The sequence below is a fragment of the Stenotrophomonas sp. AS1 genome (genome assembly GCF_048957655.1).
Taxonomy (GTDB): domain Bacteria; phylum Pseudomonadota; class Gammaproteobacteria; order Xanthomonadales; family Xanthomonadaceae; genus Stenotrophomonas; species Stenotrophomonas bentonitica_A.
Genome location: NZ_JARVXM010000010.1, coordinates 1 through 115,343, shown reverse-complemented (window position 1 = coordinate 115,343; position 115,343 = coordinate 1). Strand labels below are relative to the sequence as shown.

The 115,343-nt window shown below is 65.9% G+C and carries 98 protein-coding genes, 1 tRNA gene and 2 pseudogenes (1 of these 101 running past the window's edge); 42 read left to right on the top strand and 59 right to left on the bottom strand.

Annotation, left to right across the window (positions count from 1 at the left end; genetic code table 11):
• From mutS to katG, 3 genes are all read left to right on the top strand, one after another.
• A protein-coding gene (mutS, locus tag PV764_RS19440) for a DNA mismatch repair protein MutS (protein WP_421117337.1) crosses the window boundary here: on the top strand, positions 1–1,628 show its 3' portion. Its footprint begins 928 nt before the window's first position; 1,628 of the gene's 2,556 nt are visible here — the last part of the coding sequence; its start codon lies off the left edge, out of view; it ends in the stop codon at positions 1,626–1,628.
• 157 nt (positions 1,629–1,785) lie between these two features.
• A complete protein-coding gene (locus tag PV764_RS19435) occupies positions 1,786–2,397 on the top strand; it encodes a DUF937 domain-containing protein (protein WP_421117335.1) in 612 nt (203 codons plus the stop codon).
• Positions 2,398–2,601: 204 nt separating this feature from the next.
• Entirely contained in the window at positions 2,602–4,836 is a 2,235-nt protein-coding gene (gene katG, locus PV764_RS19430; RefSeq protein ID WP_421117333.1) for a catalase/peroxidase HPI, read from the top strand.
• A 69-nt stretch (positions 4,837–4,905) separates the two neighbouring features.
• On the opposite strand, the gene PV764_RS19425 is transcribed toward katG, so the two are convergent.
• Both PV764_RS19425 and PV764_RS19420 read right to left on the bottom strand, forming a co-directional pair.
• Positions 4,906–5,310 carry an RNA-binding S4 domain-containing protein gene (locus tag PV764_RS19425; protein ID WP_019184482.1) on the bottom strand — a complete coding sequence of 135 codons (405 nt, stop codon included), beginning with the start codon at positions 5,308–5,310 and terminating at the stop codon, positions 4,906–4,908.
• Positions 5,303–5,644, bottom strand: a complete 342-nt coding sequence (locus PV764_RS19420; RefSeq protein ID WP_421117331.1) for a hypothetical protein — start codon at positions 5,642–5,644, stop codon at positions 5,303–5,305. The genes PV764_RS19425 and PV764_RS19420 overlap by 8 nt, the downstream gene beginning before the upstream one ends.
• A 64-nt stretch (positions 5,645–5,708) precedes the next feature.
• Between PV764_RS19420 and PV764_RS19415 the strand changes: the two genes are divergently transcribed.
• Complete coding sequence (locus tag PV764_RS19415) at positions 5,709–7,193, top strand: MATE family efflux transporter (protein ID WP_421117329.1); 1,485 nt, start codon at positions 5,709–5,711, stop codon at positions 7,191–7,193.
• Here the strand turns inward: PV764_RS19415 and PV764_RS19410 are convergent.
• From PV764_RS19410 to ffh, 8 genes are all read right to left on the bottom strand, one after another.
• Positions 7,190–7,567, bottom strand: a complete 378-nt coding sequence (locus PV764_RS19410) for a DUF6404 family protein (protein WP_421117327.1) — start codon at positions 7,565–7,567, stop codon at positions 7,190–7,192. The genes PV764_RS19415 and PV764_RS19410 overlap by 4 nt on opposite strands.
• Positions 7,568–7,652: 85 nt before the next feature.
• Positions 7,653–8,060: a 50S ribosomal protein L19 gene (rplS, locus tag PV764_RS19405; protein WP_019184486.1), complete on the bottom strand. Its 408-nt coding sequence runs from the start codon at positions 8,058–8,060 to the stop codon at positions 7,653–7,655.
• A gap of 154 nt (positions 8,061–8,214) precedes the next feature.
• Entirely contained in the window at positions 8,215–8,973 is a 759-nt protein-coding gene (trmD, locus tag PV764_RS19400; protein ID WP_019184487.1) for a tRNA (guanosine(37)-N1)-methyltransferase TrmD, read from the bottom strand.
• A gap of 5 nt (positions 8,974–8,978) precedes the next feature.
• Positions 8,979–9,491, bottom strand: a complete 513-nt coding sequence (gene rimM / locus PV764_RS19395) for a ribosome maturation factor RimM (RefSeq protein WP_421117325.1) — start codon at positions 9,489–9,491, stop codon at positions 8,979–8,981.
• Positions 9,492–9,534: 43 nt separating this feature from the next.
• Positions 9,535–9,795 carry a 30S ribosomal protein S16 gene (gene rpsP / locus PV764_RS19390; RefSeq protein ID WP_017356068.1) on the bottom strand — a complete coding sequence of 87 codons (261 nt, stop codon included), beginning with the start codon at positions 9,793–9,795 and terminating at the stop codon, positions 9,535–9,537.
• A 127-nt stretch (positions 9,796–9,922) separates the two neighbouring features.
• Positions 9,923–10,711, bottom strand: coding sequence for an aminotransferase class IV family protein (locus tag PV764_RS19385; RefSeq protein WP_421117323.1), 789 nt, complete (start codon positions 10,709–10,711; stop codon positions 9,923–9,925).
• Positions 10,708–11,784 (bottom strand): NAD(P)H-dependent flavin oxidoreductase, encoded by a 1,077-nt coding sequence (locus PV764_RS19380; RefSeq protein ID WP_421117321.1) that lies wholly within the window; start codon positions 11,782–11,784, stop codon positions 10,708–10,710. Before PV764_RS19380 ends, PV764_RS19385 begins: the two co-directional genes overlap by 4 nt.
• Positions 11,785–11,860: 76 nt before the next feature.
• Entirely contained in the window at positions 11,861–13,240 is a 1,380-nt protein-coding gene (ffh, locus tag PV764_RS19375; protein ID WP_019184491.1) for a signal recognition particle protein, read from the bottom strand.
• 131 nt (positions 13,241–13,371) lie between these two features.
• Between ffh and PV764_RS19370 the strand changes: the two genes are divergently transcribed.
• Positions 13,372–14,166: a cytochrome C assembly family protein gene (locus PV764_RS19370; protein ID WP_019184492.1), complete on the top strand. Its 795-nt coding sequence runs from the start codon at positions 13,372–13,374 to the stop codon at positions 14,164–14,166.
• Between the two features lie 102 nt (positions 14,167–14,268).
• On the opposite strand, the gene PV764_RS19365 is transcribed toward PV764_RS19370, so the two are convergent.
• From PV764_RS19365 to radA, 3 genes are all read right to left on the bottom strand, one after another.
• Entirely contained in the window at positions 14,269–16,575 is a 2,307-nt protein-coding gene (locus tag PV764_RS19365) for a hypothetical protein (RefSeq protein WP_421117320.1), read from the bottom strand.
• A 52-nt stretch (positions 16,576–16,627) separates the two neighbouring features.
• Positions 16,628–18,484 carry an ATP-binding protein gene (locus tag PV764_RS19360; RefSeq protein WP_421117319.1) on the bottom strand — a complete coding sequence of 619 codons (1,857 nt, stop codon included), beginning with the start codon at positions 18,482–18,484 and terminating at the stop codon, positions 16,628–16,630.
• Positions 18,485–18,609: 125 nt separating this feature from the next.
• Positions 18,610–19,989 (bottom strand): DNA repair protein RadA, encoded by a 1,380-nt coding sequence (radA, locus tag PV764_RS19355; protein WP_421117318.1) that lies wholly within the window; start codon positions 19,987–19,989, stop codon positions 18,610–18,612.
• A gap of 149 nt (positions 19,990–20,138) precedes the next feature.
• On the opposite strand from radA, the gene PV764_RS19350 reads away from it, so the two are divergent.
• On the top strand, positions 20,139–22,202 hold the full coding sequence (locus PV764_RS19350; RefSeq protein ID WP_421117317.1) for a putative bifunctional diguanylate cyclase/phosphodiesterase: 2,064 nt from the start codon (positions 20,139–20,141) through the stop codon (positions 22,200–22,202).
• 272 nt (positions 22,203–22,474) lie between these two features.
• On the opposite strand, the gene cyoD is transcribed toward PV764_RS19350, so the two are convergent.
• From cyoD to PV764_RS19325, 5 genes are all read right to left on the bottom strand, one after another.
• Positions 22,475–22,825, bottom strand: a complete 351-nt coding sequence (cyoD, locus tag PV764_RS19345; RefSeq protein WP_019184497.1) for a cytochrome o ubiquinol oxidase subunit IV — start codon at positions 22,823–22,825, stop codon at positions 22,475–22,477.
• Positions 22,825–23,466: a cytochrome o ubiquinol oxidase subunit III gene (cyoC, locus tag PV764_RS19340; RefSeq protein WP_046272182.1), complete on the bottom strand. Its 642-nt coding sequence runs from the start codon at positions 23,464–23,466 to the stop codon at positions 22,825–22,827. The genes cyoD and cyoC overlap by 1 nt, the downstream gene beginning before the upstream one ends.
• A complete protein-coding gene (cyoB, locus tag PV764_RS19335; RefSeq protein WP_026069991.1) occupies positions 23,463–25,460 on the bottom strand; it encodes a cytochrome o ubiquinol oxidase subunit I in 1,998 nt (665 codons plus the stop codon). Before cyoB ends, cyoC begins: the two co-directional genes overlap by 4 nt.
• 8 nt (positions 25,461–25,468) lie before the next feature.
• Entirely contained in the window at positions 25,469–26,542 is a 1,074-nt protein-coding gene (gene cyoA, locus PV764_RS19330; protein ID WP_019184500.1) for a ubiquinol oxidase subunit II, read from the bottom strand.
• 375 nt (positions 26,543–26,917) lie between these two features.
• Positions 26,918–27,922: a 2-hydroxyacid dehydrogenase gene (locus tag PV764_RS19325; protein WP_284128212.1), complete on the bottom strand. Its 1,005-nt coding sequence runs from the start codon at positions 27,920–27,922 to the stop codon at positions 26,918–26,920.
• 69 nt (positions 27,923–27,991) lie between these two features.
• Between PV764_RS19325 and PV764_RS19320 the strand changes: the two genes are divergently transcribed.
• The 6 genes from PV764_RS19320 to PV764_RS19295 all read left to right on the top strand — a co-directional run bounded on the left by PV764_RS19320 (position 27,992) and on the right by PV764_RS19295 (position 35,522).
• Positions 27,992–28,336: a hypothetical protein gene (locus PV764_RS19320; RefSeq protein ID WP_046272185.1), complete on the top strand. Its 345-nt coding sequence runs from the start codon at positions 27,992–27,994 to the stop codon at positions 28,334–28,336.
• A 35-nt stretch (positions 28,337–28,371) separates the two neighbouring features.
• On the top strand, positions 28,372–29,178 hold the full coding sequence (locus PV764_RS19315) for an alpha/beta fold hydrolase (RefSeq protein WP_019184503.1): 807 nt from the start codon (positions 28,372–28,374) through the stop codon (positions 29,176–29,178).
• Positions 29,175–30,509, top strand: coding sequence for a GGDEF domain-containing protein (locus tag PV764_RS19310; RefSeq protein WP_019184504.1), 1,335 nt, complete (start codon positions 29,175–29,177; stop codon positions 30,507–30,509). The genes PV764_RS19315 and PV764_RS19310 overlap by 4 nt, the downstream gene beginning before the upstream one ends.
• 156 nt (positions 30,510–30,665) lie before the next feature.
• Complete coding sequence (locus PV764_RS19305) at positions 30,666–31,298, top strand: TetR/AcrR family transcriptional regulator C-terminal domain-containing protein (RefSeq protein WP_046272187.1); 633 nt, start codon at positions 30,666–30,668, stop codon at positions 31,296–31,298.
• 49 nt (positions 31,299–31,347) lie between these two features.
• Positions 31,348–32,448 (top strand): efflux RND transporter periplasmic adaptor subunit, encoded by a 1,101-nt coding sequence (locus PV764_RS19300; RefSeq protein ID WP_019184506.1) that lies wholly within the window; start codon positions 31,348–31,350, stop codon positions 32,446–32,448.
• The gene (locus tag PV764_RS19295) at positions 32,445–35,522 is read left to right on the top strand and encodes an efflux RND transporter permease subunit (RefSeq protein WP_421117316.1); all 3,078 of its coding nucleotides are present in this window, start codon (positions 32,445–32,447) and stop codon (positions 35,520–35,522) included. Before PV764_RS19300 ends, PV764_RS19295 begins: the two co-directional genes overlap by 4 nt.
• 408 nt (positions 35,523–35,930) lie before the next feature.
• On the opposite strand, the gene PV764_RS19290 is transcribed toward PV764_RS19295, so the two are convergent.
• The 8 genes from PV764_RS19290 to PV764_RS19255 all read right to left on the bottom strand — a co-directional run bounded on the left by PV764_RS19290 (position 35,931) and on the right by PV764_RS19255 (position 47,451).
• On the bottom strand, positions 35,931–36,515 hold the full coding sequence (locus PV764_RS19290) for a hypothetical protein (RefSeq protein WP_346466357.1): 585 nt from the start codon (positions 36,513–36,515) through the stop codon (positions 35,931–35,933).
• Entirely contained in the window at positions 36,512–37,966 is a 1,455-nt protein-coding gene (locus PV764_RS19285) for an RHS repeat-associated core domain-containing protein (RefSeq protein WP_421117315.1), read from the bottom strand. Before PV764_RS19285 ends, PV764_RS19290 begins: the two co-directional genes overlap by 4 nt.
• A gap of 796 nt (positions 37,967–38,762) precedes the next feature.
• Positions 38,763–39,266 (bottom strand): hypothetical protein, encoded by a 504-nt coding sequence (locus tag PV764_RS19280; protein ID WP_421117313.1) that lies wholly within the window; start codon positions 39,264–39,266, stop codon positions 38,763–38,765.
• A 1-nt stretch (position 39,267) separates the two neighbouring features.
• Positions 39,268–42,849, bottom strand: a complete 3,582-nt coding sequence (locus PV764_RS19275; protein WP_421117312.1) for an Ig-like domain-containing protein — start codon at positions 42,847–42,849, stop codon at positions 39,268–39,270.
• A gap of 209 nt (positions 42,850–43,058) precedes the next feature.
• Positions 43,059–45,665, bottom strand: a complete 2,607-nt coding sequence (locus PV764_RS19270) for a hypothetical protein (RefSeq protein WP_421117311.1) — start codon at positions 45,663–45,665, stop codon at positions 43,059–43,061.
• Between the two features lie 488 nt (positions 45,666–46,153).
• Positions 46,154–46,519 (bottom strand): hypothetical protein, encoded by a 366-nt coding sequence (locus PV764_RS19265; RefSeq protein WP_421117310.1) that lies wholly within the window; start codon positions 46,517–46,519, stop codon positions 46,154–46,156.
• 235 nt (positions 46,520–46,754) lie between these two features.
• Positions 46,755–47,111, bottom strand: coding sequence for a hypothetical protein (locus PV764_RS19260; RefSeq protein WP_421117309.1), 357 nt, complete (start codon positions 47,109–47,111; stop codon positions 46,755–46,757).
• A 264-nt stretch (positions 47,112–47,375) separates the two neighbouring features.
• Positions 47,376–47,451 (bottom strand) — tRNA-Thr (locus PV764_RS19255).
• Between the two features lie 162 nt (positions 47,452–47,613).
• Here PV764_RS19255 and treA point away from each other — a divergent pair.
• Positions 47,614–49,242 carry an alpha,alpha-trehalase TreA gene (gene treA / locus PV764_RS19250; RefSeq protein WP_421117308.1) on the top strand — a complete coding sequence of 543 codons (1,629 nt, stop codon included), beginning with the start codon at positions 47,614–47,616 and terminating at the stop codon, positions 49,240–49,242.
• 24 nt (positions 49,243–49,266) lie between these two features.
• Here the strand turns inward: treA and PV764_RS19245 are convergent, their stop codons facing one another.
• The 6 genes from PV764_RS19245 to murJ all read right to left on the bottom strand — a co-directional run bounded on the left by PV764_RS19245 (position 49,267) and on the right by murJ (position 58,332).
• Positions 49,267–51,147 carry a M61 family metallopeptidase gene (locus tag PV764_RS19245; protein WP_421117307.1) on the bottom strand — a complete coding sequence of 627 codons (1,881 nt, stop codon included), beginning with the start codon at positions 51,145–51,147 and terminating at the stop codon, positions 49,267–49,269.
• Between the two features lie 219 nt (positions 51,148–51,366).
• Positions 51,367–52,317, bottom strand: coding sequence for a 4-hydroxy-3-methylbut-2-enyl diphosphate reductase (gene ispH, locus PV764_RS19240; RefSeq protein ID WP_284128217.1), 951 nt, complete (start codon positions 52,315–52,317; stop codon positions 51,367–51,369).
• Between the two features lie 53 nt (positions 52,318–52,370).
• Entirely contained in the window at positions 52,371–52,877 is a 507-nt protein-coding gene (lspA, locus tag PV764_RS19235; protein ID WP_070426864.1) for a signal peptidase II, read from the bottom strand.
• Positions 52,877–55,708: an isoleucine--tRNA ligase gene (gene ileS / locus PV764_RS19230; protein WP_421117306.1), complete on the bottom strand. Its 2,832-nt coding sequence runs from the start codon at positions 55,706–55,708 to the stop codon at positions 52,877–52,879. Before ileS ends, lspA begins: the two co-directional genes overlap by 1 nt.
• The gene (locus tag PV764_RS19225; protein WP_019184513.1) at positions 55,705–56,652 is read right to left on the bottom strand and encodes a bifunctional riboflavin kinase/FAD synthetase; all 948 of its coding nucleotides are present in this window, start codon (positions 56,650–56,652) and stop codon (positions 55,705–55,707) included. The genes ileS and PV764_RS19225 overlap by 4 nt, the downstream gene beginning before the upstream one ends.
• Before the next feature lie 75 nt (positions 56,653–56,727).
• Complete coding sequence (gene murJ / locus PV764_RS19220) at positions 56,728–58,332, bottom strand: murein biosynthesis integral membrane protein MurJ (protein ID WP_026069993.1); 1,605 nt, start codon at positions 58,330–58,332, stop codon at positions 56,728–56,730.
• A 116-nt stretch (positions 58,333–58,448) separates the two neighbouring features.
• Here murJ and rpsT point away from each other — a divergent pair, with 116 nt between their 5' ends.
• Positions 58,449–58,718 (top strand): 30S ribosomal protein S20, encoded by a 270-nt coding sequence (gene rpsT, locus PV764_RS19215; protein ID WP_019184515.1) that lies wholly within the window; start codon positions 58,449–58,451, stop codon positions 58,716–58,718.
• Between the two features lie 184 nt (positions 58,719–58,902).
• On the opposite strand, the gene obgE is transcribed toward rpsT, so the two are convergent.
• The 3 genes from obgE to rplU form a co-directional block, all read right to left on the bottom strand.
• On the bottom strand, positions 58,903–59,955 hold the full coding sequence (gene obgE / locus PV764_RS19210; RefSeq protein WP_046272194.1) for a GTPase ObgE: 1,053 nt from the start codon (positions 59,953–59,955) through the stop codon (positions 58,903–58,905).
• 194 nt (positions 59,956–60,149) lie between these two features.
• Positions 60,150–60,410 (bottom strand): 50S ribosomal protein L27, encoded by a 261-nt coding sequence (gene rpmA / locus PV764_RS19205; protein ID WP_019184517.1) that lies wholly within the window; start codon positions 60,408–60,410, stop codon positions 60,150–60,152.
• A 15-nt stretch (positions 60,411–60,425) separates the two neighbouring features.
• Positions 60,426–60,743, bottom strand: a complete 318-nt coding sequence (gene rplU, locus PV764_RS19200) for a 50S ribosomal protein L21 (protein ID WP_019184518.1) — start codon at positions 60,741–60,743, stop codon at positions 60,426–60,428.
• Positions 60,744–61,038: 295 nt separating this feature from the next.
• On the opposite strand from rplU, the gene uvrA reads away from it, so the two are divergent.
• The 4 genes and pseudogenes from uvrA to PV764_RS19180 all read left to right on the top strand — a co-directional run.
• On the top strand, positions 61,039–64,044 hold the full coding sequence (gene uvrA / locus PV764_RS19195) for an excinuclease ABC subunit UvrA (protein WP_019184519.1): 3,006 nt from the start codon (positions 61,039–61,041) through the stop codon (positions 64,042–64,044).
• On the top strand, positions 64,044–64,451 hold the full coding sequence (locus PV764_RS19190) for an acyl-CoA thioesterase (protein ID WP_019184520.1): 408 nt from the start codon (positions 64,044–64,046) through the stop codon (positions 64,449–64,451). Before uvrA ends, PV764_RS19190 begins: the two co-directional genes overlap by 1 nt.
• A 69-nt stretch (positions 64,452–64,520) precedes the next feature.
• Positions 64,521–65,246: a hypothetical protein gene (locus PV764_RS19185; RefSeq protein ID WP_019186285.1), complete on the top strand. Its 726-nt coding sequence runs from the start codon at positions 64,521–64,523 to the stop codon at positions 65,244–65,246.
• Between the two features lie 9 nt (positions 65,247–65,255).
• Positions 65,256–65,402: pseudogene (locus PV764_RS19180) on the top strand (acyl-CoA thioesterase); the annotation flags it as partial.
• Positions 65,403–65,575: 173 nt separating this feature from the next.
• On the opposite strand, the gene PV764_RS19175 reads toward PV764_RS19180, so the two are convergent.
• On the bottom strand, positions 65,576–66,025 hold the full coding sequence (locus tag PV764_RS19175) for a copper chaperone PCu(A)C (protein ID WP_421117404.1): 450 nt from the start codon (positions 66,023–66,025) through the stop codon (positions 65,576–65,578).
• Positions 66,026–66,059: 34 nt separating this feature from the next.
• Here PV764_RS19175 and PV764_RS19170 point away from each other — a divergent pair, with 34 nt between their 5' ends.
• From PV764_RS19170 to PV764_RS19155, 4 genes are all read left to right on the top strand, one after another.
• The gene (locus tag PV764_RS19170) at positions 66,060–66,839 is read left to right on the top strand and encodes an enoyl-CoA hydratase/isomerase family protein (protein ID WP_421117305.1); all 780 of its coding nucleotides are present in this window, start codon (positions 66,060–66,062) and stop codon (positions 66,837–66,839) included.
• Between the two features lie 147 nt (positions 66,840–66,986).
• The gene (gene tesB / locus PV764_RS19165; RefSeq protein WP_421117304.1) at positions 66,987–67,895 is read left to right on the top strand and encodes an acyl-CoA thioesterase II; all 909 of its coding nucleotides are present in this window, start codon (positions 66,987–66,989) and stop codon (positions 67,893–67,895) included.
• Position 67,896: 1 nt separating this feature from the next.
• Entirely contained in the window at positions 67,897–68,406 is a 510-nt protein-coding gene (locus PV764_RS19160; RefSeq protein WP_070473420.1) for a putative signal transducing protein, read from the top strand.
• Between the two features lie 129 nt (positions 68,407–68,535).
• Positions 68,536–69,744 carry an RNA polymerase sigma factor gene (locus PV764_RS19155; RefSeq protein WP_421117303.1) on the top strand — a complete coding sequence of 403 codons (1,209 nt, stop codon included), beginning with the start codon at positions 68,536–68,538 and terminating at the stop codon, positions 69,742–69,744.
• A 57-nt stretch (positions 69,745–69,801) separates the two neighbouring features.
• Here the strand turns inward: PV764_RS19155 and PV764_RS19150 are convergent, their stop codons facing one another.
• Complete coding sequence (locus PV764_RS19150) at positions 69,802–70,407, bottom strand: EF-hand domain-containing protein (protein ID WP_070426856.1); 606 nt, start codon at positions 70,405–70,407, stop codon at positions 69,802–69,804.
• A gap of 154 nt (positions 70,408–70,561) precedes the next feature.
• Between PV764_RS19150 and PV764_RS19145 the strand changes: the two genes are divergently transcribed.
• On the top strand, positions 70,562–71,317 hold the full coding sequence (locus PV764_RS19145) for an arginyltransferase (RefSeq protein ID WP_421117302.1): 756 nt from the start codon (positions 70,562–70,564) through the stop codon (positions 71,315–71,317).
• Entirely contained in the window at positions 71,295–72,560 is a 1,266-nt protein-coding gene (locus PV764_RS19140) for an endonuclease/exonuclease/phosphatase family protein (RefSeq protein ID WP_421117301.1), read from the top strand. The genes PV764_RS19145 and PV764_RS19140 overlap by 23 nt, the downstream gene beginning before the upstream one ends.
• Positions 72,561–72,708: 148 nt before the next feature.
• Here the strand turns inward: PV764_RS19140 and purT are convergent, their stop codons facing one another.
• Positions 72,709–73,896 carry a formate-dependent phosphoribosylglycinamide formyltransferase gene (gene purT, locus PV764_RS19135; protein ID WP_421117300.1) on the bottom strand — a complete coding sequence of 396 codons (1,188 nt, stop codon included), beginning with the start codon at positions 73,894–73,896 and terminating at the stop codon, positions 72,709–72,711.
• Positions 73,897–74,027: 131 nt separating this feature from the next.
• On the opposite strand from purT, the gene PV764_RS19130 reads away from it, so the two are divergent.
• The 6 genes from PV764_RS19130 to PV764_RS19105 all read left to right on the top strand — a co-directional run bounded on the left by PV764_RS19130 (position 74,028) and on the right by PV764_RS19105 (position 77,252).
• A complete protein-coding gene (locus PV764_RS19130; protein ID WP_046272203.1) occupies positions 74,028–74,897 on the top strand; it encodes an SPFH domain-containing protein in 870 nt (289 codons plus the stop codon).
• Positions 74,898–74,984: 87 nt separating this feature from the next.
• Positions 74,985–75,164 (top strand): hypothetical protein, encoded by a 180-nt coding sequence (locus tag PV764_RS19125; RefSeq protein WP_019184531.1) that lies wholly within the window; start codon positions 74,985–74,987, stop codon positions 75,162–75,164.
• A complete protein-coding gene (locus PV764_RS19120; RefSeq protein WP_019184532.1) occupies positions 75,161–75,349 on the top strand; it encodes a DUF4177 domain-containing protein in 189 nt (62 codons plus the stop codon). Before PV764_RS19125 ends, PV764_RS19120 begins: the two co-directional genes overlap by 4 nt.
• A 1-nt stretch (position 75,350) precedes the next feature.
• Positions 75,351–75,893 (top strand): PH domain-containing protein, encoded by a 543-nt coding sequence (locus PV764_RS19115; RefSeq protein WP_019184533.1) that lies wholly within the window; start codon positions 75,351–75,353, stop codon positions 75,891–75,893.
• Positions 75,894–75,902: 9 nt separating this feature from the next.
• Complete coding sequence (locus tag PV764_RS19110; RefSeq protein WP_019184534.1) at positions 75,903–76,712, top strand: M15 family metallopeptidase; 810 nt, start codon at positions 75,903–75,905, stop codon at positions 76,710–76,712.
• A gap of 27 nt (positions 76,713–76,739) precedes the next feature.
• On the top strand, positions 76,740–77,252 hold the full coding sequence (locus PV764_RS19105) for a hypothetical protein (RefSeq protein WP_019184535.1): 513 nt from the start codon (positions 76,740–76,742) through the stop codon (positions 77,250–77,252).
• A gap of 2 nt (positions 77,253–77,254) precedes the next feature.
• On the opposite strand, the gene PV764_RS19100 is transcribed toward PV764_RS19105, so the two are convergent.
• The 6 genes from PV764_RS19100 to PV764_RS19075 all read right to left on the bottom strand — a co-directional run bounded on the left by PV764_RS19100 (position 77,255) and on the right by PV764_RS19075 (position 81,636).
• Entirely contained in the window at positions 77,255–77,929 is a 675-nt protein-coding gene (locus tag PV764_RS19100) for a DNA-3-methyladenine glycosylase family protein (RefSeq protein ID WP_421117298.1), read from the bottom strand.
• A gap of 1 nt (position 77,930) precedes the next feature.
• Positions 77,931–78,302, bottom strand: a complete 372-nt coding sequence (locus tag PV764_RS19095) for a DUF423 domain-containing protein (RefSeq protein ID WP_019184537.1) — start codon at positions 78,300–78,302, stop codon at positions 77,931–77,933.
• Between the two features lie 103 nt (positions 78,303–78,405).
• On the bottom strand, positions 78,406–79,485 hold the full coding sequence (locus tag PV764_RS19090; RefSeq protein WP_019184538.1) for an SRPBCC family protein: 1,080 nt from the start codon (positions 79,483–79,485) through the stop codon (positions 78,406–78,408).
• 56 nt (positions 79,486–79,541) lie between these two features.
• Positions 79,542–79,706, bottom strand: a complete 165-nt coding sequence (locus PV764_RS19085; RefSeq protein WP_160298430.1) for a hypothetical protein — start codon at positions 79,704–79,706, stop codon at positions 79,542–79,544.
• 92 nt (positions 79,707–79,798) lie between these two features.
• Positions 79,799–80,440 carry a response regulator gene (locus PV764_RS19080; RefSeq protein WP_019184539.1) on the bottom strand — a complete coding sequence of 214 codons (642 nt, stop codon included), beginning with the start codon at positions 80,438–80,440 and terminating at the stop codon, positions 79,799–79,801.
• Positions 80,440–81,636 carry a sensor histidine kinase gene (locus tag PV764_RS19075; RefSeq protein ID WP_019184540.1) on the bottom strand — a complete coding sequence of 399 codons (1,197 nt, stop codon included), beginning with the start codon at positions 81,634–81,636 and terminating at the stop codon, positions 80,440–80,442. Before PV764_RS19075 ends, PV764_RS19080 begins: the two co-directional genes overlap by 1 nt.
• A gap of 138 nt (positions 81,637–81,774) precedes the next feature.
• Here PV764_RS19075 and PV764_RS19070 point away from each other — a divergent pair, with 138 nt between their 5' ends.
• The 5 genes from PV764_RS19070 to PV764_RS19050 are packed head-to-tail and all read left to right on the top strand — an operon-like array spanning position 81,775 to position 84,813.
• Positions 81,775–82,371 (top strand): GNAT family N-acetyltransferase, encoded by a 597-nt coding sequence (locus PV764_RS19070; protein ID WP_019184541.1) that lies wholly within the window; start codon positions 81,775–81,777, stop codon positions 82,369–82,371.
• A gap of 15 nt (positions 82,372–82,386) precedes the next feature.
• Entirely contained in the window at positions 82,387–83,172 is a 786-nt protein-coding gene (gene minC / locus PV764_RS19065) for a septum site-determining protein MinC (RefSeq protein WP_019184542.1), read from the top strand.
• Between the two features lie 35 nt (positions 83,173–83,207).
• Positions 83,208–84,017 carry a septum site-determining protein MinD gene (gene minD / locus PV764_RS19060; RefSeq protein WP_019184543.1) on the top strand — a complete coding sequence of 270 codons (810 nt, stop codon included), beginning with the start codon at positions 83,208–83,210 and terminating at the stop codon, positions 84,015–84,017.
• Between the two features lie 2 nt (positions 84,018–84,019).
• The gene (minE, locus tag PV764_RS19055; protein WP_017355894.1) at positions 84,020–84,280 is read left to right on the top strand and encodes a cell division topological specificity factor MinE; all 261 of its coding nucleotides are present in this window, start codon (positions 84,020–84,022) and stop codon (positions 84,278–84,280) included.
• Positions 84,281–84,327: 47 nt separating this feature from the next.
• Positions 84,328–84,813 (top strand): hypothetical protein, encoded by a 486-nt coding sequence (locus tag PV764_RS19050; protein WP_421117297.1) that lies wholly within the window; start codon positions 84,328–84,330, stop codon positions 84,811–84,813.
• A gap of 205 nt (positions 84,814–85,018) precedes the next feature.
• Here the strand turns inward: PV764_RS19050 and PV764_RS19045 are convergent, their stop codons facing one another.
• The 3 genes from PV764_RS19045 to PV764_RS19035 form a co-directional block, all read right to left on the bottom strand.
• The gene (locus tag PV764_RS19045; protein WP_172838052.1) at positions 85,019–86,257 is read right to left on the bottom strand and encodes a DUF819 domain-containing protein; all 1,239 of its coding nucleotides are present in this window, start codon (positions 86,255–86,257) and stop codon (positions 85,019–85,021) included.
• A 280-nt stretch (positions 86,258–86,537) separates the two neighbouring features.
• Positions 86,538–88,601 carry a prolyl oligopeptidase family serine peptidase gene (locus PV764_RS19040; protein WP_046273778.1) on the bottom strand — a complete coding sequence of 688 codons (2,064 nt, stop codon included), beginning with the start codon at positions 88,599–88,601 and terminating at the stop codon, positions 86,538–86,540.
• A 154-nt stretch (positions 88,602–88,755) separates the two neighbouring features.
• Complete coding sequence (locus tag PV764_RS19035; RefSeq protein ID WP_421117296.1) at positions 88,756–90,726, bottom strand: OPT family oligopeptide transporter; 1,971 nt, start codon at positions 90,724–90,726, stop codon at positions 88,756–88,758.
• A 222-nt stretch (positions 90,727–90,948) separates the two neighbouring features.
• On the opposite strand from PV764_RS19035, the gene PV764_RS19030 reads away from it, so the two are divergent.
• Together PV764_RS19030 and PV764_RS19025 are read left to right on the top strand one after the other, a co-directional pair.
• Positions 90,949–92,100, top strand: a complete 1,152-nt coding sequence (locus tag PV764_RS19030) for a DUF1624 domain-containing protein (RefSeq protein WP_421117295.1) — start codon at positions 90,949–90,951, stop codon at positions 92,098–92,100.
• Between the two features lie 133 nt (positions 92,101–92,233).
• Positions 92,234–94,009: a peptide MFS transporter gene (locus PV764_RS19025; protein WP_421117294.1), complete on the top strand. Its 1,776-nt coding sequence runs from the start codon at positions 92,234–92,236 to the stop codon at positions 94,007–94,009.
• A 37-nt stretch (positions 94,010–94,046) separates the two neighbouring features.
• Here the strand turns inward: PV764_RS19025 and PV764_RS19020 are convergent, their stop codons facing one another.
• From PV764_RS19020 to PV764_RS19010, 3 genes are all read right to left on the bottom strand, one after another.
• Entirely contained in the window at positions 94,047–95,489 is a 1,443-nt protein-coding gene (locus tag PV764_RS19020; protein WP_421117293.1) for a hypothetical protein, read from the bottom strand.
• Positions 95,490–95,643: 154 nt separating this feature from the next.
• Positions 95,644–97,611 (bottom strand): alpha/beta hydrolase family protein, encoded by a 1,968-nt coding sequence (locus tag PV764_RS19015; protein WP_421117292.1) that lies wholly within the window; start codon positions 97,609–97,611, stop codon positions 95,644–95,646.
• Positions 97,612–97,759: 148 nt separating this feature from the next.
• Positions 97,760–98,395, bottom strand: coding sequence for a LysE/ArgO family amino acid transporter (locus PV764_RS19010; RefSeq protein WP_019184554.1), 636 nt, complete (start codon positions 98,393–98,395; stop codon positions 97,760–97,762).
• A 134-nt stretch (positions 98,396–98,529) separates the two neighbouring features.
• Here PV764_RS19010 and PV764_RS19005 point away from each other — a divergent pair, with 134 nt between their 5' ends.
• The 4 genes from PV764_RS19005 to PV764_RS18990 all read left to right on the top strand — a co-directional run bounded on the left by PV764_RS19005 (position 98,530) and on the right by PV764_RS18990 (position 104,511).
• Positions 98,530–99,435, top strand: coding sequence for a LysR family transcriptional regulator ArgP (locus PV764_RS19005; RefSeq protein ID WP_046272993.1), 906 nt, complete (start codon positions 98,530–98,532; stop codon positions 99,433–99,435).
• 117 nt (positions 99,436–99,552) lie between these two features.
• Positions 99,553–100,137 carry a hypothetical protein gene (locus tag PV764_RS19000; RefSeq protein WP_421117291.1) on the top strand — a complete coding sequence of 195 codons (585 nt, stop codon included), beginning with the start codon at positions 99,553–99,555 and terminating at the stop codon, positions 100,135–100,137.
• A 152-nt stretch (positions 100,138–100,289) separates the two neighbouring features.
• Positions 100,290–101,981 carry a malate dehydrogenase (quinone) gene (gene mqo / locus PV764_RS18995; protein WP_399621249.1) on the top strand — a complete coding sequence of 564 codons (1,692 nt, stop codon included), beginning with the start codon at positions 100,290–100,292 and terminating at the stop codon, positions 101,979–101,981.
• A 331-nt stretch (positions 101,982–102,312) separates the two neighbouring features.
• Entirely contained in the window at positions 102,313–104,511 is a 2,199-nt protein-coding gene (locus PV764_RS18990; RefSeq protein ID WP_421117290.1) for a TonB-dependent siderophore receptor, read from the top strand.
• A 188-nt stretch (positions 104,512–104,699) separates the two neighbouring features.
• On the opposite strand, the gene PV764_RS18985 is transcribed toward PV764_RS18990, so the two are convergent.
• The 8 genes and pseudogenes from PV764_RS18985 to PV764_RS18950 form a co-directional block, all read right to left on the bottom strand.
• On the bottom strand, positions 104,700–105,926 hold the full coding sequence (locus PV764_RS18985) for an MFS transporter (RefSeq protein WP_421117403.1): 1,227 nt from the start codon (positions 105,924–105,926) through the stop codon (positions 104,700–104,702).
• Positions 105,927–106,141: 215 nt separating this feature from the next.
• Positions 106,142–106,819 (bottom strand): class I SAM-dependent methyltransferase, encoded by a 678-nt coding sequence (locus tag PV764_RS18980; RefSeq protein WP_019186205.1) that lies wholly within the window; start codon positions 106,817–106,819, stop codon positions 106,142–106,144.
• A gap of 244 nt (positions 106,820–107,063) precedes the next feature.
• A pseudogene (locus tag PV764_RS18975) lies at positions 107,064–107,789 on the bottom strand (DNA-formamidopyrimidine glycosylase family protein); the annotation flags it as partial.
• Positions 107,782–108,537 carry a DUF72 domain-containing protein gene (locus tag PV764_RS18970; RefSeq protein ID WP_421117289.1) on the bottom strand — a complete coding sequence of 252 codons (756 nt, stop codon included), beginning with the start codon at positions 108,535–108,537 and terminating at the stop codon, positions 107,782–107,784. The gene PV764_RS18970 and the pseudogene PV764_RS18975, both read right to left, overlap by 8 nt.
• Before the next feature lie 3 nt (positions 108,538–108,540).
• A complete protein-coding gene (locus PV764_RS18965) occupies positions 108,541–108,975 on the bottom strand; it encodes a pyridoxamine 5'-phosphate oxidase family protein (protein WP_019186208.1) in 435 nt (144 codons plus the stop codon).
• Positions 108,976–109,058: 83 nt separating this feature from the next.
• The gene (locus tag PV764_RS18960; RefSeq protein ID WP_421117287.1) at positions 109,059–109,892 is read right to left on the bottom strand and encodes an alpha/beta hydrolase; all 834 of its coding nucleotides are present in this window, start codon (positions 109,890–109,892) and stop codon (positions 109,059–109,061) included.
• Between the two features lie 17 nt (positions 109,893–109,909).
• Positions 109,910–111,034: a metallophosphoesterase gene (locus tag PV764_RS18955; protein ID WP_421117285.1), complete on the bottom strand. Its 1,125-nt coding sequence runs from the start codon at positions 111,032–111,034 to the stop codon at positions 109,910–109,912.
• Positions 111,035–111,122: 88 nt separating this feature from the next.
• Positions 111,123–111,584 carry a DUF1801 domain-containing protein gene (locus PV764_RS18950; RefSeq protein WP_421117283.1) on the bottom strand — a complete coding sequence of 154 codons (462 nt, stop codon included), beginning with the start codon at positions 111,582–111,584 and terminating at the stop codon, positions 111,123–111,125.
• A gap of 216 nt (positions 111,585–111,800) precedes the next feature.
• Between PV764_RS18950 and PV764_RS18945 the strand changes: the two genes are divergently transcribed.
• Positions 111,801–113,846 carry a TonB-dependent receptor gene (locus PV764_RS18945; protein ID WP_421117282.1) on the top strand — a complete coding sequence of 682 codons (2,046 nt, stop codon included), beginning with the start codon at positions 111,801–111,803 and terminating at the stop codon, positions 113,844–113,846.
• Positions 113,847–113,859: 13 nt separating this feature from the next.
• Here PV764_RS18945 and PV764_RS18940 read toward each other — a convergent pair whose 3' ends face one another.
• Positions 113,860–114,885, bottom strand: a complete 1,026-nt coding sequence (locus PV764_RS18940) for an AI-2E family transporter (RefSeq protein WP_070473469.1) — start codon at positions 114,883–114,885, stop codon at positions 113,860–113,862.
• Positions 114,886–115,343: the final 458 nt, after the last annotated feature.

Genomic DNA, 115,343 nt, shown 5'->3' with positions numbered 1-115,343 from the left:
ACCGCCACGATGCGGTCGCCACGCTGATCGACCGCGGCGCCGACAGCGACGTACGCGATGCCTTCCGCGCCCTGGGCGATCTGGAACGCATTCTTACCCGCGTGGCCCTGCGCTCGGCGCGCCCGCGCGATTTCTCCACGTTGCGTGACGGCCTGGGCCTGCTGCCGGACGTGCGCGCGGTGCTCGCCCCCCTGGACTCGCCGCGCCTGATCGCCCTGCACGATGCGCTGGGCTCGCATGACGAATGCGCGCACCTGCTGGCCAGCGCGATCGCCCCGACCCCGCCGCTGAAGCTCAGCGATGGCGGCGTCATCGCCGAAGGGTACGACGCCGAGCTCGATGAGCTGCGCCGCCTCTCCACGCATGCGGACCAGTTCCTGATCGATCTGGAACAGCGCGAGCGCATCAGCAGCGGCATCGCCACGCTCAAGGTCGGCTACAACCGCGTGCACGGCTATTACATCGAAATCAGCAAGGGCCAGTCGGAGAAGGCGCCGGTGCATTACACGCGCCGCCAGACGCTGACCAATGCCGAGCGTTACATCACCGAGGAACTGAAGTCCTTCGAGGACAAGGTGCTGTCCGCACGCGAGCGCTCGCTGAGCCGCGAGAAGTTCCTGTACGAGCAGTTGCTGGACATCCTCGCCAGCGGGCTTGAGCCGCTCAAGCAGTGCGCGGCGGCATTGAGCGAACTGGACGTGCTGGCCGGTTTCGCCGAGCGTGCGCAGGCGCTGGACTGGGCGCGCCCGGAACTGGAGACCGCGCCCTGCCTGAAGATCGAGCGCGGGCGTCACCCGGTGGTCGAAGCGGTACGCGAGCAGCCGTTCGAACCGAACGACCTGGACCTGCATCCGGGCCGCCGCATGCTGGTGATCACCGGCCCGAACATGGGCGGTAAATCCACCTACATGCGCCAGAACGCACTGATCGTGCTGCTGGCCCATATCGGCAGTTTCGTGCCGGCCAGCCGTGCGGTGATCGGCCCGATCGACCGCATCCTGACCCGTATCGGCGCCGGCGACGATCTGGCCCGCGGGCAATCGACCTTCATGGTCGAGATGGCCGAGACCAGCTACATCCTGCACCACGCCAGCGCACAGTCGCTGGTGCTGATGGACGAGATCGGCCGCGGCACGTCCACGTACGACGGCCTGGCGCTGGCTGATGCGGTCGCACGCCATCTGGCTTACCAGAACCGCTGCTACACGCTGTTCGCCACGCACTATTTCGAACTGACCGCCCTGGCCGACGAACAGCACCAAGGCGGCGCCAGCGGCATCGCCAACGTGCACCTGGATGCGGTGGAGCACGGCGACGCGCTGGTGTTCATGCACGCCGTGAAGGATGGCCCGGCCAACCGCAGCTTCGGCCTGCAGGTGGCCGCACTGGCTGGCCTGCCGAAATCGACCGTCGCCCAGGCGCGACGTCGCTTGGCCGAGCTGGAACAGCGCAGCCACGAGACGCAGTCCGCCGTGGTGGCCGCGCAGGCGCTGGATGCACCGCAGCAGTTCGGGCTGTTCAACGCGCCCAACACCGCTGCCCAGGACGCGCTGGCCGCGATCGATCCGGACGAGCTGACCCCGAAGCAGGCACTGGAAGCGCTGTACCGGTTGAAGACACTGCTCTGACGATCCGGTAGTGCCGGCCGCTGGCCGGCTCCCCGCAGAGCCGGTAGCACCCGACCGTTGGTCGGGTGCGCGCGCGGGCCCGCGTGAATTCTTCGCATTCCCGTAGTGAACGCGGCGCTATGCTCGGGCGGTCCCCATCCCTGCCCTGGAGTCCGCCGTGAATACCGAATCGCTTGCCGCGTCCCTGTTCCAGCAACTGCAGCAGGGCCAAGGCCTGCAGCAGGTATCCCAGCAGTTGGACATCGATCAGAACCAGGCCAGTGGCGCCATCGGGGCGGCGCTGCCCCTCTTGCTGGGCGCGATGGGCCGCAATGCCCAGGAACCCCAAGGCGCGCAGGCCCTGCTCGGCGCCCTGCAGCGCGACCACGCGCCGGCCAGCGGCGGCGGCTTCGATCTGGGCGGGCTGCTAGGCAGCGTGCTCGGCGGTGGCGGCGGCAATGCGACCAACGGCGCCGGCATCCTTGGCCACGTCTTCGGTGGCAATACCGACCGCGCCACCCAAGGCCTGAGTCAGGCCACCGGGCTGGACAGCAGCAAGACCAGCCAGCTGCTCGCCATCCTCGCCCCCATCGTTATGTCCTATCTGGTCCAGCGCTTCGCCAGCGGCGGCAACGCCAGCCCGGGTCAGCTCAGCCAGGCCCTCGGCCAGGAAGCGCAGAGCGCCAACAGCGGTGGCCTGCTGACCTCCGTGCTGGACCAGGACGGCGACGGCCAGCTGGGCGTCGGCGATCTGCTCAAGCTCGGTGGCGGGCTGTTCGGCAAGCGCTGAGGGCGAGACGCGAAATAGCCTGCGCCTATCACATCGGTTGATTCATTCGAATTTACTGAATGAACGGCAGTGCCTAACGTGGACGTATGCCTTCACATCGCGCCGCCCCACGCGCCGCACGTGCAGGTGCCACGTTACCCGACGTCGCCATCGCCTCCCCCGCGCCGGTGGTCTCCACGTTCGCCAGTCCACAGGTAGATACCCATGAAAAGCGAAGCCAAGTGTCCGTTCAACCACGCCCTCGTCGGCGATGCCACCACCAACCGGGACTGGTGGCCCAAGCAGCTGCGGGTGGATCTGCTCAACCAGCACTCGAGCCGCTCGCATCCGCTGGATGACACCTTCGATTACGCCGAGGCCTTCAAGGGCCTGGATTACGCCGCGCTCAAGGCCGACCTCAAGGCCTTGATGACCGACTCGCAGGACTGGTGGCCGGCCGACTTCGGCCATTACGGCGGCCTGTTCGTGCGCATGGCCTGGCACAGCGCCGGCACCTACCGCATCGGCGATGGCCGGGGTGGCGCCGGCCGCGGCCAGCAGCGCTTCGCACCACTCAACAGCTGGCCGGACAATGTCAGCCTGGACAAGGCCCGCCGCCTGCTGTGGCCGATCAAGCAGAAGTATGGCCAGGCAATCTCCTGGGCCGACCTGCTGGTGCTGACCGGCAACGTCGCACTGGAATCGATGGGCTTCAAGACGTTGGGCTTCGCCGGCGGCCGCCCCGATACCTGGGAACCGGACCAGGACGTGTACTGGGGCCGTGAAACCACCTGGCTGGGCGGCGACGTGCGGTATGCGCACGGCTCTGAAGGCGTGCAGGAAGACCACGGTGTGCTGGTCTCCGATGACGACGCGGACGGCGACATCCACTCACGCGATCTCGAGAACCCGCTGGCCGCCGTGCAGATGGGCCTGATCTACGTCAATCCGGAAGGCCCGGACGGCAACCCCGATCCGCTCAAGGCGGCATTCGACATCCGCGATACCTTCGGCCGCATGGCCATGGACGATGAGGAAACCGTCGCCCTGATCGCCGGTGGCCACAGCTTCGGCAAGACCCACGGCGCCGGCCCGGCCGACAACGTCGATGTGGAACCAGAAGCGGCCGGGCTGGAAAGCCAGGGCCTGGGATGGGCCAACCGATTCGGCACCGGCAAGGGCGGCGACACCATCACCAGTGGCCTGGAAGTGACCTGGACGCGCACACCGGCGCAGTGGAGCCATGACTTCTTCGAGATCCTGTTCGGCCACGAGTGGGAGCTGACCAAGAGCCCGGCCGGTGCGCACCAGTGGGTGGCCAAGGACAGCGAGGCGATCATTCCCGATGCGCACGATCCGTCGAAGAAGCATCGCCCGACCATGCTCACCACCGACCTGTCGCTGCGGGTGGACCCGGCGTACGAAAAGATCTCGCGTCGCTTCCTGGCCGACCCGCAGGCCTTTGCCGATGCCTTCGCCCGTGCGTGGTTCAAGTTGACCCATCGCGACATGGGCCCGCGCGCACGCTATCTCGGCCCTGAGATTCCGGCCGAAGAATTCGTCTGGCAGGATCCGGTGCCGGCAGCACCCCAGGCCACGATCAGCGCGCAGGACATCGCCTCGCTGAAACAGCAGATTGCTGCGGCCGGGCTGAGCGTAGGTGAGCTGGTCTCCACCGCGTGGGCGGCGGCGTCCACCTTCCGCGGCTCGGACAAGCGCGGTGGCGCCAATGGTGCGCGCGTGCGCCTGGCCCCGCAGAAGGACTGGGCGGTCAACCAGCCGCAGCAGCTGGGCAAGGTGCTGGCCGCGCTGGAGAAGATCCAGGCCGGCTTCAAGGGCGATGGCGGCGCACAGGTGTCGCTGGCCGATCTGATCGTGCTGGCCGGCAACGTCGGCGTCGAGCAGGCAGCCAAGGCCGGTGGCCATGAGGTCAGCGTGCCGTTCAACCCGGGCCGCACCGATGCCAGTCAGACGCAGACCGATGTGGACTCGTTCGCGGTGCTGGAACCGTACGCCGATGGGTTCCGCAACTACGTCAAGGGCCGTTACGCCGTGCCTGCCGAGGCGCTGCTGATCGACCGCGCACAGCTCCTCACGCTGACCGCCCCGGAAATGACCGCACTGGTCGGTGGCCTGCGCGTGATCGGCACCAACGTCGGCGGCAGCCAGGACGGCGTGTTCACCGATCGCGTCGGCACGTTGAGCAACGACTTCTTCGTCAACCTGCTCGACATGCGCACGCAGTGGGTGGCCAACGGCGATGGCTACAGCGGCCGCGACCGCAGCACCGGCGCGCCGCGCTGGAGCGGCAGCCGCGTGGATCTGGTGTTCGGCTCGAACTCGGTGTTGCGTGCACTGGCCGAGGTCTATGCCAGCGGGGACGGCGAGAAGAAGTTCGTTCGCGACTTCGTCGCTGCCTGGGCGCGGGTGATGGAGCTGGACCGCTACGACCTGCGCTGATCCGCCGTCGCAGGCACACACGAAGACCGGGCCCACTGGCCCGGTCTTTTCATTTCTGCAGGGTGCCCCTTACAGCGCGTCCAGATCGCCCAGCGCACGGATCAATCGACGCGCACGCTTGTCCGGCTTGTGCTCCGGCGGCAGATAACCGTTCTTCGCCGCCGCACGCTGCAGGCGCACCTCCGCACGGCGAGCCAGCGACGCTTCACTTTCGAGATACAACTGCTGCGCCACCGGTGCCGGGCCGCGCATGTCGCTCAGGCCACGTACCTCGATCTCGAACACTTCATCGCCCCGGCTGATCTGCAGGGCTTCGCCCACACGCACCGCGCGCGAGGATTTCGGACGCTGCCCGGCCACGTCCACCTTGCCGGTTTCCACCGCCTGTTTGGCCAGGCTGCGGGTCCGGAAAAACCGTGCGGCCCACAGCCACACGTCCAGCCGCACGGCGGCTACCGGTGTTGCTTCAGTCATGCTTTCTACCCAGCTCCACGGCGTTGGCCGGTTGTCGGTTAAGCGGTTGCGTCGCGTCCGGATTGCCGCGGCACCCCGTGCCACCGATCAGCGCCGGCACTCCGGCATCCAGATCGCGGCGCTGGCTGCCGACCTGGCATTCCGGTCGGTCCATGGGCCTTACCTGTGCGTCGCGCAGGCGGTCGTCCGTACTCGAACATGCGGCCAGCGAGGCGGCAATCAAGAGGGCCAGCGTGGTGCGGATGAACCGGTCATCCAGGAGGATCGGCAGCCGGCCAGCGGCCGGCACTGCCGGGGGAGCGGCTGACGTGCGTTGAGACGCGGAAGTGCGCATCGCGATATCCCCTTGATGGGCTTGGTGCTAGTGTGCCGCTCTCTGAGCATGATCTCCAGCGCACATGGCCAAAGCGCCGCTTGACCTGACCACCGGCCCGATCGAGCGCAATCTGTTCCTGTTCGCCCTGCCGATCCTGGCCGGCAACATCGCCCAGTCGCTGAACGGCTCGGTGAACGCGATCTGGGTCGGCCGCTTCCTCGGCGAAGCGGCGCTCACCGCCACCGCGAACGCCAACAACATCATGTTCTTCCTGATCGGCTCGGTGTTCGGCATCGGCATGGCCGCCTCGATCCTGATCGGCCAGTCGATGGGCGCACGCGACCTGCCGCAGGCGCGGCGCGTGATGGGCACCAGCGCGACCTTCTTCATCGGCCTGTCGGTGGTGATCGCGATTGCCGGCTGGTGGCTCTCACACCCGCTGCTGGCGGCGATGGGCACACCGGCCGAATCCCTGCCACTGGCCGAGGCCTACCTGCGCATCATCTTCCTGGCGATGCCCACGCTGTATGCCTTCGCCTTCCTGAGCTCGGCACTGCGCGGCGTGGGCGATTCACGCACGCCGTTCCGCTTCCTGCTGCTCTCGGTGCTGCTGGACATCGGCTTCAACCCGCTGCTGATCTTCGGCATCGGCCCGTTCCCGCAGCTGGGCATCGCCGGCGCGGCCTGGGCCACGCTGATCGCGCAGACCCTCTCGCTGCTCGGCCTGCTCTGGTACATGCGCAACAAGCGCCATGTGCTCTGGCTGGGGCGCAAGGACATGGCGCTGTTCAAGATCGATGGGGAGATCCTGCGCGCCCTGGTGGTCAAGGGCGTGCCGATGGGCCTGCAGATGGTGCTGATCTCGCTGTCGATGATCCTGATGATGACCATGGTCAACGGCTACGGCACCGATACCGCGGCCGCGTATGGTGCCTCGCTGCAGCTGTGGACCTATGTGCAGATGCCGGCGATGGCGATCGGCGCGGCGTGCTCGACCATGGCGGCGCAGAACGTCGGCGCGCAGCGCTGGGACCGCGTCCGTGGCACCGCCCGCAGCGGTGTGCTCTACAACTTCCTGCTGACCGGCGTGCTGATCCTGCCGCTGATCCTGCTTGATCGTTACACGCTCGCTCTGTTCCTGCCCGAGGGCAGCCAGGCGCTGGAAGTGGCCCGCCACCTCAACCACATCGCGGTGTGGTCGTTCCTGTTCTTCGGCGTGAACTTCGTGATCTCCGGCGTGGTGCGCTCCACCGGCGCGGTGATCCCGCCGCTGCTGATCCTGGCCGCCTCGCTGTGGGGCATCCGCGTGCCGTTCGCCGAGCTGCTGCAGGACCGTTGGGGCGCCGACGCGGTGTGGTGGAGCTTCCCGGTCAGCTCGTTCTGCGCGATGCTGATGTCGCTGGCGTATTACCGCTGGGGCGGCTGGCGCAAGGCACGCATGCTGCCCAGCCATCATGAAGAGCTGGCGGCCCCGGCCGAGATCCCGGCGTCGCCGCCGTCGCCCGTGGCGGACCCGAATCCCACCACGCTGCAGCCCGCCGCGGCGGGCAGCGCACGGCCGGATTAGGCCACGCGCCCCTGCAGCAGGGTCCTCCAGGCCGGCAGCCTGTAGCGCCGGCGCTGGTAGCGCATGAGCAGCGCCATCAGCAGGCCGAACAACAGCCCGGCCATGACAGCACTGCCCACGGTGATGCCGAGCGTGAGCGAGCCAAGGTCAAGCACCAGCCCCATCAACAGGCGCCACAACACGCCCCACAGCACCCCGAACAGTCCGCCCATCACGAACAGGTTGGCACCGAAGCTGGCGAGCAGCGGGGGCGGCACGCGCAGCCCCATGCGCCACAGCAGCCGATGCATCGGCGGTGCGCGCATGCCGGCGGGCACCTTGGCGTCGGCCATGGCCTGCAGGGCAAGACATACATCGGCGGGATAACGGTCCATGTGCTTCTCCATCACGAGGCCACAAACGCAAACGGCCACCCGAAGGTGGCCGTTTGAGGCGACAACCGAAGTTGTCGGCCGGGAATTACTGGGCAGCCTTGGCAGCCAGGCGCGCGGCCTTGGCCTGCGCAGCAGCAGCCAGATCTTCCTTGATGCGGGCAGCCTTGCCTTCCAGGCCACGCAGGTAGTACAGCTTGCCGGCGCGGACCTTGCCACGACGCTTCACTTCGACCGAGTCGATGATGGCGCTGTGGGTCTGGAAGACGCGCTCGACGCCGTAGCCGTGCGAGATCTTGCGGACGGTGAACGCGGAGTTCAGGCCGGCGTTCTTGGTGCCGATGACGACGCCTTCGTAAGCCTGCACGCGCTCACGGTTGCCTTCCTTCACCTTCACGTTGACGACGACGGTGTCACCCTGGCTGAACTTCGGCAGCTCGCGGGTGATCTGGGCGGATTCGAAGTCCGAGAGGATGGATTTGTTCAGCTTGCTCATGGGTGCACCGATAGTGTTCGGGTGGTCGTGTCGTTCGACAACGTGGGCTCATGCAGTCACCGGACTGTGCTGCACGTTTTTTGTAGGGATTCCTGCCACCGCGCCCAAAAGGCCGATGGCAATCCCGAATTGTAAACAAGATCCCGCCCCCGCGCTAGGGGGTCGGATCCTTGGCAAGGGCCTGCCGTGCCTGCTCCAGCAGGAGGCGGTCGGCCTTGGGCAACTGGCTTTCATCGAGCAGATCCGGCCGCCGCAGCGCGGTACGCAGCAGCGACTGCTGCCGTCGCCAACGGGCGATGGCGGCATGGTTGCCCGAGCGCAGCACGTCCGGGACAGTGCCCCATTCATGCTGCGCGGGATGACTGTAGTGCGGGCAGTCCAGCAGCCCCTGCGGGCCTTCGAAACTGTCCTGGGCGGCCGATTCGGCATCGCCGAGGGCCCCGTCCTGCAGGCGGGTGACTGCATCGACGATCACCGCCGCGCCCAGCTCTCCGCCGGACAGGACGTAATCGCCCAGCGAGATCTCCTCGGTGACCTCGGCCTCGAGGAAACGCTCGTCGATGCCTTCATAGCGGCCGCAGAGCAGGATCATGCGCGGCAGTGCCGCCAGTTCCCGGACCTTGGCCTGGGTCAGCGGCCTGCCCTGCGGGCTGAGGTAGATCACCGGCGCAGGCGCCGGGTCCGCCGCCTTGGCCGCAGCCAGGCAGGCCCGCAGCGGCTCGATCAGCATGACCATGCCCGGGCCACCCCCGAACGGACGGTCGTCCACCCGGCGGTAGTTGCCTTCGGCATAGTCACGCGGATTCCAGCCGTGCAGATCCAGCAGACCGCGCTCAGCGGCACGGCCGACCACGCCCAGCGCGGCCGACTGCGCCATGAACTCGGGAAACAACGTGACGACGTCGATACGCATCCGGCCTAGAACTCCGGATCCCAGTCGACCACGATCAGGTTGGCCTCGAAATCCACCGACACCACGAATTCGGGCTGCACGAACGGAATCATCCGCTCACGGTCACCCTGCACCACGAGCACATCGTTGGAGCCGGTCGAGAACAGGTGGGATGCCCGCCCCAGTTCGATGCCATCGACGGTACGCACCTGCAGGCCTTCCAGATCGACCCAGTAATATTCATCGGGCTTCGGCGGCGGCAGTGCGCTGCGCGCGACATAGACTTCGGTCCCGTACATCGCCTCGACCACGTCGCGGTCGGTGATGCCGGGAAACACGGCAACCAGATGCTTGCCGGACTGACGTCCGCGCGCACCGGTGAGCGTGCTCTCCTGGCCGGCGGGGGTCCGCAGGATCCAGGGCTGATAGTGGAAAATGGCGGTACGCGGCTCGGTCCAGGACTCGAGCTTGATCTCGCCTCGCACACCAAAAGCGCCGACAATCCTGCCCAGCAGGATCCGGCGCTCGGTATCTTTCATCTGAATAGACCGAATGGGCCGCGGCAGGCGCGGCCCTTCAGGATCAGGCCGCAGAGGCCTGGGCCTTGGTCGCTTCCTTGTACAGGTTGCGGACCTTGTCGGTCATCTGGGCGCCGTTGGCGACCCACTTGTCGACCAGCGGCAGGTCCAGCACGATGCGGGACTCGGCACCCTGGGCAACCGGGTTGTAGTAACCGACGCGCTCGATGTTGCGGCCATCACGGGCGCTGCGCGAGTCGGTCACGATGATGTGGTAGAACGGACGCTTCTTGGCGCCGCCGCGGGTCAGTCGAATCTTGACCATGGTGTTGTTTCCTCAATTGCCCAGTCGCCAGGATGGCGCGGTAAGCCGGCGATTATAGCGGCGGCCTCCCGCCATTCCAAGCCTGTGAAGGCCTTGAAAGCTGAACAGGGCTCATTGATCGGAGCGTTCACGACGACAAGGGCTGCCAGGGTGTCCCGGCGAGCACCCGCCGGGCGTTGGCGCACAGGGCTTCCGAGTTCCCCAGTGCGACGCCATCGACCCTCGCGATCGGCCAGATGCCGGCGGCATTGCAGGCGATGGCGGCGTCGAACCCGGCCAGGTCCGCCAGCGCGACCGGCCGCACCTGCTGATCGCCGCCCCACCCTGCCTGCAGCAGGCGTTCGTGGGTGCCGCGCAGCGCGCGCGCCTGCGGCCAGACCAGCGTGCCACCACTGGCGAAGGCGATGTTCCAGGTGGTGCCTTCGCTGATATGCCCGTCGTCGCCAACGAACAGCGCGTCGTCCACGCCAGCCTGCAATGCCTCGCGACGATGCTGGAACAGTGCGAACGTACCGACATGCTTCACGTGCGGCAGCTCGCGCTGATAGCGCACCGTCCGCAGCCGCCGCGATATCGCCGGTAGATCGACCGGTGGCGCCACGGCGACCAGCACATCGACGGCCACCGGTTGCAGCGGCCGCCGGAAATCGAACTGGCGCGAGAACACAGTCACCCGCAGCGACGCATCGACCACGCCCTCGACCTGCAGCGCGCCGTGCATCCAGGCCCGCACCTGCAGCGGATCCAGTGCGCTGCCGAACAGCTCGGCCGTGCCCTCCTGCAGGCGCTGCAGATGCAGGTCCAGGCCCTGCACCGCACCACCGCGCACCTGCAACGAGGTGAAATGGCCGTAGTTGGTCAGCGCCCCGGCAAGATCATCGACCGTGGCCGGCCGGCCATTGCAGTACGGCGTCATCCCAGCAACGCCTTGGCGTCGGACCACATCTGCTGCAGCACCTCGGCGGCGGGGCGTGCCGGTGCCATCCATGCGGATTGCCCGGCCCAGGCCTGCATCGCATCGAGGTTGCTGTCGCGGCCTGCCTGCGCGCGCATCGGTGCGGTCAGGCCACGCTGCACCGGATACGGGCGCGACGGCGGCGCATCGGCAGACGCGGCGGCACGTACATACGCGGTCGCCAGGCCACGGCCGAGGCGACCACTGAAAGCGCGGGTCGGCCAGGTATCTTCGGGTTCGGCCTCGGCCAATGCCTGCGACCACGCCGGATTCAAATGACACTCGGGGGTACGCAGGAACGCGGTGCCCACCTGCACTGCACTCGCGCCCAGCGTCAGCGCCGCGGCGATGCCGCGCCCATCGGCGATGCCACCGGCCGCGATCACCGGAATATCCAGATGATCGGCCAGCCGCGGCAGCAGCGCGAACAACCCGACCAGCTGGCGCTCGGCCGCATCGGGATCGAACGCGCCCCGATGCCCGCCGGCTTCAAACCCCTGCGCAACCACCGCGTCGGCGCCGGCGGCCTGTGCGGCACGCGCTTCGGCCAGGGTCGTCGCGCACGCGATCCAGGCAATGCCCACGTCTTTCAGGCGCTGCACCTGCGCTGCGGAGAACAGGCCCATGATGGTCGAGGCCACCGCCGGGCGCGCCTCGATCAGGGCCTCGAACTGTGCATCGAAATCGGCCGGTCCTGCATCGGCCGCACTGGCCGGCACCTCCGGCCCCCACTGCGCCAGGAAGCGACGTGTCGCGGCTTCCGCATCGGCATCGCGCCGCGGCAGCGGATCAGGAATCCAGACATTGACCTGCGCCGGCCCTGCGGACTGCGCGTGGAAATCGGTCATCCACGCCACGATGTCCTGCGGCTGGGACAGCACCGCGCCCATCGCGCCCATGCTGCCGGCGTTGGCCAGCGCCGCCGACAGCGGCACCGGGCAGGCGCCGGCCATCGGCGCGAGCAGGATCGGGGCCTGCAATGCAAAACGCCGACAGAAGCTGTCGGCGCGTTCGAGAAGCGGGGAACCATTCACGCGCGGCGCACCTGGGGAAGGAGACGGTGCCAGCATACGCCGCACCGCCCCCGCCCGGAATGCATGCGCGCAGGACTCAGCGGAACGGCATGCCGCCGCGGCCGCCCATGGCGCCCATCATGCCTTTCATGCTGCGCATCATGCCCTTCATGCCGCCGCCGGCCATCTTGCTCATCATTTTTTCCATCTGCTGGAACTGCTTCATGAGCTTGTTGACGTCGGCCGGGGTCAGGCCGGAACCACGCGCGATGCGGGCGCGGCGCGAGCCGTTGAGCAGGCCCGGGTTGCGGCGCTCTTTCTTGGTCATCGAGTTGATGATCGCGATCATGCGCGGCACTTCCTTGCCCTGGCTGACCTGCTGCTTGAGGTGCTCGGGAATCTGGCCCAGGCCCGGCAGCTTGTCCATCAGGCCGCCGATGCCGCCCATGTTCTGCATCTGCTCGAGCTGGTCACGCATGTCGTTCAGATCGAACTTCTTGCCCTTGGCGACCTTCTCGGCCAGCTTCTGGGCCTTGTCCTTGTCGACCTGCTGCTCGACCTGCTCCACCAGCGACAGCACATCGCCCATGTCCAGGATGCGGCTGGCGATACGGTCCGGGTGGAACACATCCAGGCCGTCCGGCTTTTCGCTGACACCGACGAACTTGATCGGCTTGCCGGTGATGTAGCGCACGCTCAGCGCGGCACCACCGCGGGCGTCACCGTCGGTCTTGGTCAGCACCACGCCGGTCAGCGGCAGCGCATCGCCGAAGGCCTTGGCGGTGTTGGCGGCATCCTGGCCGGTCATGGCGTCGACCACGAACAGCGTTTCGGCCGGGTTGACCGCGGCGTGCAGCGCCTTGATCTCGGCCATCATCGCTTCGTCGATGGCCAGGCGACCGGCGGTATCGACGATCAGCACATCCACGAACGACTTGCGCGCGTCATCGATCGCAGCGCGGACGATCGCTTCCGGCTTCTGGTCGGCAGTGGACGGGAAGAACAGCACGCCGACCTGGTCGGCCAGGGTCTTGAGCTGCTCGATCGCGGCCGGACGGTAGACGTCGGCCGAGACCACCATCACCTTCTTCTTGCGCTTTTCCTTGAGGTGCTTGGCCAGCTTGCCCACCGTGGTGGTCTTGCCCGCACCCTGCAGGCCGGCCATCAGGATGATCGCCGGGGCCGGCACGTTGAGGTTCAGGTCCGAGGCGGCCGAGCCCATGACCGCGGTCAGCTCGTCGCGCACGACCTTGATCAGCGCCTGGCCCGGGGTCAGCGACTTGAGCACTTCCTGGCCGACCGCGCGCACCTTGATGCGCTCGACCAGCGCCTGCACCACGGGCAGCGCGACATCGGCCTCGAGCAGCGCGATGCGGACTTCGCGGGTGGCCTCGCGGATGTTTTCCTCGGTCAGGCGACCGCGGCCGCGCAGCCGCTCGATGGTGCCGGAGAGGCGCTGGGTCAGGGACTCGAACATGGAAGCGACCTGTTCAGAACAAAAGACAATGAGACCGCCAGTATAACGGTTCCGCCCCGGCTCCCGGACCGACCGCAAGCTGCCGCCCGCCGGGCATCGCCAGCACCCCGGGGGTATGCGAAACTGACACGATGACAATCGTTCTCATCGCGACCCTGCTGTACCTGACCGCCACCGGCCTGCTGGTGCGCGCGGTCGTCCGCGATGATGCGGTGACCTCCCCGGCCTGGCTGTGGCCGGCGCTCCCGGCGATGCTGCTGCACGGCGGCTATCACGTGCTGGTGGCGATGCGCACCAGCGGCGGCCCGGACATGCACTTTTTCGCGGCCCTGTCGCTGGTCGGCCTGGGCATGGCGTGGCTGACCTCGCTGGTCGCCGCGCGCGGGCGCATGGCCGCACTTGGCGTGCTGGTGTTCCCGATGGCCGCCGCGGTGTTGTGGATCTATCACGCCTACGGCCACGAGCCGAGCAGGCCGCTGGGCTGGCAGCTGGCCACCCACGCCTGGATGGCGCTGCTTGCCTACGCCACCCTCAGCGTGGCCGCCCTGCTGGCCATCATGCTGTGGCTGCAGGAGCGCGCCCTGCGCCGCCGCGATTTCCGGCCGTGGCTGCGCGCCCTGCCCCCGCTGGCCGATCTGGAAGCCCTGCTGTTCCGCGTGATCGCGGTCGGCTTTGCGCTGTTGACGCTCACCCTGGTCACCGGCGTGCTGTTCGTCGATGACCTGCTGGCGCAGAAGCTGGTCCACAAGACCGTGCTCAGCATCCTGTCCTGGATCGTGTTCGGCACCCTGCTGATCGGCCGCCGCCGCTATGGCTGGCGCGGCGCGAAGGCGGTGCACTGGACCCTGACCGCGATGGCGCTGCTGCTGTTGGCGTTCTTCGGCAGCCAGTTCGTGATCGAATTGGTGTTCGGCCGCACGCGATAGAGGCGTGCCGACCAACGGTCGGCACCTGCCCGAACCTCGCAAGGGGAGCTGCCGACTGTTGGCCGGCAGGCCGCCGGCGGGCACCAATCCGCTATCCGTTGATCACAACCCGTACCGTTCGATCGCGTCCAGATGCGGCTGACGGTCCTGGTCGCAGGCCTCGGCCAGGCGCAGCCAGCAGTGCGGGTGCGCCCACTCCGGCGTCACCTGCTGCAGGAAGCGATGCAGTGCCAGCGGCGCGTGATCCTGTGGCTGGGCGATAGTGAACAGCAGGCCCGGCAGCGTCCCGCCTTCCGCATCCGGATCGGTCACCGTGTAGTCCGGCCGGCTGTGCGCCCACACCTTCCAGCCCTGTGCCTCTGCCGCTGCTACCAGAGCGTTCCACGCCTCCTCGCCCGGGTGCGCGCCGTCGACCAGCCAGCTGCGTGCGAAACCGCCCCGCTCCAGCACGTGCACCTGCGCATAGGTCGGAATGAAGTGCTCGCGCTCCGCTTCGTCCTCCGGCGCGGGGTGTACGAGGCCGGCGTCAAACACCACCCAGTCCCCCACCTGCTGCGCGCGGTTGGCCGGTGCGTTCTCGACGATGCGCGCGGTCACCGGTCCGGTGCGGCGGCCGTAGTACTCCATCGGCTCGCCGCCCTCTTCGCTGCGGATGATCACCCAGCCCCAGGACTCTTCGACCACGCCCTGCTGACTGGACAGTTCCATGCCGATCGCCGCCGCCGAGCGGCGCACCGCCTCCCAGTCGCGCGCCGCGCTGGCCGCACTCATGTGGTCCCAGTGCGCGGCGTTGGGCTCATCCAGCGTCTCCACCAGCTGCGCATAGCAGGCCTGGGCGTCGCTGAAGCGGCCGGTCTCCATGTACATGCGGGCAAGCGTCCCGCGTGCGCCGTTCGAGCCTGGCGACAGCGTGAGCAACGCCTGCGCGGCCTGTTCCAGCGCCGGCCAGTCGGACGCGCGCCGGGCACGCTGCACCTCGCACCAGTGCGCGAACACCGGCACGCTGTCGCGGTAGGTCGCCGCCAGCCTGCGCAGGCCGTCATCATCGCCCTGCTCGGCCAGCCAACGCATCAGCGTGTAGGCCGCTGCGCCATCTTCCTGCGCGTGGCCGCGCACGAAGTCCCACAGCAGCGCCTGCGCTTCGGTCTTCGCGCCACAGGCATGCAACGCCGAGGCGGCAACTTCGGCCAGTGCGCCGTCGTCCGGCCGCTCGGCGTGCGCCTGCAGCAGCCACTGCGCTTCACGCTCGGGATCGCGCGACTGGTGCTGTTCGCCTTGAGCCTGCAGCCACGCCAGCAGTTCATCGGCCGGCACCGGCAAGGGTGCCATCTCCGGCAGCGCCTCGATCCGCGCCGCCAATCCACTCACCAGCGCGGCAGCGCCACGATCCTGCCGCAGCTGCGCCAGGTGGGTACGGGCCAGTCCAAGCTGGCGCTGCGCCACCCAGCGTGCACCGCGCTGCAGGGCCAGCTCCAGGCTCAACGCGGCGATCTCGATCACCAGGCGATGCGCGCCGACAGCGGCGAAGTGCTCGATGATCGTGTTGAAGCGCGTCCCCAGATCCCATGTATTGCGTGCGCCATCACGGCTGCACAGCGTCGAAGCGGTATTGGCCCACAGCCGCCAGTGATTCGGCGTCAGCTCGCTCCAGGGCACCAGCTGCTGCAGCGCCTCTTCATCGCGCCCCAACTGGGCCAGTGCCCAGGCCTTAGACAGCCGGCGCGGCACCGTGCAGTTGGCAGGTTCGTATTCGCCCGCAGCGGCCACCTCGGCTTCGCGCGTCTCGATCAGCGCCAGCGCTTCCTGCGCACGGCCGCTGGCCAGCAGGATCTTGATCTGCATTTCAGGGAAGCTGTCGAACACTTCCTTGCCGCGCGCCTGGATCGCCGCCGCCTGCACCTGCAGGTACTCCAGCGCGTCTTGGCCGCGGCCGTCGTCCAGCAGCGCGTCGGCCTTCTCGCAGCTCAGGCACTGGAAGCAAGCCCAGCTCGGGTCGATGCGGCCCAGCGTCTCGTCGCAGACCTCGATGCGTTCGGGCACCCAGCCCGGACCATCGATGTTGCCATAGCAGGCGGCAAGATCCTGGGTGACGCAGATCGACTGCGGGCAGTCCAGGGTATCGGCGCGGTGTGCGCGCTCGAACAGCGCCACCGACTCGCCCAGCGCGCTTTCACCTTCCATGCGGTTGCCGACGTGGTTGCGCAGGGCCCAGTGGCCGACATAGACGTCGACCCAGGGGTTGTCCAATGCCTTGCCCAGCGCGCGCGCTTCAGGCAGCAGTGCATCGACGCGATCGACCTGCAGTTCACTGACGTCATCGGCAAGGCGGGTGAGCAGGTGGGCGTTCTGTGCCTGGCCTGCCAGGCGCAGGTCTTCCTGCAGTTTTTCGACCCAGTTCCAGATATCCATGGGGGGTTGAGGCTCCTGTCTAGCGAAGGCTTGATGAGAGAGGGGGCGGTACTCAGCGCAGCATCTGCTGCAGGGCACCGGCAATATCGGTAAATGCACCGTTGAGATCGGGGCCTGGCGTCGCGGTGCTCCGCTGCAACGGCCGGCCCTGCGCGGACACGATGATCTTCAGTGAGCGCAGCAGGCGCGCGGCCGCCCCGGCCTGCGGGTGGCCGTCGCGCTGGGCCTGCAGCAACGCCTGCACCGCTGGATTGTCCAGGTTGAGGTACAGCCGCGACGGCGCACGTGCCTCGATGCGTGCGGTGAATTGGCGGGCCAGTCGCAATGCGGCCATCGATACGCGCTTGTCGTTCTCGTCGTCTTCCAGGCGCTGCTTCAGTTCGGCTTCGCGGTCGGGCACCACCACCACCGGGAGTGCCTCGGGGCTGAACCGCGCCGGCAGCAGCTGCTCGCCATCGCCCAGGTGCTCGCGCAGCCAGGCCAGCTGCGCATCGTCGAGGCTGTCGTCGGTGCGGAACAGGGCGCGATTGCCCTGTTCGGTGCCCAGCTCGACCAGGCGCAGGCCCTTGGCCTGGGCCCAGCGCCGCAGGAACGGCACTACTGCATAGCGATGACCATGCGCGACCGGCACGCCCATCGCGCGGAACAGCATTTCCTCGAAGCCACCACCGTTGTCGAGGATCACATGCACCGCACCGCGCGCCGGCAGCGCGCTCGCCGGCAGGTCACCCTGCGAGGTCGGCACGCGCACGTGTTCCATAAGCAGGTCGAACAGGCGCTCATCGCACAGCGCCGCGCCCAGCAGGGCCTCGTTGTGGCGGCTGAGCACGCGGCGCCAGGCTTCCGGCTGCTGCCGCGCGACATCGGCGAGGCCATCGATCAGCGCTTCCAGCAGCGCGTGCTGCACGGCGCGATAGTGGTCATCGCGCTGCAGGTCCTCGCGGCTGGCGGTCGGGGTCAGCTTCGATGATTCGATCACCCCGCCGATGAAACCGGCCCACGGCGGCAGCAGGTCGCGCGCATCGTCGTCCAGCAGCATGCCGCGCACGAACACCGACAGGTTGCGGTTGTCGCTGGTGCCATAGGTGGCACCGTCCTGCACCCAGAGCATGCCGAGGGCGTCGCTGCTGCCATCGGACTGCAGCGGCATCGTCACGATGGGCTCGAAATCGTGTTCGAAACGGGCCGCGAACTGCAGCGCCTGGCGGCGCGCCTGCACCGGATGCAGCGCGACGTCACCCTGCCCGCGCCACGGCGGCGGTTCGGGATTGATCGCGGCGGTCGCCGCACCGATGAAGATCGGCTCGGACAGCAGCGTGCAGTAGCGGCCCAACACCTCGTGCAGGCGCGCTTCGTTGGCCAGCGGCAGGAAGTCTGGATGCAGCTCCAGCTCGACCTCGGTGCCGATCGCGCGCGCCGGCACGTCGCTGACGGTGTACTGCTCGGCGTTGCTGGACACGTACAGGTGGCCCAGTTCCGGTGCCTGGTAGGAAGTGGTGCGCACGCTGACGCGCCGTGCCAGCACGAAGGCCGACAGGAACCCCAGGCCGAACATGCCGATCAGGCCGTCATTGTCCTCCCCATCCTGGCGCAGCCCCCGGGTGTAACCCACACCAACCGTGGCCAGGTAATCGTGGATTTCCTGCCGGGTCAGGCCAGCACCGGTATCGGTGATGCGCAGCACGCCGGCGGCGGCGTCCACCTGCACGTCGATGCGCGACACACCCGGGCTGCCGGGCTGCTCGATACGGCGACGGATGATTGAATCGTGCGCGTTCTGCACCAGTTCGCGCAGCGCCACCATCGGGGTGGAATACAGGTGCTTGCCCAGCACCGTCATCAATCCATTGAGATCGACCCCGGCGCGGCGGATTTCGGCGGCGGGGGTGCTGAACATCGGGTCCTGCATGTAAACGATTACTCCTTGCCACGGAAAGGCGCCGGAGGGCGCCTTCGTCGAGCAGGGAAAACTAGCACAGGCCGGCTGAGCGCTGACTCACTTTCCCGTGGCAACCCACGCCGGCCCGGCCCCGCTTACAGCGCGTCGATCGCCTCGGACAGCCGCTCCACCGCGATCACTTCCATCCCCTTCACGCTGCCGGTCTTCGGCGCGTTCGCCTTGGGCACGATGGCGCGCTTGAAGCCATGCGTGGCCGCCTCGCGCAGGCGATCCTCACCGTTGGGCACCGGGCGGATCTCGCCGGACAGGCCCACCTCGCCGAAGGCGATCGTCTTCTCTGCCAATGGCCGGTCCTGCAAGGAGGACAGCACCGCCAGCAGCACGGGCAGATCGGCCGCGGTCTCCTGCACGCGGATGCCGCCCACCACGTTGACGAACACGTCCTGGTCGCCCACGAGCACGCCGCCATGGCGGTGCAGCACCGCCAGCAGCATCGCCAGGCGGTTCTGCTCCAGACCCACCGCCACGCGGCGCGGGTTGGACAGCGGCGAGGCATCCACCAAGGCCTGCACCTCCACCAGCAGCGGGCGCGTGCCCTCGCGGGTGACCATCACGCAGCTGCCCGGCTGCTGGGTGCTGCCGCCGGAGAGGAAGATCGCCGAGGGATTGGAGACCTCTTTCAGGCCCTTCTCGCCCATGGCGAACACGCCCAGTTCGTTGACCGCGCCGAAGCGGTTCTTGAAAGCGCGCAGCAGGCGGAATCGGCTGCCGCTCTCGCCTTCGAAGTACAGCACGGCATCGACCATGTGCTCGAGCACGCGCGGGCCGGCGATGCCGCCTTCCTTGGTCACGTGACCGACCAGGAACACGGCGGTGCCGGTTTCCTTGGCGAAGCGCACCAGCCGTGCGGCGCTCTCGCGCACCTGGCTGACCGAGCCGGGTGCGGCGGTAAGCGATTCGGTCCACAGCGTCTGTACCGAGTCGGCCACGATCAGCCGCGGCTTGGCCACGCTGGCATGCTGGAGGATCGACTCCACCTGCGTTTCGGCCAGTGCGTTGACGTTGTCCAGCGGCAGGTCCAGACGCACTGCACGGCCTGCCACCTGCGACAGCGATTCCTCACCGGTGATGTACAGCACCGGCAGCGACGCGGCCATCTTCGCCACGGCCTGCAACAGCAGGGTGGACTTGCCGATGCCCGGATCGCCACCGACCAGCACCACCGCACCTTCGACCAGGCCACCGCCGAGCACGCGGTCGAACTCACCGATGCCCGTGCTCACCCGCAGGTGTTCGGTCTGCTGCACGTCCTTGAGCGCCATGATCTTCGGCGCATCGACCTTGCCGGCCCAGCCGGAGCGCCGCGACGCGGGCGACGCCTTGGTGGGCGTGGCGCTTTCCAGCGTGATCTCGCTCAGCGTGTTCCAGACGCCGCACTCGGTGCACTGGCCCTGCCACTTGCTGTATTCGGCGCCGCATTCGCTGCAGACGTAAGCGGTGAGTCGCTTGGCCATGTCCACTTCCACATCATCAATTGTCAGGCAGGATAGCCGAGCCGCGTCGCAGCAACCGAGACGCCGGGCGGGTGGGCTCAAGTTTCCGGCCCCGAGGCCGATACTCCGGCGGGCCACTGCCCCTCCTTTCCATTTTTCCAGGCTTTTCCATGACCGGCACCTACAGCCAGAGTCTTGTCGTGTTCTCGCTGCTGGTTGCCATCCTCGCCTCGTACACCGCGCTGGACATGGCCGGCCGCCTGGCCACCACCCGCGGCCGGGTGGCACGCTGGTGGCTGGCCGGTGGTGCCGGTGCGATGGGGCTGGGCATCTGGTCGATGCACTTCATCGGCATGCTCGCCTTCCACCTGCCGATCCCGGTCGGCTACGACCTCGCCATTACCCTGTATTCGCTGGCCGTCTCGGTCGGGGCTTCGGCCTATGCGCTGTGGCTGGTCTCACGCGCGGAGCTGCCGTGGTCGAGGTTGTGCGCCGGCGCGGTGCTGATGGGCCTGGGGATCGCGGCCATGCATTACCTGGGCATGGCCGCGCTGGAGATGCAGCCGGGCATCGACTACGACCCCCTGTGGTTTGCCGCCTCGGTCCTGATCGCCATCGGCGCGGCCGGTGCGGCGCTGTGGATCGCCTTCCGCCTGCGCCTGGAACAGCGCCGCCCGTTCGTGCTGCGCGGGCTGGCCTCGCTGGTGATGGGCCTGGCGATCGTCGGCATGCACTACACCGGCATGGCCGCGGCGCACTTCCCGGAGGGCGCGATGTGTGGCGCGGCGTATGGCGAGGGCATCGAGACCAAGTGGCTGGCGGTGCTGGTGATCGTCACGACGCTGGCGACCCTGGGGATCGCACTGATCGCGTCGGTGTTCGACCGCCAGATGCGCACCCGCACCGGCCTGCTCGCCGATTCGCTGGCCCAGGCCAACGAGAAGCTGATGCAGGCCGCCCTGCATGATCCGCTGACCCAGCTGCCCAACCGGATGCTGCTGCAGGACCGCATCGAGCAGGCGATCGAGAAGGCGCAGCGCCGGCAGTTCAGCTTCGCGGTGATGTTCTGCGACCTGGACGGCTTCAAGGCGATCAACGATGCCTACGGTCACCAGCTTGGTGACCAACTGCTGATCCAGGTCAGCAAGCGGATCACCGCGCTGCTGCGTGCACAGGACACCTTCGCGCGACTGGGGGGCGATGAGTTCGTCATCGTGTTCCAGGTGGAGGATCCGGAAGATGCGGCCGTGGTCGCCGAACGGATCATCGCCAGCGTGGCCGAGCCGTTCGAGATCGATGCCTTGGAACTGCAGGTCAGTGCCAGCCTGGGCATCGCGCTGTACCCGGCTGACGCCACTACCGAACGCGACCTGATGGCCCACGCCGATGCGGCGATGTACCACACCAAGGATTCGGGCCGGAACGGCTATACCTTCTTCACCCAGTCGCTCAACGTGAGCGCGAACCGCCAGCTGAAACTGCTGCAGGAACTGCGCAAGGCGGTCAGCCGCGGCGAGCTGGTGCTGCATTACCAGCCCAAGTTCCAGGCCAGCGGGACATCGCCGATCGGGGCCGAGGCGCTGGTGCGCTGGCAACATCCCGAGCTGGGCCTGTTGTCACCGGACGCGTTCATTCCGATCGCCGAACGCAGCGGCCTGATCCTCTCCATCGGTGACTGGGTGCTGGACCAGGCCTGCGCGCAGCTGCGCCACTGGCACGACGCCGGCCACCCGGACTGGACCATGGCGGTGAACCTCTCACCGCTGCAGTTCGGGTCGAGCACGCTGCTGGAGACTGTGCGCCGCACGCTGGACAAACACGGGCTGGACCCGAAGCGGCTGACCCTGGAGGTCACCGAGACCACCGCGATGCGCGATGTGGAAGCCAGCCTGCTGATCCTGCACGGGCTGACCGCGATGGGCGTGAACATCTCCATCGACGACTTCGGCACCGGCTACTCCAGCCTGCTGTATCTCAAGCGCATGCCGGCCACCGAGCTGAAGATCGACCGCGCCTTCGTGCACGACCTGGAAGACAACGCCGAAGACGCGGCGATCGTTTCCTCGATCATTGCATTGGGCCGGTCCCTGCAGCTGCAGATCGTCGCCGAGGGCGTGGAAACGGCCGGTCAACGCCAGTACCTGAGCGACATGGGCTGCGACCAGCTGCAGGGCTATCACCTCGGGCGGCCGGTCGACGCCGTGGAGTTCATGCGGCTGGCGAAAGTGGCATAACGCGCGGAGAGCAGCCCGTTGCCGGGCACCAGTAGTCTGGACACGCTGGGCCGCGCTGCGCTTGTGGGCGAAATAAAGGAGGAGGTGGCGGCCGCAGGCCGCCGCCGGGGGACATTCGCCGGCAAGCGCAGCGTGGCCCAGCGCTCGACCCTCCCCCATCGGCCGCGTGTGGAACGCCCCCCCCTGAACAACGTTTGCTGCGTCGTCATGCGCGCCAAACAGAAAGGCCGCCCGAGGGCGGCCTTTCCGTGTGTGGCAACGTCGCGAAGACGTCAGTGCATCATGTGCACGTTCATGTTGTGCATGACCCACAGCGAACCGGCGACGATGATGCCGATCACCACGACGGTGAAGGCCGCCGCGCTGACGTTCCAGCGCTGTTCCGAGGAGCGGTCCAGGTGCAGGAAGAACACCAGGTGCACCAGGATCTGCAGCACCGCCGCAACGACGATGATGACGCCGGTGGTGAAGCGCGGCAGGTCGCCATGCATGACCGCCCAGAACGGGATGATGGTCAGCACCGCGGCCAGCAGGAAGCCGATCAGGTAGGACTTGACGCTGCCGTGGCTTTCGCCGGCGGCACCGTGGCCATGATCGTGTGCGTGATTGTCATGTGCGGCCATTACAGCGCTCCATTCAGATAGACGACGGAGAACACGCCGATCCAGATCAGATCCAGGAAGTGCCAGAACAGGCTCAGGCACGCCATGCGGGTCTTGTTGGTCTGGGTCAGGCCGTTCTGCTTGATCTGGATGAACATGATCAGCAGCCACAGCAGACCCGCGCTCACGTGCAGACCGTGGGTACCGACCAGCGCGAAGAACGCCGACAGGAACGCACTGTGGTCCGGACCATAGCCCTGATGGATCAGGTGGTTGAACTCCCACACTTCCATGCACATGAAGCCAAAGCCCAGCAGCCAGGTCAGGGCCAGCCATGCATACATCTGGCCCACCTTCTGCTTGTGCATGGCGATCATGCCCAGGCCGAAGGTCAGCGAGGAGACCAGCAGCAGCGTGGTTTCCCAGGCGACGAAGGACAGTTCGAACAGGTCCTTCGGGCCGGGGCCACCGTCGGTGCCGCCGGACAGCACGATGTAGGTCGCAAACAGGGTGGCGAAGATGAGGCAATCGCTCATCAGGTACACCCAGAAACCGAAGACGGTATTGCCGCCGGTGTCGTGGTGCTCGTGGTCGTCATGGCCGTGGGCCGCCGCGTGCGCGGCGTGCCCATGGTTCATGGTGTTGGGGATAGTGGTGCTCATGCCTTCAGCTCCGATTTCACCAGGCCCTGCGCCACGAGGTGGCGACGGTGCTCATTTTCGATCCGCTCCACTTCCGCGGCCGGCACGTAGTAATCCACGTCCTTGTCGAAGGTGCGCCAGATGAAGGTGCCGATCATGCCGACCAGACCCACGATGGCCAGCCACCAGATGTGCCAGATCATCGCAAAGCCGAACACCAGGCTGAAGGCGCCGATCACCACACCGGTGCCGGTGTTGCGCGGCATGTGGATGTCGGTGTACTTGGCCGGGCGTTCCCACGCCTCACCACGCTGCTTGCGCTCCCAGAACTCGTCCAGTTCGGTGACGCGCGGCAGCGAGCCGAAGTTGTAGAACGACGGCGGCGAAGAGGTTTCCCACTCCAGCGTACGCGCGTCCCACGGGTCGCCGGTCAAGTCGGCGGTCTTCTTGCGGTCGCGGATCGACACGGCGATCTGGATGATCTGGCACAGGATGCCGGCACCGATGATGAAGGCACCGCACATGGCGATGATCAGCAGCGGCTGGTACTCCATGTTCGGGTAGCTCTGCATGCGGCGGGTCATGCCCATGAAGCCCAGGATGTACAGCGGCATGAACGCGACATAGAAGCCGATGAACCAGCACCAGAACGCGCGCTTGCCCCAGGTTTCATTGAGGCGGAAGCCGAACATCTTCGGCCACCAGTAGGTGATGCCGGCGAACATGCCGAACACCACGCCGCCGATGATGACGTTGTGGAAGTGGGCGATCAGGAACAGGCTGTTGTGCAGCACGAAATCGATGGCCGGGATCGCCAGCATCACGCCGGTCATGCCGCCGATGGTGAAGGTGACCATGAAGCCGATCGTCCACAGCACCGGGGTCGTGAACTGCACGCGACCGCGGAACATGGTGAACAGCCAGTTGAAGATCTTCACGCCGGTCGGGATCGAGATGATCATCGTCGTGATGCCGAAGAAGGCATTGACGTTGGCACCCGAGCCCATGGTGAAGAAGTGGTGCAGCCACACGATGAACGACAGCACGCCGATGCAGGCGGTGGCGTAGACCATGCCCTTGTAGCCGAACAGCGCCTTGCGCGAGAACGTGGCGATGACCTCGGAGAACACGCCGAAGGCCGGCAGGACCAGGATATAGACTTCCGGGTGACCCCAGATCCAGATCAGGTTGATGTACAGCATGGCGTTGCCGCCACCATCGTTGGTGAAGAAGTGCGTGCCCAGGTAACGGTCCAGGGTCAGCAGCACCAGGGTGATGGTCAGCACCGGGAAGGCGGCGATGATCAGCACGTTGGTGACCAGCGCGGTCCAGGTGAACACCGGCATCTGCATCAGCTTCATGCCGGGGGTACGCATCTTCAGGATGGTAATGAAGAAGTTGATGCCGCTCAGCGTGGTACCCAGGCCTGCTACCTGCAGGCCCCAGATGTAGTAATCGACACCTACCCCTGGACTGTATTCCTTGCCTGACAACGGCGGGAAGGCCAGCCAGCCGGTCTGCGCGAACTCACCGACACCCAGCGAGATCATCACCAGGCCCGCGCCCGCCACGAACAGCCAGAAGCTGAGCGAGTTGACGAACGGGAAGGCCACGTCGCGTGCGCCGATCTGCAGCGGCACGACAACGTTCATCAGGCCGGTGATCAGCGGCATCGCCACGAAGAAGATCATGATCACGCCGTGGGCGGTGAAGATCTGGTCGTAGTGATGGGGAGGCAGGACGCCCTCGTTGCCGCCAGCGGCCATGGCCTGCTGGACGCGCATCATGATCGCGTCGGCGAAGCCGCGCAGCAGCATGACGAAGGCGACGATGAGGTACATCACGCCGATCTTCTTGTGGTCTACCGAGGTGAACCACTCTTTCCAGAGATAGCCCCACAGCTTGAACTTGGTGATCAGGGCCAGCACGAGCAGGCCACCGATCCCCGCGCCGATCAGCGTGGTGATGATGATCGGGTCGTGCGGGATGTCGGCAAAGGTCAGTTTACCCAACAGATTCATGGTCATTCTCCCGAGCCGTCGTGACCGGCGTGACCGGCTGCGGCGTGCTCGTCTGCAGTGTGTGCGGCGTCCGCGGCAGCGGGCTGGTCGGCATGGACCGGCAGCTTCGCTTCGTCGTGGGCTCCGCTCATGGCCTGCATGTCGTGGCCTTCATGGCTTTCGCCTTCGGCGCCGTCATGCTTCATGGCCTTGTGGTCGTGCTTCATGCCGTAGTGCTGGTTGTCGCCCATGTGCTTGGCGATGACCCAGTCGAACAGGCCGGCCTCGGTGGTGCCGTAATAGGTCACCGGGTGCCAGTCGTGGTTCTTCTCGGCAACCAGCGCAGCGAAGGCGGTCTTGTCCAGGGTCGCGCTTTGGGCACGCACCTTGGTCAGCCACTGCTGGTACTCCGCCTCGGTCACCGAGTGCGCGGAGAAATGCATCTTGCTGAAGCCCGCGCCGCTGTAGTGCGAGGACATGCCCGGGAACTCACCGGTCTCGTTTGCGATCAGGTGGAGCTTGGTCTCCATGGCCGTCATCGAGTAGATCATGCTGCCCAGGTGCGGGATGAAGAACGCATTCATCACCGAATCGGACGTGATCTTGAAGTTCAGCGGGGTATCGACCGGGAAGGTGATCTCGTTGACGGTGGCGATGTTCTCTTCGGGATAGATGAAGAGCCACTTCCAGTCCAGCGAGATGGCTTCGATCACCACCGGCTTCTTGTCCGAGTCCAGCGGACGGTACGGATCCAGCGCGTGCGAGGAACGCCAGGTCAGCACGGCCAGCACCAGCACGATCATGCACGGGATCGACCAGACCACCACTTCGATGGCCGTGGAGTGCGACCACTTCGGCTCATAACGGGCCTTGGTATTGGTCGCACGGTACTTCCACGCGAAGGTGAGGGTCATGATGATGACCGGCACGACAACCAGCAGCATCAGCACGGTCGCCGTGATGAGCAGGGTCTTCTCGTCGTGGCCGATCTGGCCCTTGGGGTTGAGGATGGCCGAGTTGCAGCCCGTCAGGAACACGGACAACGCAAACAGCAGGCCCGGACGCAGGAAGCGTCCAAGGGGTTTCAACGGAATCATCGGTCGATCCAATTGCGTAGGGAATGCCAGTTCAAGCCCGCCTCCGTCCCAGCCAAAGCCGGTGGTGCCGGTCCAAGGGGACAGGCACGGAGGACGATCATGTCAGCCTTCCAATTTTAGGCCGTCACGCATCATTTAAGAAAGGCATTGACAATGATCCAGCGCAGGAAAGGCCTGTTTTGGGCTGCGACACGTTGTCGCAGTGCCGGGCAATGACCCGATTCGGCAACATTCCGGCCCTTGTATAGACATGAACGGGTCAGTTCCGGGGCTGGCCAGCGCGGACCCGGTTGCAGTGTCCCGGCGCGTGCTGCGCAACGGCCGGCGGGCGGCCACGGTACACGTACCGACGCCCCACGTCACCCGCGGCGCCGCTCAGACCGCCCGCACCCGATTCGCGCACGCCGCCCCACTGGCGAAGTCCGCCAGGTTGCGCAGCGTGATGTCGGAAATCTCCTGCAGCGCCTCGACCGTGAAGAAGCCCTGGTGCCCCGTCACGAGCACGTTGGGGAAGGTCATCAGGCGCTGGAACGCGTCATCGTCGATGATCTCGCCGGACCGGTCCTGGAAGAACAGCCCACTCTCCTGCTCGTAGACATCGATGGCCAGGTGGCCGAGGCGGCGCGATTTCAGCGCGCGGATCACCGCATGGGTATCCACCAGCCCGCCGCGCGAGGTATTGACCAGCATCGCCCCGGGCTTCATTGCGGCCAGTGAGGCGTCGTCGATCAGGTGATGGGTGTCAGGCGTCAGCGGGCAGTGCAGCGAGACGATGTCTGATCGGGCCAGCAGGTCCTCCAGCGCGACCGATGCGCCAACGGCGGTGAATCCGGGCGATGGATACGGATCGTGGCCCAGCACGGTACAGCCCATGCCCTTGAAGATGCGGGCGGTGGCCAGGCCGATCTGGCCGGTGCCGACGATGCCCACGGTCTTGCCGTGCAGGGTGCGGCCGAGCAACCCATCGAGCATGAAGTTGCCCTCGCGCACCCGGTTGTAGGCGCGGTGGGTCTGCCGGTTGAGCGTCATCACCATGGCCAGGGCATGCTCTGCCACGGCTTCGGGGGAGTAAGCCGGCACGCGTGCCACGAACAGGCCCAACTGCTCCGCCGCGGCCAGGTCGACATTGTTGAAGCCCGCACAGCGCAGCAGGATCGCGCGCACCCCCTGTGCATGCAGCGCCTGCAGTACCGGGGCGTCCAACCGGTCGTTCACGAACACACAGACCGCCTCGCAGTCCTGCGCCAGTGCCGCGGTATGTACCTCCAGTGCGGCATCGAAATACAGGAACTCGAAGGACGTCCCTGCCCCGCGGCGTTGCTTGGCCTCATCGAGAAACTGCTGGTCGTACGGGCGGGCGCTGAATACTGCGATCTTCATGAGGCGATCCCCGGGAGTTCGAGCATCACGATACCGCAGTACACTCCGGCCAACTGCCTGGAGCCTGCCGTGTCCCTGACTGCCCGCCTTCTCCGCTGGACCGCCACGCCGATGGCCCGGCGCGGCCTGTTCGTGCTCACGTGCGCGGCCGTGATCGTGATGGCCTGCAATCCATTGCTGGCGCCCTTGCTGCCCGTGGTGGATGCGCTGGGTCTGGATGTACTGGTCCTGCTCATGGGTGCGCAGGCGATGGCACTGCTGCCATGGGTGCGGCTGCATGCCCGTCGTATCGCGCGCATCACCCTGCGTTTGCTGCTGGGTACCCTCGCCGGTGCCATCGCCAGTTTCATCGGCGGCTATCTGCGGCAACTGGTATTCGCCATGGCCACGCGTTGGACCCACGCGCGCCCGTGACCTAGTATTCGGCCCTTGCAAGACGCCATGGGTGGATGTGCGTGGAAAGTTTCGAGCGGTTCAACGGGCGCCGTAGTGGTGAGGGCAAGGCGGTCGCGATCCTGTCACACGGCTTTGGTACCGATCAGACCGCATGGAATGCATTGCGCCCGTGGTTTGAAGCGCGCTATGACGTGATCTCCTTCGATCTTGCCGGCTGTGGCCCGCAAGGTGCGCAGACTTACGATTTCGAACGTCATGGTTCGCTGTTCGGCTACGCCGACGATCTGCTCGACATCCTGGATGAGCTCGACGTGCACAACTGCACCTACGTCGGCCATTCGATGAGCGGCATGATCGGCGCGGCCGCTGCGGTGGCACGGCCGGAGCTGTTCGAGCGGCTGGTCATCATCGGTGCGTCGCCGCGTTATCTCGACGATGACGGCTACACCGGCGGTTTCAAACCGCAGGACCTGGAGCAACTGTTCGAGAGCATGCGCGCCAACTACCAGGCCTGGATCGCCGGCTTCGCCCCGATGGTCGTCGGCGTGGAAGACAGCGCGGTCGTTGCCGATTTCTCCAACACCCTGTTCCAGATGCGCCCGGACATCGCGCTCAATACCTCGCGCACGATCTTCACCTCAGATCTGCGCAGCCTGGCTGCGCGGGTTTCCACGCCGGTCCACCTGATCCAGACCGCGCACGACGTGGCGGTACCGGTCGCCGTCGGCCAGTGGCTGGCCAACGCGATCGATGGCGCCACCCTGGATGTGATCGATGCTTCCGGTCACCTCCCGCACATGACGGCACCCGATGACGTCATGCGCATTCTCGAACAGCGTTTGGCAGGCCCCACGCGGTGACGACCTCCGACAGTGAAGCGCTTGCCGCGCTGTGCCAGTTCGCCCGTCTCGCCTCCCACGCCGACCTGGTGATGGCAGTGGAGGTGGACGCCGGCGGGAGGGCGACCTGGGCTGTCTCGGCCCCGGCACTGCCCTCGTCGAGCTTCAACCTGGCGCGCAGCGGCATCCTCGAGGCGCGCTGGAGCGGCGAGGCCATGGACGCAGCGGACTTCCGGCTGCCGACGGCGATCATCCATGCCCTGGAAGGCCGTCCCGCCCGCCTGCTGTACGTTCCGGCCCCCTCCCACGGCGCGCCGCTGAGTGGCCTGCTGCTGCTCTGGCGGAGCGTCCCTGCCCCTGCAACCTTGACGGCACAGGTGCCACTGCTGGCCACGAGCGTGGCCCGACTGCTGTCCGCACGGCGCGAAGCCGCGCGCGGCACGATCGTCCGCAATCAGTTCCTGGACCTGTTTGAAAGCGTGCCGGCGGGCATCGTGCTGATCGACGGGGATGGCGTCGGCGCGGCGGTCAACGAGCACGCCGCGGAGCTGCTGGGCTGCACGGCTGGCAATCACCGGGCGGCGGATCTGGCCGGCCCGATGCGCGCCCTGCGCCAACGCTGCGACAACCACGCCGAGCTGGAACTGGCCTACAGCGCTCAGATGAACAACGATCAGTTCGCCGCCAAGCAGAACTGGACCCTGGGCGAACGCACCTTCGAAGTGGACACCCATCCGGTACGCGGCAACGGCGCACACGGGCGCATCTGGCTGTTCACCGATGTCACCGCGGACCTGCTGATGGCCGCCGAGCTGCGCCGCCTGGCGTCCTCGGACCCGTTGACCGGCGTCCCCAACCGCCGTCATTTCGAAGAATGCTCGGCCCAGATCATCGCCGCCCGCGAAGCCAACGGCCGTGCGGTGGCTGTGCTGATGGTGGACGTGGACCACTTCAAGAAGATCAACGATACCTACGGCCATCCGGTCGGCGATGAAGTCCTCAAAGTAGTCGCCAAGCGCTGCCGCGACGCCCTGCGGGAGCGCGATCTGTTCGCCCGCTTCGGCGGCGAAGAGTTCATCGCCCTGCTGGCGGCGTCGCCCGTCGATGAGATTCCCGCCGCCGCCGAGCGACTGCGCAGTGCGGTGGCCGCTGAGCCGATCCTCGTGGGCAGCGAGCGCGTTGCCGTCTCCGTCAGCGTCGGGGGCGCGATCGGCGAGGCGTTGCCAGGTCGCGACCAGCGGCTGCTGGAGGCGCTGATCGCCCGGGCGGATGAGGCGCTGTATGACGCCAAGACCAGCGGGCGCAACCGGGTCCGGATGGCGGTCCTGGAGCCTGACCTGATCGACCCCTGAGCCAACCGGGCGCTTGGGGCCCCGGCCCCCTCCCTGGGCGCGCCTGAACCCATCAGCCACGTCCCGCGGGCCCATTGGAGATCTGTGCACGGGCACTTGTCGGCGCGAACCTAACACTGTTAGATTCGCCCCCTAACAACGTTAGGCCAGAACACAGTGCGCCAACCCATCGCGCGGGAAGACATCGTCAAGGCGGCCTTCCGGATCCTCGACGAGGCCGGCCTGGAGGGCATTACCCTGCGCAAAGTGGCCTGCTCGCTGGGCATCCGGGCGCCGTCGTTGTACTGGCACTTCAAGAGCAAACAGGCGCTGATCGACGCCATGGCCGACGCCATGATCTGCGACGTGGCTCGCGTGATTCCCGACGGACAGCCATGGCGGCAGACGCTGCTGCAGATCGGGCGTGAGTTCCGCCTGGCGTTTAAAGCGCGCCGCGATGGTGCGCGGGTGTATGCGGGCACCTTCCTGGCCACCGAGAACGTGCTGCGGGTAGGTGAGGCCAGCATCGCCGCGCTGATGGGCGCCGGCGCGCCGGCACGCTTTGCCGCGACCGCGGCGATGGACCTGGTGTACTACACGATGGGCTTCGTGATCGAGGAGCAGTCCTGGCCCGGCGACGGCAGCATGGAAGCGCTGGGTGAGGCCTTCATGGCGCTGGCCGAGGCGCGCTTCCCCCATTGCTGGCAGGCCCGTGATGCATGGAGCGAGGTCGATTTCGACGCCCGCTTCGAGCAGGGGCTGGGCCTGATGCTCGATGGCATCGAACAACGCCTGTCGCGCGAATCCTGATTTCCCGATTCCTTTCTTTTCCCGCTGTTCCGACCCGGAAAGCCTCTCGATGCGTGCACCCTACCTCCGCAGTTTTTCCCTGATCCTGGCTGTCGCGCTGCTGTCCGCCTGCGGCGGCAAGGACGACAAGGCCTCGGCCGACGCCACGGCCGCCAGCTCCGCGCTGCCGGTCTCGCTGGCGCCCGCGCAGCAGCAGACCATGGCCCGCACGGTGCTGGTTTCCGGGCCGGTCACCGCCTATGAAGAAATGCAGCTCGGCGTGGAAATCAGCGGCCAGCGCGTGACCGCGTTGCTGGTGGACGTGGGGCAATGGGTCAAGCAGGGCCAGGTGCTGCTGCAGGTGGACCACCGCACCCTGGACAGCGAGCTGGCGCAGGCCGACGCCTCGTTGCGACAGGCGCAGGCCTCCCAGGAACTGGCCCGCATGAACTACGAGCGCAGCGCCAAGCTGGCCGCCCAGCAACTGATCAGCGAAAGCAGCCTGGATGAGCTGCGCGCCTCACGCATCAATGCCGAAGCGCAGACCTCCACCGCACGTGCCGCGCGCGACGCGGCCAAGCTGCGCCGCGATTTCGCCGACCTGCGCGCACCCGCCGACGGCCTGATTTCCAAGCGCCTGGTGCAGCCGGGCCAGGTGGTCTCCGCCGGTACCGAGCTGCTGCGCCTGATCCGCGATGGCCGCCTGGAGTGGCGTGCGGAGCTGCCGGAAAACCAGCTGGCCGATGTCGCCGTCGGCAACACGGTTGAGCTGCCGTATGCGGGCCAGGTGGTCAGTGGCCGCATCCGCGCGGTCACCCCGGGTGTCGATGGACAGACCCGCACCGGCACGATCTATGCCGACCTGCCAGCCCCCGGCCCACTCAAGCAGGGCATCTACGTGGATGGCCGCATCGTCACCGGCGACGGCCCGGTGCTGACCATCCCGACCGCGGCGATCGTGCAGCGCGACGGCCACAACTATGTGTTCACCGTGAACGACAAGCAGCAGGCCACCCGCCACCGCGTCAGCACCGGCCAGGCCGTGCAGGGCCGCACTGCGATCCTTGAAGGCCTGAAGGCCGGTGACCAGGTCGTGGTGGATGGCGCCGGCTTCCTCGGTGAGGGCGACCGCGTGCGTGTGGTCGCTGCGACCAAGGCCGCCGCACGATGAACATCTCCGCCTGGGCGATCAAACGCCCGTTGCCTGCGCTGCTGATCTTCTTCGTGCTGTGCGTGGCCGGCCTGTGGGGTTTCCATCAGTTGCCGGTGGCGCGCTTCCCGGACATCGCCTTCCCGATGACCACCGTCACCGTCACCCAGCCCGGCGCCTCGCCCAGCCAGCTGGAGGCCGAGGTGACCCGCAAGGTCGAAGACTCGGTGGCGACGGTCAACAACGTCAAGCGCGTGATGTCTTCGGTCAGCGAAGGCGTCAGCACCACCACCATCGAGTTCCAGCTGGAAGCCGATCTGGCCACCGCGCTGGACGACACCCGCGACGCGGTCACCCGCATCCGCACCGATCTGCCGCAGGACATCCAGGAACCGGTGATCTCCAAGGTCGACATCGGCGGTTCGCTGATGACCTATGCGCTGGTCGCCCCGCACATGACCACCGATGAGGCCAGCTGGTTCGTCGACCGTGATATCTCGCGTGCGATGTACGGCGTGCCCGGTGTCGCGCGCGTCACCCGCGTGGGCGGCGTGCAGCGACAGGTCCGGGTGGATCTGGATCCCAATGCGCTGATCGCGATGGGCATCACCGCCGGCGACGTCTCCCAACAATTGGCCCGCATCCAGGTCGAGCGTGCCGGCGGCAAGACCGAGGTTGAAGGCGCGCAGCAGACCATCCGCACGCTGGGTACTGTCGGTGACGCACAGGCGTTGCGTGACTACTCCATCGCCCTGCCGGACGGGCGCGCGGTGCGGCTCTCCACGCTGGCCACCGTGACCGACGGCGCCGCTGACCCCACCGAGGCCGCCCTGCTGGATGGCAAGGGCGTGGTGGCCTTCTCGATGTCGCGTACGCGCGGCTCCAGCGAGGTCAAGGTGGAGGCCGGCGTGCATGACGCGCTGGACAAGATCAAGGCCGAGCATCCGGGCATCGACTTCCGCTTGGTCACCACGGCGATCGACGAGACCCACCGCTCCTACGATTCCTCGATGACCATGCTCTGGGAGGGCGCGCTGCTGGCCCTGCTGGTGGTGTGGCTGTTCCTGCGCGATTGGCGGGCGACGTGGGTGTCGGCGCTGGCGCTGCCGCTGTCGATCATCCCGACGTTCGCGGTGATGTACTTCTTCGGCTTCACCCTCAACATCATCACGCTGCTGGCGCTCTCCGTCGTGGTCGGCATCCTGGTGGACGATGCGATCGTGGAGATCGAGAACATCGTGCGCCACCTGCGCATGGGCAAGCCGCCGCTGGAAGCCGCGCGCGAGGCCGCCGGCGAGATCGGCAACGCGGTAATCGCCACCTCGCTGACCCTGGCTGCCGTGTTCGTGCCGGTCGCCTTCATGCCGGGCATCGCGGGCAAGTTCTTCCGCGAATTCGGCTGGACCGCCGCCACCGCCGTGCTGTTCTCTTTGCTGGTGGCCCGCCTGCTCACCCCGATGATGGCCGCCTACCTGCTCAAGCCACATGGCGAGGAGAAGCCGGAATCCAAGCTGATGACGTGGTACCTGGGCTGGGTGGACGCCGCGCTGCGCCATCGTGGCCGCACCCTGTGGATCGCCACCGGCCTGTTCGTGGCCTCGCTGGCGCTGGTGCCGTTTATCCCGGCTACCTTCATTCCACAGTCCGATCTGGGCCGCAGCAACCTCAACCTCGAACTGCCGCCGGGTACCCGCCTGCAGGAGACCGTGGCGGTCGCCGAACGCGCGAGAGGCCTGCTCAAGGACATGCCCGAACTCAAGCAGGTCTACACCGCCGTCGGCAGCGTGCTGGACCTGGGCGACCCCGGTGCGACCGGCATCGGCGAACCGCGCAAGGCCACCCTGGTGCTGGACTGGGGCAGCGCCGACGGACGGGACCGCGACCAGCGCGTGCTGGAGCGTGAGGCCCGCGAGCGCCTGGCCGACCTCCCCGGCGTGCGGGTCAGCTATGTCAGCTCCGAGCCCGGCAACCTGCTGCAGCTGGTGCTCTCCGGTGACGACCCGCAACGCCTGCAGGATGCCGCCACTGCGCTGGAGCGCGACCTGCGCGGTATCCAGGGCCTGGGCAGCGTCACCTCCACGGCCTCGCTGCTGCGCCCGGAACTCCAGATCGTGCCGAACCCCGCCCGCGCTGCCGACCTGGGCGTGGCGACGGCCGATATCGCCGAGGCCGCCCGCATCGCCACGGCTGGCGATTACGAACAGCGCCTGGCCAAGCTCAACCTGCCCGACCGCCAGGTGCCGATCCGGGTCGGCTTCGCCGAAGCCACGCTCGCCAACCCGGGCCTGATCAGCCAGCTGCGCGTGCCCGGCCGCAATGGCCCGGTACCGCTGGCGGCCGTGGCTGACATCCAGCAAGGCAGTGGCCCTTCGCAGATCTCACGCTACCAGCGCCAGCGCAACGTGACCCTCACCGCCGAACTCAACGGCCGCCCACTGGGCGATGTGATGACCGAAGTGCAGGCCCTGCCGGGCGTCAAGCAGTTGCCGCCGGGCGTCACCTTCCTCAACACCGGCGATGCGGAAGTGTTCGTCGAGCTGTTCATCGGTTTCATGCTGGCCATGGCGGCCGGGTTGATCTGCATCTACATGGTGCTGTTGCTGCTGTTCAACCACGCCCTGATGCCGATCACCATCCTCGCCGCGGTGCCGCTGTGTGCCGGTGGCGCGTTCGGCGCGCTGCTGATCACCCAGAACATGCTCTCGCTGCCGGCGCTGATCGGGCTGCTGATGCTGATCGGCATCGCCACCAAGAACTCCATCCTGCTGGTGGATTACGCGGTGATGGCCGAAGACGAACACGGCATGAGCCAGCACGACGCGTTGATCGATGCCTGCCGCAAGCGTGCACAGCCGATCATCATGACCACGCTGGCGATGGGCGCAGGCATGATGCCGATCGCGCTGGGCTTTGCCGGCGATTCCAGCTTCCGTGCACCGATGGCGATCGCCGTGATCGGTGGCTTGATCACCTCCACGCTGCTGAGCCTGATCGTGATTCCGGCGGCCTTCACCGTGGTGGATGATGCGGGGGATTGGCTGTCGCGGAAGTTCCGGCGGCGGTCGTCGCATCCGGCGGGGAGTGGTGCGGAGTGAGGTGACTGGCAGCTTCGCCACAAACAAAAAGCCCCGGCCAAGGCCGGGGCTTTTTGACAGCGACCGGGCTGCCCGGCGCATCCACATGCGTCCAGGTAACACCTGTCGGGCTGCGGGTCGCCAGCAGTCGACCACCTACATAGATGTACTCCGAGGCGCCCTTTCCTCGTCGCTCTTCGTGCACCACCTTTCCGGCCAACGAATACATCGCGCGCAGGCGTTGCCCCTGGGCATCGTGCGCCACCGCACTCCGCCTATAGGAATCGTAGGCCTAGCGCTCCGCCTCCTCCTTCACTTCACGCAGCCTATTGCCAAAGTTGAAGTCGGACTTCCGCCCATTGCGTAGCTGGAGATTGCCCTGAACATCCCAGGCCAATCCAGTCACCAGACTTGCCTGGAACACCTGCCCTACGTGCTTGGACCGGAATACAGGACAACGCCATGCACACGCAAGTTCGGATGCACCTCGCATTCCTTGCTTTCATCGTGGAAACACGCTTGTGGAAGCCCAGCCATGTCCATCTCGAAGACCACTCTGGAGCGGTTGACGAAGTTCGCATAGCGCCTGCCGTCTTCATTTCCCGTGACAAGACGACCGTCCGGATAGGCAGCCTTCAGCGCCACCAACGTGGAGCCAACACCAACTCCCTTCTCATCTAACAATCCCTCGGAGATGGTCCGCAGCTTCTCTATCCTGCCTTGGTCGAACCAGCATTCGACAACCAGACCGTCGGGTAACGAGACATCCATGACTATGTATTCGTCTCCTTCCTGCATAACCGAACGTTCAATGATGGGATTGCCGGCTGCGAAAAGCTGGTCCTTGGTCATCCCAATACGCAGGCCCGCAAGGGAGCCACTGCTGGCATCAATGCCTGCCACCAAGGGGACAGCTTCAGTAGGCGTCTGCTTGGCCAGATCCCTTACGTCGGAGGGAGCAGGGCTGCATGCCACTAGCATCATGAGCCAAGCTCCGCCGGAGATGATCTTCATTTTTTGGGTTTCCAGTCAGTGAAACGTCCCTGCGTTCCATCCTGCTTAAGATCCACATGAACGCCGCGGCCATCAGTATATTGATTGACCCGGTTGAATTCGCCGGAACCATGGGCCGCATCAGCGGTCTGCTTAGCTGTGCTCCCATTTATCCGTATGTCTGCCGCGTTGTCCTGTAGGTGCTGGCTCCGACTCGCGCCACCCACCGTTCGGTTTTGCTCCACCGTTCTTTGGCCACTAGTAACTTCGACATTCTTGCCGGATTTATCACTGAAGTTGAGCAATTTGGTCGTCACTTCAGATCCGGGATTGGCTGGCGCACCACCCAATGACTTCTGAGGCGGAAGGGTGACAGTTCCACGAACTTCCGTCCGTGTTCCATGGACGATTCCATAATTGGAAACATTCGTCCTCACAACATCGACCGCCCCACTGCCGGTCGTCGTACGCGTAGTTGTCTGGTAGAAGACAAGCGGCTGGCCAGGGACTGCCTGTCTGCCGTCGGGATCCGTGAACTTGTACGGATTCCCGTTCGCATACCGATACCGGTTGAACTGCCCAACAGGCTGCTCATACGCCGTCACCGGATCCACAGACAGGAACACACCCAACTGCGGATCCATGTACCTCTGCTGCATGTAACTCAGCCCTGTGGCCGAATCGCTCACATGTCCGGTGTAGCCCGGCCCATCCTTGACCTGCCCGCCCAGCTCGGCACCGTACGGCTCAAACCGGCGGCGCTCGACAACACTGCCTGTGCCATCCGTGACAGCGACCGGGCTGCCCAGCGCATCCACATGCGTCCAGGTAACCCCTGTCGGGCCGCGGGTGGCCAGCAGTCGACCACCTACATAGATGTACTCCGAGGCGCCCTTCCCTCGCCGATCTTCATGCACCACCTTCCCGGCCAACGAATACAGCGCGCGCAGGCGTTGCCCCTGGGCATCGTACGCCACGGCACGCCGCCCATAGGCATCGTAGGCATAGCGCTCCGCTTCCTGCACTTCGCGCAGCCTGTTGCCAAAGTCGAAGTCGTACTTGCGTCCGTTGCGCAGCAAGAGATTGCCTTGAACATCCCAGGCCAATCCGGTCACCGTCGCGCCAGCATCATCGCGGACATTGGTCAGCTGGTTGCGCCCGTCGTACCAGAACTGCTGGCTGCGCACGCCACCCAGCTGCACGCTCAGTAGATTGTCCTGCACGTCATAGGTGTAGCGGAATGCGCCATCGCCCCCGAAGGAAGTCGACTGCGCAAGCGTCAGCCTGCCCTGGCCGTCGTAACCCATGCGGATGTCATGCGCAGTTCCCTGCTGCCGATCGATAATTGCCGAAACATCACCATTGGCGCCGTACTGATACAGAAGCTCGCTGGCAGTGCCATCCTTTAATTGCGACGGAAGCATCCGCGCATTGAGCACGCCCTGATGCTCGATGCCATTGCCATAGCGCATGCCAGCGAGCGCGCCATTGGGATGCCAGGCGATGTTCTCGGCATAGAGCGCTCCAGCACTGTCAGAGATTCGTCTGGGCTTGCCAAGGGCGTCGGGCTCATAGCTCAGTATCAGCCCTCCTGGTCGTGTCTCGCTGGAAAGATTTCCGTTTCGATACAAAGTAACTTGAAGCTTACAAACGTGCTGAGGTAACAGCCCAAGCGTTCTACATTGTGATTAACACCGGCAATCTAACCTCTCGGAAGGTGCCCGAGCTGAGTCAGGCTAGGCCTGCCCGGCTTAAAGCTAACCGTCCTGCGTCCGAAATAGTAATTGTCCACGGGCAACCGCAGAACTCAGCGAGCAAGCGATAGCGCATTTAGCCAGATCACGAACCGTCACTATCCAGCTACTCCAGCCGCTTGCTACAGCGCGCAACGAGCGGTCAGCACGGTCATAGCTGCGCGGCTCTTTCAAAAGCAGAGGAGCTAGTGATGGACGGAGCCAATGGCCTAGGTCCTCACGAACCCTAAGCGAGCCTGAGGCCAAGGTGCTCGCAGCCGCTGCAATTGATCAGTACGGCTAAGCACGATCCACAGTTGGCTGCAATTGAACTGATGCACGCAATGACTCGAGTCAAAACCCTCACCAATCAATGAGTTCCAGCACCGGCCACAAACAAAGAGCCCCGACGTGGGCCGGAGCTTCTCTAAAACCGGCTCCGGAAACCGGAGTCGAACCTGCGCCCTACTTATTACGAACCCAGCGAACAGGCCACACGAGCAAACAAAGCGGCTAACAACTGGCCAGATAAACACTACTCGCGAGGAGCGAGCCCAAGACTCTCAGAGCCAAATGCGCCAAATCCACGGATATCTACAGCAGCACGAAATAGCGCAAGGACCATCACTTCCGCATGATCAAGAAGCGAATAATTATCCAAAAGTTCTGAAACCTCAACGGACAAAAAATAATCAAAGTCCCAACTTCTAAGCCTCTCGACACTCAAAGGAATATTGTGAACTACATTTAAAATAACTACAGCCCCGCGAATATTTCTATTAGAAACACTAGCAACAGCAGCGTCAATTGCAAACTCAATCAACGCCCTTGCGGGAATCACATCAATGGCCTCGATGTCTCCCGAAACCCCACTCAGAGCAGCTAGAGCATCGCGAGCCCGCCCCCCGACAAGGAGAAAATTTCTTGCAGAAACCAAGGCCGCGACAACACGATCAACTGAATTCACACGAAACCCCGTCAAATATAAATTATGAGACCTTCCCATGAACATCTCCATATGACAGATCTTCACACCCATATCAGTATCCAAGACCCGGAGAATACACCAAATCCGCCGGACTCTTATATGCGCCCCACGGCAACTGAACCTCTCTTACGGGGACCTCAGACACTCCCGCTCGCGGTGCGGCCAATGCGCGATGGTGACCATCTAGAATGTAAAGCGCCCCTTCATGTCGTGTGACAACCAGAGGCTCTCTCACAGCCCCATCGCTTCTTATACTTTTCACAAGGCGACCCAGGGCTTTATTGCTCATGGTCCTCCCATGAGTCGCGATGAGGCTTCTCACCTCGGCAACAGCCGGTCTGATCTCCGGGCCAACCGGAGTTGCCATTGACGCAATGCTGATCACTGCCGCAATCGGAACTTCCCCAGCATTGGAATGGGCCGCCGAAGAAATCTCCTTAATATCGTCCCTTGCATCCTGAATCGTCGAAGCGACCATGTCGACAAAGCGATCGACAGGCCTCTTACTTTTTTCCAGGAGGAAAGATTCGTTTGCCGCGTCAATATCCTTACGACTCATCCGTCCGTCGGGATCCGTGAACTTGTACGGATTCCCGTTCGCATACCGATACCGGTTGAACTGCCCAACAGGCTGCTCATACGCCGTCACCGGATCCACAGACAGGAACACACCCAACTGCGGATCCATGTACCTCTGCTGCATGTAACTCAGCCCTGTGGCCGAATCGCTCACATGTCCGGTGTAGCCCGGCCCATCCTTGACCTGCCCGCCCAGCTCGGCACCGTACGGCTCAAACCGGCGGCGCTCGACAACACTGCCTGTGCCATCCGTGACAGCGACCGGGCTGCCCAGCGCATCCACATGCGTCCAGGTAACCCCTGTCGGGCCGCGGGTGGCCAGCAGTCGACCACCTACATAGATGTACTCCGAGGCGCCCTTCCCTCGCCGATCTTCATGCACCACCTTCCCGGCCAACGAATACAGCGCGCGCAGGCGTTGCCCCTGGGCATCGTACGCCACGGCACGCCGCCCATAGGCATCGTAGGCATAGCGCTCCGCTTCCTGCACTTCGCGCAGCCTGTTGCCAAAGTCGAAGTCGTACTTGCGTCCGTTGCGCAGCAAGAGATTGCCTTGAACATCCCAGGCCAATCCGGTCACCGTCGCGCCAGCATCATCGCGGACATTGGTCAGCTGGTTGCGCCCGTCGTACCAGAACTGCTGGCTGCGCACGCCACCCAGCTGCACGCTCAGTAGATTGTCCTGCACGTCATAGGTGTAGCGGAATGCGCCATCGCCCCCGAAGGAAGTCGACTGCGCAAGCGTCAGCCTGCCCTGGCCGTCGTAACCCATGCGGATGTCATGCGCAGTTCCCTGCTGCCGATCGATGATTGCCGAAACATCACCATTGGCGCCGTACTGATACAGAAGCTCGCTGGCAGTGCCATCCTTTAATTGCGACGGAAGCATCCGCGCATTGAGCACGCCCTGATGCTCGATGCCATTGCCATAGCGCATGCCAGCGAGCGCGCCATTGGGATGCCAGGCGATGTTCTCGGCATAGAGCGCTCCAGCACTGTCAGAGATTCGTCTGGGCTGGCCGAGGGCGTCGGGCTCATAGCTCAGTATCAGCCCTCCTGGTCGCGTCTCGCTGGACAGGTTCCCATTTCTATCGTAGCCATAGCCTATTGAAAGCGGGCTGCCGCCATCGAGGGTCGACTCTTCCCATATGAGCTGCCGGCTTGGTGAGTATCGATAGCTGTTGACGACCGCGGCGTTCTGCCCATCGTTGCTGGTGATCACCTTCAAGGGAAGCCCGTCCGGCGTGTACTCCCAGCGCTGATTGCCCCTGCCGTCGGGAAAGCGCAGTTCCACAAGGCGATTTCGCGCATCGTAGACGCGATCGACCCGACGTCCAGAAGACCAGGCCGATTCGCGATCACAGCGCCCGGCATCCGGCAGTGCGATGCCCGCAGCAGACCAGGTCAGATTGCCAGCTCCGTCATACTCCATCACGGTCGCACCGGTTTCCGGCTCGATCACCTTGCATAGTCGCTGCTGGGCGTCATACACGTATCGCCGGACCGCACTGGCGGGTGACTGCGGCGCGCTCACGCTGATCGTGATCTCGTCGCTACCCGATGCTCCACTGGAGTCGCGGGCAACGGCGCGCAGCGTGTGCGGCCCTTCGCCCAGCCCAGTCAGCTGCACCTGATAGGGAGCCGAGGACAATTCCGCGACAAGCACTCCGTCCCGGTAAAGCCTGACATCACTGACAACGCCGTCGGCGTCGCTCGCCGAGGCACTGAAGAGCGTGGTCGCAGGGGAGGTCAGCGCAGTCGTCGCTTGCGGGGCGGTAATGCGGACGACTGGCGCTTGGTTCGCTGAAAGTGCGTGATGCCCCGAGCCGTTGAGCGCAACCGGCTGTCCGGTCAGCGCGGAAACACCATAAGCGTGAATGGCCTTTCCCAAGCCAGCCTGCAGAACCTCAGCCGAAGGAGTGATCAGGAAGTCATGCGCGCTCCCTGTTGCGCACTGGGCCGCCCTTTCAGCCGGACTTGCCCGGTCGGCGAGATACTCTCCAGCAGACAGTCCTGCGCCCTCAGGCCCTCCAATGAACACACGCACTTTGATCGGCCCAGGCACATGCGTCGAGCAGGCCCAGCCGACGATATTACCGTCCCGCAGACCCGTGATTGCACCTGAGACCTTTGATGCATGTACGGTCCTGGAGTCGCTCAACGCCACGGCTCCACGCGTATCGCGTACAGATGCCTGCACCGTATGGCTGCCCGGTGATGCCACCCAGTCAACGAAGTGATTGGGCGGGGACGTCACGCCGATCGTGGCGCCGTCCACGACGAAGCTCACCGATGCAACGCCGTCGTCCGCATCGCTGGCCGTTGCAGAGAGACGAATAACCGTGCCTTCTGAGTACACGGCGCCATGCGCCGGAGATACCAGCGCTACGACGGGCTGCTGGTTGGCCGGCACCACGAATACGCCTGACTGCACTATCGCGTAGTTGGCTGCTCCAACGGGCGAAATGCCGTGCACATGGATCGGCTTCCCCTGATGCGCTGCGATCAGCCCGCCATCAATGGGAATGCGGAAACCGTGTGCATCACCCTGCGTCCCGCAAGCAGACGCTACACCGGCACCGGCAGGCAGATCTGCTCGGGTCGAGGAGACACCAACCCCTTGCCCAGCAGCGCCCCCCACATAGAGATGGACGTCAATCGGAGTTTCGATTCCCGTCGAGCAGGCCCATCCCACCAGGTGGGCTCCAGAGATTCCGTCGATGTAGCCCGTAACGTTGGACGCAACGACATTGACCATCGGCGCGGGCGTTTCACCGCCGAACCACTCCACCCCATCCTGCACCATCCGCCACTGGAACCTGTGCTGACCGGGCTGTGTAGGGGCCCGCACGGCAAAGGGGATAGTCACCGTCTCGTTGGGTGCGACGGGCCCCGGCAGGTTGGCCCGGGAAGTACCCCAGGTCAGATTGTCAGGGGGATACCACGAGCCCAGCCTGAAATTTTGTTCATTCGTCCATGTGTCCTTGCCAATGTTCTTGTAAGTGACACTGACTGCATAAAGCTGCCCGACCACCATCTGCGTGGGCACCGACATCGAGGCATATTCCGACTGTCGGGGGCGGGACCCTGGTAGCGGCTCGTAGTCTTCCGGGCAACCTTTGGTTGGATGTGGCCGGCTCCCATCCTCACATCGTGGCGGGGCGGCGAATGCTGATACGCACAACAAAAGCGATACCACGAGTACCGCAGCACGCAGCCCCCGGCGCCAGACGAAGCACGATTGCCGAATCGGTCCAGTAGGGCTCATCGCTGGCTCCTTTCAATGCTCAAGGGCTTGCCCCACGCGTCGCGCTGGATGGACGTCCTGGCGGATTCGGGACGATCAATGACGGCAGGAAGCTCTTTCACCGGAGCACCGTAACCGTCGAATCGATAGGCTGTGACCTGCCCATCAGGGAGCCGTGTCAGCGCCGAGTTGCCGGCCTGGTAGGTCGTGACTGTGGTCAGCAGTCCAAGTTCACTGTCCTGGGATGTCGAACTCACGCGTCCCACCGCGTCAAATTCGGTCCATACACCTGACGCCGTGCCGTCCGGTGTTCGCGTGGGATAGGACTCGAACGTAGTTCTTCCCGCTTCGTCATAACTGCGCCGAATCCAGGCAACAGAGTCCGCACGCCCATTGTCGCGCCGGGTTGAAAGAACCGGCTGCCACAAGGCATCGAAGAACTGTTCGTTGACTGCATTGCCTCGTGTCTCCGTCCTTCGCCAATGCCCTGCAGCAAGTCCATGCTCCGCGCTACCAACCGGTCCGAATGCCACTGCCACCGGATTGCTGATGCTGCCGTCGCAAAGCCCTGCCGTGGCGGCCGGAAAAGTGATGCCACTTATCCGGCCCATGCGATCAAATGCGTAGCATGTCTTGTTGCTGGCCTCATCGACCACAGAGGTGATCCAGCCATTAGCATCGACGTCGGCACGCTGGGAGGTACCGTCGGCGAAGACGGTTTGGCGCGGCGCTCCCCGGTACCACTCCGAAAGGAGTGTCGCATTGCCCCTGCCGTCCACGACTCTGCGCAGATTTCCGTCGGGCCAATACTCGGCGGTGCGGTCGATGCGGCCAAAGATGCTTACCGATACGGGACGGGCCTTGTCGTCGTAGGTCACCTGCTCGGAAGCAACCGCGCTCCCAGCCAGAGATGTTCTTCCCGGCAGATCCAGCACCCAGTGCTGCACGTTGTTCACGGGCGCGAAATCCAGAGTGCGCCCTCCGCCTGTGGAATCCAGATCGGACCGGAACGAGGGCTGGGCAAACACGTTGTAGCCCCCGAAAGTGGAACGGTACCAATCACCATCCAGTTCGATGTCTACCTGGTGAACCGGCGTAAGGCTGCTCAGCGGAGTGAAATTTGACGCCCACGGGGAGCTGGCAGGCACAGCGCCGAGCACCGCAGGATAAGCATTTCCGCTGGACGGAGCGTAATGGTACCGAGTCGTTCTGGTGGGAAGCGTGGCCCCAGCGCCTCCGTCCTCGACCGCCACCAGCTTGCCCTCGTACGCTCCCCATTCGTTACTGAAGGTGCTGCGCACCCAGCGGCCGCCCGGCAGCGTTTCGGTCGTCTGCACAGTTCGGATACAGCCCCCAGCGCACTGATGAGTCCAGCTGGGATTGGGAGCTCCATAGGCGTATTGCCACGTCTGGTTCACACCCGGACCGGAATACCTTCTTGAACTCAGCGCATACACGTCATAGGCGGAAGGGGTCACCACGTGCTCTTCGCTCATCGCGCTTGCGGGAACACATTCGTAGGGGACGTTGGACCGCCCACGACGGGCAACATTCAGCAGATACGTCGCGGACAGGCCCGAGGGTCCGGCCATCGATGCCTGTACGGGCCGATTGATGGCCGAAGTATCAGGGGGTGCGCATTCCGTGGGTGGCGGCGGCGCAACCAGGGAGTAGAACGAGCCCAGATCGAAGCTGTAACGGCTTCCATCCGGCTGGGTCACCGATTTCAGGGTCTTGAACTGGGAGATGGTAGATGTCCCCTCGATGGCATAGCTGTAGGTCCACACACGACCATTGGCATTCATCGCAGTTATGACATCGTCCTTCCATTCGAACGTGACCAGACGTCCATCGCTGCCGCTTATCGAGATCAGTCTGTCGCCGTCATAGTTGTAGTCGACAAAATTCCCGAAGCGATCTTCGATTCGACTGGCAACCATGGCGAGCGTGCTTACGCGTGCGCGTACAGGCGGCGCCGGATCTCTCTCGAGGATGTAGACCTGCGATCGGCGGGAGACCAGGAGACGATCCAACCGATAGCGGTTACCCGCTGGAGACAAGAAGCTGAAACCCTCACCCTCCTGCCCATTTGATGTCTGCGACAGGCAACTCGCCTGCCAGCCCGACTGGGTCACAACGGGATGGCCTGCCGGATTGTTTGAGGGCGCCACCGGATTGTTGGGATCCCGGCGCATCGGCATCTGCACTCGCCCCAGCTCGTCCACGAGTTCGTATCCTTCCCACCATTCCCTCACAGGGATGGGAATGACCGGCCCACTTGCGGAGAAGAAAGTGCAGCGCTTCAACGCGTCCTGCTGGACCACACGCCAGGGCTTTTCCGCGCTTCCCCTTGTGAGCATGTGGGGTATGGACGGCGACCAGTCCGCAAAACCCAGGGGGCCATCGCCTTTTCGATAGCGTCCCAGCTCATAGGTTCTGCCAATGACGATATCCGGCCCGGTGCCTTTTAGAACCAGATCGGTCTGATGAAAGGACAGGTCCCCCTTGTATTTGTCCAAGCGCTCGCCGAAGGCATTCTGGTCAAGAGGGGCAACCGTACTTCCAACCTTGATCGACTCGGCATAACTGGGAAACTCCTGCCCTTGTGCGTGAAAGGCGGTCATGCCACAGGTAGCTGAGACAAGGAGGATCCAGCTGCGGACACGCGCCTTTAAGGCACCTCTTTTACGGGACTTGTACGTGCTGGCAGTCCCAGGCACCCGTCTTTCCTGCATGCTTCCCCCTCCCTACGTATGCCCCCAAGAGCGGGAGGCGCGCAATGATTGAAGAATCCTCCGTCCGTTGGCGATCTGGAACCTCGATTCCGGACACAGCTTCACCCGTCCCTGACATTTGACCAAAGACGACAGTGCAGTCGTTGGAGCCGGTACGAATTCCCCTTCGCACCCGCCCCCTTGATAGCAGGCCCCGGCCTGAATGTGAATCAGATTAATCCGATAATTCTGCGGAGCCCGGGCCTGCCCTACCCCCACCCGAGTCAATGCCCAAACAAAAAGCCCCGACCAAGGCCGGGGCTTTCTGCTGTATCTGGTGCCGGAAATAGGAATCGAACCTACGACCTACGCAATGAGGAAGTCCGGACCTGCATCAACTATTCGAAGCTTTCGGCCTCAAGGCGAGCCTTGATCTCCTGAAGCGTCGCTCGTGCTCCAGGGAGATCCTCATGGATGTCGTCTGAAAAATACACGTTGCATACGAACTCACGTGGCCGCATATAGAACGATCCTTCGTCACTGGTGACCACCCAAAAGCGTGAAGCTCTGGGAACGGTGATTTCGAACAACCCTGAACGGACAGGAATCAATCGTCCGAACTCATCTTCGACTCCGTAGAGAGTCAAACCATGGTATTCACCCTTCTCGAAGATGCAGGCAACCGTGCACAAAAGGTACTCATGCCCAACGTTGATCGGGAATTCCCTCCGCCGATCTGTACCGAACGAAGACGACACATCCATGCCGATTCTCAACGCCCGTACTTTCTTACGACACTCACCTATGGATTGATCACAGTTTTTGGCTCGATGCTATGACCAGTCTCAGAATTGCGGAACGCATGCGTTTCCACATGCCCGCCATCTGCAGCTTTATAGGACGAACTGCAGACTTTCTGATATCTGACGGCTTCACCTCCGTGCTGGGCAGCAAGACGCTCATTCTGTCGCAGTGGCTGCTTCGTAGTCGGACCGTACGTCACTGTGCCCCCCCACCCGCCAACTCAGCCATCTGCTGCTCGATTGCCAACTTCTTACCCAGTTGTGCGGCCTCGTCCCCGTGCTTAAGGACCGATTTTCCGGTATCTCCAATGATCGGAACGAGGCCGGTGGTAGCCGCGACCACGTTGCGGACTGCCTCAATGGCACCTTTCGCGTCGCCAACGATGGGGGTGAAATCTGCAACCATCGAGGCAGCATCGCGGAATGCCTGCCTAGTTTCAGGCTTGGTCCAATCCGTCTCATAGACCGAACGCGGCCGGCTCTGCCTTCCGTCCGGATCCTTGAAATTGTAAGGATTCCCGTTGGCATAAGGATATCGAATGAACTGTCCCACGGGCTGTTCATACGCCGCCACCGGATCAACAAGGCCGGGGATTCATAGCACAGGACTGGGCGGCTGCGGTTTCCAGGTCAGGAACGGTGCCAGGACCTAAGCGTCTGGGAAGCCGCTGGGGCGCGTAGGTCGCGCGGCTCGGAAATTCTGGGCTGCCAGCCATGGGCTGGCACTACTGGGTGGCCGGCCAGCGGCCGGCGCTACCAACGGCCGTATCGCCACAAACAAAAAGCCCCGACCGAGGCCGGGGCTTTCTGCTGTAACTGGTGCCGGAAATAGGAATCGAACCTACGACCTACGCATTACGAATGCGCCGCTCTACCAACTGAGCTATTCCGGCGAGGTCGTGAATTCTAGGGGGTGTCGACCACTTTGGTCAATCAGGGAAGCGCTCCACCATGGAAGCGCCCATGCCCCAATGCCCCGGCACGACCCGCTGCCGCCGCACCAGCCCTTGACGCGCCGGCCCCTACAGTGGGCTCCCCACTTCCGGAGGCATCCCATGCGCCCCTGTTCCCGCCTGGCGGGCCTGCTGCTGTCATCCCTGTTGTTGAGCGCCGCCGCGCAGGCACAAGGCACGGTGTCGGCGCCGCCGCCCCCGGACCAGCAGTGGCAGCCCCTGTTCCAGCAGGTCCAGGGCGCGCACCTGTTCAAGGATCAGAAGACCTTCGCCGATGCGGTGCCCCGCCAGCCGGCGGCGACCGTCCTGACCGATTGGCAGCGCGCCAGGACGCAGCCCGGGTTCGACCTCGCCGGTTTCGCCTCCGAGCACTTCACCGTGCCCGGCGACACCCAGCCCTACGTGCCGCCCGCGGGCGAGACGCTGCGCGCGCACATCGAGGGGCTGTGGCCCGTGCTGACCCGCACCACCGACACGGTGGATCCGAACGGCTCGCTGCTGCCGCTGCCCAGGCCCTACGTGGTGCCCGGCGGTCGCTTCCGCGAGGTGTACTACTGGGACAGCTACTTCACCCTGCTCGGGCTGGCCTCCAGTGGCCGCTGGCAGCAGGTGCGCGACATGGTGGACAACTTCGCGTTCCAGCTCGACAGCTACGGCCATGTTCCCAACGGCAACCGCAGCTACTACCTGAGCCGCTCGCAACCCCCCTTCTTCAGCCTGATGGTGGATCTGCTCGCCACGCATGAAGGCGATGAGGCTTACCGCCGTTACCTGCCGCAGTTGCGCATCGAGCATGCGTTCTGGATGCGCGGCGCGGAAAGCCTGGCAACGGGCGAGGCACGCGAGCGGGTGGTCAGGCTGGCCGATGGCCAGCTGCTCAACCGCTATTGGGACGACCGCGCGGTGCCGCGCACCGAGTCCTGGATGGACGACCTGGCCACGGCTGCGCAGGCGCCGCAGCGCACGCCCTCAGAGATCTATCGCGATCTGCGCGCCGGCGCGGAGTCCGGCTGGGATTTCAGCTCGCGCTGGCTCGCCGAGCCGTCTGCATTGGCGAGCATCCACACCACCGCGATCGTGCCGGTGGATCTGAACAGCCTGCTGTTCCATCTGGAAGCGACCGTAGCCCGCGCAAGCAGGGCGGCCGGCGATCGCAGCGCTGCGCGCGCCTTCACCCGACTGGCGAAGGCACGTCAGCACGCCATCAACCAGCTGCTCTGGGATGACCAGCAAGGCTGGTACGTGGATCGCGATCTGGAGCGTGGCCAAACCCGCCCTGCCCTGACCGCGGCGGCGTTGTTTCCCTTGTGGCTGGACGTCGCCGGGCGCACACAGGCACGCCGTACCGCCCAGGCAGTCGATTCGCAGCTGCTCCGCGATGGCGGGCTGCTGACCACCACCGTGGCGACCGGTCAGCAATGGGATGCCCCGAATGGCTGGGCACCGTTGCAGTGGGTCGCGGTGGACGGGTTGCAGCGCTATGGGCAGGACACCCTCGCCCGCCGGATCGGCACGCGCTTCCTGCGCACGGTGCAGACGGTGTATGACCGCGAGGGCAAGCTGGTGGAGAAATATGTGGTGGACGGTTCGGCCACCGGCGGCGGTGGCGGCGAGTACCCGCTGCAGGACGGTTTCGGCTGGAGCAATGGCGTCACGCTGGCCCTGCTGGATCGGCTGTGCGCGCCGAAGCGGGTATGCAACAGTGCAGAGGAGGTGGAGACCGCAGACTGATCCGGCGGCCTCCACGCAGCGCACTCACCGCGCCTTCCACAACTCCGCCAGTCGATCCGGCTTGCCTGCGATGCGCTCCAGCGACGGGTACTTCAGCCCATCGTGGTAATCCAGCGTGACCGTATCGATGCGGTCGAAGCTCTTCACCAGCAGCGTCAGCGGCGCCTTGTCGGTCTTGGCTGCGGTGATCGCCTCCTTCAACTGCTCGGCCTTGAACACCCGGCCATTGAGCGCGACCACGCTCATGCCGGGGGTCAGGCCGGCATTGAAGGCCGGGCTGTCCCACAGCACATCGCCGATGTAGCCGGATTCGCTGACCGACATTCCGATGGAGTAGAGCAGGTTGCTGTTCTTGCCGCGGGCTTCCTGTGCCTTGAACGCCTCGTTCGGTGTATCGGTGTACACCAGTTTCCAGCCAGCCGCTTCCAGGCCCCCGGTGAGCGGACCATGCCCGTCCAGGCGCTCGCGCAGGAAGCTGGCCCAGTCGAACGGCGCCACGCCGTTGAGCGTGCTCACCACCTCGTCGAAGGTGTAGGGATTTACATTCCAGTCGCCGTCGTTCATGCCGAAGAACGCCTTGGCGAAGTCGTCCAGGCCGCGCTTGTTACCCGTCAGCGCGCGCAGCTTGCCCTCCACCTCCAGCCAGACCATCTGGCCGCCGGAGTAGTAGTCCTCGCTCATCTGGTAGTTGCGGAAGGCCAATGCGCGGCGCTGGGCGATGGTCGGGTCGTTGGTGGTGTCCTGCAGGTTGCGCCAGGCCAGGCCCGGGCGACCACGATCGTAGGTGCCCGCCACATTGGCCAGCACGTCACGGGTCTGCTGCTGGCTCCACAGCCCGGAACGCGCGGCCAGCACCTGGCCCCAGAACTGGGTCTGGCCTTCATACAACCACAGCAGGCTGTCGCCCATGGGCACGTTGAAGTTGGCGGTGGTCAGATCGGCGCCACGACGGTACTTGCCGTTCCAGGAGTGGTTGAACTCGTGCGGCAGCAGATCGCGGCCCAGCCAGGTCTTGTCCCACTCGGTGAAGTAACCCGTGTCACCGCTGTTCTCGCTGGAGCGCTGATGCTCCAGGCCGATGCCACCGAGCTTGTCGGTCAGCGCAAGCAGGAACTCGTAGCGGTCGAAGTGGCGTGCGCCGTAGAGCTTGTACATCTGCTGCACCAGCGCGCGGTGCGCCTGGATCTGCTCGGGCTTGGCGGCCAGCGATCTGGCCTCATCGGCGAAGACGTTCAGGTGCACCGGCACCTTCGCGCCGGGGTCCAGGTCGAAGCGCTGGAAGTGGCGCCCGGCGAACAGCGGCGAGTCGACCAGGTGGTCGTAGCTGATCGGCTTGAACACCACCGTGTCACCCTCGCGGCGCTCGGTATCCAGCGCGGTGGCATATGACCAGCCCGGCGGCAGAGTGACGGTGGCCTGCGCCTGGATGTTGCGGGTGATCACCCCGGCCGGATACAGCGAATTGGCATTCCACTGCAGATTGAGCATGTCCGGGGTCATCACCACGCGGCCCTGGTTGCCCTGCGAAGAGAGGAACTTGAACTCGGCCACCACTTCGCTGGCGCCCTGCGGCACCTCCACGGTGAAGGCATAGACGTCGTACTGATCACGCGTCCACCGCAGTGGCTTGCCATTGGCGGTGACGACCAGGCCGGCGAGCTTGTCGATCGGGCCACTCGGTGAATGTGCCCCGGGCAACCACTGCGGGTACAGCAGGGTCAGTGGGCCGGGTCTGGCCGGCACCGTGGCCTTGACCTTGAAGATCCGTCGGCCGATGTCACGTGCGTCCACGTCGATGCGCAGCAGCCCGGGGAAGGCCACGTCCTGCGGCGGCGGTGTCTGCGCCTGCACGCCGGTGGCGGACACGGCCAGCAACACGGACAGGGCAATGGCACGCATCTTCATCAGGCAGGCTCCAGCGGGGGAAGCCTCGATCCTAGCCCTGCGTTACCGCCCTGCCCCATGGCCAAAGGTCATGCGTCGCGTTGCGGCCATGATTGGCACAGCCGAGTGCGGTGACGTTCTGTCTGCCGGATGGGATCAGGGCCAACCGAGGTGTGCTGCCGGCCAGCGGCCGGCACTACCGGGGCAGCGCCACGGCATGCGTGGCGTCGCGATGCCTGGTCAGTCGACCAGTCGCAGGCGCAGTTCCTTCGGCAGTGCGAACACCATCGATTCCGGCTCACCGTCCAGTTCGCCGACGCCGGTGGCACCGAGTTCCTTCAGCCGCGCGATCACGCCATCCACCAGCACCTGCGGGGCCGAGGCACCGGCGGTCAGGCCGATGTGCTTCTTGCCGGCGACCCAGGCCGGATCAATCTCGTCGGCACCGTCGATCAGGTAGGACTCCACGCCATCACGGCGCGCCAGTTCACTCAGGCGGTTGGAGTTGGAGCTGTTCGGCGAGCCGACCACCAGCACCAGGTCGCAACGCTTGGCCAGGTCGCGCACGGCGTCCTGGCGGTTCTGCGTGGCGTAGCAGATGTCGTCGTTCTTCGGGCCCTGCATCGCCGGGAAGCGGGTGCGCAGGGCGTCGATGATGCCGCGGGTGTCATCCACCGACAGCGTGGTCTGGGTGGTGTAGGCGAAGTTCTCCGGCTGGTCGATGACCAGCGTGGCGACGTCCTCCACGTCTTCCACCAGGTAGATCTGGCCGGTGCCGCGCTCGCGGCTCCACTGCCCCATCGTGCCTTCCACTTCCGGGTGCCCGGCGTGGCCGATCAGCACCACGTCGCGGCCGGCACGGCAGTGACGCGCCACTTCCAGGTGCACCTTGGTGACCAGCGGGCAGGTCGCGTCGAACACCTTCAGGCCACGTCGGTCGGCTTCCTGGCGCACGGCCTGGGAAACGCCGTGGGCACTGAAGATCACCGTGTTGTCGTCCGGCACTTCGTCGAGCTCCTCGACGAAGATCGCGCCGCGGGCCTTGAGGTCATCAACCACGAACCGGTTGTGCACGACCTCGTGGCGCACGTAGATCGGCGCACCCAGGGTCTCGATCGCGCGCTTGACGATCTCGATCGCACGATCGACACCGGCACAGAAACCACGCGGATTGGCGAGCAACACATCCATCGGTCAGATACTCCGGCCGGCGTGAGCCGGGTTGTTACGGATACAGGAGGGAATTATCCCGCTTTTTTGGCAGCCTTGCCGTCGAACAGGCCGAACAGGGCGATACCCACCGCGCCGACCACGATCGCCGAATCAGCGATATTGAACGAGGGCCAGTAATGGTCCCCGATATGCCACTGGATGAAATCGACCACGTGACCGTGCATGAGGCGGTCGATCACGTTGCCGATCGCCCCGCCAATCACCAGCGCGTAAGGCACGGCGCTGCGCCAGGCGCCGCGAGCGGTGCCCCACATCCAGTAGGCCATCAGGCCGCTGATACCCACCGCCAGCGCGGTGAAGAACCACAGCTGCCAGCCACCGGCATCGCTCAGGAAGCTGAATGCCGCACCGGTGTTATAGGTGCGGAACCAGTTCCAGAAGCCCTCGATGACCACCACCGGCTCGTACTCGGGCAGGCTGGACAGCACCCAGGCCTTGCTCCACTGGTCGGCGATGATGATCGCCGCCGAGAGCAGCAGCCAGATCAGCGCGTTCGGACGCGGACGGGCGGCGGCCATCAGAACCACCGCCGGTCTTCGCCGGCCCCATCGATGTTGGTCACGCAGCGGCCACACAGTTCCGGATGCGCAGCGACCGAGCCCACATCGGCGCGGTAATGCCAGCAGCGCACGCACTTCTGCTTGCCGGTCGGCTGGGCGCTGACGAACACCTCATCGGTGGTCGCCGGGCGTACCTGCACGTCACCGCTGATCAGCAGGAAGCGCAGCTCCTCGGCCAGCGGCTGCCAGCGCGCGGCGGTCTCGCCATCCGCGGCGACGGTGATCTCCGCTTCCAGCGCCGCACCGATCGCACCATTGGCGCGCATCGGCTCAAGCACCTTGGCGACCTGCTCGCGCAGGGCCAGCAGCTGGTCGAAATCGGCCGCGTTGAGCGGTGCATCGGCCGGCAACGGAGCCAGGCCCTCGTACCACGTGGCGAACAGCACGTTCTCCTTGCGCTCGCCCGGCAGGTACCCCCACAGCTCATCGGCGGTGAAGCTCAGGATCGGCGCGATCCAGCGCGTGAACGCTTCGGCGATGTGGTACATCGCGGTCTGCGCCGAGCGGCGGCCGCGCGAGTCCACCGGCATGGTGTACAGGCGGTCCTTGGTGACATCCAGATACACCGAGCCCAGATCCACGCTGCAGAAGTTCAGCAGCAGCTGCACGATCTCGGCCATGTTGTAGCCGGTGTACGCCGCCTTGATCTTCTCCTGCACCTCGAAGGCGCGATGCACGATCCAGCGGTCCAGCGCGACCATGTCGGCCGGGGCCACCCGATGCTGGGCCGGGTCGAAGCCGTCCAGGTTGCCGAGCAGGAAGCGCGCGGTGTTGCGCAGGCGCCGGTAGGCATCCGCGTTGCGCTTGAGGATTTCCTGCGACAGCGACATTTCGTTGCTGTAGTCGGCCGAGGCGATCCACAGGCGCAGGATGTCCGCGCCGAGGGTCTTCATGATGTCCTGCGGCTCGATGCCGTTGCCCAGTGACTTGGACATCTTGCGGCCCTTCTCATCCACGGTGAAGCCGTGGGTGAGGCACTGCTTGTACGGGGCCTGCTTGTCGATGGCCACGCCGGTCAGCAGAGAGGACTGGAACCAGCCGCGGTGCTGGTCCGAGCCTTCCAGGTACAGATCGGCCGGCTTGCCGAAGCCACGCGCCAGCAGCACGCCTTCATGGGTCACGCCCGAGTCGAACCAGACATCGAGGATGTCGGTGACCTTCTCGTACTGCGGCGCTTCATCGCCCAGCAGCTCGGCGCTGTCCAGGGAGTACCACACGTCGATGCCTTCGGCCTGCACGCGGTCGGCGACCTGCTGCATCAGCTCGACGGTACGCGGGTGCGGCTCACCGGTTTCACGATGGGTGAACAGCGCGATCGGCACGCCCCAGGTGCGTTGGCGGCTGATGCACCAGTCCGGGCGGCCATCGACCATCGAGCCGATGCGCGCCTTGCCCCAGCTCGGGAACCAGCCGACGTTGTCGATCGCGGCCATCGCATCGCTGCGCAGGTTGGCCTTGTCCATCGAGATGAACCACTGCGGGGTGGCACGGAACACGACCGGGGTCTTGTGGCGCCAGCAGTGCGGGTAACTGTGCACGATCTCGACATACGCCAGCAGCGCACCGGACGCACGCAACACATCGACGATCAGCGGCTGCGCCTTCCACAGGTGCACGCCGGCCAGCTCGACATCGCCGGCCGGCGGGGTCGAGGACAGGTACACGCCACGGCCGTCGACCGGATTGATCTGGCCGGCGTTGTACTTGTCCATCAGCCCGTACTGCTGGCTGACCACGAAGTCTTCCTGGCCATGGCCCGGGGCGGTATGCACCGCACCGGTACCGTCTTCGTCGGAGACGTGCTCGCCGTTGAGCAGCGGGATGTCGCGCTGCGGATAGAACGGATGGGCCAGCAGCAGGTTTTCCAGCGCGGCGCCGGTGGCACGGCCGTGCACGACCAGGCCGTCCACGCCATAGCGCTGCAGCGAACGCTCGGCCAGCGCGGCGGCCAGCACCAGCCAACGGCGCTTGCCGTGGTGGGCCGGGCCTTCGGCCAGCACGTACTCGATCTCCGCACCGAGGGACACCGCCAGCGAGGCCGGCAGCGTCCACGGGGTGGTGGTCCAGATCGGCACCGCCACCTCGACATCGGCCGGCAGCGTCACGCCGAAGCGCTCGGCCAGCTGCTGCGAATCACGCGACACGTAGGCCACGTCGATCGCCGGGGAGGTCTTGTCCTGGTATTCGATCTCGGCTTCGGCCAGCGCCGAGCCACAGTCGAAGCACCAGTGCACCGGCTTGGCGCCGCGCACGATGTGACCGTTGGCGAAGACCTTGGACAGCGCGCGGATCTCGTTGGCCTCGAAATCGAAGCTCAGCGTTTTGTACGGGTTGTCCCAATCGCCGATCACACCCAGGCGCTTGAAGTCGCGGCGCTGCAGTTCGATCTGCTCTTCGGCGAACTCGCGGCACTTCTGGCGGAACGCGACCGCATCGAGCTTGACGCCGACCTTGCCCCACTTCTTCTCGACCGCGATCTCGATCGGCAGGCCATGGCAATCCCAGCCCGGGACGTAGGGCGCATCGAAGCCGGCCAGGTAGCGCGACTTGACGATGATGTCCTTGAGGATCTTGTTGACCGCGTGGCCCAGATGGATCTGGCCATTGGCGTAGGGCGGGCCGTCGTGCAGCACGAACAGCGGGCGGCCCTGCGCGTTGTCGCGCAGGCGGGCGTAAAGGCCCTCGTCCTCCCAGCGCGACAGAATGCCCGGCTCGCGCTTGGGCAGGTCGCCGCGCATCGGGAATTCGGTTGCCGGCAGATGAAGGGTGGCTTTGTAGTCCTGGCTCACGCAGTGGCTCGCAATCTGTGTTCGGAAAGGATGTGACGGGCCTGTTCGGCGTCACGGTGCATCTGGTCGGTCAACGCGGCCAGATCGTGGAACTTTTCTTCGTCGCGCAACTTGGCGACGAATTCGACATCGATGTGGCGACCGTACAGGTCGCCCTGGAAATCAAACAGGTGCGCCTCCAGCAGCGGCTCCACGCCATCCACGGTGGGACGCGTACCGAAGCTGGAGACCGAGGGCCACGGCTGGTCGAACACGCCGTGGACCCAGGTGGCATAGATCCCCGACAGCGCCGGCGTCTTCGGGAAGCGCAGGTTGGCGGTCGGGAACCCCAGCGTACGGCCCAACTGGCGGCCGCGCACTACCCTGCCCCCAATCGTATACGGCCTGCCCAGCAGATCGCCGGCGTGGCTGAAATCACCGGCGCGCAGCAACTGACGGATGCGGGTGCTGGAGATGCGCTCACCGTGCAGATCCACCGGTTCGATCTCGTCGGCACTGAAGCCACGCTCGCGGCCCATCGCCTGCAGCAGGGCCAGATCGCCGCGGCGGCGGTTGCCGAAGCAGAACTCCGGCCCGATCCACACCTCGCGCGCGCTCAGCCGGTGCACCAGCAGCTGCTCGACGAAATCCTCGGCCTGCATCGCGGCCATGCGCGCGTCGAAGCGCAGCAGGCCGATCGCATCGACGCCCAACTCGCGCAGCATCGCGACCTTGTCACGGGCCAGGGTCAAGCGCGGCGGCGGCTCGCCCTGGGCGAAGTACTCGCGCGGCAGCGGCTCGAAAGCCACCGCCACGGCGGCCACGCCCAGCGCGCGCGCGCGCGAAACGGCGTGGCGCACCAACGCACGATGACCCAGGTGCAGGCCGTCGAATGCGCCGATGCAGACCACGCTTCCGTGCGGGAACAACTGCCCGCCTTCGACGCTTCTAAACAGCCTGCTCATCTACGTGGAATGCGGCCCACCAGGGCCGATGCTTTGCAAGAGATAGCCATGAAGTATAGCCGGGCTGCCCCCGGATCAATGCTCCCGCAGGTGGCGCGGGCGGAAGCCCATCGCGATCAGGGCCACCAGGTAGGTCAGGCCACCGCCGCCGACCAGCAGCGCGAGGTTGCCGATCCGGTGCCATTTGTCCATGCCGGTGAAGTCCGCCATCCCGTAACGCAGGGCCAGCAGCACCGCCACCATGGCCACGCAGGCCAGCCCCAGCTTGGTGACATAGCCGCCCCAGCCCGGCTTGGGCTGATACACATCGGTCTTGCCCAGCCAGTACCAGAGCAGGCCCAGGTTCAGATAACTGGACAGCGCGCTGGCAATGCCCAGCGCCAGGTGCAGGCCCGGCTGCTTGCCCAGCGCGACCCACACGCCCTGCGCCTTGAGCGCGTCGGGCACCATCACCTGGTACAGCACGGCCAGCAGAATGAAGTTGAACACCATGTTGGCCACCAGCGCGGCCACGCCGGCGCGGACCGGGGTACGGGTGTCCTGGCGGGCGTAGAAGGCCGGCAGGACCACCTTGAGCAGCGCGAACGCCGGCAGCGCGAAGCTCAGGCCGTACACCGACAGCGCGGTCATCCGGGTATCGAAGGCGGTGAAACGCCCGTACTGGAAGACCGTGGCGATCAGCGGCTCGGCCAGCAGCAGCAGGCCCAGCATGGCCGGAACGGCGATCAGCAGGGTCGTGCGCAGGCCCCAGTCCAGCGCGCTGGAGAAGCCGGCCTTGTCGGTGCTCACATGGTGGCGGGCCAGCGCCGGCAGGATCACCGTGCCCAGCGCCACCCCGAACACGCCCAGCGGCAGCTCCAGGAAGCGATCGGCCAGCGACAGCCAGGACTGCGAGCCGTCGGTCAGCTTGGCGGCGATCACGGTATCGAGCAGCAGGTTGATCTGCGCGATCGAAGAACCGAACAGGGTCGGCACCATCAGGGTCAGCACCTTGCGCACGCCCGGATGCCGCCAGCCCCAGCGCGGCAGGGTCAGCAGGTTGATCCCTTTCAGCGAGGGCAGCTGGAACAGCAGCTGCAGCAGCCCGGCCGCCAGCACCGCCCAGCCCAGTGCCAGGATCTGCTTCTCCGGCGTACCACCCAGCCGCGGGGCCAGCCACAGCGCACCGGCGATCATGCACAGGTTGAGGATGACCGGGGTCAGCGCCGGCATCGCGAACTTCTGGAAGCTGTTGAGCGCCCCGCCCGCCAGGGCGGTCAGCGAGACGAACAGCAGGAACGGGAAGGTCAGCCGGAACAGGTCCACCAGCAGGCCATGCTTGGCCGGGTCGGTATCCACCCCGCTGGAGAACAGGGTCGCCAGCTGGGGCGCGAAGATCAGCGCCAGCGCGGTGACCAGCAGCAGGACCCCGCCCAGGGTGCCGGCCACCCGCGACATCAGCTCGCGCAGTTCGGCGTGGGAGCGGGTTTCCTTCACTTCCGTGAACACCGGGACGAAGGCGGTGGCGAACGAGCCCTCGGCGAACAGGCGGCGCAGGAAATTGGGCACCCGGAAGGCGACCCAGAAGGCGTCGGTCACCGCATTGGTGCCGAACGTGGTGGTGATGACCAGGTCGCGAACCAGCCCCAACACCCGCGAAATCATGGTCATGCTGCTGAAAGACAGCAGGCCCCGCAACATCCTTGGTGAACTCACCCGTGTTCCCTCTTGACAATTGACTTGACGTACATTTTTCGAGCCATCATACTTTCCAGCTTGCTGTTCCCATTACACCGATTTTTCAGGAAACCACCACTGTGGCCAATATCAAGTCCGCCAAGAAGCGCGCCAAGCAGACCGTCGTGCGCAACGCGCGCAATACGGCTCAGCGTTCGATGCTGCGCACCGCTGTCAAGAAGGTGATCAAGGCTCTGGATGCCAATGACGCCGCCGGCGCCGAGGCAGCCTTCGCTGTTGCCCAGCCGATCCTCGACCGTTTCAGCTCGCGTGGTCTGATCCACAAGAACAAGGCTGCTCGCCACAAGAGCCGCCTGACCGCGCGCATCAAGGCCATCAAGGCCGCCTGATACGGCGCTGCGGGTGTCGTAGAGCCACGCCACGCGTGGCTTCGATCCAGCCGCAGAGAAAAGCCCGGCCCCGGCCGGGTTTTTTGTTGCCTGCGATCCGCGACGTCCAGCGCGGCTGGCGGCGACGGCGGCACCACAGAAAAACCCGGCCGGAGCCGGGTTTCTCAGGGGCGCGCGGGTGCGCTCAGTACGCATCGCGCGCTTGCGCCTCGTCTTCCTTCTGGCGATCGAAGAAGGCCATGATGTTGTTCATGATCGGCCAGGTGCCTTCACGGCCCAGCGCCGAGACCAGGTACCACGGCTGGGTCCAGCCCAGCTCGGCGATGATCTTCTCGGCGGCAGCCTTGGCCTCGTCCTCGAACATCAGGTCGGCCTTGTTCAGCACCAGCCAGCGCGGCTTGTTCAGCAGCTCCGGGTCGTGCTTTTCCAGCTCGCGCTCGATCGCCCGGACCTGCTCGATCGGCGAGACACCTTCCACGCCACCTTCCATCGGGGAGATGTCCACGAGGTGCAGCAGCAGGCGGGTGCGCTGCAGGTGGCGCAGGAACTGCGCGCCCAGGCCGGCACCATCGGCCGCGCCTTCGATCAGGCCGGGAATATCGGCGATCACGAAGCTGCGGTAGTTCTCCACGCGCACGACGCCCAGATTGGGGTACAGCGTGGTGAACGGGTAATCCGCAACCTTCGGCGTCGCAGCGGACACGGCGCGGATCAGCGTGCTCTTGCCGGCGTTCGGGAAGCCCAGCAGGCCCACGTCGGCCAGCAGCTTCAGTTCGAGCTTGAGCAGGCGCTCTTCACCCTCTTCGCCCGGCAGCGCCTGGCGCGGCGAGCGGTTGGTGGAGCTCTTGAAATGCATGTTGCCCAGGCCGCCGCGGCCGCCCTTGGCGACCAGCAGGCGGTCACCATGGCCGGTCAGGTCGCCGATCACTTCATCGGTGCTGACGTTCATGATCACGGTGCCGACCGGCACGGTGATGACCAGGTCTTCGCCGCCCTTGCCGTAGGCCTGGCGGCCCATGCCGTTCTCGCCGCGCTGCGCCTTGAAGATGCGGTCATGGCGGAAGTCGACCAGGGTGTTGAGGTTCTCGTCGGCGCGGATCCACACGCTGCCGCCATTACCGCCGTCGCCACCGTCCGGCCCGCCCAGCGGAATGAACTTCTCGCGACGGAAACCGATGCAGCCGTTGCCGCCATTGCCGGCGATCACCTGGATTTCTGCTTCGTCTACAAGTTTCATGATTCTGGATGCCAATCTGGAGGCGGCGGGCGCGAGGTGCACCCCACCGCAGAGTCTAACGGCCCCGGTACGATCCAGGGCCGGCGGCGGGAAATGTCCCGCCCGATATTCGATACCAACGAAAAACCCCGCCGAAGCGGGGCTTTCGTCAGCGACCCCACGCCGTGGCGTGGGCGCCTGCGTACCGCTGAAGATCAGGCTTCGGCGACGACGCTGACGGTACGACGCTTCTTCGGGCCCTTGACCGAGAACTCCACCTTGCCGTCGACGAGCGCGAACAGGGTGTGGTCACGGCCGAGGCCAACGCCGGTACCCGGGTGGAACTGGGTGCCGCGCTGACGCACGATGATGTTGCCGGCGTCGATGGCCTGGCCACCGAAGATCTTGACGCCGAGGTATTTCGGGTTGGAGTCGCGACCGTTGCGCGATGAGCCTACGCCCTTCTTATGTGCCATGACTGCTTCTCCTTATTACTTGCTGCCACCGGCAATGCCGGTGATCTCGATTTCGGTGTAGTACTGACGGTGACCCTGGCGCTTCATGTGGTGCTTACGGCGACGGAACTTGATGATCCGGACCTTGTCGGCACGACCCTGGGACACGACCTTGGCGGTGACCGAAGCGCCGCTCAGCGCGTCGCCCAGCTTGATGCCATCGCTGTCGCCCAGCATCAGGATGTTGTCGAACTTGATCTCGTTGCCGACTTCGACTTCGAGCTTTTCAACGCGGAGCGTTTCGCCCTGCGCCACGCGGTATTGCTTACCGCCGGTTACCAGTACTGCGTACATGACCAGACTTCCTCTGTAGTTATTGTGGTCTATGGACTGCCGCCATCGAGGGCGGACAGAAGCGGAATTTTAATGACTTCAACCACTTCGGGTCAACCCACCCCCTGCTCTGACCCGGATTTGGCTGAATACGGTTCAGGAAACCGGCTGGCGGGGTCTCAGGGAATGAGACATGGGGGTGGCAAAGTCCGCGATTGCCCCCAAATCCCAAGCTCGGTAGGCTGACCGATTGCCGTTTCCGATTGCCCCACCCGCTTGCCGGCTCCCTGAGCCGAAGCCCCACAACGGATCCCCCATGGCGATGGATTTCATCCGCATCCGCGGCGCGCGGACGCACAATCTCAAGAACATCGATCTCGACCTGCCCCGCGACAAGCTCATTGTCATCACCGGCCTGTCCGGCTCGGGCAAGTCCTCGTTGGCGTTCGACACCATTTACGCCGAAGGCCAGCGCCGTTACGTGGAGTCGCTGTCGGCCTATGCCCGCCAGTTCCTCAGCGTGATGGAAAAGCCGGACCTGGACCACATCGAGGGCCTGTCCCCGGCGATCTCGATCGAGCAGAAGTCGACCTCGCACAACCCGCGCTCGACCGTCGGCACGATCACCGAGATCTACGACTACCTGCGCCTGCTGTACGCCCGCGTCGGCAGCCCGCGCTGCCCGGACCACGGCTACCCGCTGGAGGCGCAGACGGTCAGCCAGATGGTCGACCACGTGCTCACCCTGGACGCCGAGCAGCGCTACATGCTGCTGGCCCCGGTGATCCGCGAGCGCAAGGGCGAGCACGCCCAGGTCTTCGACCAGCTGCGCGCGCAGGGCTATGTGCGCGTACGCGTGGACGGCCAGCTGCATGAAATCGATGCGGTGCCGCCGCTGGCGCTGCGCCAGAAGCACACCATCGAAGCGGTGATCGACCGCTTCCGCCCGCGCGAGGACATCAAGCAGCGCCTGGCCGAGAGCTTTGAAACCGCGCTGAAGCTGGGCGACGGCATGGTCTCGGTGCAGTCGCTGGATGTGGAGGATGCGCCTGCGCATCTGTTCTCGTCCAAGTACAGCTGCCCGGTCTGCGATTACTCGCTGCCGGAGCTGGAACCGCGCCTGTTCTCGTTCAACTCGCCGGTTGGCGCCTGCCCGGGCTGCGATGGCTTGGGCATGGCCGAATTCTTCGATCCCTCGCGCGTGGTGGTGCACCCGGAGCTGTCGCTCTCGGCCGGTGCCGTGCGCGGCTGGGACCGCCGCAATGCGTACTACTTCCAGCTGATCGCCTCGCTGGCCAAGCACTACAAGTTCGACACCGACGCCCCCTGGCAGAGCCTGCCCGAGGATGTGCGCCAGGCCGTGCTGTACGGCAGCGGCGATGAAACCATCACCTTCACCTACTTCACCGAAGCCGGCGGCCGCACCCAGCGCAAGCATCGCTTCGAGGGCATCATTCCCAACCTCGAGCGCCGCTACAAAGAAACCGAATCGGCCGCGGTGCGCGAAGAGCTGGCCAAGTACATCAGCGAACGCAACTGCCCCGAGTGCAACGGCCAGCGCCTGAACAAGGCTGCGCGCAACGTGTTCGTGGCCGACCGTGCACTGCCCGAACTGGTGGTGATGCCGATCGACGACGCGCTGAAGTTCTTCAGCGGCATGACCCTGCCCGGCTGGCGCGGCGAGATCGCCGGCAAGATCGTCAAGGAGATCGGTGAACGCCTCGGCTTCCTGGTCGATGTCGGGCTGGATTACCTCACCCTGGAGCGCAAGGCCGACACCCTGTCCGGTGGCGAAGCCCAGCGCATCCGGCTGGCCTCGCAGATCGGTGCCGGCCTGGTCGGCGTCATGTACGTGCTGGATGAGCCGTCCATCGGCCTGCACCAGCGCGACAACGAACGCCTGCTCGGCACCCTCACCCGCCTGCGCGACCTGGGCAATACGGTGATCGTGGTCGAGCATGACGAAGACGCGATCCGCCTGGCCGACTACGTGCTGGATATCGGTCCGGGCGCGGGCGTGCATGGCGGCGAGATCGTCGGCCAGGGCACCCTGCAGGACATCCTGGATGCGCCGCGTTCGCTGACCGGCCAGTACCTGTCGGGCAAGCGCGCCATCGAGATCCCGGCGCGCCGGCACAAGCCCAACCCGAAGATGACGCTGCACCTGCGCGGCGCCAGCGGCAACAACCTCAAGGGCGTGGACCTGGATATTCCGTCGGGCCTGCTGACCTGCATCACCGGCGTGTCCGGCTCGGGCAAGTCGACCCTGATCAACGACACCCTGTTCTCGCTGGCCGCCAACGAGATCAACGGCTCATCGCACCCGATCGCCCCCTACAAGGAAGTGGACGGGCTGGATCTGTTCGACAAGGTGGTGGACATCGACCAGTCGCCGATCGGCCGCACCCCGCGCTCGAACCCGGCCACCTATACCGGTCTGTTCACGCCGCTGCGCGAGCTGTACGCGCAGGTGCCCGAAGCACGTGCACGTGGCTATTCGCCGGGCCGTTTCAGCTTCAACGTGCGCGGCGGCCGCTGCGAAGCGTGCCAGGGCGATGGCCTGATCAAGGTGGAAATGCACTTCCTGCCGGACGTGTACGTGCCCTGCGATGTCTGCCATGGCAAGCGCTACAACCGCGAAACGCTGGAGATCCTCTACAAGGGCTACAACATCAACGACGTGCTGCAGATGACCGTCGAAGATGCGCTGAAGCTGTTCGAGCCGGTGCCGAGCATTGCGCGCAAGCTGGAAACGCTGGTCGACGTGGGCCTGAGCTACATCAAGCTGGGCCAGAGCGCGACGACGTTGTCCGGTGGTGAAGCGCAGCGTGTGAAGCTCTCCAAGGAACTGTCGCGCCGCGATACCGGCCGCACGCTGTACATCCTGGATGAGCCGACCACCGGCCTGCACTTCCACGATATCGAGGCGCTGCTCGGCGTGCTGCACAAGCTGCGCGACGAAGGCAACACGGTGGTGGTGATCGAGCACAACCTGGACGTGATCAAGACCGCCGACTGGATCGTCGATCTGGGTCCGGAAGGCGGCCATCGCGGTGGCACCATCCTGGTCACAGGTACGCCGGAAGACGTGGCGGCCTGCCCGACCTCGTACACCGGCCAGTTCCTTGCCAAGATGCTGCCTTCCACCAGCGCGCGCCCGGAACAGCCGGCGGCCGTGGCCAACAAGCCCGACGCCCGCCCGCCGCGCAAGGCCAAGCCGGAAAAGCCGGCCAAGGTGGCCAAGAAGGCGGTTGCCGCCACGCGTGCGGCAACCCCCAGCAAAACCAGCCCTGCCAAGACCACGAAGGCGAAGAAGAAGTAATGAGCAGCGAACACAAGATCCTCGCCCGCGTACCGATCAGCGTCCGCTGGCGCGACATGGATAGCATGGGCCACGTCAACAACGCCAAGTACATCTCCTACCTGGAAGAAGCGCGTGTGCGCTGGATGCTGGGGGTGGAGGGCGTTTCGATGACCGACCGCATCGCACCGGTAGTGGCGGCGACCAACGTCAACTACCGCCTGCCGATCGTGTGGCCCAACGACATCGTGGTGGAGCTGTTCGTCGAGCGCCTCGGCAACAGCAGCGTGACCATCGGCCACCGCATCGTGGACGAGAAGAACGACAGCACGCTGTATTCGGACGGCAACGTGGTGGTGGTCTGGATGGACACGCAGACCGGCAAGAGCGCGCCGTTGCCCGAGGCGATCCGTACGGCATCGAGCTGACGAGCCTGGCAGCACTTGGTAGAGTCGAGGCTGCTCGACTCTGCCACCGAGAACCTTCAAAGGACTGAGATGATCCACCAGACCGAACTGCGCGACCTGCTGCCCGGCATGGTCCCCTTCCCCAACGACGTCTTCCCTGCCGACCAGGCTTGGCTCAGCCAGCACCTGTTGCCGCTGCTGAAGATCGACCTTGGCGTGCTGCGCCCGGAACTGGCTGGCCAGGTGGCAACCATGCTGTGCCCGATCGAGCCGTATGAGGGCTGCATCGGTGACAACACCGAAGATCAGCATAATGATTTCACCGGCAGCAACTGGATCGCCTTCGAGCTGACTGCGGATGACCGCATGCGCTTTCTCGGCAACGAGGGATACTTTCAGGGAGATGCGGTAGAAGACGAAGGTGGGCGCACGCACGTCGCCGAAATGCGTGACAGCCATGCCAAAGCCAAAGCGTACTTCCAGCAGCACAGCAAACTGGCCAGCTACTCACGTTACGGCGATGGCGAGCCCAGGGAACATGCATTCCTTGATACGTTGGGCGGGCCGATTTCATGGGGAAACTGGACAGAGACGGCAGAAATCCCGCCAGCTTTCGAGATTTCGATTCTTCCAGTCATGCACGAACGCGACCGTACTGCGGATATGGAAGACGTAACCGTTACCCGCGACGGCCACAAATTCTTCGCCGTGGCCGAGGTGGCCGGCTACAATTGGTGCGCGGCAGGCGCCGATGCGATCGTGATGTTGTACGAACCGGTAAGCCGAACGGTGCTGTTCTCCTTCGACTGGTCTTAGAGCTACCTTAGCAGCGTGACCATCGGCCACCGCATCGTGGACGAGAAGAACGACAGCACGCTGTATTCGGACGGCAACGTGGTGGTGGTCTGGATGGACACGCAGACCGGCAAGAGCGCGCCGTTGCCCGAGGCGATCCGTACCGCGTCGAGCTGATGGGTTCCGCCGCGTCAAGCTGACAGGTTTCGCCGCGCCGAACTGAAAGGTAGTGCCGGCCGCTGGCCGGCAGGTTCGTGATCCTGATGGACTGCATGGTTGCCGGCCAGCGGCCGGCACTACCGTGATTGCCGGCCATCGGCTGGCATTACCGTTCTACGCCCCATGAAGGTTTACGGTACCGCGCTGCGCACCTGCAACGTTCCATCCACCTTGCGCCCGTCTTCCAGGCTCAGCCGCAACGGCAGCTGCGCCCCCGCTTTCAGCGCCACCTCCGGCTGCATCAACATCAGGTGCAGGCCACCGGGTTTCAGCTCGACCGTCGCGCCCGCCGCGATGGGCAGGCGCTCCACCGCGCGCATGCGGCTGACCCCGTCCACCAGCGTGGTTTCGTGCAGCGACACATCGCCGAACGCCTTGCTGCCGGCAGCGACCACCACCACCGGGGCGCGACAGTCATTGCGGATCTGGCCGTAGCCGGCCGCCATCGGCATCGCGCCGGGAGGCAGGCGAAGCCAACCATCGCGCAGCGACACGCAGGCGGGCTCCGCCGCCATGGCCACCGCCGATGCTGCGAACGCACACACCCCCAACAATACGCACACGAATGGTTTGGTTATCATCGGCTTCGTTCCCTGTCCGCAACGAGACTGCAGCATGACGACGCTCATCGAGGTGATCAACCATGGCCCCATCCGCGAACTGCGGCTGGCGCGTCCCCCGGTCAATGCGTTGGACACCGAGCTGTGCCGGCACCTGATCCAGGCGATCAACCAGGCCATGGCCGATGACGTGCACGGCATCGTGCTCTCGGGCAGCGAGCGCATCTTCAGCGCTGGCATGGACGTGCCGCACCTGCTCAGCCACGGCGAGGACAAGCACAAGCTGCTGGACAGCTGGCAGGCCTTCTTCGGCGCAGTGCGCACGCTGGCCGAATGCCGCGTACCGGTAGTGGCCGCCCTGACCGGGCACGCCCCGGCCGGTGGCTGCGTGCTCGCCCTGTGCTGCGACTACCGGATCATCGCGCGCAGCCTCGATGCCGCCCATCCCACCGTGATCGGCCTGAACGAGGTCCAGGTCGGGCTGGTTGCGCCGGAAGGGATCCAGCGCCTGATGCGCCGCGTCGTCGGGCATCACCGGGCCACCACCCTGCTGGTCGGCGGCGAGATGGTGCCGGCCGAGCGTGCGCTGGAGATCGGGCTGGTCGATGAGGTGGTCGATGCCGACCTGGTCGTGGCCCGCGCCGTGGCCTGGCTGCAGGCCCTGCTCAAGCTGCCGCGGCAGCCGATGCTGCTGACCCGCACCATCGCCCGCGCCGACCTGCACGAGGCCCTGCACGCCGATCTGATCCAGCTCGACCGCTTCGTCGAGGCCTGGTACGCCCCGGACGCCCAGCAGGCGCTGCAGGGGCTGGTGGCCAGGCTGGGCAAGGGATGACCCACCACGGCTGACGCACCCGCGCACACCGGTAGTGCCGGCCGCTGGCCGGCAACCAGGCAATGAATGATCGAAGTGGCGCGTGGTTGCCGGCCATGGGCCGGCACTACCCTATAATTTGCGTTCGCCCACCCCAGGTTGCTTCCCTTGTCCGCCACGCACGAACCCGTCGTTTCCGAGCTGATCGACCTGCTCTCGCTCGAACGCCTGGAAGACAATCTGTTCCGCGGCCAGAGCCGCGATATCGGCACCAAGTACGTCTTTGGCGGCCAGGTGCTGGGCCAGGCGCTGTCGGCCGCCCAGAAGACCGTCGAGAACGGCCGCCACGTGCATTCGCTGCACGCCTACTTTCTGCGCGCGGGCAACATCGACCATCCCATCGTCTATGACGTGGACCGCACCCGCGATGGCGGCAGCTTCTCCGTGCGCCGGGTCACCGCGATCCAGCACGGCAAGGTGATCTTCTTCTGCGCGGCCTCGTTCCAGCAGGCCGAGACCGGCGCCGAGCACCAGCACAAGATGCCGGAAGTGCCGCAGCCCGAAGACATCGAGCCGAACCAGCCGCTGCCGCAGGCGGTCCTGGATCGCCTGCCGATCAAGGTGCAGCGCTGGCTCTCGCGGGGCGGCCCGTTCGAGTTCCGCCACGTGTACCCGCGCGATGAACTCAATCCGCCCAAGCGTCCGCCGTACCACCAGGTGTGGCTGCGCCTGAACGAGACCGTTGGCGATGCCCCTGAGCTGCACCAGGCGCTGCTCGCCTACGCCTCGGATTTCCATCTGCTGGGCACCGCGACCTTCCCGCACGGCATCAGCTACTACCAGCCGCACGTGCAGATGGCCTCGCTGGACCACGCGATCTGGTTCCACCGCCCGTTCCGCGCCGACGATTGGCTGCTGTACTCGCTCGACAGCCCCAGCGCGCAGGATTCGCGCGGACTGGCGCGTGGCCAGTTCTTCACCCGCAACGGCATCCTGGTCGCCAGCACCGCGCAGGAAGGCCTGATCCGGGTGGTCGAGGACAGTGTCGCGGCGGCCGCCGTACCGGCCAAGGACTGACATGAGACAGATCTTCAACAGCCAGCGCGTGGAAACCGTCGAAGGCGTGGCCCAGCTGCTGCGCGACGCCGGCATCGAAGTGCGCATCACCAACGGACGCTCGTACCACAGCAAGCGCGGCAGCCAGTTCAGCTATCTGGACAAGGAAAAGGCCACGACCCATCCGACCCTGTGGGTGGTGCATGCCGACGACCAGCCGCGCGCCCGCGAGATCCTGCGTGATGCGCGCCTGCTGGAAACCACCCGCCGCGACCACCCGACCGCGCAGTTCGCGTTCCGCGACGAGGTCGCCCAGGCCGACGCCCCGCGCAACTGGGCCTGGCGCATCCGCATCGGCCTGCTGCTGGTGATCGCTGCCGTGGCGATGGTGGTGGTCATGCGCCACCGCGGCGCGCCGGTGGTGGCGCCCGCCCCGGCACCGGTGACCCAGCCGGCCTCGACGCCGACCGCACCGGCGGCCACCCCACCGGAAGAAGAGGAAGTGCGGGTCCGGATCCAGCCCACCGAATAACGTAGTGCCGGCCGCTGGCCGGCTCCTCGTGCGGTTGGAAGCCTGCAGAGCCGGCCAGCGGCCGGCACGACCCGGTCACATCCGGGCCCGGCACGCGTCATGATGGGACCATCCCCGGGGGAGGACACCATGACGCCGCATCCGCTGACCACCACGCTCGAACGCGAGCTGCCCGCCGCCGCCGGTGGCTGCCAGCAGTCCTACGGCCGCATCGTGCTGGCCTGCCAGAACACGGTCACCGCGATCGCGCTGGCGATCACCCGCGACGTGCACGCCAGTGAGGACATCGCGCAGGAGGCCTTCATCAAGGCCTGGCAGCAGCTCAACCAGCTGCACAGCCATGCCAGCTTCCTGCCGTGGCTGCGCCAGATCACCCGCAACCTGGCCCGCGACTGGCTGCGCGCCAACCGCGGCCGTCCGCTCTCCGGCGAAGCCGCCGAAATCGCCATCAACATGGCCGCCGACCCCAGCCCGAGCGCCCCGGAGCACCTGGAGCGGGTGGAAGAGGAACTGGCGGCCGAAGAGATCATCTCGGCGCTGCCCGAAGACAGCCGCGAGACCCTGCTGCTGTATTACCGCGAAGGCCAGAGCTCGCAGCAGGTCGCCGATCTGCTCGGCCTCAGCGATGCCGCCGTGCGCAAGCGCCTCTCGCGCGCTCGCGCCACCGTTCGCGACGAGATGATGCGCCGCTTCAGCGAGTTCGCGCGCAGCAGCGCGCCGAGTGCCGCGTTCGCCACAACGGTGGTCTCGATGGTGCTGGTCGCCGCGCCCGGTACGGCCAGTGCCGCGATCCTGCTCGGTACCGGGCTGGGTACCAGCAAGCTCGGGCTGGGCGGTGCCAGCGTTTCCGGCGGTGCCGCCCTGGGTTCACTGAGTGCGGCGGCCAGCCAGAGCCACGTGCTGCCGCCGGATTTCGCCTGGGGCGCGATCGCCGGCAGCGTGGTCGGGGGCGTACTGGGCAGCTACCTGGGGGGCCGTTACCTGCTCTCCTACGCCGAGAACGAGAGTGAGCGAGCCGCCATCCGCGGGTTCGTGCACTACAGCACGTTCACTGCCATGCTGACGTGCGTCGCCGTCTTCGCCCTGAGCTTCCTGCCGCTGGCCTGGTACTGGCCCGTGGTGGCGTTGGCGATCGGGCTTGGCCTGATCAACTATCAGTGTCTCGTTCCGCTGCAGCGGATCATGGCCCCGATGATCGCGCGCGATGCGGCGCGCCATGGACGCACCGGCCCGAACTGGAAATACGAGTCGCTGTATGGCCGCAAAGCGCTGTGGGTGATGAACCTGTTCGTGGTCGGCACCATCGTCTGGGCGATGTACAGGAACGGCCGCATCTGAAACAGAAAAGCGCCGGTCGATGACCGGCGCTTTCGTCCTGCCGCTTCAGCGGGATGCTTACTTCGCCGCCGGTGCCTTCGGCGCCATCGGCGGCTTGCCGTCGCGGTGCTTGCCATCGCGATGATCGCCACGCGGGCCAGCGAACGGGCCCTTGGCTGCATCGAACTCGGCCTTGCTCAGCTGGCCGTCCTTGTTGGTGTCGGCCGCGGCGAACCAGGCGTCACGATGCTGCTTCATGCGCAGCTCGCGGTCGGCCTTGTCCAGGTAGCCATCCTTGTTGACGTCCATCTCATCGAAGCGCGCGGCCAGGCGCGGATCGGCCTTGGCTTCCTCACGGCTGATGCGGCCATCCTTGTTGGTGTCCAGCTTGGCCATCCAGTCGCCATGGCCACCCGGGCCACGCCCGTGGCGCTTGCCGTGCCCGCGCGGCAGTTCCTCGCGGGAGAGCTTGCCGTCCTTGTTGGTGTCCAGGGTGTCGAACTGCGCGGCCAGGCGCGGGGCCTTCGCCGCTTCGGCGCGGTCGATGAAGCCATCGCCATTGGTATCCAGCTTGGCGCGGGCAGGCTTGTCGCCGGCGACGGGGGTATCGGCGGCGACCGCCAGGCCGGCAGCACCGGTGGACAGCAGCAGGGCCAGCAGCAGGAGGGATTTGCGGTTGCGCATGGGTAACTCCGGTTCGTAAGGGATTCTGCGTGTGGTGCATGGCACCCACACCGGTAACAACGCGTGGGCGCCAGCAGCGTTGACAGCCCGGCCGGCCACGTTCATTTGGCAGACAGTCGCGCCGGCTGCGACGGCACGGGGCTATGCTGTGGGCATGGCAATACACGGCGACCGCGACGACGAGCTGCGACTGTTCCAGACCGGCGACCACCCCTGTGGCTACTGGCCGGAACGGGCCGCACGCGATCTGGTGCTCGATCCCAACGATCCGCGGCTGGGCACGCTGTACCCGATGGCGCTGGGCTGGGGCTTCCGCCGCTCCGGCGATCTGGTCTACCGCCCGCACTGCGCCGACTGCCACGCCTGCGTGGCCGTGCGCATCCCCGTGGCCCGCTTCGCGCCGGACCGCAGCCAGCGCCGCTGCCTGGCCCGCGATGCGGACCTGGAAGTGCGCATCGTCGCGGCCGAGCAGACCGACGAGCAGTTCGCGCTGTACCACCGCTACCTCACCCACCGCCACGCGCAGGGCGGCATGGACGAGCACGGCCCGCACGAGTTCGACCAGTTCCTGATCGGGCGCTGGTCGCAGGGCCGCTTCATCGAGATCCGCGGCCCGGCCGCGGACGGCCACCGCGGCCCCCTGCTCGCGGTCGCCGTGACCGATGTGACCCCGCAGGGGCTCTCGGCGGTCTATACCTTCTTCGACCCTGACCAGGCCCATCGCGGCCTGGGCACCTTCGCGATCCTGCAGCAGATCGCCTGGGCCCAGCGCGAGCAGCTGCCGCACCTGTACCTGGGTTACTGGATCCGCGACCACCGGAAAATGGACTACAAGCGACGGTTCCGCCCGCTGGAGGCCTACGATGGGCGCCGCTGGCACGCCTTCGATGACGAACGGGACGGCCGCTGACGCAACACTGACACCGTGCCGGGTGCAAAATAGGCGGATGAAAGCCCATCCCCTGATCCTTGCCCTGGCCCTGCTCTGCGGCGCCTGCGCACAGACCCCTGCCAAGACCGCCGCCATGCCGGAGACTGCTTCCGCACCGCTGCGGATCGCCACCTACAACACCTCCCTGTACAGCGACGAGACCGGCGGCCTGATCGCCGAGCTCGAAGGCGACAGCGAACACGCGCGCAAGATCGCCGCCGTCCTGCAGCAGGTCCGTCCGGATCTGGTGCTGCTCAACGAGTTCGACTACGACGATGCCCACCGCGCCGCCGACCTGTTCCAGCAGCGCTACCTGGAAACCGCCCAGCCCGGCGGCGGCGAGCCGCTGCACTACGCTTACCGCTACCTCGCCCCGGTCAACACCGGCGTGCAGAGCGGCCTGGACCTGGACAACAACGGCGAGATCGGCGGCGAAGGCCGCGCCCGTGGCAACGATGCCTGGGGCTACGGCCTGCACCCGGGCCAGTACGGCATGCTGGTGCTGTCGCGCTACCCGATCGACGCGGCCAAGGTCCGCAGCTTCCAGCTGCTGAAGTGGAGCACCATGCCCGGCGCGCTGCGCCCGATCGATCCGCGCACCGGTAAATCCTTCTACAACGACCACGTCTGGTCGCAGCTGCGCCTGTCCTCCAAGTCGCATTGGGACGTGCCGGTGAACACCCCGAACGGCACCGTGCACGCCCTGGTCTCGCACCCCACCCCGCCGGTCTTCGACGGCCCGGAAAAGCGCAACGCCGCCCGCAACCACGACGAACTGCGCCTGTGGCACGACTACCTCAAGGACCGCGACACGTCCTGGCTGTGCGATGACCGTGGCCACTGTGGCGGCCTTCCGCAGGATGCGCGCTTCGTCATCCTCGGCGACCTCAACAACGACCCGATCGACGGCGACGGCCGCCACGAAGCCATCGTCGAACTGATCGAAAACCCGCGTGTCCTGCGCTACCCCACCCCGCGCAGCGTCGGCGCCGAACAGACCAGCCTGGCCTACGCCGAGAAAGGCATCGTCCGCAAGGGCGCCCCCTTCCATGCCACCGGTGACTTCGGCCCGAAATCCGGCACCATGCGCCTGGACTACGTGCTGCCCTCGGTCGGCTTCAGCTACCTCGGCAGCGGCGTGTTCTGGCCGTCCAATGACAGCCCGGAAGCAAAAATCGCCGACGGCAGCGACCACCACCTCGTGTGGGTCGACCTGAAGTAAGGCCCGCGTCGCTCTTAACAAAAAACGGCGAGCCAAGGCTCGCCGTTTTTCGTTTGCTCCGCTGTTCGAACCGCGCAACCGACCTTCCACGAGGAGGTGATCGGGCTGCCCGATCGCCTCACACCGGCAGCACCCAAGGCGCCCTGCCTCACGACCGCAACTCGATCCCGATCGCCTCGGCGGCCTCACGCGCGATCTTCCGCGCCTCATCGATGTCCGCCCCCCGCGCCAGTGTCACCCCGACCCGGCGATGCCCATGCACGCTCGGCTTGCCGAACAGACGCAGTGCCGAATCCGGATGCACCAGCGCCGCGGCCACGTTGCTGAAGAACGGTACGCCCTCGCCGTGTGCCAACAGCGCGCACGAGGCCGACGGACCGCTCTGGCGGATCACCGGAATCGGCAGCCCCAGGATCGCACGCGCATGCAGCGCGAACTCACTGAGCTCCTGCGAAGCCAACGTCACCAGACCGGTGTCATGCGGACGCGGCGACACCTCGCTGAACCACACCTCGTCGCCCTTCACGAACAACTCGACCCCGAACAGACCCCAGCCGCCCAGCTCATCGGTGATCGCCTGCGAGATCTCCTCGGCCCGTGCCAGCGCACGCGGCGACATCGGCTGCGGCTGCCAGCTCTCGCGGTAATCCCCGTCCTTCTGCCAATGGCCGATCGGGGCACAGAACGACGTGCCACCGGCATGGCGCACGGTCAGCAGCGTGATCTCGTACTCGAAGTCGATGAACCCTTCCACGATGCAGCGCCCGGCCCCGGCACGGCCGCCGGTCTGCGCGTACTCCCAGGCCGGGGCGATGTCCGCCTCGCTGCGCAGCGTGCTCTGGCCCTTGCCCGAGGAGGACATCACCGGCTTGACCACGCACGGTAGCCCGATCGCCGCCACGGCGGCACGGTAGTCGGTGTCGGTATCCACGAAGCGGTACGGCGAGGTCGGCAGGCCCAGCGTCTCGGCGGCCAGACGGCGGATGCCCTCGCGGTCCATGGTCAGGCGCGCGGCACGCGCGGTTGGCACGACCCGCAGGCCCTGCTCCTGTTCCAGTTGCACCAGTGTCTCGGTGTGGATCGCTTCGATCTCCGGCACCACCAGGTGCGGCTTCTCCTGGGCGATCAGCGCGCGCAGCGCCATCGCGTCGAGCATGTCGATCACGTGCGAGCGATGCGCCACCTGCATCGCCGGGGCATCGGCATAACGGTCGGCGGCGATCACTTCCACCCCCAGCCGCTGCAGTTCGATGGCGACCTCCTTGCCAAGTTCACCGGACCCCAGCAGCAGCACACGGGTGGCGGAAGGAGACAGCGGCGTACCGAGCGTGGACATGGCGGTGTTCCGGGCAACAGAGACGGGAGGGCATTCTAGCCGCTGCGGCCGCCCCATGGCCGGCTGGCCCGGCACTTGCGGACTGATATCAATTTGATATCTTCCTATCAACTACCCAAGGACGCCCCGCCATGAAAGAGAAGTCGATCCGCTCGCTGTCCGGCCTGCCCTTCCTGCTGCTGGTCCTGGCCCTGACCGGGCTGGCGGTCTGGCTGTTCGTGGCCGGCGTGGAGCGTGGCAACCGCAACCCGGCGCTGATCGTGGCAGGCCTGCTGCTGGCCACCACCGCCCTGGTCAGCCTGGTCGGGCTGTATACCGTGCAGCCCAACCAGGCGGTGGTGGTCAGCCTGTTCGGCAAGTACGTCGGCACCGTGAAGGAGAACGGCCTGCGCTGGAACAACCCGTTCTTCACCAAGGTCAAGGTGAGCCAGCGCGTGCGCAACTTCGAAAGCGGCAAGCTGAAGGTCAACGAGCTGGACGGCAGCCCGATCGAGATTGCCGCGGTGATCGTGTGGCAGGTGGTGGACGCCTCCGAGGCCGTCTACAACGTGGACGACTACGAAAGCTTCGTGCACATCCAGTCCGAATCGGCGCTGCGTGCGATGGCCACCAGCTACCCGTATGACCAGCACGAGGAGGGCCAGTTGTCGCTGCGCAGCCATGCCGCCGAGATCTCCCAGCACCTCAAGGACGAACTGGCCGAGCGCCTGGCCGATGCCGGGGTGCAGGTGATCGATGCGCGCATCAGCCACCTCGCCTACGCGCCGGAAATCGCCCAGGCCATGCTGCAGCGCCAGCAGGCCAACGCGGTCATCGCTGCACGCACGCGGATCGTGGCCGGTGCGGTCGGCATGGTTGAGATGGCCCTGGCCGAACTGCAGAAGAACGGCGTGGTGCAGCTCGATGAAGAGCGCAAGGCGCACATGGTGAGCAACCTGCTGACCGTGCTGTGTTCGGACCGTGGCACCCAGCCGGTGGTCAACGCCGGTTCGCTGTATTGATGCACCCACGTGCCGACCCAGGGTCGGCACTTACCAACGCAGCCCGGCGCCGAGGGGACGGCACGGGGTGTGGATAAAGGACCCCGCATGACCGAAAAGAAAGCGTACCCGCTGCGTATCAATGCCGACGTCCTGGCGGCGGCGCAGCGCTGGGCCGACGACGAGCTGCGCAGCCTCAACGCGCAGATCGAATACGTGTTGCGCGATGCGCTGCGCAAGGCCGGACGCCTTCCCAGACCCACCACCGACAGGGAGAGCAAGTCATGAGCAAGCGCTGGAACTACCTGACCATTGAAGTGAAGCCAAATCTGATGGGAATCGTCAACGCCGAGCAGATCCAGCAGGAACTGACCAAGCAGGGCCAACTGGGCTGGGAGCTGGTCAACGCGATCAGCCTGGTGTCGGCACCTCCGTTCACGACGACGGTGCTGCTCTTCAAGAAGGAGGCATGAGGTGAGTGCACTTCACCGCTTCGACGTCGCCCCATCGCCGGCCTGGCGGTTGCTGTGGTTGTGGGTTCCGCTGCTGCTGGTCGCTGGCGTGATGGTGGGCACCGCGCTGGACGCACCGGAGCGCTCGCACACCGAACTGTTCATCACCCTGCCGTTCCTGGCGGTGCTGGCCGCGGCGCTGACCTGGGCGTACACCCGCCGCAGCATCGTGCTGCACCAGGACACGCTGGAGGTGCAGTCGACCTTCTACCGCAAGCGCGTGCCGGTGAGCGCCATGCGCCTGGATGAGGCGCGCATCGTCGATTTCGCCGAACATGGCCGCTACAAGCCCACGATCAAGACCAACGGCTACGGCATGCCCGGGTTCCAGTCCGGTCATTACCGGATGGCCGACCGCAGCAAGGCGTTCTGCCTGATCACCGACAGCAGCCGTGTGCTGCACCTGCCGCTGCGCGATGGCAGCGCCGTGCTGGTCAGCCCGGAGCGCCCACGTGCACTGCTCGATGCGCTGCAGGCGCTGGCCGGACCGCCGCGCGCGCACTAAGCTGGCCGCATGCGCCGATCTCCCGCCCTGCTGATCAACACCGCCGAGATCGAACTGTGGCCCGGCGGCCTGCTGCGTGCACGCGGCTCTGCCGACGCGCGCGCCCTGGCCCGCGCGCAGTGGGTACTGCGGCGCAAGCGCGATGGGCGCTACCTCGCCGTCGCTACCGCCCACGGCGTGCTGCCGCTGGTGCCGCGCCTGATGCGCGAGCCGGGCATCGAGGAGGCACTGGATGCGCTGGACCGCCAGCTGCTGGAGCACCGCCGTGGCGGCGCGCCCGATGCGGTGCTGCCCCTCAGTGGACTGCAGCATCGCCTCCAAACCCTCGGGATTGATGCCGATGCCTACGAAGCCGCGACCGGACTGGCACTGGAGGCCGAACCGGCGCAGCTGCACCTGGCCGGGTTCGACCGCTACCGTCGCCCCCTCTGGCTGCGCCGTGAGGCCGCCCGGGGCTGGCAACGTCTGCGCCAGCAGGCGTCCGCCGATGGCATCGCAATGGACGCGATCTCCGGTTACCGCAGCCACGATTACCAGCTCGGCATTTTCGCGCGCAAGCGCGGCCGTGGGCTGAGCGTGGAGGACATCCTCACGGTCAACGCCGCGCCCGGATACAGCGAACACCACAGCGGCTACGCGTTGGATATCGGCACACCGGGCGAACTGCCGGCGGAAGAATCGTTCGAGTCGACTGCCGCGTTCGCGTGGCTGGGCGAGCATGCCGGGCGCTTCGGGTTCCAGCTGAGCTACCCGCGCGACAACCCGCACGGGATCGTCTACGAACCGTGGCACTGGTGCTGGCGCAACGCCACACCCTGACCGGGGCGGCCCACAAGGAGGACAACCATGGACGATCAGAATCCCTACCAGGCCGGTGAGGTTCCCCCCTCCACGCCCAAGGCACCGCACTGGGAACAGGTGCCGAGCGGGATCACCAGGCCAGTCACGCAGCTCTGGTTACTGGGCGCGGGACTCACCGTGTTCACCCTCGCCACGGGCGGCTGGACGTGGGCCAAGAACCAGCACGTGCTCGCCATGATGAACGTCATCGCTGCGGCGATGCTCAGCTGCGTTTACCTGGCTCTGGCAGTGGGGGTCTACAAACGCAGCCGGGTTGCCGCCTGCCTGACCGCTGCGCTGTGGGCATGGGTGTTCGTGATGCATCTGAGGCAGGACACCGCAGGCATGGCAGACACGCTGCGGAGGATAGGGACGACGCTTGTGATCGGGGTGGTGGTCCTCCGCGGCACCGTCGCCACCTTCCGCCATCACCGCTATCTTGCGGCGAAGAAGCGCCAGCCAACACGGGCACGAATCAGCGACGACCCGGCCTTCGCGCCGAAGCCGCCGGCCGCGTAGCCTCACCCCTGCGACCGATGGGTCGTCGCCTTCGGATCCACCGTGAAATCGGCGATCCGCCACAGGTACAGGCTGGCGTAGGTCCGGAACGGCCCCCATTTCTCGCCGCGGGCGAGCAGCTCTTTCGGGCTGGGCATCCGCTCGGCCTTGTCCACGCGCTGGGCGCCCTTGCGGACCCCCAGGTCGTCCACCGGCAGGATGTCCGGGCGGCCGAGCCGGAACATCAGCATCATCTCCACCGTCCAGCGGCCGATGCCGCGGATCGGCACCAGCGCATCGATGATGGCGTCGTGGTCCATCACCGACATCCGGCGCAGGTCGGGAATCTCGCCGGCCGCCTCGCGCCGCGCAAGGTCGCGCAGCGCCAGTGCCTTGTTCCCCGATACCCCGCACACCCGCAGCCCCGCATCGTCGATGCGCGACAGCGTATCGGCATGCAGACGGGGACTGCCGATGGCGGTCTCCACGCGCCCGACGATGGTCGAGGCCGCCTTGCCGCTGAGCTGCTGGAACAGGATCGCGCGCGCGAGCGCATCGACCGGGTCGAAGGTCCTCGCCCAGCCGGGCTGCGCCTGGATGGGGCCGAGCCGCTTCATCCAGGTGCCCAGCCGCCGGTCGCGCCGACTCAACCAGTCATGCGCTTCATCAACATCGAAGCCGCGGCGGTACCGGGGCATGTCAGCGCCTCAGCGCATTCAGGCCGTAGGCCAGCCAGCCCACCATCAGCGCGGTGCCACCGACCGGGGCGAGCTGCGTGCTGAGCTTCCACAGCGCGCCTGCCACCAGGCTGCCGGAGAACAACAGGGTGCCGATCAGCAGGACATACAGCGCCAGGCGGCCCAGCGTGTTCTGCTGCGTGGGGCCCAGCACCGCCAGCGCCACGCCGTGCCCGAACGCGTACAGCGCCGCCGTGGTCACGTGCGACTGCGCCAGCGGATCGGCGATGCCGTGCGAGGCATAGGCCGACAGCCCAACCGCGGTGGCCGCCAGCAGGCCGCCCAGGCCGGCCAGCAGGGAGGGTTTGCGCGTGCGTCGTTCCAGGTTGAGCATGCTTGCGTCCTTCAGACAGTGCCCCGCTGGCGGAGCCAAAAAAAAACGCGCCGCAGGAAGCGGCGCGTTTCAGGTCGTGCGTTACATCACGGCAACCGTCGGTTTACTTGACGGCCCAGTAGATGTCGTACGTGCCTTCCGGAGTGAACGACTTGTCCACGCCGTCCTTCCAGGACTCGTACGGACGATCGATCACTTCGTTGCCGCCGGTCACCGACCACGCACGCAGGGCGTTGCGGGCGATGTCCAGGCCAGCCATGTGGCCGGTGTAGGCCGCGTGGGCCGAACGGTGCGGAGCGACATGCACGTACTTGACCGGGGCACCACCGTCGATCTTCACCGTCAGGGCTTCGGCAGTCGCGCCTTCAGCACCCTTCTTCTTGACCGGCTGGGCTACGTCGAAGGCGTACTTCTCGGCGCCGAAATCGGTGGTGATGATGCGGAACGGACCGGCGGCTTCGAGGTTGTTGGCCTCCATGACGCGCTTGATCCACTCCTGGTTGTCCTTGATGGACTTGGTGATGGTTTCCTGGCCGCGGTCCACGTTGCCGGCGGTGACGACCAGCAGGTCCTCGGCCGGGACGTCCACGATGGCCAGATCGGTCAGCGGGGCTTCGGCGGTGCGGTAGTCCACGTTCGGCACGGTGGCCAGCATGTTGGCCATGCGCGACAGACCCAGCTTCAGGTCGTCACCGGCGTGACGGCTGACGTACAGGCCAGCGTAACGACCGAACAGGTTGAAACCGTACTTGACGTTGTAGTCCTGCGTGATCTTGACGTTGCGGCCACCCTTGCCGGTCGGCTCGAGGGTGAAGTTGGTCACCTTGTCGTGGCCCTTGCTCTCGTCCTCGATGGCGATGGCAACGTGCTTGTTCTGCTCGGACTCGGTGATCACCCAGCTACCCTGGCCCAAGGAACCTTCCTTGGAGGTGTAGTCCAGGCGTGCGCCGACGCCGGCAGCGGGGCCGGAGTGCTTCAGTTCAACGGCGGGATCGCGCAGCAAGAGCGGGTTCCAGTCCTTGAAGCGGCGCAGGCTGTTGACCGTGTCGAACACGATCGTCATCTTGCGGTTGGTCTCGATGCTTTCGGAAATATGGCGCTCGCCCGGCAGACATACGCCAATGATGACGAACAGGCCAGCCACGATCCCCAAGGCGATCAGGAACTCGATAATACGGGTCATTCAGGAGTCTCCGGGGCCGATCCCACGGCCGGGTTGATTGAAGCGAAGCGCCAATCCTAGCAGGCTTCGCCGGTGTTGTTGATCAGGGTTGGCACACCGGTTTCCATGTCGGCAGCGGTTTTGCATAGACAAGGAGCGGAAAGATAACGCATCGCGCGTGTCAGCACGTAGCGGATGGACAATATTTCTTTGCCGGATTCGGCCGTCAGGCCCGAAAACATCCCCGCATCGCTTGCGCCGCAAGGGTTTCACGAAATTCGGCAAATACGTCGTGACCGGCGGCTGCACGATGGCCTCCGCCGGTCCGCGCGGCTCAGACCAGCTGCAGTTCGAAGGCCTTGAGCACGGCCCGGGTGCGGTCGCGCACGCCCAGCTTGGAGAGGATGTTGGACACGTGGTTCTTGATGGTGCCCTCGGCCACACCCAATGAATTGGCGATCTCCTTGTTGGAGAAGCCGCTGGCCATCAGCCGCAGGATCTCGGTCTCGCGGTCGGTCAGCGGGTCGGGCCGGTCCAGGCTCACGAACTCGTTGCGCATGTGCTCCAGCCCGGACAGCAGCCGCTGGGTGACCGCCGGCTGGACCAGCGAGCCGCCATCGGCCACGGTCCGGATCGCCCCCACCAGCTGGTCCAGGGTCACATCCTTGAGCAGATAGCCCTTGGCGCCGGCCTTGAGCCCGGCCAGCACAAGCTGGTCGTCATCGAAGGTGGTCAGGATGATGGTCGGCGGCAGCTGGTTCAGCCGCGACAGCATCTGCAGCGCCTCCAGGCCGGACATCACCGGCATGCGCATGTCCATCAGGACCACGTCCGGGCGGACCTGCGGGACCACCTCGACTGCCTGGCGGCCATCGGCGGCCTCGGCGACCACCTCGATGCCGTCATCGAGCGCCAGCAGCGAGCGGATCCCCTGCCGCACCAGGGTTTGGTCGTCGACCAGGCAGACGCGAATCATCAACGCACTCCTTCAATGACAGCGCTCAGCATCAATACTGGCACGCCGGGTACCGAGGCACGAAGGCGGAAGCCCTGGCCCCGGCGGGTTTCGATCTGCAGCTCACCACCGCATTGTTGCAGGCGCTCGCGCATCCCGCGCAACCCGTTGCCGACCACGATGCCGTCGGCCCCCACCCCGTCATCATGCGCTTCCAGCACCACGATGCCCGGTGGCTCGCGCCGGACCTTGATCCACAGGTTGCGCGCGCCGGCGTGGCGCACCGCATTGGTGATGATTTCCTGGGTGCAGCGCAGCAGTACGTGGGCCCGCTCGGGGTCTTCCACGCTCAGCGGCTCGTCGATATCCAGGTGGATGTCCAGCGAGGGGACCTGCTCGGTCAGCGGGCGCAGGGCCGCGGCCAGGTCGATCGCGCCGCTGTCGCGCAGCTGGCTCACCGCCTCGCGCACGTCGGTCAGCAGCAGCTTGGCCAGGGTGTGGGCCTGGTGCACATGCTCCTGGGCCTGGCCCTCGGTGATGTGGCCGGCCACCTCCAGGTTGAGGCTGAGGGCGGTGAGGTGGTGGCCCAGCAGGTCGTGCAGCTCGCGGGAGATGCGGGTGCGTTCATTGACCCGGGCGCTTTCGGCCAGCAGCACGCGGGTGGCGCGCAGCTCGGTATTGAGCCGGCGCTGTTCCTCGCGGGCATCGGTCTGCTGCCGGGCCACCAGGCTGGTCACGAAGATGAACATGGAGAAGCCGCCATACAGCAGCGACTGCATCACCGCCTCGAACAGCGAGAAATTCAGGATCAGGTAGTAGACCGGCAGGACCGCCAGCTGGCTCAACAACAGCCAGATCACCCCGCCGCGCACCGGCAGCATCCAGGGAATGACCCCGGCAGCGACCATCATCAGGATGCTGCCCAGCCCCGAACCGCTCAGGTAGCTCACGCCCAGCGCCGAGGCGGTGAGCAGCACCAGCATGACCCGGTCGTACCAGCGCGAGTGGCCGCCGTTGCGCAGCCCGCGGGTCAGCCAGAAGTAGCCGGCACCGAAGGCCAGGTACGCGGCGAACAGCCACAGCGCCCACGCATCGACGCCACCGCCGCGGCGCAGCAGCGCTTCGTACTGCGAGTAAACCAAAGGAAGTCCGACCATGACCCAGGTGAACAGGCCGGCCAGTCGCAGTACTCGGGTGTGGCTGAGGTATCCCAACATGGACGCATAGTAGGCTGAACCTGTTCCCCTGCACTCCCACAGAAGTCATGCCTGTCGGCTCGCGGGGGGAAGCCACCCATGCAATAATCGGACCGAGGGCCCCTCGATGGGCCAACCGCGTTACCCCACGGAGTCACAATGTCGATTGTCATCCGCGACGTGCGCGAGCACGAGCTCGATTCCGTCCTGGCCCTGAACAACAATGCCGGCCTGGCCATCCTGCCGTTGGATGCCGCCCGCCTGCGTCTGTTCTATGAGAGCGCTGAGTATTTCCGCGTCGCCGAGCGCGACGGCAACCTAGCCGGTTTCCTGATCGGCTTCGGCAGCGACAGCCAGCACGACAGCAGCAACTTCGCCTGGTTCAAGCAGCAGCTGGATACCAAATTCTTCTACATCGACCGCATCGTGGTCGCCAGCCGCCGTCGCGGCGGTGGTGTCGGCCGTGCGTTCTATGCCGATGCCCAGAGCTACGCCGAGCTGCGCTATCCGCAGCTCACCTGCGAAGTCTTCCTGGACCACGGCGCCGATGCCGCCCTGCTCTTCCACGGCAGCTTCGGCTTCCGCGAAGTCGGGCAGAACAACATGGCCCACGTGGATGTGCGTGCCAGCATGCTGCTCAAGGACCTGTGCAGTTACCAGTGGGTGCACGACACCTACGGCGACCAGCTGCCGGATGTGCCCTGGGTGGGCCATCGCCGCGAGCCGCTGCGCGCGCAGCAGCAGACGGGGACCTGATCGGTGGCAGCGAACATGGATTTTGAACAGGCCGGCGAACTGAAGATCGGCCAGGTCGGCATCGCAAATCTGCGCATCCGCACCCTCGATGTCGAACGCCTTACCCGGGAAATGCAGGAACGTGTCGCGCGTGCGCCGAAGCTGTTCGGGCGTGCCGCAGTGATCCTGGATTTCGGCGGACTCAGCAAAATACCCGACGTGGCCACCGCCAAGGCACTGCTGGATGGCCTGCGCAGGGCCGGCGTGCTGCCGGTCGCGCTGGCCTATGGCACCACCGAAACCGACCTGCTCTCCCAGCAGCTCGGCCTGCCGCTGCTGGCCAAGTTCCGCGCCCAGTACGAGCGTGCCGAAGCCGAGCCCGCCCCCGCGCCTGCCCGCGCGCCGGTCGCCGAGCCGCCGCGCCGTTCGCGTGCCGCTGCCGCCGTACCCGCGGCGCCTGCCCCGAATGCCGTGGCCACCGGTGGCGCGCCCAAGCCGGGCCGCATGCAGACCGTCAATGTCCGCTCGGGCCAGCAGCTGTACGCGGAGAACTGCGACCTGACCGTCATGGCCACCGTCGGCGCCGGCGCCGAAGTGATCGCCGACGGCAGCATCCACATCTACGGTACGCTGCGGGGCCGTGCCCTGGCAGGTGCCCAGGGCAACACCACGGCGCGTATTTTCTGCCGTGAATTCCACGCTGAACTGGTCGCCATCGCCGGCCATTACAAGGTACTGGACGATGTTCCGGACTCCCTGCGCGGCAAGGCCGTGCAGGTGTGGCTGGAACAGGACCAGATCAAGATCGCTGCGCTGGACTGACGCAGCCCCCAAACAGAAGAATCAGGAGAAATCCTTTGGCTGAAATCATCGTAGTCACCTCCGGCAAGGGCGGCGTCGGCAAGACCACCAGCAGCGCCAGCCTGGCCTGCGGGCTGGCACGTCGTGGCAAGAAGGTGGCCGTGATCGACTTCGACGTCGGCCTGCGCAACCTCGACCTGATCATGGGCTGCGAGCGCCGCGTGGTGTACGACTTCGTCAATGTCGTGCACGGCGAAGCGACCCTCAAGCAGGCCCTGATCAAGGACAAGCGCTTCGACAACCTGTACGTGCTGGCTGCCTCGCAGACCCGCGACAAGGACGCGCTGACCCAGGAAGGCGTGCGCAAGGTGCTCGACGACCTGGTCGCCGACGGCTTCGAATACATCATCTGCGACTCCCCGGCCGGCATCGAGAAGGGCGCGTTCCTGGCGATGTACTATGCCGACCGTGCGGTCGTGGTGGTGAACCCGGAAGTGTCTTCGGTGCGCGACTCGGACCGCATCATCGGCCTGCTCGACTCGAAGACCCACAAGGCCGAATCCGGCAAGAACGTGCCGGCCTTCCTGCTGCTCACGCGCTACAGCCCGGTGCGGGTGGAAAGCGGGGAGATGCTCAGCATCACCGACGTCGAAGAAGTGCTGGGCCTGAAGGCCATTGGCGTGGTGCCCGAGTCGGGCGACGTGCTCAATGCGTCCAACAAGGGTGAACCGGTCATTCTGGACCCCGAATCGGCGGCGGGCCAGGCATACGAAGATGCGGTTGGCCGCATCCTTGGCGAAGAGCGTCCGATGCGCTTCACCACCGTGGAGAAGAAAGGCTTCTTCAGCAAGCTGTTCGGAGGGTAAGCATGGGACTGTTCGATTTCCTGAACCGAAAGAAGACCACTGCCGAAACGGCCAAGAACCGCCTGCAGATCATCATCGCGCAGGAACGCAGCCACCGCGGCGGCCCGGACTACCTGCCCCTGCTGCAGCGCGAGCTGCTGGAAGTGATCAAGAAGTACGTCAACATCGACGCTGATGCGGTCAAGGTCGACCTGGTCAAGGACGGCGAGCACGATGTGCTCGATATTTCCGTCGCCTTGCCGGAAGGCCCGCAGCAGCCCTGATCGACATCGCCCCTTCCGCCCCGGAAGGGGCGGTTGAGCGGTAACCCATGAACGACGCTGCCCCCACCGCCGAACCGCAGGTCACCCGCCTCGGCGATATCCGTTTCGACGACGCCCGCGCCCTGCTCGCGGCCCACGATCTGCGCCTGCATCGTGTGGCCGATGGCGCGCCGATTCCGGGCAGCTACTGGGGCGAACCCGAAGCCGGCATCATCGGCAGCGATGTCTATGTCCGCGATGACACGCCCGTGCACTCGATGCTGCACGAAGCCTGCCACCTGATCGTGCTGCCGCCGGAGCGGCGTGCGCTGGTGCACACCGATGCCACCGATTCGGTACCCGAAGAAGACGCCACCTGCTACCTGCAGATCGTGCTGGCCGGGCAACTACCGGGGGTAGGCAGCGCGCGCCTGATGGCCGACATGGATGCGTGGGGGTATACGTATCGGTTGGGGTCTACGAAGGCGTGGTTCGAGCAGGATGCAGAAGATGCCAGAGCGTGGTTACTCGAACGCGGCCTTCTTACCGCGTAAATCCGCACGCGCGGTAACTCCCGGGCGCGTGGCGACGCGCCAATCGCATCGGCGCCGGGGTCTTCACTCGGCGCGGTTCGAGCAGGACGGTGAAGATGCACTTGCCTGGTTGATCTAGCGCAGGTTGCTTCTGCCGTAGAGCCGACCGTTGGTCGGCTGTCGTGCGCTGTGACGCGACGTGACAGCAGCCGACCAACGGTCGGCTCTACCCTGCCATCGCGCGCAGCGTGATGCCCACGATGTAGGCCAGGTACGTGCCCGTCGCGTAGCCCATCGTGCCCAGCAGCACGCCGACCGGTGCCAACGAGGGGTGGAACGCCGCCGCGACCACGGGCGCCGAGGCCGGCCCGCCGATGTTGGATTGCGAGCCGATCGCAAAGTAGAAGAACGGCACCTTCAGCGCGCGCGCCAGCGCCCACAGCAGCACGATGTGCACCGCGATCCAGATCAGGCCAAGCAGGAACAGCCAAGGGCGGTCCAGCAATGCCAGCAGATCCATCTGCATGCCGATGCAGGCGATCAGGAAGTACAGCAGCAGCGAACCCAGCTTGGAGGCACCGGCGCCTTCCAGATTGCGCGCACGGGTGAAGCTCAGCGCCAGGCCGCAGGTGGTGGAGATCACCACTACCCATACGAAGGGCGCGTCCAGGCTGAACTGCGAGGCCCAGGCGACATGGCCCTTGAACCACGCCGAGACCGGACCGGCGATCGCATGCGACAGCCCCACCACGCCGAAGGCAACGGCGACGATCAGCATCAGGTCGGTCAGGCTGGCCACGCGCTCGTGCTGCGCCTGGAAGGCCTGGATGCGCAGCTTGAGCGCATCGATGCCCGAGGTATCGGCCCCACTGCGCGCATCGATCTTCGCCGAACGCCCGGCCATGAAGATCAGCACCGCCATCCACACGTAGCCGACACCGACATCGACCACCGCGAACTGCCCGAAGGTGGTCGCGTTGACATCGAACACTTCGCGCATCGCCAGCATGTTGGCACCACCGCCGATCCAGCTTCCTGCCAGCGCGGCCATGCCGGCCCAGGTATCGCCGGCCACGGTTGCCGGATGCAGCCACTTCATCAACTGAAACGCGACCACCGCGCCGACCATGATGCTCAGCGAGGCGCCCAGGTACATCACGATCAGTTTCGGTCCCAGCCGCAGGATGCCCTTGATATCCACGGCCAAGGTGAGCAGTACCAGCGCAGCGGGCAGCAGGATGTCGCGGGCGACCGGGTTGTAGAGATGGGTGTTCTGGCCATCGATCAGGCCGACGGTGTTGTACACCCCGGGAATCAGGTAGCACAGCAACAGGGCTGGCACGTAGGTGTAGAAACGCTTCCACGGCCCCTGCTCGCGCGAGGCAGTCCAGAACACGGCGCCGAGGGTGGCGGCGATCAGGCCGAAGACGACGATGTCGTTCTGGATCAGGGCGGGTGCTTTCACGGGTGTGGAATGCCTGGACGATGGGCGTGCGATTCGGCACGTTTCGGGAAACAATCACGGGTAGAGCCGACCGTTGGTCGGCTGCCGTAAAAGAGCAGCCGACCAACGGTCGGCTCTACCGGTTACAACGCCGGCAATAGTCGGTCACACCGCCGGCAATAGTCGGTCACACCGCCGACAATGGTCGGTTACAACACCACCGATCACCGGTGACACCACGGCCAACGAGACCCGGTGCCATGAACAAGCGCCGCCCCTGGGGGCGGCGCGTCGAACCGGTTTACTCGCCGATGTGCTGCTTCAGCCAGCCGTTGACGGTGTCATGCCACTGCACGCTGTTCTGCGGCTTGAGCACCCAGTGGTTCTCGTCCGGGAAATACAGGAACTTGGACTCGATGCCCTGGCGCTGCGCGGCGGTGAACGCCGCCAGGCCCTGCTCCACCGGAATGCGGTAGTCGAGCTGGCCGTGCACGATCAGGATCGGCTTCTTCCAGTCCGAGACGTGGTTGACCGGGTTGAACTTCTCGTAGTTGGCGGCCTTCTCATACGGCGTGCCGCCCTGCTCCCACTCGGTGAACCACAGTTCTTCGGTGGCGTAGCCCATCATGCGCTGATCGAACACGCCGTCATGGTTGACCAGGCACTTCCACGGCTCGTTCCAGTTGCCGGCGATCCAGTTGACCATGAAGCCGCCGTAGCTGGCGCCCAGCGCGCATGCCTTGTCGCCGTTGAGGAACGGGTACTGCTTCTGTGCCGCGGCCCAGCCCTTCTGCAGATCTTCCAGCGGGCGGTCGCCCCAGTGCTGGCTGATCGCGTCGGTGAAGGCCTGGCCGTAACCGGTGGAGCCGTGGAAGTCGATCATGACCACTGCGTAGCCCTGCCCGGCGTAGGTCTGCGGGTTCCAGCGATAGCTCCAGCCATTGCCGAAGCTGCCCTGCGGGCCGCCGTGGATCAGGAACGCGACCGGGTAGCGCTTGCCTTCCTGGTAGTTGTACGGCTTGACCACGTAACCGTGCACGGTCTCGTTGTTCCAGCCCTTGAACTGGAACTGCTCGTAATCGCCGAAGGCGACATCGGGCAGCATCTCGCCGGCGCTGGGGGTGATCTCGCGCGGGTTGGCGCCATCGAAGGCGGCCACGACGATCTGGTCGCCGCTCTTCAGGCTGTTCTTCGTATACGCCAGGGTAGTGCCGGCGATCACCGGCGAGCCGATGCTGCCGCCGTCCACCACCACTTCGGCTTTGCCCGTGGCGATGTCCACGGCGAAAAGGCGGTGCTCGCCCATGTCGTCGGCGCTGGTGTAGATCAGGCTGCCGTCACCGGACAGCACGATCTCGCCGGCCGAACGATCCCACTTGGGGGCGATCTCGCGGGCCTTGCCGGTCGCCACGTCCATCGCCATCAGGCCGAAGCGGTCCGCTTCGAAGCCCGGGCGCTTCATGGCACGGTAGTACAGGGTCTTGCCGTCGGCACTGAACACCGGGCCGGCATCCCAGGCCGGGTTGGACGCGGTCAGGTTGACCGGCGCCTGCTTGCCCTCGGCATCCAGACGGTACAGGTCGAAGTTGGTCGACCACGGCTCCTGCTTGCCGGCCACGCGGATCGCGGCGACCACGCTCTTGCCATCCGGCGACCAGGTGAAGTCGTCATTGCCACCGAACGGCTTGGACGGTGCATCGCCGGCCAGCGTTGCGCTGATCGCCGAGGCGCCCTTCACCGCCGCGGCCTTGGCGGCCGGCAGCGGCGCCACGAACAGCGTGTTGCGGCGGCCGTCGGCCCAGGTGTCCCAATGGCGCACGAACAGGTTGTCGAACACCTCGCCGGTGTTCTTGCGCGCCTTGTGCGCGTCCAGCTTCTTGCTGGTGCAGGCCAGGTCCGAACCGCAGTCCTGGAACACGCCGCTGCTGAAGGCCACGCGGTCGCCCTGCGGGGAGACGTGGAAGCTGTCCACATCGACCGGGAAATCGGTCAGCTGGCGCGGCGTGCCGCCGGTGGCCGGCTGCGCGTAGAGCTGCTGGCTGCCATTCCTGGCGCTCAGGAAATACACGGTCTGGCCATCGGCCGACAGCGCGGCGGAATTGACGTTCCAGCCGGCCGGGGTCAGCGGCTTGGGCGGGGCCAGGTCGCGCGTGCGCAGGTTGCGGATGTACAGGCCGGTGCTGGCCTTGCTGTCGGTGCCGACCACGCGCTTGGCGAAGATGACGTTGCCGCCATCGGCGGTGAGCAGCGGGCTGGAGACCCGATCCAGCGCGATCATGTCGCGCACATCCAGGCCACGCGTGGCCGCCAGCGAGGGCATCGCGGTCAGCAGGCACAACGGCAGCAGGGCGTAACGAAGTTTCATCGGGGTCTCCGCGGAACGGCAAAACGCCGATGTTAGGGCCGCAAGGGCCGCACATGCAAAGGCCATCGGTCATGCCGGCGCATTGGCTGAACGCAGAAACGACACACCCCGCCGGAGCGGGGTGTGTCATGACCCGGATCGGAGTCGTTGTTGCTTAGACCGAACCCACCGCGCGCTTGCCGGTGCGGTAGATCAGCCAACCGACCAGGAACAGCACGGCCAGGCCGATCCACTGCGCGCCCGGCAGGTGGAACGGCAGCGCCAGCACATCGGCGCGGCTGCTGACCACGATCGGGATCGCGATGGCGATGCCCATCAGGGCTTCACCGGTGATCAGGCCGGCGGCGAACAGCACGCCCGGCTTGTGCACACGATCACGGCCTTCTTCATCATCGCCACGGATCTTGTGGAAGCGCTCCACCAGGTAGGCGATCAGGCCACCCAGGAAGATCGGGACCATCAGTTCCAGCGGCAGGTAGATGCCGATCGCGGCGGCCAGCACCGGCACGCGGAAGCGGGCATTGCGCGACTTCAGCCAGCTGTCGAAGGCGATGATCGCCGCACCGACCACCGCACCGATACCGATGAAGGTCCACGGCAGCTCGCCGCCGAACAGGCCCTTGGCCACCGAGGCCATGAGGTTGGCCTGCGGCGCGGCCAGCGCGTTGGGATGCAGCTCGGACTTCACGCCGATGCCGTAGGCGGTGGCCAGCAGGTTCAGCACCGGGGCCATGATCAGTGCGCACGAGAATGCGCCGATACCCAGCATCAGCTGCTGCTTCCACGGGGTGGCGCCGACGATGTACCCGGCCTTGAGGTCCTGCAGATTGTCACCGCCGACCGCGGCCGCGCAGCACACCACCGCGCCGATCATGATCGCGGCCACCGCGCCCAGCGGCGCACCGCCGATGCCAACCGGGGTCAGGCCATCCTTGCCGAGCAGCAGCACCAGTACCGCCGAGGCGAACAGAATGGTGGAGATGGTGATGCCCGAGACCGGGTTGTTGGACGAGCCGATCAGGCCGGCCAGGTAGGCCGAGACCGAGACGAACAGGAAGCCGGCCACGATCATGATCAGGGTCATCGGGATCGACACGTGCCACTGGCCCACGATGGCCTGGTACAGCGCCAGCAGCGGCAGGGTGAACACCACCAGGGCCACCAGCATCCACTTCATCGGCAGGTCGCGTTCGGTGTGCGCCAGCGCCGGGCCACCGCTCTTGCGGGCCGCGGCAAAGCCACTCTTGACGCCGTTGAGCAGCGACTTGCGCAGCGAGATCAGGGTCCAGACGCCGCCGATCAGCATCGCGCCCACGCCCAGGTAACGCATCTTCGCGCCCCAGATGGCGAAGGCCGCTTCCGTCGAACTGACCGTGGCGATCGAGGCGGCCAGCGCCGGATCGGTGTTCATGAAGAACGCCTGGTACAGCGGAATTGCGATATGCCAGGTCAGGATCGAACCGGACACCACTACGATGCCGACATTCAGGCCGACGATGTAGCCCACGCCCAGCAGCGCCGGGGACAGGTTGGTGCCGATGAAGGCGGTGATCTTCGAGGTACCGACGTAGGCCGAGGTGGCCCAGGCATCCGGGATCAGGCGCAGGCCGCTTTCGGCGGCCAGCTTCACGAAGGCGCCGATCACCGCCGACACGGCCAGGATCTTCAGGCCCGGGCCCGGGTTTTCACCGGCCTTGAGCACTTCGGCGGCGGCCTTGCCTTCCGGGAACGGAAGCGGATCTTCCACGATCATCGAACGGCGCAGCGGCACCGAGAACAGCACGCCCAGCAGGCCACCCAGACCGGCGATGCCCAGCACCCACCAGTACTTGAAGTCCGGCCAGTAGCCCATGATCACCAGCGCGGGGATGGTGAAGATCACACCGGCGGCGATCGACGAACCGGCCGAAGCACCGGTCTGGACGATGTTGTTTTCCAGGATCGTGCCACCGCCGAGCAGGCGCAGCACTCCCATGGAAATGACCGCGGCGGGAATGGCGGTGGCGATGGTCAGGCCTGCGAACAGACCGAGGTAGGCGTTGGCGGCCGACAGAATCACCGCCAGCACGATGGCAAGCACCACCGCACGGAAAGTGAGCTGGCGTGGCGCAGCGTCGTTGTTCATGGAAGCCCCTGCTGGCAAAAAATCCCTGCCACGCTAGCGTTCATGTACGGGCAAGTCCAGTAGTGCCGGCCGCTGGCGTCAACGCTTCACCACCCGATCGAGGCGCCTGTTGACCTGCGCGTGCCACCGGAGTGGCGACACGCCGGACTCGGCAACGTCCCAGGCCGGGCCCATCCAATTTAGTTATGTTATATCCTATCGTACCGAGTAACCGGCGCCGCTGTGACGCATTCCCCCGCCTCCCGTTTGACCTCCATCGACCAGCTGCGCGGCACCGTGATCGTGCTGATGCTGCTCGACCACGTGCGCGAAACCTTCTACCTGCATGCCCAGGTGTCCGACCCGATGGCGGTGGACCAGGTGGAGCCGGCCCTGTTCGTCAGCCGGCTGCTGGCGCATCTGTGTGCCCCGGTGTTCGTGCTGCTGACCGGCCTGTCGGCCTGGCTGTACGCCAGCGGCAAACCGGATGGGCGCCGGGCCGCCTCGGCCTTCCTGCTCAAGCGCGGCCTGTTCCTGGTGGTGCTGGAACTGCTGGTGGTCAACTTCGCCTGGACGCTGCAGTTCCCACCGAGCGTCGTCTACCTGCAGGTGATCTGGGCAATCGGCATCAGCATGATCGCGCTGGCCGGGCTGCTCTGGCTCCCGCGCGGCGCGCTGGCGGTGCTGGCGCTGGCCGTGATCGCCGGGCACAACCTGCTCGATGGCATCCGCGTGCAGGGTGACGGGGCGCTGGCCGTGTTGTGGAAAGTGCTGCACCAGCGCGACTGGATCACGGTGACCGACGGGCTGCGCCTGCGTACCTCGTATCCGGTGCTGCCGTGGATCGGCGTGATTGCACTCGGGTGGGTGATCGGCCCGTGGTTCGCACGCGGCGGCGATGCCCTCCTGCGCCAGCGTCGCCTGTGGCTGGCCGGTGCCGGTGCGCTGCTCGCCTTCGTGCTGCTGCGGGCGATCAACGCTTACGGCGACAGCCCGTGGCAGTCCTTGGCCACGTTGGGCAATACGCTGATGAGCTTCTTCAACGTGACCAAGTACCCGCCCTCGCTGCTGTTCCTGCTGCTGACCCTGGGCATCGGCCTGCTGTTGCTGCGCCTGTACGAACAGCCGCGCGTGGCCCGGGCGCTGGCGCCATTGGCCGACATCGGCGCGGCGCCGATGTTCTTCTACCTGCTGCACCTGTATGTGCTGAAGCTGCTGTACGTGCTGGCCGAAGCACGCTGGGGCCAGACCCATGGCAGCTACTTCGCGGTCGATCTCGTGGCGAGCCTGTGGGTGATCACCGCGGTGCTGGCAGTGGCGCTGTATTGGCCGACACGGGCATTCGCGCGGTTCAAGGCGCGGCGGCGGGATCTGGCCTGGCTTCGCTATCTGTAAGCGCGCGATGCCGGGCGCCTGAGGCTGCCGGCCAGCGGCCGGCACTACGACAGCGGAGCGGCCAGACACGGCACGGCTGACCCTTCGCCCCGGGCCTATACTCGCCCCCTTGTCCGCCCTGCCCCAGCCCTCGATGACCGCAGCCGTCCTGCCCGCCGCCTCGACCTCCACCGCGACCGACGACTTCCTTGGCCATCCCAAGGGCGTCTACATCTGCTTCTTCACCGAGATGTGGGAGCGGTTCTCGTTCTACGGGATGAAGGCGCTGCTGCTGCTGTACCTCACCAAATACCACCTGTTCGGCGACAAGGCCGGCCTGGATCTGCTCGGTGCCTATGGCGGCCTGGTCTACTGCATCCCGGTCTTCGGCGGCCTGCTCGCCGACCGCTGGCTGGGCATGCGCAAGGCGGTGGTGTTCGGCGGCGTGCTGCTGGTGCTCGGCCACCTGGGCATGGCCTTCGAAGGTCACGCAGCGGTCCGCGTCGATGGCGCGGTGGTCCGCGATGATGCCGCGCTGGGCATCACCTATCTGTCGCTGGCCCTGATCATCATGGGCGTGGGCTTCCTCAAGCCGAACATCTCCACCATCGTCGGCAAGCTGTACCCGGAAAACGATCCGCGCCGCGACTCGGGCTTTTCGCTGTTCTACGCCGGCATCAACCTGGGCGCGCTGTTCGCCTCGCTGGTGTGCGGCTTCCTCGGCGAAGCCTATGGCTGGAAGTACGGCTTCGGTGCGGCCGGCATCGGCATGGTGATCGGACTGGGCATGTTCCTGTGGGGCCAGAAGTATCTGCAGGGCCACGCCGAACCGTCCGATCTGCCCGCGCTGCGCCAACGCGTGCTCGGCATCCGCCGCGAATGGCTGATCTATGCCGTGGCCGTGCTGGGCGTGATTCCGGTGGCCGCGCTGATGTGGGCCGCCGCCAATGGTGCGTTCGCGCTCGGTGGTGAACTCAGCTTGGCGCTGATGTTGATGATCGTGGTGCTCGGTGGCGTGCTGGTCTGGTTCGCCTGGTTCACCGGCACCCGCTGCACGCCGGTGCAGCGCCAGCAGATGATCGCGCTGATGGCGCTGATCTTCATGGCGCTGGTGTTCTTCACCCTGTACGAGCAGACCTATGGCTCCTGGGTGACCTTCACCGACCGCCTGCTCACCAAGGACCTGGTGCCGTCGCTGGTGATCCAGGGTGGCACCCCGCTGCCGTGGTCGATCGCCTCGCTGCTGCTGGCGCCGCTGGGCTTCGTGGTGGCCGCGCGTCTGTCCGAGCGCCGCCCGGGCTCGTCCGCGCCACGCACATTGTTCATCGTGATCGTCGCGGCGATGCTGGTCATGCTGATCCGCGACTGCCTGGTGATTCCGCAGACCGCCGGCTCGCTGACTTACCTGGGCGGCCTGTTCCTGGTGGTGCTCGCGCCGCTGTTCGCCATGCTGTGGGCGTGGCTGGACCGTCGCCGCATGGACCCGTCCAAGCCGGTCAAATCCTCGATCGGGCTGATCTTCGCCGCACTGTCGTTCGTGCCGCTGGCACTGGCGGCGCAGCAGGTGGGCGCGACCGGGCAGATGGCCAGCGTGTGGTGGCTGGTACTGGCCTACCTGATCCTGGAGATCGGCGAAATGTGCCTGTCACCGGTCGGTCTGTCCGCCGTTACTCAGCTGGCCGCGCCGCGGGTGGTCAGCCTGATGATGGGCACCTGGTTCCTGGCCACCGCGTTTTCGGAAACGCTGGCCGCGCTGTTCGGCAAGCTCGCCGCGATCGAGGTGCCGGAAGGCGAAACCATGAACATCGCCAGCGCCGCCGCCAGCTACGAACACCTGTTCTGGCTGCTGATGTGGATCGGCCTGGGGTGCGCGGCACTCGCACTGATCTGTTCGCCGCTGCTGAAGCGAATGATGCACGGGGTGAAGTAGGGAAACCCCGGGCAATCAGCGTCCCGCCAGTGTCACGTCATTCCACCTGTCTGGCCGCGCGCAGTTCCTGCAGGAAGCGGCGCACAAGCACGCGTCCAGACTCGTCCAGATTGCGCCCGTCAAGATGCTCGAAACGCATATCCGGATGGAGCGCATCTGCGCTCAGGGCCAGGCCGCCGAGTTCTTTCACCAACGGTGCGGGCAGGATGCCCTCCAGCAGCAGCTTGGGCACAGCACCTGACTCGGCGTGCCATGCGTCGCCATTCGGTCCGGACACCTGCTGAAAATCCACTGCGGTTGCGGCCGCATGTGCAGGTGACGTGGCGATCGTTTCAGTCGCGCGCTGAAGGAACTGGCGATAGCGTGCCGCCAAGGCGGTCGCATCACGATCATGGGCGTCCAGAGGCGCAAGCGTCCACTCCAGCGCGGGCAACGTACATTCCAAGGCTGCCTGCGCCAGGCGAACGGTGCGTGCTTCATACCTGTCCTCCCCCTGCTGCACCTCCTGCACCCGGCATTCCGCCGTCGCTGCGCGGCGGACAGCTGCGCGCGCGAACCCGGTGACGTCCTCGCGCACGGCATCCCACAACACTTCCGGAAAGCGCAGCAGGAGGTGCGCGGCGATCGCATCCTGCAGGTCCGCCGACACTTCCCCCGCAACCTGCATGCGCTGCATCAGTTCCTGCACCGCCATGTGCACCGATTCAGCCTGCGACACCGGCGCCGGCATCCACACAGTGGGCGGCACCTTTGTTTCCGCCAGCAGTTGTTCGCTCACAATGGCACCGCTGCTCGTCCAGTTACGGCCGTGTGCATCGCTGGACAAATGGAGGCTGCCGTTCATCGACCGGGGCCGGGCCTCGTCGCGGCGCTCGCCGGCCAACATCGACTGCTCCAGTGCATCTACCGACGGTGCGGCCTGTCCCTGCACGACAGCCGTCATCAGCTGTGTCAGCGCACGGCTTTTGTGCATATGTGGTGCGATGCAAACGTACTGGACGCGATAGCCCACCCTATCGGTGGGTGCGGCGGCGGGAGGTGCGCCATCAACCGGCTCGCGCCGGACGTCCTGTGCCAGGCAACGAGCGCCGTCGCCGGCAAATCCCCATGCTTGCGATGCCGCCAGTAGACGACCTGCCCCTGTGCCCTCAAGCCGGTTGCCGTACGCCACTGCGACAACATTTTCGGTCACCAGCTTGCCCATTGTCAGCAACTGGACGGTGTCATGAAGTACCGCGGTGTCGGGCTCGCTCAATGGCGCCGTAGGCTCTCCTCCCCGCATCAATTTGTGCAACCGGATCGACCACTCGTCCACCTCGCCGCTGAGCGCTGCGATCTTGAGCGCCTGCTCCACCGTCAATTGCAGACCGTCATCGATGTCTGCCGCACGGGAGGGACTGGAGAACAGCACAAGCAGCAAAGGCGCTGAAAGGCACGGGAAAGACCGCAGGCGGGACGGCGAGGAGAGGTTGCGCCACATGCTGGAGAACACCGAAGGGGAGAGCTCGCCAGCATCCCCCGGGGTCGCGCCGGAAACCATGCAACAACTTGCATTCTGTCGCGCCCAGCAATCCCCTCACAAACAACGACGGCACCTCACGGTGCCGTCGTTGTTCTTCCGCCGAATGAAGCGATCAAGGCTGCGCGGACGCCGAGGCCGTCTCTCCGCCCAAGCTGTTGGAGAGGAACGCCAGCAGCTTGGTGTAGTACTCGCGACGGTGCGGATCGGTGTAGAAACCGTGGCCTTCGGTCGGGTAGTACAACGCCTCCACGGGCACGCCGGCCTTTCTCAGCGCCGCTTCCATCCGCCTGGTGTGCTGGATCGGGGCGCGCTCGTCTTCGCCACCGGCGGCAAGGAACACCGGCACCGTGATGCGGTCGGCCAGGTTCACCGGCGATACCGCCGCCAACTGGGCGCGCTCGCCGATCCATTCCTTGAGGTAGGTCTCGCCCGAGCCGCGGCGCTGGATATCGCCACTGGTGAACATGATCGGCAGGTCGTAGACACCTACATACCCGGCGGCGCACCGGTACAGCCCTGGCTCCTTCGCCGCCCCCATCATCGCCGCATAACCGCCATAGCTGGCGCCATAGATGCAGATCCGCGAGGCGTCGGCAATGCCCTCCCGGATCGCCCAGCGGGTTGCATCGGTCAGATCGTCCTGCATGGTGCCGCCCCACTGGCGGGCACCCGCGGACCGATGGGCGCGCCCGTAGTTGCCCGAGCCGCGGAAGTTGACCTGCAGGACAGCGTACCCGGCATCGGCAAGCATCTGGCTTTCCGCGTCGTACCCGCCGGTATCGAACGGACCGTAAGGCCCGCCATGCGGTATCACCACCATCGGAAGCGACTTGGCAGCGGCCTTGGCGGGCACGGTCAGGTAGCCGTGCAGCGGCAGCCCGTCACGTGCCTTCAGGGCCACCGGGCGTACCTCTGCGGTGGCGGCCGGGTCGATCCAGTTGCTGCGGCTGATGACGTGGTCCGCTTTCTTGGCCACGTTGTCGAAGATGTAGAAATCGCCCGGGTTGCGCCCGGACCACGCCTCCACCATCAGCTGCCGGCCGTCGCGGGTACTGGACGTGACGAAGACCGCATCGCCCCCGAACGCCGCTTCCAGGCTGCGATACAACCGCGCATCGGGGCCCTGTTCGTCGAAGAAGCGGGTGCGTGGCGTGTCACCCAGGTAGAGCGCGCCCACCGGGATCGAGGTGCCGGGCCGGTAGATGTATTTGTGCACGTCCACCACGGGATCGCGCAGCACGAGCCTGCGCTCTTCGGTCACCGGATCCCAGGACACGATGGCGTCGGGGCCCTGCGGCATCTCGGTGTTGAAATACGCAAGCCGACCGTCTTCGGAGAAGCCGATCGCCGTTTCGATCCGCCCGTTCAAGGCTTCATCGTTGACGAGCTTCCAGGTCGTGCCCGATCCTTCGCGGTAGTACAGCTTGTTGACGTTGTCGGTTCCCGCACCATGGGCGAAACGCACCTGGCCCTGGTTGTCGGTGACGAAATCGGCGCGGCGTACGGGCGAGCGCGCCACGGTCTGGCGACGGCCGGTGGTGACATCCATCCGGTCGGCACGGGTGAACGGGTCATCGTTGAATGGCCAGATCGTGACCAGCACGTTGCGCTCGTCCGCGGGCAGATCATCGGCGAGGAACGCGGCCACGGCCTCCACTTTTTTCTGCTGGATGCGGGTACCCGGGCCGTTGTCCTGCGCGCGGTAGCCGACCAGCAACTCGCCGCGCCCGCCGTTGGCGTTCATGGCATACAGCTCGCCGGTCATGCGCGGCTGGTCCAGCGAACCCTGCTTCTCGGCCAGGCCGATCAGCACACGTTCTGCGCTGACCCAGTCGAAATGATTGGCGTGATTGTTCCTGGGCGGCACGAACGAGCCCACCACCTCGCCCCCGTTCCTGCGCAGAATCGCCAGGGCGGTGCGATCTTCCATCGGCACGGTGGCCGCGTAATAGTCGCCGTTCGGCGAAATCTTGATATCGGTGAAGGCATCCCGGCGCAGGTAGCGCTCCAGATCCACCGCGCCGGCCTGGCCCGTAATGGCCAGCAATACCAGCAATCCCAACCTTTGTACGTGCTTCATCCTTTCCCCCTGCTGCATCGGACCTCATGTCCGGGATCGCGATTCTAGGCGGAAGATCGAGCTGCCAACCAGAGGGATGTTCCTGCTGATGCAAAAAAAATGGCACCGCGAACGGTGCCATTTCCAGGACCTGCATCGAGGAGAGAGTTCAATGCATGCCGCGGAACGCGAGGCTGAGCGCCAGGATCGACAGAATCACCGCGATGGTGCCGTCGAGGATGCGCCAGGTCTTGGGCTTGGTGAACAGTGGCGCCAGCAGGCGTGCCCCCAGGCCCTGGGCGGTCAGCCACAGGCAGCTGGCGGTGAACACGCCGGCGGCGAAGGCCATGCGCGCATTGCCGAAGTTTTCGGCGATACCGCCGATCACCATCATGTCCAGCCAGAAATGCGGATTGATCAGCGAGAAACCGACCGCCGAGATCAGCACCGCGCGGCGCGAGGTGCTGTCGCCCTCGTCCACGTGCATGCCGCCACCGCCGGCCAGCGCGCGCCGCGCCGACTGCCAGGCGTACCAGGCCAGGAAGGCGACGCCGCCCCACAGCACCACGGTGGTGAGCCACGGCAGCGCCTGGGTCAGCGTGCGCAGGCCGGCCACGCTGGCGAAGATGAAGATGCCATCGATGGCGGCACACGTCGCCACCACCGGAATGATGTGCTTGCGCAGGATGCCCTGGCGCAGGATGAACGCGCTCTGCGCGCCGACCACCGCAAACAGGCCGATGCCGGTTGCGGCACCACTGAGCCACGCGCTCAGCCCGGCGCCGCCGGAAATGATCGAAAACATGGGATACCACCTGTGTCGTGCTGGGGGGCGGTGCCTCGCCAAGGCGTACAGCACCGGATGGCGCATATTGTCGCGCCGCAACATGAAAAAGTAGAGCTAAACTTACTTAACCATCTTTAGCGGAACTTAAGATCATGCGCATCGACCATGCCCAGCTCCGCGCCCTGGCGGCGGTGATCCGGGAAGGCAGCTTCGAACGGGCCGCGCAGTCGCTCAATGTCACCGCCTCGGCCGTCTCCCAGCGGGTCAAGGCGCTGGAGGACCGGGTCGGCCGCCTGCTGGTCAAACGTTCTTCCCCAGCGGTCGCCACCACCGAGGGCCAGGTGCTGGTGCAGCTGGCCGAACAGACCGCCCTGCTCGAGCACGATGCGCTGCACCGCATGGGCATCGCCGATGAGGACCTGCCGCACGCCAGCATCCCCGTGGCGGTGAACCATGACAGCCTGGAGACCTGGTTCCCCGAAGCCGCCCTGCAGTTCGCGCGGCAGACCGGCACCACCCTGGACCTGCGCTCGGAAGACCAGGACCACACCGTGGCCCTGCTGCGCCAGGGGGCCGTGCTGGGCGCGGTGACCACCCTGGACGAGCCGGTGCAGGGCTGCCAGATCCACGCGCTGGGCAGCATCCGCTACGCCGCCACCTGCACCCCGGCCTTCCATGAGCAGTACTTCGCCAAGGGGGTCAATGCACAGTCGCTGGCCCAGGCGCCGGTGTTGGTGTTCAACCGCAAGGACGACATGCAGGCCCGCTTCGCCCGGCGCCTGGCGGGCAACGACCTGCCGCTGACCGCACCGACCTGGTGGATTCCCTCCACCCGCGCGTTCGTGCAGGCGAACCTGGGCGGGCTGGGCTGGACCATGAACCCGCTGCCGCTGGTCAAACGCCACCTGGATGCCGGGCGCCTGGTGCACATGAAGCAGCGCGCGTGGGAAGACGTGCCGCTGTACTGGCAGCACTGGAAAGGCGATGTGCAGACCATGGCGCTGCTGACCCGGGCAGTGCTGGCGGCCTCGGCGACGCTGGTGCGCAAGAAGCGATAACCCCGACCGGTAGAGGCGACCGCTGGTCGGCTGTCGTGCCGGGGCCGCACGCCGCCCTACACGACCCGATGACCCGCCCCGATGCAGCATCGGCGCATCCCAGCCGCGGGCACGTCGATGGACACCGATCCGGTCTACCTGCACATCCGCGTGGTGCTCAGCATCATCCTCGGCCTGAGCATCACCACCCTGCTGCGCGGGCTGGCGGGCATCATCGAGCACCCCAAACGACGCGGCTGCTCGCTGATCCACCTGTGCTGGGTGGTCTGGGCGCTGATTTCGGTGGTGACCTTCTGGTGGTGGGAGTTCCGGCTGGGCGAGGTCCGGCAGTGGACCTTCGAGCTGTATCTGTTCGTGATCGCCTACTGCGCGTCGTGGTACCTGCTCTGCGTGCTGCTGTTTCCCGACGACGTGCGCGAGTTCGGCAGCTATGAGAACTACCTGCTGCAGCGCCGCGGCGGCTTCTTCGGGATGTTGGCGCTGGTCACGCTGTTGGATCTGGTGGATACCGCCATCAAGGGCCACAGCCGCTGGCAGATGCTGGGGGACGCTTACTGGGTGCATACCGTGGTGATGCTGGGGATCGCCGGGCTGGGCTTCGCCCTGCGCCAGCGGCGTGCGCATCTGTTATTGGCTCTGATAGCACTGGCCTATCAAGCCAGCTATTTCCTCCTGGAGTACTTCACTCTCGCCAGCGACTGAGCCGGTCCGGCACAGCCACCGGATGCTGCGTTGCACCAAATCCGTACCGGAACGGGCTAAAATTGCGATCAAGGTACCGCTGTGACGCCCGTCTTCACGGGCGTTCCCGGCAGCGGCGGCATCCTTCCCATGTCTCCCTACCTGAGATCCCCATGAAAAAACTAGCGAAGGTCGTCCTCGGCCTGCTCGTGCTGTTGCTGTTGGCAGCGGCCCTGTTCCTGTACTGGCCGCTGCATCAGCGCTCGGTCCCGGCCGCCGGCAACGACAAGCCGGTCGACGTCGTCCTGATCGGCGGCGGCATCATGAGCATCACGCTCGCCACGTTCCTGCAGGAGCTGCAACCGGACTGGAACATCCAGGTCTATGAGCGCCTGGACGGGGTTGCCCTGGAAAGTTCGGACGGTTGGAACAACGCCGGCACCGGCCACTCCGCGTTCGCCGAACTGAACTACACCCCGGAACTGCCCGACGGCAGCATCGAGACCAAGCGCGCGGTCGGCATCGCCGAGCAGTTCGAGATCTCACGCCAGTTCTGGTCCCACCAGGTGCGCGAAGGGCGCCTGAGCCAGCCCAGCGATTTCATCAACCCGACCCCGCACATGAGCTTCGTCTGGGGCGATGAGAACATCGCCTACCTGCACAAGCGCCAGCAGGCACTGGTCAAGAACCCGCTGTTCTACGGCATGCAGTATTCCGAGGACGCCGCGCAGATCAAGCAGTGGGCCCCGCTGCTGATGGAAGGCCGCGACCCGAAGCAGAAGGTCGCCGCGACCTGGATGCCGCTGGGTACCGACGTCAACTTCGGCGTGATCACCCGTCAGCTGACCGCTGGCCTGCAGCGCAGCCCGAACTTCAGCCTGCACCTCAACCATGAAGTGCGTGCCCTGCGCCAGAACGACGACAAGAGCTGGAACGTGACCGTCAAGGACCTGAAGTCCGACAACGAGTCCACCGTCAAGTCGCGCTTCGTGTTCATCGGTGCCGGTGGCGCCGCGCTCAAGCTGCTGCAGCTGTCGGGCATCCCGGAATCGAAGAACTACGCCGGCTTCCCGGTCGGTGGCCAGTTCCTGGCCTTCCAGTCGCCGCAGGTGGCCGGCCGCCATTCGGTCAAGGCCTACGGCATGGCCGAAACCGGCTCGCCGCCGATGTCGGTCCCGCATCTGGACGCACGCAAGCTGGATGGCAAGCCGGTCGTGCTGTTCGGGCCGTTCGCGCTGTACAGCACCAAGTTCCTCAAGCACGGCTCGTGGTTCGACCTGTATTCCTCGGTGAACCACAACAACGTGGCCGGGATGATGGGCGTGGGCCTGGAGAACCTGGACCTGGTGAAGTACCTGATGGGTCAGGCACGCCTGAACGATGACGACCGCCAGGCCGAGCTGGTCAAGTACTACCCCAACGCCAAGCGCGAGGACTGGACGCTGGTCACCGCCGGCCAGCGCGTGCAGATCATCAAGAAGGACCCGGAAAAGGGCTCGATCCTGCAGTTCGGCACCGAGATCGTGACCGACCAGGACCACACCCTGGCCGCCCTGCTCGGCGCTTCGCCGGGTGCATCGACGTCGCCGCCGATCATGCTGGACCTGCTCAAGAAGGCCTTCCCCGAGCAGATGGCCGCCGGCTGGGAAGCGCGCCTGAAGGAGATCGTGCCCTCGTATGGGCGCAAGCTCAACGACAGCCCGGCGTTGACCAACGAGATCCGCCGCCTGACCAGCGATACGCTGAAGCTGCCGTACCTGGACGTGCCGGGCGAGACCAGCCCGGCCGTGATGCTGACCCCGCCGCCGGCCACCCAGCCGGCCGAGGCCAAGCGCAACGCCAACGAAGAACTGCAGGCGCTGTAAGCCTGCCGCGGCGGGCCTGCGGGCCTGGCCACGGTTTTCCCTCCGGCCACCCTTGCGGTGGCCGGTTGCGTTTCAGGTCCGGTGACGTTGCGGCCCGGACGTTTACGCGGACGCGCCCGATTGTTCAAGAATTGTAAAGCGACTGAGAACGATTTACATTTGCGCATCGCAGGGTTGTCGCTACGGGTACTGGACGGTCTCAACGGACTGCCGTCTCCCCGCAGCTGCCCGGCAACCTGCTTTCCCAGGATGGACCTACCGTGCCTGGCGCCTGCGCGCCGGCGTTGCCTGCCTGTTGCCTTTCTTCCCTACTTCCCGTCCAGAGACCCCCATGTCGCTCCGCGCCCACCCGTTCCGCTCCCGCCGTGCCCCGCTGGCCCTGGCCCTGCTTTCCGCCCTTTCGCTGACCGCCCCGCAGGCCTTCGCCGATGCGCTGGCAGATACCAGCAGCACTGCCGATGCGAAGACCCTGGACAAGGTCAGCGTGGTCGGTGCGCGCGCGATGCCATCCAGCACCACCCGCCTGCCGATCAGCCTGCAGGAAACCCCGCAGTCGGCGACCTCGATCGGGCTCCAGCGCCTGCAGGACGAATCGCTGTTCAGCATCAACGACGTCATGCGCAACGTCACCGGCGTAAGCGTCTCCTTCTACGACACCCAGCGTCCGCTCTATTACGCCCGCGGCTTTCCCATCACTGATTTCCAGGTCGATGGCATCCCCACCTACAGCGGTTCGACCAACCAGGAGTACGACACCGCCTTCTACGATCGCGTCGAAGTGATCCGCGGTGCCAACGGCCTGCTGAGCGGCGCCGGCGTGCCATCGGCGACGGTCAACCTGCTGCGCAAGCGCCCGGGCAAGGAATTCGATGCCTCCTTCGCAGTGAGCGCCGGCAGCTGGGACTACCAGCGCATGGAGGCCGACGTGACCGCGCCGCTGACCGCCGATGGCCGCTTCCGCAGCCGAGTGGTCGCCGCCTACACCGACCGCGATCTGTATTACGATCGCTACCACGAGAACAAGATGGCCGGCATGGCCGTGCTGGAAGGTGACCTGACCGACAGCACCACCGTGACCGTGGGCTACCAGACCCAGGACAACAACCCGGTCGGCTCGACCTGGGGCACCGTGCCGTTCTTCAACAGCCAGGGCGACTTCGCGCACCTGCCGCGCTCGACCAACGTCGCCCCGAAGTGGAGCTACTGGCAGCGCGAGACGAGCACGGCGTTCGCCAACCTGGAGCAGCGTTTCGGCGAGAACTGGCTGCTGAAGATCAACACCGCCTACACCCGGGGCAACGTGCAGAACGTGCGCGTCTACGGCAGCGGCTACCCCGATCCGGCCACCGGCGCGGGCATCTTCCTGCGCACTGCCGCCGGTGATTCGGAAGACACCCGGCGCAACGTCGATGCCTACCTGAGCGGCACGTTCTCGCTGTTCGGCCGCGAACACGACCTGACCGTGGGCGGCCAGTGGGCGGACCTGGAAGGCACCACCAACACCATCGCCCTGCGCTACCCGACCGACTGGGCGCGGTGCGGCACCGAGCGCTGCTACTACATCCCGGACATCCGCACCTGGGATGGCGACATCTCCGAAGTGACCTATTCGCGTACCGGTGCACGCCGGGTCGCCAAGACCACGCAGAGCGGTTTCTACGTGGCCACCCGCCTGCGCCTGGCCGACCCGCTGGCACTGATCGCCGGCGCGCGGCTGAGCCGCTGGGAGACGCTGACCCGCGCCTACGGCACGACCGGGGCCTACACCGGCACCAGCGGCGCCTACAAGGTGACGGACGAAGTCACGCCCTATGTGGGCCTGGTCTACGACATCACCCCGCAGGTCGCGGCGTATGCCAGCTACACCGAGATCTTCAATCCGCAGAACTTCAAGGACCGCAACGAAAACCTGCTGGCGCCGGTGGAGGGCTCGAACCTGGAAGCGGGCATCAAGTCGCAGTGGTTCGACGGTCGCCTGACCGCCAATGCGGCTGTGTTCGAGGCCAAGCAGGACAACTACGCGGTGCTGGACACGAGCGTGCCGGAGCGCTCGCTCAGCGATGGCAGCTCGGCCTACATCGGCATCAACGGGACCAAGGCACGCGGCTGGGAACTGGACGTCAACGGCGAAATCCTGCCGGGCTGGACGGTCAATGCCGGCTTCACCCACGTCAAGGTGACCCGTGCCGCCACTGATCTGCTGTACGCCAACCCGGCCGAGGACCTGCTGCAGCTCAACACCCAGGTGCGGCTGCGCGGCGCGCTCGAACGCCTGAGCGTGGGTGCGGGCGTGCAGTGGCAGAGCAAGGTGCAGGGCTACAACGTTCCTTATCCGCTCGGCGGCACGGTGACGGTGAACCAGCCGGCGTACGCGCTGGTGCAGTTCAACGCCAACTACCGCCTCAGCGACAGCTGGACCGCGACCCTGAGCGTGCGCAACGCGCTGGACAAGACCTACTGGGCCAACCTGGATTACAACAACTACGGCGAGCCGCGTTTCGTCGCGTTGAGCCTGCGCTGGAAATACTGAGGCTTGACGACATCGCTGTGTTGAACGAACGGGTCGCCTTCCGGCGGCCCGTTTTTTTGTGGCGACGCACCGTATCCAGGTAGTGCCGGCCGCTGGCCGGCTCCTCGAAGACCCGACATTGCGTGGAGCCGGCCAGCGGCCGGCACTACCTTCTCGGCACATTGCGTGGAGCCGGCCAGCGGCCGGCGCTACCGGGGCCGCGTCTCGCGCAGCGTCCACATCACCGGCAGCACCAGCACGGCGACCCCGGCGATCATCGCGCCCGGGGCCGATGACCAGCCGGTGTGGCGCACCAGGACTTCGGCCAGCAACGGCGTGGCGCCACCAAAGAAGGCCGTCGCCATGGTGACGCCCAATGCCAGCCCGCTGAGCCGCCCCTCGCCGGGAAACTGCTCGGCCGTCGCCGGTGCCGCCACCGCACTCACGCCACCGGCCAGGCACGCCAACACCACCGCGGCCAGCCCGATCGCCAGCGGGCTGCCACCGGCCATCACCGAGAACATCGTCAACGGCAGCAACGCCGACAGGGCGGCCAACGCGATCAACATCGGCCGGCGACCGACCCGGTCCGACAACGCGCCGGCCAGCGGCGTCACCACGATCACCGCCACCGCCGCGATCGTGGAGAGCCACAGCGCTTCGGATTCACTCACCTGCCCCACCGAACCGAGGAATGCGGGCACATAGGTAATGCCGACGTAATAGGTGATCGAACCCAGTGCGGAGATCGCGAAGGTGCGGGCGATCGCGGCCTTGTGGTGCCGCCAGGTGTCGCGGATCGGCGACTCCGGCACGGTGCCTTCGGCCTGCTGCCGCTCGAACTCGGGCGACTCATGCATGGTCGAGCGCGCCAGCAGGATCGCGCCGGCCAGCGCCGCGCCGACAAAGAACGGAATGCGCCAGCCCCAGCCATCCAGCTGGGCCGTGCTCAGCAGCGCCACCGTCAGCGCCGACAGCGCCACTGCCAACAGGGCCCCCACTTCGCTCGCGGCCGACGCCAGCGAGGTGACCAGGCCGCGCCGCCGCACGGGCGCGGTTTCCAGCAGGTACGCCACCACGCCGGTGTATTCGCCGCCGACCGAAAAAGCCATCAGGCAGCGCAACAGCAACAACAGCACACCGGCGGTGGCGCCGATGCTCTCGAAGGTGGGCAGCAGCGCGGTAGCAAGCATGGCCAGCGTCATCAGCAGCATCGAGGCCAGCAGCATGTAGCGCCGGCCGAAGCGATCGCCGAGATGGCCGAACACCAGCGCGCCCAGGGGGCGCATCAGATACGACACCGCGAACCCGGCCAGCGTGGCCAGCAGCGCGTTCTCGCCGCCGCCGAAGAACACCCGCGACAACACCGTGGCCAGATACAGATAGAGCGTGAAGTCGTACCACTCCACCACGGTGGACAGCCCAGCGATGATCATCGAGCGGGTCTGTGGTCGCGCATCCGGCGCGGCGCTGGCCGTAATCAAGCGTGCGTCCTGCTGACAGGCAGGCCATCGCGGCTGGACAGGGGACGACATCGCATCGGGGCTCTCCCGGCCGCCTGGGCCGCATCTGGACGGCGACAGCCTACGCCAGCGGATCTGCACGCCGTGTCACGGAGGAACGCCGTCGTCGCAACGCGCCCGGCCCGCGCTCAGGCGAGGGCCGCCGGGCGGACGGCGCCGCGCCGATAACTCAGCAGCCGCCCGTGACCTGGCGCATCGCCCTCATCCTCGAACAGGCCCAGTTCCTCGCTCACATCGAAGCCCTGCAGGGCCATGCCGCGCGAAAACGCGCCGACGTTGCCACGCCCGGGATCGGTGATCAGCAGTTCGGCATCGGGCTTGGCATGCCGCAGCATCATCGCGGCGATCTGGTGGGCGTGGCCGCGTTCGTAAAGGATGTCGCTGCCGATGATCAGGTCGAAGCGGCCCAGCGAGCCATCCGGAACTTCCCAGGGCAGGTCGCGGTAGGTCACCGCCGGCAGGTTGTTGAGCCCTGCGTTGTAGGCCAGGAAGGATTCGGCCAACGGATGGTGATCCGTCGCGACGACATCCGCGCCCCGATGTGCCAGCACCAGGCTGGACAGGCCCAGCCCGCAGCCCAGTTCCAGGATGCGCTTACCGGCCACGTCGAAGTGGCTCATGGTATCGGCCAGCGCGCGCCCGGCCGGCCATATCTGGCCGAACAGGCTCCACAGCGAGGAGTGGATGCCGGCACGCGCGGCGCGGCCGGTAGGATCGGAGAACTGCTGCAGATCGCTGAGCGCACGGATACGGAAGTCGTGACCGCCGACCGGAATGGTGAGGATGCGGGTGGTATAGCCCGGCATGAGCGCTCCGTGGGACACGGGAGTCTTCATCCCGGGGCGGCATGAAGGACTCGGAGGAAGGAGCGAGGGCGATCGGACGTCGATCGCGCAGGACGCGCGTACGTGCGTGTGACAACCCATCCTACGCCATGCGCGTGGCCCTGGCTGAACGCCTTGGGGCCTTCCCGGGCGTGCCCTTTGCGACCTTGCGGACAGCCTTGCCTGCGGCCTTGCGGACGGCCTTGCGTACGACCGGCGCCGTACCGTAGCGCAGCTGGCAGACCGGGCAGAAGAACGTCCGCCGCCGGGTCGTCCCCGGGTAGGTCTTGCTGAGTGGGCCACCGCAGTGGGGGCAGGTGCGCTTGGTATGCACCAACCAGTGCTGGCGCAGGACGAACTGCCGCTTCCAGTCCAGGAAATCGAAGCTGTACTGGCGCGCCTGTTTGATGACCTCGCCCAGCTTGCGCGATGGCAGCGCGCCGACCGTGGATTCAGGATGCACGCGCGTGCGGAACAGCACCTCGTTCTTGATGATGTTGCCCACGCCGGCAAAGATGTCCTGGTCCAGCAGCGCGTCGCAGATCAAGCTGTCCGGGTGTTCCTTCAGCTTCCTGCGCGCCAGCCTGGGATCCCACGAGGGATCCATCACGTCGCCGCGCCAGTCGTAGGTGTCCTCCAGCGCGCCTTCGATGTACTTCACCGACGAGGCATAGATGTTGAGCTCGCCGTTGTCGAACTGCAGCGATACCCGCGGCGGGGAAGGCTTGCGCTCATCGATGCGGTAGCTGCCGAACATCAGCATGTGCACGCGCAGGCTGAAGCCTCGGAACTCGATCAGGAAATGCTTGCCCCAGCTGCGCAGGGCGACCACGCGACGGCCTTCCATGCGGGTCAGGTCGAGTGAGCTGTTGCCGGTCGCCAGGCGCACGGTCTTGCCACGGAACTTCGCCGCCGCCTCGCGCAGGATGACGATGGAAGGACCTTCAGGCATCGGCGGCCCCCGGGTGGGATGCGCCGCCAAGGATGTCCTGCAGCCGTGCTGCGTTGGCGATGGCGAACCCATGGGCGGTATTGTCGAAGATTACCCAGCGCGTGCTGCCGGCGTGCGCCGCGACATCACGCGCCAGGGATTGGAGCGCCGCCTCGTCGTACTCGCTGTAATACATCCGCGGTGCGCCATGCCAGCGCCAGTAGCGCCACGCGGCGTCCCCCCCGGGGCGGGCCGCCCCGGCAACCCGCGCGGGATCGGCCGCGACGCGCGCTATCGAGTGCCGCCCCAGCAACGCCTCGGCCTGTGGCGTGAACCAGCTGGCATGCCGCGGTTCGCAGACCACCGGCGTATCCGTGCGACGGCGCAGCAGGCCGAAGAAACCCGCCGCCACCCGTGCATCGAATGCATGGCTGGGCGGCAGCTGCAGCAGCAATCCGCCCAGCCTGCGGCCCAGGCCCGCGGTCTCTTCGAGGAACCGATCCAGCGCCGGGCCGCAACCGCGCAGCGCGGCGTCATGCGACACCGCCTTGGGCAGCTTCACCGAAAAGCGAAAGCCAGCCGGCACGCTCGCGGCCCAGCGTTCATAGGTACGCTGCTGGTGTGGCCGGTAGAACGAGGAGTTGATCTCCACCGCCGAAAAACGTGTCGCATAGCGCGCCAGCATGCTCTCGCCCTCGCCGGTCAACGCCGCGTACCTGCCGGGAATGGACCAGCCTGCGCATCCGATCCTGACGGGGGCGGCCGGCATCGCTTACAGCCGGATCTCACCGTCGTCTTCGCCGGACCAGTAGTGGATACGGGTCGCCTTGACCTGGATCAGCACGATGCCCGGGGTATCCACGCCCTGTTCGAACCAGCGTTCCAGGTCCGGAACCCAATGTGCCTGCAGGGTCGCGCGGTCGCGGCTCAGGGTGGCATGGCCTTCCACGGCCACGAACAGCGGGGGCTTGCCCAGCAGTGACTTGCTGCCGGTGAAGGACAGCGCGACCTTCGGGTCGCGTTCGATCTCGCCCACCATGTCGGCACTGTCGAAGGCGAAAAAATAACTGTCGCCGTCGTAGTCCACGTCACCGTTGTTGCTCATCGGCCGGCCGGCGATCTCGCCGCTGGCGGTGTGGGTCTGCAGCATGGCGAAATCGATGCCGGCCATCTTCTTGGCCAGTTCGGGCAGGGTCAGCGTGGTCATGGGGTCTCCGGGTGGGCGTGGCGTGTGCGTCCAGCCTCCGCGCTGCGCGGTGACCGAGGCGTGCACGCCCACTGGCGAAAATTTCACAAGGCCAGGGCGGTGCTCCGGCTGGGGAACAGGGCCAGCAGCGCGCGGGTGAGCATCGCCGGGTAGACCGTCAGGTGATCCTCATCGGCAACCACGCGTGTCTCGAGCCAGAGGCCTGGATAACCGCGCCCGCGCAGACACTCGGCAAACGCTCGCGTATGCGCGACCATGTCGTTGCGCGCAGCAAACGGTGCGTCGGACGCCGGGGTTTCGTGTGCGCCGATCGACAGCAGCACGCGCGCGTTCAGATCGGCATGGGCATCGGCGTACTCCGCCTCGATCCGGTTGATCACGTGCTGGTCGAACCAGAGCGATGGGCTGGAAAGGATGTAGCGCTGGAACATCGCCGGGCGGGTCAGCAGCACGTATGCACCGAACAGCCCACCGTAGGAATGGCCGGCAAACGCACGCTGCGCCGGGTCGGTGCGGTAGCGCGCCTCGACCTGTGGCAGCACATGGTCGGCCAGGAAATCGCGGTAGTGCGCAGCGCCGCCGTAGGTGATGCCATCGGTGTAATCGTCGCCCGGGCTGCGGCTGGGTTGGGTCGGGGTGTAGTCACGCGAGCGGCTCTGCTGCGAGCTCAGCCCCTGCTGCGGCGGCAGCCCGACCAGGATGAAGGGCGCCAGGTGCGCACCGCCCTGCCCGACCATGTTGCGCACGCTGCGCGCGAGCGGGAAGCTGTACAGCGCGTCGGTGACATACAGCACCGGGTAGCGCAGGTGCGTGTCCCGCGCATACCCGGCCGGCAGGGACACCCAGATCGGGTAGTCCCGGCCCACCGGGTCGCAGACGGTCCAGGTTTCGGTGTCCGGCAGCACCACCCCGGGCATGGCACATCCGGACGCCATCAGCGCGCCCGCAGCGTGATCAGGGTGATCTCCGAGGGCACGCCGATCCGCGCGGCGAAGCCCGGCCAAAGCCCGGCACCGTTGCTGACGTACAGCGTCATCGCGTCCACCTGGTAGCGCCCGGAGACATAGCCACCGTTGGCACGCTTGACCAGCTGGTCCATACCCAGAATATGCCCGCCATGCGTGTGGCCGGACAGCTGCAGGGCCACGCCGTGCGCGGCGTTGGCGCGGGCTTCGACCGGGCGGTGGTCAAGCAGGATCACCGGTGCCTGCGGGTCCGCCCCGGCCAGGGCAGCGCCGAGGTCCGGCATGGGCAGGCCATAGCGTGCCGCCACTGGATCGGTCACGCCGGCGATGGTCAACGTCGCCCCGTCGCGCTGCACCCGGGTATGGGTGTTCTCCAGCACCTGCATGCCCTGCCCGCGGAAGGCCTGCATCCACTCGGCGTACTGCGCGTAATACTCGTGGTTGCCGGTGATCGCGATAACGCCATCCGGCGCGTGCAGCCTGGCCAGGGGCGCGAAGTCGTTGGCACGGGCGCTGACGCTGCCGTCGATCAGATCGCCGGTGATCACCACCAGATCCGGATGGAGCGCATTGCTTTCGGCGACCACCTTCTCCACCCAGGCACCCGTGAGCAGGCGGCTGGCGTGGATATCGGTGAGCTGCAGCACGCGATAACCGTCGAACGCGGCCGGCAGGCCATCGATGGCGACCTCGATCTGACGCGGCTTGGGCACGGCCATGCCCTGCCAGATGCCGTAGGCAGACAGCAGCAGCGCCAATGCGCCGGCCGTCGGACGCAGCCATGTCGCACGCAGCGTCGGCAGCACGCGCCGCGCACGCACCAGCCACGCGATCAGCAGCAGCGCGTCCAGCAGCAGCACGAATACCGCGCTCAGCAGCAGCGTGGTGAAGCCGGTGGCGAGCACGGCGATCATCGCCTTGGGAATTTCCGGCGACGCCATGGTCCCGGCAAACTGCGCCACGATCCGGTGGTGCAGCGCCAGGGCCACCACCAACAGGCCCAGCGCGATCCGGACCGGGCGCGACAGCCGCAACGGCCAGATCAGGCGCCACACCAGATACAACGCAAGCAAACAGCCGATCACACTCAGCACAGGCACATCCTGGAATATCGATGGGGGAGTCAGCCCCCCATCGTTCCCGATTCGGCCCGCCGGTTCCAGTGCAGGACGTCGTGACGATTCAGGCTGAGCGCCGGGGGGCCTTCCGGCGTGGCGCCGGGGCAGCGGTTCTGGCCGCCCGGTTCAGCGCCATCGCCGCGCGGATCAACGCCTTGAACGCGGTGGCGTTGATCGTATCGCCTTCGTGCAGATCGATGGCGCGGCGGGTGTTGCCTTCCAGACTCGCATTGAACAGCCCGTTGGGATCGGGAAGCGACGCGCCCTTGGCGAAGGTCAACTTCACGGCCGCCTTGTAGGTCTCCCCGGTGCACAGGATGCCGTGGTGCTCCCACACTGGTACACCCCGCCACTTCCATGTCTCCACCACGTCCGGATCGACCTGGTGGATCAAGGCGCGGATCCGGGACAGCGCCTCGCCGCGCCAATCCTCCAGCGACTGGATGCGGGCATCGATCTGTTGCGACGCGGACGGCTCGCTGGCCATTGCGGCGCGCGGCGTTGAACGGGCATTGGGCTGGATCATGGGGACACCGATCACCATGGGCGGCCCGGCCGGCGCCCTTCGTGCGCGTTATAGACCCGATCGGAAGGGGCTTCAAGCCACAGGCGCGCGAGCGGCCTACGGGATGGAACGACGCTTGATTGCAATGTTATATTATTTCTTTAGCAGGTCAGAGCAGCAGACGTCCGGTGTCTGCTGGTCCACGCCCTGTCCTACCTGCTCCTGAGGCACGAACAGATGAGAACCAAGGCAATGGTGTCCGCCGTACTGGCGGCCCTGTGCGCCGGCGAAGCGCGCGCCCAATCCGCCGATGCTGCGATCACCCTCGGCAGCGTGCACGTGCGGGAAGGCGCGAACCGTCCCCTGGCCGCCCACCGGGTGCTGACCTCGGTGGATGTGATGGGCGGCGACCAGGTCCATGAGAAGAACGTGTCCAACAGCTGGGAACTGCTCGGCCAGATGCCGGGCATGCAGCTGACCGAAACCCGCCAGGGCGCAGAGTCCGGCAAGGCGACCTTCCGTGCATTCAATGGCGAGGGCTACCTCAACGGGATCAAGATCCTGATCGATGGCATTCCCAGCAACGTCAACAGTGGCAACCAGCGCTTCATCGACATGGTGTTCCCGCTGGACATCGACTACATCGAAGTCGTGCGGGGTACCAACGACCCGCGCTATGGCCTGCACAACATCGGGGGCAACATCAACCTCGGCACCCGCCAGGGCGGCACGTATACCGATGCGCGGCTCACCTATGGCAGCTACAACACCCGCGAAGCGCAGGTGGCGATCGGTCGCGACGCCAACGGTGTCGCGCAGAACTATTTTCTGGCGTCGCAGGCGTCCGACGGCTACCGCGATCATGACCGATCGAAGAAATACTCGCTGGGCGGCAAGTGGTTCTACAGCGGCGACGATGACCTGTTCAATCTCGGTCTGATCGCGCGCGTGTACCACCACGAAGCCGACGAGCCCGGCTTCATGACCGCCGGAGAGTTGGCAGCCGATCGTCGCGGATCCGCGCTCAAGAATGCCAACGACTTCGACGACCGCGACATGCGCCATCTCAGCACCCATCTGGATCTGCAGCTCAGCGATGTCGTGCATGTCAGCAACAAGCTGTACTACAACCGTTACGAGGACGACCGGCAGGTGACCTTCACCGCGTACGTGCCCGGCAACGCGCCGCGCCAGCGTCGTCAGTGGGATGAGAAACAGACCGGCCTGCTCAGCACGATGACCTGGGCCGCCACGCCTGCGCTGACGGTCGAGGGCGGATTCAACGCCGAGCATCAGGACAATACGTACCGCCGGCTGCGCTACAGCCACGCCATCCCGACCGACTTCTCGACCCCGGCGCGGATCCAGAACGATGACCGTTACACCTTGGACAACCTCGGTGCTTACGTGCAGGCCGTGTATCAGCCCACCTCCGCGTTGAAGATCGTGCCGGCCTACCGCGTCGATCGCTTCTCCGGCAGCACCCGCCTGCCCGGTGGCGTCACCGCTCCGCTGCAGCACTACGGCACCATCGGCCAGCCCAAGCTGAGCGTGGTCTACGCGATCACTCCGGTCCTCAACATCTATGCCAACTGGGGCAGGACCTTCCAGGTGCTGACCGGTTCCACCGCACCGGCTTACCTCACCGCCGGCCAGAAGACCTTCCGGCCCTCGATCAACACCGGCAAGGAACTGGGCATCAAGTTCACCCCGGCCGTCGGCACCGACGCGCGCATCGCGGTGTGGCGCCAGGACGCGACGGACGAAGTAGCGAACATGCCGGCCACCGGCACCTCGGTCGGCCTGGGCCAGACCCGTCGCGAAGGGGTCGACCTGCAGTTCACCTCGCGCCTGGGCGACCACTGGACGCTGTGGGGCTCGCATGCAATCCAGCAGGCCAAGGTGGTGCGCGCGTTCACCACCGATGGCACCGCCCTGGCCGGCAACGAGGTGATCGCCACGCCGCGCTACATCAGCAACATCGGCGTGGACTACCGCGGCAACGAGCGCTGGACCTTCGGCCTGCAGGGCCGGATGCAGGGCGACTGTTACATTGAAGAGCGCAACACGCAGGGCAAGTTCGGCGCCTTCGCGGTGCTCGATGCCAGTGCGTCGTATCGGCTTTCCGAGCGGGTCAGCGTGGACGTGCAGGTGAAGAACCTGACCGGCCGCGACTACGCGTATGCGTGGTATGACAACTTCTTCTGGGGCGGCGACGACCAGCCGATGTTCTCACCGGCCCCCGGGCGCTCGGCGTATGTCTCTTTGAACCTGAAGCTCTAGCGCGGCCCGGCCCTCAGATCCAGCGCTGGTCCAGCAGTTCGCGCTTGATGTAGGCATAGAACACCGGCGCGGCGACCAGCCCTGGCAGACCGAACGCCGCTTCCATCACCAGCATCGCCAGCAGCAGTTCCCAGGCGCGTGCCTGGATCTCGCCACCGACGATGCGTGCGTTGAGGAAGTACTCCAGCTTGTGGATGACCACCAGGTACAGCAGCGCGACCACGGCCACGTAGAACGAGACCGACAGCGCGACGATGGTGATGACCGTGTTGGAGATGATGTTGCCCACCACCGGCAGCAGGCCGGCCAGGAAGGTGATCAGCACCAGTGTCTTGGACAGCGGCACATGCACCCCGAACAGCGGCAGCACCCCGAGCAGGAAGATGGCGGTGAACAGCGTGTTGAGCAGGGAGATCTTCACCTGCGCGAACACCACCTGCCGGAAGGCCGTGGCCATGCGGCTGGTGCGGCCGATCAGCTCGCGCGCCAGCGGCCCCAGCTTCGGCAGCGGCAGCTCGTCGTACAGCGCGATCATCGCACCCAGCACCATGCCGATCAGGATCCGCACGCTGATCTGCACAGCCGAGGTGCCGGCGATGCCGAGCTGCTGGCGGTGGGTGGCGGCCCAGTCGTTCATGGCCGTGCGCAAGGCCTGCAGATCTTCCGGGATGTACGGCTGCAACAGGTCCGGCACCTGGTGGCGGGAGGTGTTGAGGATGTCCATCAGGCGCATCAGCAGCGCATCGGGGCCACCGGTTTCATTGCGGAAGAACGAGGCGATGCCGATCGCGGCCAGGGTCAGCGCGCCGATGATCAGCGCCGACAGCACGATCACCGAATAGGCGCGCGCACGTCCGGGCGGCAGCCTGCCCTCGACGGTGGAAGCCAGCAGGTGGGTCAGGTGGAACACCAGCAGGCCCGACAGCAGGGTCACCACCAGGCCCAGCTTCAAGGTCAGCCACATGCCCAGCAGCATCAGCAGCCAGGCCGCGATGCGGGCGGTGGGTGGCTTGGGCAGCGTGGGAATCACAATGGACATGCGGGGGCATCCAGACGGGTGGCCCATGGTAGTGGATGTGGTGTGGGCGGAGCCCGTGGCCTTGGGGGAAACGTTCAAAATACAGCCAGCCGCGCCTTGCCAACCGGGTAACGGATGCATGCCATGCCCAACAAAAAAGCCCTCGCTGTGCGAGGGCTTTTTGATCACATCCGCTTAGAACGGTAGTGCCTACTTAAAGACCGTTGATAAAGGCGAAAACCACTGAAATAACGAGACAACGCCTGAGCGCACGCAGATACGAATGTTGTTAGCTGCCCCTATTTCTACCAAATGACCTACCAAGGGTCAAATCGACCGAAAAGTGTTGATAGAAGGGCGTGCTGCACCGCCAAGACCGAAAGCCGATAGATGTCTCCAATCGGCCTTGGATTCAACCGGTCGACGCAACACACTGAAGACTGCTTACCGGCAGCAGGAGTGTTGCAGATGGAGCGCAG

What these genes read in the sequence shown, in the direction of transcription:
- katG (WP_421117333.1), top strand. Translation starts at nt 2,602, where the DNA reads ATGAAAAGCGAAGCCAAGTGTCCGTTCAACCACGCCCTCGTCGGCGAT.
- PV764_RS19425 (WP_019184482.1), bottom strand. Translation starts at nt 5,310, where the DNA reads ATGACTGAAGCAACACCGGTAGCCGCCGTGCGGCTGGACGTGTGGCTG.
- PV764_RS19420 (WP_421117331.1), bottom strand. Translation starts at nt 5,644, where the DNA reads ATGCGCACTTCCGCGTCTCAACGCACGTCAGCCGCTCCCCCGGCAGTG.
- PV764_RS19415 (WP_421117329.1), top strand. Translation starts at nt 5,709, where the DNA reads ATGGCCAAAGCGCCGCTTGACCTGACCACCGGCCCGATCGAGCGCAAT.
- PV764_RS19410 (WP_421117327.1), bottom strand. Translation starts at nt 7,567, where the DNA reads ATGGACCGTTATCCCGCCGATGTATGTCTTGCCCTGCAGGCCATGGCC.
- rplS (WP_019184486.1), bottom strand. Translation starts at nt 8,060, where the DNA reads ATGAGCAAGCTGAACAAATCCATCCTCTCGGACTTCGAATCCGCCCAG.
- trmD (WP_019184487.1), bottom strand. Translation starts at nt 8,973, where the DNA reads ATGCGTATCGACGTCGTCACGTTGTTTCCCGAGTTCATGGCGCAGTCG.
- rimM (WP_421117325.1), bottom strand. Translation starts at nt 9,491, where the DNA reads ATGAAAGATACCGAGCGCCGGATCCTGCTGGGCAGGATTGTCGGCGCT.
- rpsP (WP_017356068.1), bottom strand. Translation starts at nt 9,795, where the DNA reads ATGGTCAAGATTCGACTGACCCGCGGCGGCGCCAAGAAGCGTCCGTTC.
- PV764_RS19385 (WP_421117323.1), bottom strand. Translation starts at nt 10,711, where the DNA reads ATGACGCCGTACTGCAATGGCCGGCCGGCCACGGTCGATGATCTTGCC.
- ffh (WP_019184491.1), bottom strand. Translation starts at nt 13,240, where the DNA reads ATGTTCGAGTCCCTGACCCAGCGCCTCTCCGGCACCATCGAGCGGCTG.
- PV764_RS19370 (WP_019184492.1), top strand. Translation starts at nt 13,372, where the DNA reads ATGACAATCGTTCTCATCGCGACCCTGCTGTACCTGACCGCCACCGGC.
- PV764_RS19365 (WP_421117320.1), bottom strand. Translation starts at nt 16,575, where the DNA reads ATGGATATCTGGAACTGGGTCGAAAAACTGCAGGAAGACCTGCGCCTG.
- PV764_RS19360 (WP_421117319.1), bottom strand. Translation starts at nt 18,484, where the DNA reads ATGCAGGACCCGATGTTCAGCACCCCCGCCGCCGAAATCCGCCGCGCC.
- radA (WP_421117318.1), bottom strand. Translation starts at nt 19,989, where the DNA reads ATGGCCAAGCGACTCACCGCTTACGTCTGCAGCGAATGCGGCGCCGAA.
- PV764_RS19350 (WP_421117317.1), top strand. Translation starts at nt 20,139, where the DNA reads ATGACCGGCACCTACAGCCAGAGTCTTGTCGTGTTCTCGCTGCTGGTT.
- cyoD (WP_019184497.1), bottom strand. Translation starts at nt 22,825, where the DNA reads ATGGCCGCACATGACAATCACGCACACGATCATGGCCACGGTGCCGCC.
- cyoC (WP_046272182.1), bottom strand. Translation starts at nt 23,466, where the DNA reads ATGAGCACCACTATCCCCAACACCATGAACCATGGGCACGCCGCGCAC.
- cyoA (WP_019184500.1), bottom strand. Translation starts at nt 26,542, where the DNA reads ATGATTCCGTTGAAACCCCTTGGACGCTTCCTGCGTCCGGGCCTGCTG.
- PV764_RS19325 (WP_284128212.1), bottom strand. Translation starts at nt 27,922, where the DNA reads ATGAAGATCGCAGTATTCAGCGCCCGCCCGTACGACCAGCAGTTTCTC.
- PV764_RS19315 (WP_019184503.1), top strand. Translation starts at nt 28,372, where the DNA reads ATGTGCGTGGAAAGTTTCGAGCGGTTCAACGGGCGCCGTAGTGGTGAG.
- PV764_RS19300 (WP_019184506.1), top strand. Translation starts at nt 31,348, where the DNA reads ATGCGTGCACCCTACCTCCGCAGTTTTTCCCTGATCCTGGCTGTCGCG.
- PV764_RS19295 (WP_421117316.1), top strand. Translation starts at nt 32,445, where the DNA reads ATGAACATCTCCGCCTGGGCGATCAAACGCCCGTTGCCTGCGCTGCTG.
- PV764_RS19290 (WP_346466357.1), bottom strand. Translation starts at nt 36,515, where the DNA reads ATGAAGATCATCTCCGGCGGAGCTTGGCTCATGATGCTAGTGGCATGC.
- PV764_RS19285 (WP_421117315.1), bottom strand. Translation starts at nt 37,966, where the DNA reads ATGCGCTATGGCAATGGCATCGAGCATCAGGGCGTGCTCAATGCGCGG.
- PV764_RS19280 (WP_421117313.1), bottom strand. Translation starts at nt 39,266, where the DNA reads ATGGGTGTGAAGATCTGTCATATGGAGATGTTCATGGGAAGGTCTCAT.
- PV764_RS19275 (WP_421117312.1), bottom strand. Translation starts at nt 42,849, where the DNA reads ATGTCGGTGCCCACGCAGATGGTGGTCGGGCAGCTTTATGCAGTCAGT.
- PV764_RS19270 (WP_421117311.1), bottom strand. Translation starts at nt 45,665, where the DNA reads ATGACCGCCTTTCACGCACAAGGGCAGGAGTTTCCCAGTTATGCCGAG.
- PV764_RS19265 (WP_421117310.1), bottom strand. Translation starts at nt 46,519, where the DNA reads ATGGATGTGTCGTCTTCGTTCGGTACAGATCGGCGGAGGGAATTCCCG.
- treA (WP_421117308.1), top strand. Translation starts at nt 47,614, where the DNA reads ATGCGCCCCTGTTCCCGCCTGGCGGGCCTGCTGCTGTCATCCCTGTTG.
- PV764_RS19245 (WP_421117307.1), bottom strand. Translation starts at nt 51,147, where the DNA reads ATGAAGATGCGTGCCATTGCCCTGTCCGTGTTGCTGGCCGTGTCCGCC.
- ispH (WP_284128217.1), bottom strand. Translation starts at nt 52,317, where the DNA reads ATGGATGTGTTGCTCGCCAATCCGCGTGGTTTCTGTGCCGGTGTCGAT.
- lspA (WP_070426864.1), bottom strand. Translation starts at nt 52,877, where the DNA reads ATGGCCGCCGCCCGTCCGCGTCCGAACGCGCTGATCTGGCTGCTGCTC.
- PV764_RS19225 (WP_019184513.1), bottom strand. Translation starts at nt 56,652, where the DNA reads ATGAGCAGGCTGTTTAGAAGCGTCGAAGGCGGGCAGTTGTTCCCGCAC.
- murJ (WP_026069993.1), bottom strand. Translation starts at nt 58,332, where the DNA reads ATGTTGCGGGGCCTGCTGTCTTTCAGCAGCATGACCATGATTTCGCGG.
- obgE (WP_046272194.1), bottom strand. Translation starts at nt 59,955, where the DNA reads ATGAAACTTGTAGACGAAGCAGAAATCCAGGTGATCGCCGGCAATGGC.
- rpmA (WP_019184517.1), bottom strand. Translation starts at nt 60,410, where the DNA reads ATGGCACATAAGAAGGGCGTAGGCTCATCGCGCAACGGTCGCGACTCC.
- rplU (WP_019184518.1), bottom strand. Translation starts at nt 60,743, where the DNA reads ATGTACGCAGTACTGGTAACCGGCGGTAAGCAATACCGCGTGGCGCAG.
- uvrA (WP_019184519.1), top strand. Translation starts at nt 61,039, where the DNA reads ATGGCGATGGATTTCATCCGCATCCGCGGCGCGCGGACGCACAATCTC.
- PV764_RS19190 (WP_019184520.1), top strand. Translation starts at nt 64,044, where the DNA reads ATGAGCAGCGAACACAAGATCCTCGCCCGCGTACCGATCAGCGTCCGC.
- PV764_RS19185 (WP_019186285.1), top strand. Translation starts at nt 64,521, where the DNA reads ATGATCCACCAGACCGAACTGCGCGACCTGCTGCCCGGCATGGTCCCC.
- PV764_RS19175 (WP_421117404.1), bottom strand. Translation starts at nt 66,025, where the DNA reads ATGATAACCAAACCATTCGTGTGCGTATTGTTGGGGGTGTGTGCGTTC.
- PV764_RS19170 (WP_421117305.1), top strand. Translation starts at nt 66,060, where the DNA reads ATGACGACGCTCATCGAGGTGATCAACCATGGCCCCATCCGCGAACTG.
- PV764_RS19160 (WP_070473420.1), top strand. Translation starts at nt 67,897, where the DNA reads ATGAGACAGATCTTCAACAGCCAGCGCGTGGAAACCGTCGAAGGCGTG.
- PV764_RS19155 (WP_421117303.1), top strand. Translation starts at nt 68,536, where the DNA reads ATGACGCCGCATCCGCTGACCACCACGCTCGAACGCGAGCTGCCCGCC.
- PV764_RS19150 (WP_070426856.1), bottom strand. Translation starts at nt 70,407, where the DNA reads ATGCGCAACCGCAAATCCCTCCTGCTGCTGGCCCTGCTGCTGTCCACC.
- PV764_RS19145 (WP_421117302.1), top strand. Translation starts at nt 70,562, where the DNA reads ATGGCAATACACGGCGACCGCGACGACGAGCTGCGACTGTTCCAGACC.
- PV764_RS19140 (WP_421117301.1), top strand. Translation starts at nt 71,295, where the DNA reads ATGACGAACGGGACGGCCGCTGACGCAACACTGACACCGTGCCGGGTG.
- purT (WP_421117300.1), bottom strand. Translation starts at nt 73,896, where the DNA reads ATGTCCACGCTCGGTACGCCGCTGTCTCCTTCCGCCACCCGTGTGCTG.
- PV764_RS19130 (WP_046272203.1), top strand. Translation starts at nt 74,028, where the DNA reads ATGAAAGAGAAGTCGATCCGCTCGCTGTCCGGCCTGCCCTTCCTGCTG.
- PV764_RS19125 (WP_019184531.1), top strand. Translation starts at nt 74,985, where the DNA reads ATGACCGAAAAGAAAGCGTACCCGCTGCGTATCAATGCCGACGTCCTG.
- PV764_RS19120 (WP_019184532.1), top strand. Translation starts at nt 75,161, where the DNA reads ATGAGCAAGCGCTGGAACTACCTGACCATTGAAGTGAAGCCAAATCTG.
- PV764_RS19110 (WP_019184534.1), top strand. Translation starts at nt 75,903, where the DNA reads ATGCGCCGATCTCCCGCCCTGCTGATCAACACCGCCGAGATCGAACTG.
- PV764_RS19105 (WP_019184535.1), top strand. Translation starts at nt 76,740, where the DNA reads ATGGACGATCAGAATCCCTACCAGGCCGGTGAGGTTCCCCCCTCCACG.
- PV764_RS19100 (WP_421117298.1), bottom strand. Translation starts at nt 77,929, where the DNA reads ATGCCCCGGTACCGCCGCGGCTTCGATGTTGATGAAGCGCATGACTGG.
- PV764_RS19095 (WP_019184537.1), bottom strand. Translation starts at nt 78,302, where the DNA reads ATGCTCAACCTGGAACGACGCACGCGCAAACCCTCCCTGCTGGCCGGC.
- PV764_RS19090 (WP_019184538.1), bottom strand. Translation starts at nt 79,485, where the DNA reads ATGACCCGTATTATCGAGTTCCTGATCGCCTTGGGGATCGTGGCTGGC.
- PV764_RS19085 (WP_160298430.1), bottom strand. Translation starts at nt 79,706, where the DNA reads ATGTTTTCGGGCCTGACGGCCGAATCCGGCAAAGAAATATTGTCCATC.
- PV764_RS19080 (WP_019184539.1), bottom strand. Translation starts at nt 80,440, where the DNA reads ATGATTCGCGTCTGCCTGGTCGACGACCAAACCCTGGTGCGGCAGGGG.
- PV764_RS19075 (WP_019184540.1), bottom strand. Translation starts at nt 81,636, where the DNA reads ATGTTGGGATACCTCAGCCACACCCGAGTACTGCGACTGGCCGGCCTG.
- PV764_RS19070 (WP_019184541.1), top strand. Translation starts at nt 81,775, where the DNA reads ATGTCGATTGTCATCCGCGACGTGCGCGAGCACGAGCTCGATTCCGTC.
- minC (WP_019184542.1), top strand. Translation starts at nt 82,387, where the DNA reads ATGGATTTTGAACAGGCCGGCGAACTGAAGATCGGCCAGGTCGGCATC.
- minE (WP_017355894.1), top strand. Translation starts at nt 84,020, where the DNA reads ATGGGACTGTTCGATTTCCTGAACCGAAAGAAGACCACTGCCGAAACG.
- PV764_RS19050 (WP_421117297.1), top strand. Translation starts at nt 84,328, where the DNA reads ATGAACGACGCTGCCCCCACCGCCGAACCGCAGGTCACCCGCCTCGGC.
- PV764_RS19040 (WP_046273778.1), bottom strand. Translation starts at nt 88,601, where the DNA reads ATGAAACTTCGTTACGCCCTGCTGCCGTTGTGCCTGCTGACCGCGATG.
- PV764_RS19035 (WP_421117296.1), bottom strand. Translation starts at nt 90,726, where the DNA reads ATGAACAACGACGCTGCGCCACGCCAGCTCACTTTCCGTGCGGTGGTG.
- PV764_RS19025 (WP_421117294.1), top strand. Translation starts at nt 92,234, where the DNA reads ATGACCGCAGCCGTCCTGCCCGCCGCCTCGACCTCCACCGCGACCGAC.
- PV764_RS19020 (WP_421117293.1), bottom strand. Translation starts at nt 95,489, where the DNA reads ATGTGGCGCAACCTCTCCTCGCCGTCCCGCCTGCGGTCTTTCCCGTGC.
- PV764_RS19015 (WP_421117292.1), bottom strand. Translation starts at nt 97,611, where the DNA reads ATGAAGCACGTACAAAGGTTGGGATTGCTGGTATTGCTGGCCATTACG.
- PV764_RS19010 (WP_019184554.1), bottom strand. Translation starts at nt 98,395, where the DNA reads ATGTTTTCGATCATTTCCGGCGGCGCCGGGCTGAGCGCGTGGCTCAGT.
- PV764_RS19005 (WP_046272993.1), top strand. Translation starts at nt 98,530, where the DNA reads ATGCGCATCGACCATGCCCAGCTCCGCGCCCTGGCGGCGGTGATCCGG.
- PV764_RS19000 (WP_421117291.1), top strand. Translation starts at nt 99,553, where the DNA reads ATGGACACCGATCCGGTCTACCTGCACATCCGCGTGGTGCTCAGCATC.
- mqo (WP_399621249.1), top strand. Translation starts at nt 100,290, where the DNA reads ATGAAAAAACTAGCGAAGGTCGTCCTCGGCCTGCTCGTGCTGTTGCTG.
- PV764_RS18990 (WP_421117290.1), top strand. Translation starts at nt 102,313, where the DNA reads ATGTCGCTCCGCGCCCACCCGTTCCGCTCCCGCCGTGCCCCGCTGGCC.
- PV764_RS18985 (WP_421117403.1), bottom strand. Translation starts at nt 105,926, where the DNA reads ATGATCATCGCTGGGCTGTCCACCGTGGTGGAGTGGTACGACTTCACG.
- PV764_RS18980 (WP_019186205.1), bottom strand. Translation starts at nt 106,819, where the DNA reads ATGCCGGGCTATACCACCCGCATCCTCACCATTCCGGTCGGCGGTCAC.
- PV764_RS18970 (WP_421117289.1), bottom strand. Translation starts at nt 108,537, where the DNA reads ATGCCGGCCGCCCCCGTCAGGATCGGATGCGCAGGCTGGTCCATTCCC.
- PV764_RS18965 (WP_019186208.1), bottom strand. Translation starts at nt 108,975, where the DNA reads ATGACCACGCTGACCCTGCCCGAACTGGCCAAGAAGATGGCCGGCATC.
- PV764_RS18960 (WP_421117287.1), bottom strand. Translation starts at nt 109,892, where the DNA reads ATGCCCGGGGTGGTGCTGCCGGACACCGAAACCTGGACCGTCTGCGAC.
- PV764_RS18950 (WP_421117283.1), bottom strand. Translation starts at nt 111,584, where the DNA reads ATGATCCAGCCCAATGCCCGTTCAACGCCGCGCGCCGCAATGGCCAGC.
- PV764_RS18945 (WP_421117282.1), top strand. Translation starts at nt 111,801, where the DNA reads ATGAGAACCAAGGCAATGGTGTCCGCCGTACTGGCGGCCCTGTGCGCC.
- PV764_RS18940 (WP_070473469.1), bottom strand. Translation starts at nt 114,885, where the DNA reads ATGTCCATTGTGATTCCCACGCTGCCCAAGCCACCCACCGCCCGCATC.